This window comes from Pseudomonas sp. IPO3774 (assembly GCF_013386835.1).
Lineage (GTDB): Bacteria > Pseudomonadota > Gammaproteobacteria > Pseudomonadales > Pseudomonadaceae > Aquipseudomonas.
In genome coordinates this window covers 289,444-403,939 of sequence record NZ_JACAQY010000013.1, presented here as the reverse complement: position 1 = coordinate 403,939, position 114,496 = coordinate 289,444, and the positions used below count along the sequence as shown (strand labels likewise).

Here is a 114,496-nt window from a genome sequence, read left to right as displayed (position 1 = left end):
TGGTGGTGTCATCATTCGCGCCGGCGACCTGGTTATCGATGGCTCGATTCGCGGCAAACTCGCGAATCTTGCCGAAGCATTGAAATCTTGAGTTTGAAGGGGCAGCAGAGCAATGCAGCAACTCAATCCTTCCGAAATAAGTGAAATTATCAAGGGCCGCATCGACAAGCTCGATGTGACCTCCCAAGCCCGTAACGAAGGCACTGTCGTCAGCGTATCTGACGGCATCGTGCGGATTCACGGTCTGGCCGACGTAATGTACGGCGAGATGATCGAGTTTCCGGGCGGCGTCTACGGTATGGCCCTCAACCTGGAGCAAGACTCTGTAGGTGCCGTTGTATTGGGCTCCTACCAGACTCTTGCCGAAGGCATGAGCGCCAAGTGCACAGGCCGCATCCTGGAAGTTCCGGTTGGTAAGGAACTGCTGGGTCGCGTTGTCGACGCACTGGGTAACCCAGTTGACGGCAAAGGTCCGCTGAACAACACCGAGACCGATGCGGTCGAGAAAGTTGCTCCAGGCGTGATCTGGCGTAAGTCGGTAGACCAGCCTGTACAGACTGGCTACAAGGCTGTCGATGCCATGATTCCTGTCGGCCGTGGCCAGCGTGAGCTGATCATCGGTGACCGTCAGATCGGTAAAACCGCTCTGGCGATCGACGCGATCATCAACCAGAAAGACAGCGGGATTTTCTGCGTCTACGTAGCCATCGGTCAGAAACAATCGACCATCGCCAACGTGGTTCGCAAGCTGGAAGAAAACGGCGCCCTGGCTAACACCATCGTCGTGGCCGCCAGTGCTTCGGAATCCGCTGCACTTCAGTTCCTGGCACCGTACTCCGGTTGCACCATGGGCGAATACTTCCGCGACCGCGGTGAAGACGCGCTGATCGTTTATGACGATCTGTCCAAGCAAGCAGTGGCTTACCGCCAGATTTCCCTGCTGCTGCGCCGTCCACCAGGCCGTGAAGCTTACCCAGGCGACGTGTTCTATCTCCACTCCCGTCTGCTGGAGCGCGCATCCCGCGTTTCGGAAGAATACGTAGAGAAGTTCACCAACGGCGCAGTGACCGGCAAAACCGGTTCCCTGACCGCACTGCCGATCATCGAAACCCAGGCTGGCGACGTTTCCGCGTTCGTTCCGACCAACGTGATTTCCATCACCGACGGTCAGATCTTCCTGGAATCGGCCATGTTCAACTCCGGGATCCGTCCTGCAGTGAACGCCGGTGTTTCGGTATCCCGTGTGGGTGGTGCCGCTCAGACCAAGATCATCAAGAAGCTCTCCGGTGGTATCCGTACCGCTCTGGCTCAGTACCGTGAACTGGCGGCATTCGCCCAGTTCGCTTCTGACCTGGACGAAGCGACCCGTAAGCAACTTGAGCATGGTCAGCGCGTTACCGAGCTGATGAAGCAGAAGCAATACGCACCAATGTCGATCGCTGACATGGCGCTGTCGCTGTATGCCGCTGAGCGTGGGTTCCTGACCGACGTTGAAATCACCAAGGTCGGCAGCTTCGAACAAGCGCTGATTGCTTACTTCAACCGCGATCACGCCGAATTGATGGCGAAGATCAACGTGAAGGGTGACTTCAATGACGACATCGACGCTGGCATCAAAGCCGGTATCGAGAAGTTCAAGGCCACCCAAACCTGGTAAGCCGCAGCGGGGGCCGCGAGGCTCCCGCTTGCTAACCTGATAGGTGTTACATGGCAGGCGCAAAAGAGATTCGCAGTAAGATTGCGAGCATCAAAAGCACGCAAAAGATCACCAGCGCCATGGAAAAAGTGGCGGTCAGCAAAATGCGCAAGGCACAAATGCGCATGGCTGCTAGCCGTCCCTACGCGGAGCGTATCCGCCAGGTTATTGGTCATCTGGCCAACGCCAACCCGGAATATCGCCACCCGTTCATGATCGATCGCGAAGTAAAGCGCGTCGGTTATGTCGTGGTGAGCAGTGACCGTGGTTTGTGCGGTGGTTTGAATACCAACCTGTTCAAGGCCCTGGTCAAGGACATGGCGGTAAACCGCGAAAAAGGCGTCGAGATCGATCTGTGTGTGGTCGGTAGCAAGGGTGCGGCCTTTTTCCGCAACTTCGGCGGTAACGTCGTTGCAGCTATCAGCCACCTGGGTGAAGAACCGTCGATCAATGATTTGATCGGCAGCGTCAAGGTGATGCTGGATGCATACCTGGAAGGCCGGATTGACCGCCTCTCCGTGGTATCCAACAAGTTCATCAACACCATGACGCAACAGCCTACTGTGGAGCAGTTGATTCCATTGGTGGCCGCCCCGGAACAAGAACTCAAGCACCACTGGGACTACCTCTACGAACCAGACGCCAAAGAGCTGCTTGACGGCTTGATGGTGCGCTACGTGGAGTCGCAGGTGTACCAGGCGGTGGTCGAGAACAACGCGGCTGAACAAGCTGCGCGGATGATCGCGATGAAGAACGCTACCGACAACGCCGGTGATTTGATCAGCGATTTGCAGCTGATCTACAACAAGGCGCGTCAGGCTGCGATCACCCAAGAGATCTCGGAAATCGTCGGCGGCGCTGCCGCGGTTTAACGGTTCAAATATTCAGAGGATCCAGCTATGAGTAGCGGACGTATCGTTCAAATCATCGGCGCCGTTATCGACGTGGAATTCCCACGCGACAGCGTACCGAGCATCTACAACGCTTTGAAAGTCAAAAGCGATGCAGGCACCACCCTGGAAGTTCAGCAGCAGCTGGGCGACGGCGTGGTTCGTACCATTGCAATGGGTTCCACCGAAGGCTTGAAGCGCGGTCTGGAAGTCACTGACTCTGGCGCAGCCATCTCCGTACCGGTCGGTAAAGCGACCCTGGGCCGGATCATGGACGTCCTCGGTAACCCGATCGACGAAGCCGGTCCAATCGACACCGAAGAGCGCTGGGGCATTCACCGTCCTGCGCCTTCCTTCGCGGAACAAGCAGGCGGCAACGACCTGCTGGAAACCGGCATCAAGGTTATCGACTTGGTTTGCCCGTTCGCCAAGGGCGGTAAAGTCGGTCTGTTCGGTGGTGCCGGTGTAGGCAAAACCGTAAACATGATGGAACTGATCCGTAACATCGCCATCGAGCACAGCGGTTATTCCGTGTTCGCCGGTGTGGGTGAGCGTACTCGTGAGGGTAACGACTTCTACCACGAGATGAAGGATTCCAACGTTCTGGACAAAGTGGCACTGGTTTACGGTCAGATGAACGAGCCGCCGGGTAACCGTCTGCGCGTAGCACTGACCGGCCTGACCATGGCCGAGAAGTTCCGTGACGAAGGTAACGACGTTCTGCTGTTCGTCGACAACATCTACCGTTACACCCTGGCCGGTACTGAAGTATCCGCACTGCTGGGCCGTATGCCTTCCGCAGTAGGTTACCAGCCGACCCTGGCCGAAGAGATGGGTACTCTGCAAGAGCGTATCACTTCGACCAAAAACGGTTCGATCACCTCGATCCAAGCGGTATACGTACCTGCGGATGACTTGACTGACCCGTCGCCAGCGACCACGTTCGCCCACTTGGACGCCACCGTCGTACTGTCCCGTGACATCGCCTCCCTGGGTATCTACCCAGCGGTCGATCCACTGGACTCGACTTCGCGCCAGCTGGACCCGAACGTCATCGGCCAGGAACACTACGACACCGCTCGCGGCGTCCAGTACGTTCTGCAGCGTTACAAAGAACTGAAGGACATCATTGCGATCCTGGGTATGGACGAGCTGTCGGAAACCGACAAGCAGTTGGTATCCCGCGCTCGTAAGATCCAGCGCTTCTTGTCGCAGCCGTTCTTCGTGGCTGAAGTCTTCACCGGTGCCTCGGGTAAATACGTTTCCCTGAAAGACACCATTGCTGGCTTCAAAGGCATCCTCAACGGTGACTACGACCACCTGCCAGAACAAGCGTTCTACATGGTCGGCGGCATCGAAGAAGCGATCGAGAAAGCCAAGAAACTGTAATTCCGGCGCCCGGTAACGGGCGCTAATCAGGTTGAGGCAAGCAGATGGCTATGACATTCCATTGCGATATCGTCAGCGCGGAAGGCGAAATCTTCTCCGGTCAGATCGAGAGTGTGATTGCACACGGCGAACTGGGCGACCTGGGTATTAACTTTGGCCACGCGCCATTGATTACATCCTTGAAGCCTGGTCCGATCACTCTGACCAAGCTGGGCGGGGAACGGGAGGTGTTTTACATCTCCGGTGGTTTCCTCGAGGTTCAGCCGAACATGGTCAAGGTACTTGCCGACACCGTGCAACGTGCTGCCGACCTGGATGAAGCCTCCGCTCAGGAAGCCGTCAAGGCTGCCGAGAAGGCCCTGAACGAAAAAGGCGCAGATTTCGACTACGGTTCTGCTGCTGCACGTCTGGCCGAGGCCGCAGCTCAGCTGCGCACCGTCCAGCAGATCCGCAAGAAGTTTGGCGGCTAAGCCGTCAAACCTCATGCGTGATTGATTAAAAAGGGTAGCCTCGGCTACCCTTTTTCTTTTTTTGCAAAACACTTCTTTGGTCTGAAGTCTGACCGCCCAGGATTGGTAGCCATTCATGTCTCTCGAAATCGTAATTCTTGCCGCAGGCCAGGGCACCCGCATGCGTTCGGCCCTGCCCAAGGTGCTGCACCCGGTTGCCGGCAACTCCATGCTTGGCCATGTTATCCACAGCGCCCGGCAGCTGGATCCACAGCGCATTCATGTGGTGATCGGCCACGGTGCCGATGTGGTGCGTGAGCGGCTGGCGGCGGATGACCTGAATTTCGTATTGCAGGACGAGCAATTGGGTACCGGCCATGCCACCGCGCAGGCCGTGCCGTTCATCAAGGCCGACACCGTGCTGATCCTCTACGGTGACGTGCCGCTGATCGAAGTGGAAACCTTGCAGCGCCTGCTCAAGCACGTGGTGCCAGGCCAGATGGGCTTGCTCACTGTCGAGTTGGACGACCCGACCGGCTACGGTCGCATCGTGCGCAACGCTGACGGCAAGGTCGCCGCCATCGTCGAGCATAAAGACGCCAGCGAAGCCCAGCGCGCCATCACTGAAGGCAACACCGGCATCCTCGCTGTGCCGGCTGACCGCCTGGCTGACTGGATGAGCCGCTTGTCCAACAACAACGCCCAGGGCGAGTACTACCTGACCGACGTCATCGAGATGGCCGTCAGCGATGGCCTGGTGGTCGCCACCGAACAGCCCCACGACCCGATGGAAGTGCAGGGCGCCAACGACCGCAAGCAACTGGCGGAGCTGGAGCGTCACTACCAACTGCGTGAAGGCCGCCGCCTGATGGCGCTGGGCGTGACGCTGCGTGATCCGGCACGTTTCGATGTGCGGGGTGACGTCACCGTTGGCCGCGACGTGCTGATCGATATCAACGTGATCCTCGAAGGCCGCGTGGTCATTGAAGACGACGTGGTGATCGGGCCGAACTGCGTGATCAAGGACAGCACCCTGCGCAAGGGTGTGGTGATCAAGGCCAACAGCCATATCGACGGTGCGGTGATGGGCGAGGGCAGCGATGCCGGCCCGTTCGCGCGTTTGCGTCCGGGCAGCGTGTTGGGAGCCAGGGCCCACGTGGGTAACTTTGTCGAACTGAAAAACGCCCGGATGGGTGACGACGCCAAGGCCGGCCATCTGGCTTACCTCGGTGATGCAGTGATCGGTGCCCGCAGCAATATCGGCGCAGGCGCCATCACCTGCAATTACGACGGCGCCAACAAGTACCAGACGACCATTGGCGAAGACGTGTTTATCGGCTCCAACAACTCGCTGATCGCCCCCGTCACTATCGGTGATGGTTCAAACACCGCCGCAGGTTCCACCATCAACCAGGATGTGGATAAGTCCCAGTTGGCCGTCGCCCGCGCCCGCCAGCGCAACATCGACGGCTGGAAACGCCCGGTCAAAATCAAGAAGACCTGAGTTATCCACAACCCTGAAACACTGCGGTACTTATGTGGGAGCGGGCTTGCTCGCGAAGGCGGTCTTTCGGTTGATACATGCGCCGACTGACACACCGCCTTCGCGAGCAAGCCCGCTCCCACATTTTTATCTGTGTTGATTCAAAAAACTCAGTCGCATGCTTGACCATTTTGAATGAATAGGTTTTGATTGCCTTCGTTATCTTTCGAAACGAAACTTATCATCACCATGTCGAAACGAAATACACCCCAACGTCGCCACAACATCCTTGCCATGCTCACCGAGCAAGGTGAAGTCAGCGTGGACGAATTGGCCAAGCGTTTCGAAACCTCGGAAGTCACCATCCGCAAGGACCTGGCGGCCCTCGAAAGTAACGGTCTGTTGCTGCGTCGCTACGGTGGCGCCATCACCATGCCTCAGGAACTGGTCGGTGATCCGGCACAGCCCATTTCGGCCTACAAGCGCGCCATCGCCCGTGCGGCCGTCCGGCGTTTGCGGGAACACGCGCGCATCATCATCGACAGCGGCAGCACCACCGCCGCCATGATCCCCGAATTGGGCCACCAGCCCGGCCTGGTGGTGATGACCAACTCCCTGCACGTTGCCAGCGCCTTGAGCGACCTGGAACACGAGCCGGTATTGTTGATGACCGGCGGCACCTGGGACCCGCATTCGGACTCGTTCCAGGGTCAGGTCGCCGAACAGGTACTGCGTTCCTACGATTTCGACCAGCTCTTTATTGGTGCCGATGGCATCGACCTGGAGCGCGGCACCACCACCTTCAACGAATTACTGGGGCTGAGCCGCGTCATGGCCGAAGTCGCCCGCGAAGTGGTGGTGATGGTCGAGTCCGACAAGATTGGCCGCAAGATCCCCAACCTGGAACTGCCCTGGAGCAGCGTCCATACCCTTATTACCGATGATCGCCTGCCACTTGAGGCCCGCGACCAGATTCAAGCCCGCGGCATCACGCTGATTTGCGCGGCAGTCATCTAGGAGAGAAACCATGTGTGGAATTGTTGGCGCAGTCGCTGAACGAAACGTCACTGCCATTTTGCTCGAAGGCCTCAAACGCCTGGAATACCGTGGCTACGACAGCGCCGGTGTGGCGCTCTTTACCAACGCCGGCAAGCTTGAGCGCATGCGTCGCCCGGGCAAGGTCAGCGAACTCGAACAAGCGTTGGCCGGTGAGCCGCTGGTAGGCCGCCTGGGTATCGCCCACACCCGTTGGGCCACCCACGGCGCGCCGTGCGAACGCAATGCTCACCCGCACTTCTCCGGTGACCTGGCGGTTGTGCACAACGGCATCATCGAAAACCACGAAGTGCTGCGTGAACAGCTCAAAGGCCAGGGTTATGTCTTCACCTCGGACACCGACACCGAAGTCATCGCCCACCTGCTGAACCACAAGCTCAAGGACATCGGCGACCTGACCAACGCTCTCAAGGCCACCGTCAAGGAACTGCACGGCGCCTATGGCCTGGCCGTGATCAGCGCCAGCCAGCCCGACCGCCTGGTCGCCGCCCGCAGTGGCAGCCCGTTGGTGATCGGCCTGGGCCTGGGCGAGAACTTCCTCGCCTCCGACCAACTGGCCCTGCGCCAGGTGACCGACCGCTTCATGTACTTGGAAGAAGGCGACATCGCCGAGATCCGCCGTGAAAGCGTGTCCATCTGGGACGTCAACGGCCAGTCCGTGGAACGTGAAGCCGTGCAGTACCGCGACGGCGCCGAAGCCGCCGACAAGGGCGAGTTCCGCCACTTCATGCTCAAGGAAATCCACGAGCAACCGGCCGTGGTGCAACGCACCCTGGAAGGTCGCCTGAGCCAGAACCAGGTATTGGTGCAAGCCTTCGGCCCGCAAGCTGCTGAGCTGTTCGCCAAAGTGCGCAACGTGCAAATCGTCGCCTGCGGCACCAGCTACCACGCCGGTATGGTCGCCCGTTACTGGCTGGAAGAACTGGCCGGCATCCCGTGCCAGGTCGAAGTCGCCAGCGAATTCCGCTACCGCAAGGTGGTGGTGCAGCCCGACACTCTGTTCGTGACCATCTCCCAGTCCGGCGAAACCGCCGACACCCTGGCCGCCCTGCGCAACGCCAAGGAACTGGGCTTCCTCGGCAGCCTGGCGATCTGCAACGTCGGCATCAGCTCGCTGGTGCGCGAGTCCGACCTGACCCTGCTGACCCAGGCCGGTCGTGAAATCGGCGTGGCATCCACCAAGGCCTTCACCACCCAGTTGGTCGGCCTGTTGTTGCTGACCCTGTCCCTGGGCCAGGTTCGCGGCACGCTGGGCGAAGGCGTTGAGGCACACCTGGTCGAAGAACTGCGCCGCCTGCCGGCCCGCCTGGGTGAAGCCCTGGCCATGGACAGCACTGTGGAGAAAGTCGCTGAGCTGTTCGCCGACAAACACCACACCCTGTTCCTCGGCCGTGGTGCGCAATACCCGGTGGCAATGGAAGGTTCGCTCAAACTCAAGGAAATCTCCTATATCCACGCCGAAGCCTACCCGGCCGGTGAGCTCAAGCACGGTCCGCTGGCCCTGGTGGATGACGACATGCCAGTCGTTACCGTCGCGCCGAACAACGAACTGCTGGAGAAGCTCAAGTCCAACCTGCAGGAAGTGCGCGCCCGTGGCGGCCAATTGATCGTGTTCGCGGACGAGAAGGCCGGCATGACCAATGGCGAAGGCACTCACGTCATCAACATGCCGCACATCCACGACACCCTGTCGCCGATCCTCTACACCATCCCGCTGCAGCTGCTGTCGTATTACGTGGCTGTGCTGAAGGGCACCGACGTTGACCAGCCGCGTAACCTGGCGAAGTCGGTGACGGTGGAATAAGCCGCACCCGAACCACCAAAACCCCCGTTCTTCGGGGGTTTTGCTTTTTCAGGCTACCGGATATCGGGTCTTGCCGTTTCTGTGGACTAATTCCGGGAGTATTCCCCTGCTTTACCCCTAGAATGCGCCCTGTGGATAACTAGCCAGGGAATGCCGCCGCCATGAACATCGAACTGCTGATCGCCGGTATCGTCGTGCTGATCATTGTCGTCGGCCTGGTCGGCTGGCTGGTGGGGGTCTACAACGGCCTGGTGATGCGCCGCAACGATGTGGATAAAGCCTTCGCCAACATCGACGTGCTGCTCAAGCAGCGGGCAGACCAGATTCCCGACCTGATGCGCGTGGTGCAAACCGCCATGAACCATGAGAACGCGCTGTTTACCCGCCTCAGCGACGCCCGCACCGCGTACCTCAACGCCAGCAGCCTCACCGATAAAGTCGATGCCTCCAACCAGCTCAATACGGCGCTCAAGTCGGTGATTGCAGTGGCCGAGAATTATCCGACGCTGATCTCCGGCCCCAACATGGTCGAGTTGCAGCAGGCGATCTCGGCAGTGGAGGAACGCATCGCCGACCGTCGCGAGTTCTTCAATGAGTCGGTCAACCTCTACAACATCGCCATCGCGATTTTTCCTGATCTGTTCTTCGCCAAGATGCTCGGCTATCAGCGCATTCCGCTGCTGGCCATCAGCGCCGAAGAAACCCGCTACGACGGCGTGAAGCTTGAGGTGCCGGGGGCATGAAAACCACCCAGGCAGGGGGTGTCACAAAAAAACCAGCGTGGAAAACCCTGGTGGCACTGGTCTTTCTCGCCGGCTTTATTGGCCTGATGGTCTACGCCCCGACGATCCTCGTGGCGCTGTTTTTTCCTGTGTGCATCCTGATCGGGCTGCTGGCCAGCTTCGGCCCCAATTTCTATCGCACCGAACAGCGCCTGGCCACCAGCCAGATACGCTCATTGGCCATGGGGCTGGTGGAAGTGAACGGCAAGGTGATCGTCGACACGCCCCTGATCTCCCCGGTCCACGGCAAGCCTTGCGCGGGTTACGTGTGGGTCATCGAAGAAGGCACCAAAGACAAGGATGGCGATTGGAGCTGGAGCCAGGTCTCGGCCGAGGCTCGCTGCAATGACTTCCGCCTGCAGGACGCCACCGGTGAAGTGACAGTGATTGCCGAGGGTATCGACCTGTTCGGCAAGAAGCGCCCTGACGACCATGAATGGATCAGCAGCTCCCGCCGCCAGGGCGAACTGCTCCTCACCCAGGATATGCAGGTGATGCTGATTGGCGACGCCTGCGAGCGTGCGGGCAAGACGGTGATTGCCCAGGGCCGGCAACCTGACGCGGTCTTCGGCCTGGCCGAGACCAAGGAGGTGGAAAACCGCCGTGTGCTGGCGCCGCTGTGGCGCGCCGGTGGTTTCTACGCGGTGGTGGTGGGTTTGATCGGCGTCGGCATCATGGCCATGACGCCGGAACATTTTGCCCAACTGCATCTGCCGGGTCCCGCCACCTACCAGCAAATGGCAGCGCTGAATCCCGCCTATCGGTTTCTGGCCTGGTTGTACCGTGACAACGGCTTCGTGATTCCTTTCATGGCCGCGTTTGGCTTTTTGCTGACGATGTTTGTGGTGTTGCTCGCGCTGCGGCTCTTGCTGCCCACGGGCATGCGCCTGGCGGTAGGCCGCGTGCTGGGCGCCTGGATGGGCCTGGGCATGGTGATTGGCGGCGTAGTGACCTTGCTGCTGGTGGTGGCCCAGGTGGACACCATGAAGGTGTTCCTGGTGTGGATGATGATTCTGCTGGGCACCCTGGTGTTTTCGATCTTTGAGCAACGCAAGCTGGGGGTGGCGTACAAGCATTTCGCAAAAGATGCCGGCACTGCCGGTTTAGGCGAGGAGGACGCCTGATCAGGGTACAAACTCAACCTTCAAGCCTCGGCTGGCGCTGCGGCCCTGATCGTCAGTCACCCGCAACCGGTACTCCCCCGACTTACCCGGCCGCCAGTTCAGCGTGGTTTGCGGCGGGCCCTGGCCGATCAGGGTCTGGTCGGCGAACCAATACAGCGTCAGTGCATCACTGGCCGCATTGGCGTTCAGCGGGATGCTTTCCTGGGGCTGGGACAGGCGCAGGTGGTAGCTGACCTGGGTCAGCGGCGAGCGAATCTGCGGCGCTTCGCTTTGATCGCCGACACGGTTGGGTTGGCAGCTTTTCTGCACATTGGGCGGCGTACGCCGGGGCAGCCCGGCGGCGCGGAACAGCCGCTGCACATCGCTTGGCCAGAACTCGAAGACTTCTTCACGGGTGTACTGCGGGTCGAACGGCGGGCACGCGGCCTTGCCGGTGCGGGTGTCGATCAGCACCGGGCGGTGCAGGTTGGACACCCGAATCGGTGACACGCCGGGGATGTACCAGGTCTTGCGGGTACGTGGGCACCAACGGTTGGGCAAGTCACCAGAGGCCGCGCAGACGTCGATGCGGATCAGCCCGGCGGGCGGCTTGTCGGGTTTGATCACCACATTGGGCAAGGCCAGCGGCAGGGCGTCGGCGATACGGAAGAACAGCGGTGCCGCAGTTTTCGCACCGATAAACTCAGGATTCGGACGCCCATCGAAGTTGCCCACCCACACCACCAGCACGTACGGGCCTACGAGGCCGGCGCTCCATGCATCATGAAAACCCCAGGACGTGCCGGTCTTCCAGGCCGTACGCCAGTGGCGCCCCGGCAGCCCGTCCGGGCGCGGGTTGCGCCGCAGCATGTCGCGCACCATAAACGCGGCCTGCGGCGTGAGTAGCTGGGCGCCAGTGGTTTGCGGCTGTTCCTGCAAATAGCGCAGCGGCCGCAAATGCCCGTCACCAGCCAGCATCACATACAGCCGCGCCAGCTCCTCGGGCGTCATCTCGCCGCCGCCCAAGGCCAGCGCCAAGCCGTAATGGCTTTCGCCGCGCAGGCCCTTGATCCCGGCCCTTTGCAGCAATCCGTAGAGTGACGGAGAGCGGGTTTGGCTGGCCAGCCACACCGCCGGAATATTGCGGCTGCGAATCAGCGCGTCGCGGGCTGTCACCGGACCGACAAAACTACCGTCGAAATTTTCCGGCTGGAAGTAGCCGAAGTTACTCGGCATGTCCTTGAGGATGCTCATGGGGTGGATCACCCCTTGGTCCAGCGCCAGCCCATACAGGAATGGCTTGAGGGTGGAGCCCGGCGAGCGCCGCGACAACACGCCGTTGACCTGGCCGTGGATGCTTGTGGATAAGTAGTCTGCCGAGCCCACCAGGGCTTTTACGCTCTGGTCGCGGCTGTCGATCAGGATCGCCGTGGCGTTTTCCACACCGCTGCTGCGGCGCTCGGCGATGAAGCCGGTGATCAGCCGTTCCAGCAATTGTTGCAGCGCCAGGTTGAGGGTGCTGTTCAACTCATTGCCGGTTTGCGAGGCCAGCAACTGTTCGCTCAGGTGCGGCGCGAGAAACGGGATCTGCTGGCGGTTGCGGGCTTCCAGCGGCAGGTCCAGCAAACTGTCGTTACGCGGGTCCTGTGGATAAGTTTCCCGCCAGTCGGCCATCAGCCGTTGCCGGGCGGTTTGCAGGGAAGGCCCAAAGCGCGCCCGACGACCCGGTTGCTGGGGAATCACGGCCAGCGCGAGGGCTTCAGACAAGGACAACTGCGCCGCTGACTTGCCAAAATAGATCCGGCTGGCCGCTTCGGCACCTTCGATATTGCCGCCCATGGGCGCCAGGTTGAGGTAGGCCTCAAGGATGTCGTGCTTGCTGTAACGCGCCTCCAGCCACAGTGCCAGGGCCATCTGCTGCAGCTTGCCGGGTACCTGGCGGGTATTGAGATCCCACAGGCGCCTGGCCAACTGCATGCTCAAGGTCGAGCCGCCTTGGCGCTGGCCGCCGCTATAGGTGGCCATGGCCGCTCGCAATAACGCCGGGGGATTGATTCCCGGGTGCCAGTAGAAATTGCGGTCTTCCTTGAGCAGCAACGCCTCCACCAGTGACGGAGAAATCCGTTCCAGGGGAAGCCACAGGCGATATTGCCCGTCAGCCGCCAGGGTCATGCGCAGCAGCGAACCGTCATCGGCCAAAACCACCCGTGATGAACTGGCCGCCTGTTCCAGCGGTGCATGGGGCCACAAGCGCAGCCCCGCCAGAATCACCGCCGCTGCCAGCAGCGGCGTGAGGCTTTTAAGGCTTGGTAATTTCAAGCTGGCCTACTTTGCCGCGTCCTTGCAGGGTGGTTTCGTACATGCCCTCGGCGTAGGCCGGTGGCGTATTGAAGGTACCGGCGTTGGTGGCGCGCACGCGGTACACGAAGGTGCCTACATCCCGCAGCGCGGTGCCGTACAACACCACTCGGTCATCACGCACGTCGACGTAGTCCGGCTGCCAGTTGCTCAAGTCGGTCTCGCCAATCGGCGCCTGCCAGGCGTCGGCTTCTTCGGTGTCTTCGCTGGTTTCAACGTACTCCGAATCGTCGCCTTCGCTTTCCTCGCTGCTGGCCGCTTCCGGCTCCGGCGGCAGGTTATACACAGGCTCGACACCGCCTGGCAGCAAGTCGACCACGGCCACTTGTTGCACCTGATCACGGTCAGTAGCCCGCAAGCGCAGGCGCACCAGGAACTCATCACCTACCGCGACCTTGCTGACTGGATTGCCCTTGAGGTCGAGGTATTCGTGGATGATTTCCAGGCCGCTGTTGATCGGCTTGAGGTTGGCGCCCTTGTCATAGCCCGCTTCGCTCAGCATGTAGAACGCCGCCGGGCCGTCGGATTTTTCCATCTGCAGTTTTTGCGTACCGGCAGGCACCGCCGCACGTGGCGGCTGGCCGGCCATCTGCAACAACTGTTGCTGCTTGTCGCTGAGCCATGCGGTGGCCTTGAGGGTCATGTCGCTTTGGGCGCGCTGGCCGTAATTGTCCAGGGCCCGCAGCAACAGTGCCGCCGACAGCGAGTTGTAGCGTTGCTCGTTGAGACGCTTGCCGAGTTTATCCAGCAGGCTTGTCGGCACATCGTCGAGCATTTCCGGGAAGTGCCGCGCGAGCAAATGCAGGTGCTCGGCGTCGTGCACCAGCGGGTCGTAATACAGGCCGTCGCTGTTCCATTTATCCGACAGGGAAAGCCACGGCACCTTGCGGAACAAGGTATCGGCCTGACGATCCTGCTTGAGCAGCTTGTAGCTGGCGGCCAGGTACGCCGCGCCAATGTCGTTCTGCCAGGTGTCCTTGAAGTAGCTTTCGTAGCGCTCGCGGATATCGCTTAAGGCGCCGCTCACCAGAATCCCCTGACGGCTCAGGAGGTAACTGGCGTAGGCGCGGTTGCGCAATTCCGACAGGCCTTCGCTCGGGCCGTTGGCCAGGTCGGTGAGGTACGCGTTGGAACGTTGCAGCAGGTCTTCCGGCACCGGCAGCCCGCGCTCCCTGGCTTCGATCAGGAAGTCGGTGGCGTACAGGCTGGCATACGGCGCCACATCCGGGTTGGCCGCCCACAAGCCGAAACCGCCGGCCTGGTTCTGCCGTTGACGCAGCATGCGCACCGCACCGCTGAAGGCCTGCTCGGCCTCCGGCGCGTTACCACCCCAGATCAACGCCGGCATGGCCTTGGACACCAATTGCTCGGTGCAGGCGTAGCCATAGTCATCCAGGTAATGCTTGAGGCCGTTGGCCCATACCAGCGGCGAAGCGGCGACGCCCAACTGCACATCGCGCAACTGGCTGAACAGCTCGCGGGTCGGTTTCAGCTCTTTGCTGGCGCTGTCGAAACGGCCCAGGCTCAGGGCCACCCGATGCTCGCTCAAGGGTCGGATCGACGTGGTTTCCGCCACCTGGATACGCTTGCCATCCGGCAGCACCGCGACGAAGCGCAAGTCTGCCGAGCCGAGGGTTTCGCCTACCTTGATCTTGAACTCGGCGACACCCTCCTTGCGCGGTTGCAGGGCCAGGGTGCTGGCCTTGTCGCCTTGCACCTGCAGGCCATCGCTGGTCTGCACTTCAAACTTCACGTCCGCCGCCGCGTCCAGGTTGCTGAACACCCCGGCGCTGACGCTGAACACATCCCCCGGTGCGACAAAGGCCGGCACGTTCGGCGTGATCACCAGCGGCCCGCGCACTTCGGTGTTGGCCTCGCTGACGCCCACGCTGTCGCTGTCCACGGCCACCGCAAACAGGTGCAGCTTGCCATTGAAGCTGTCCGGAACCTGGTAGTGCAGCACGGTTTCACCGGCCGGCAAGTCCACCAGGCCAGACCACCAGGCCACAGGCGGCTGATGTTTACGCTTGAACGGGTTGAGGTGGTTGGCCAGGGCGCCTTCCGTATCGCCACCCGGCGCTGCCCCACTGAGCAGGCGGCTGAATTCCGGCAGGATCAGGTCAAGGATCTGACTGGTGCCGACCTCCAGTGCACGCTTCTGGAAGAAGAAGCCCAACGGGTCCGGCGTCTGGTAGCGCGCCACTTGCAGGATGCCTTCGTCCACCGCGTAGACCACTGCGCGGCCAGGGCGGTCGGCGTTGACCTTGATATCCAGGGTCTGCCCCGGCTCGATCTTCGCCGGGCCTTCGACTTTCAGCGCCATGCGCCGCGCGTCGAGGTTGATACTGAACGGCACTACGCCGTAGGACAGCGGGCTCATGTAGACCTCGGACGAACCAATGTCCCGTACGAACTGCACGTTGACGTAGGCATTGCCCTCAAGCCCCGCAGGAACGCGGATGTGTTGCACGCTGTTGGTGCTGTCGGCCTTGAACCACTGCTGGGTGTAGACCTTGTCCCGCTCGATGGTGATCAACCCGGCGCCGGTGTACGGCGCGCGAATGCTGATGGCGATCTCATCACCGGTGGCGTAGCTGCGTTTATCCAGGCGCAGTTGCAGTTCGGCGTTGCGCTCCAGGGAGCGCGAGGTGTTGCCCCGGCCGGCGACGCTGTAGTCGATCTGGTTCAGCAGGTTGCCGTTGGCGTCCTTGAGTTGCAGGGTGAAATCGCCCGGGGTGCCGGTGTTCAGGGTTTGCTTGGCGCCGTCCTTGGTCATCACCAGCGGCGAGGCAGGCTGGCTGATGTTCTTGATGCGCGACTCGTATTTGTAGGTGCCGTTGGATTGCTTCACCAGCACCGAGACGTAGCGGTGCTCGACCACTTCACTGGTCAGGCCGTCGACTGCGACTGGCGTAAGGTCTGGCGCCACGGCCAGCCATTGCACTTCACGCGGGGCGTCCTTGGCGACGAAAGACAGCGAATCCTTGCTCTTCACACCCACCAGGTACGGCGCCGCCGACACTAGCAATGCGCTTTGTGCGGCGACGTTGCGACCGCCTTCGGCTTCGTACACCTGGGTCATCACTTGCAGGCGATAGGTGCTGTTGGCGAAGCGTTGCAGGTTCAGGTCCAGCACCGCCTGGCCATTGTCGTCGACGGTGGTTTCGGCCAGGTCTTCGGAGCTGGCTTCTTCCAGCGAGTCATTCAGGCGGAAGCGGTAATCCGGGTAGCGATCAAAGGCCGCGAGCGTCGGGCTCAGAGACATTTTCGCCGTGACGCGACGACCCGCCGCCGGAGCGCCGAACAAGTGCATCGCGGTGACCTTGGCCACCACCTGATCCGGCGGGATCCAGCCCAGCACCGGTGTATCGTGCAGGCTCAGGCTGACTTTCATCCGGTCCGGTTCAAAGTCGCGGACCTTGAAGCTGACGCTGCCCAGGTCGGTACGACGCTGCTTCTCACCGATCAGTTGCAGGGTCGCGGTGTAATCGCCGGATGGCGCTACTTCGCTGCTTGGGAAATCGAAGGTTTCAAAACCGCTGGCCGACAGTTTCAACGGCTGGCGAATCACCTCAAGGCCACGGGGGTCGGTGATCTGCAACTCAACCGGCAGGCCTTGCAGGGCGCCTTTCCAGTCGCCGCTGCGCACGATCATGCCCAGGTGCGCGGTCTCGCCGGGCCGGTACAGGCCGCGATCGGTAAACAGGTAGGCGCTGAGGCGATTGATCGCACCGTCCTCTTCCAGGCCGCCTACATCAAAGCGCGACAAATCCAGCTGTTGCGACTGACGGGCAATCGGCAGGAAGGATTGGTCATTGCCGCGACTGACCACATACATCAACGGCGTTTTCTCACGGCGCAGTTCATCCAGCTTGGCGAAGTGCGCGTGACCTTCGCCGTCGGTATGGCCGCTGGCGACCGGCAAACCGTTGCGGCCGATGATATCGACCTGGGCGTCGGACACCGGCGAGCCGTTGCCGATGGACTGCACGTACACATCGTGGCTGCCATCGCTGGAGCGCTTGGCGATGATGCCCAAGTCGGTGACCACGATGAAACGCAGGTCGCTGGTGGTGTTGCGCGAGTAGTCGAAGGTGCGATCAGCCGGGTCGTCCTGCGGGCTCAGCTTGAGCACAAAAATCCCCCGGCGGCCGCCGTTGGCCGTCAGGTAGCTGTTCAGGTCGACATTGTCGTAGACGGTTTTCGACGGGTCGCCAGCCGACAGCGGAATGTCCAGGCTCTGACGCTCCACCATCCGGTCGAAGTAGTCATTGGCAAAATTCGGTCGGGCAAAGCTGCCGCTGCTCTGGTCCACCAGGTGTTGCAACTGGTTGGGCAGCAGGCGCGCGATTTCCACATGGGCGCCGGGTACGCCACGGGCCATGAAGCCCAGGCGTTTTTCGCCGGTGAGGCTGAGCAGGGCGCCGTCGGACAGGAACTGCAGCGTGCGTGGATAAGCCGGCATGCTCACGAGAGAGGCTGTCGGATTTTTCGCCAAGTAGCCGCCGATGGCTTCCAGGTTGGCCGGCACCCGCACATACAGGGCGCGGCCCGGCGGGGCCTTGAACTTGAAGGCGTGCAGGGTATTCAGCGGTTCGACGCTCGGCACGTGGGTCAGCTTGACCTTGGTGCTGCTGGCCAGCAGTTTGTCGTCGATGTCTTGCAGGTTCCAGGGGCGGGTATCGTCCTCGGCTTTTTCCGGCAGCATCCAGGCCTGCACCTTGTTGGCGATGGTCTCGTCGGCCACGGCGCTGGAACTGCTGAACATCAACACCGGCTCGGGTTCGCCGCGCTCGTTGTCGACAAAGCTGACTTCGGCGCCGGTAAAGGTCAGGCGATAGCGGCCGGGCACGGTGACTTCGGCCACCAGCGGCGCCGAGCTGGGATTGCCGCCATCACGGGCCTTGAGGCCTTCATCGAGCTTGGCGCTGACCGGGGTGCTTTCCAGTGGGGTGGCCAGGGCGGCAGAGCGCACAAAGGCGTTGAGCTTGTGTTCGTCGAAGGTGATTTCCGGGCGATTGGGCAGTTGCGCATCGCGGTAGGCCAAGCCTTTGCCGAGGGTGACCGAGGCACGTTTGCGTACGCTGTCTTCGTCTACCGGGTGGGAAAAGTGGAAGGTCGCTACCAGCTGTTTCTGCGTCGGGTTGCTCGGGTCCTGGTACAGCTCGTTTTGCGTCAAGGTGGCGCGGAACGGCTGGGTGGAGAATTGGCTGGTGTATTGGCTGAGCAGTACGCCGTCGGCCAACAGGTTCCTCTTGGCCAGGTCGATAGTGTAGTGGGCGTCGACGGGCCAGTCTTTTTCCGGGGTGAACACCAGGCTGCGGTCATCCGCCCAGCGCCAGGCGCCGGCGATGGCAGGCTTGAGGGTGATGCCTTCGGTGACCGGCTTGCCGATGGCCGCCAGCGGGGCCACGGATTCGGCGAAGCGTACCTGCAAGTTATCCACAACCGGTTGCGGCTGGGTGTAATCCGTCAGGTTGGGCTTGTGCAGCGAATAACCCACGGTGTGGGGCTGTGGCAGGTGGGAATACCAGTGCCAGCCGTAAAAGCCCGCGGCCAGCACGAGTACCAGGGCCAGCGCGCCGCCCGCAGCCTGGCGCGGATAAGCCCGGGCCTTGTGGCCGACGTTGACCAGGCCGTTGCCTGTGGCTTGCAGCCAGCGCGGCGGCTGCCACTGGCCGAACAGGCTGCGCGCCAGCCATCGAACGGCGCTGAACAGAACACTCACCACTGAGATCAAGGCCCCGAAAAAACGGCGGCTGGTCGCTTTTAACGAATCAAACATGGTGAGCATCCCTGGCAATGTGTCGCGTATCTTACACGTCTCTTTGATACAAAAGATGACGGCAAATGCGCCGCAAAGCTCAGGCTTGCTGTACGAAGGTGAGGCGTATCGCAAAACCGATCAAAAGACTGCCAAACAGCCATTGCTGAAGGCGCTGGGCGGACGGGCTGCGTTCCAGCCAGCGGCCGATTCTTGCGCCGGCCAATCCATAGCAACTGTCGAATCCCAGGCCGACCGCCACCAGAATCGCCCCCAACAGCGCAAACTGCGCAGTCACCGATGCGCCATGTGGATCAATGAATTGCGGCAGCAGCACGGAGCAGAACAGCAGCGCCTTGGGGTTGAGCAGGTTGGTCAGCAAACCCCGCTGGAAGGCTTCGCGCCAGGCATGCGCCGGTGCCGTGCTGTGCTCGGCGTTCAGGTTGGGCAGCAGGTTTGAGCGCAGGCACTGCACGCCGATCCACAGCAGATACGCCGCACCGCCCAGGCGCACCACATCGAAGGTCCAGGGTGCGACCTTGAACAGGGTCGCCAGGCCCATCCCCGCCAGCGCCACGTGGCAGGCTCGCGCCAGGCCCAAGCCGCCTGCGGTTGCCAGTGCCATCGCCTTGCCCTGGCGGGCGCCGGTTTGCAGCAGCAGGATCATGTCCGGGCCGGGCAGCAGGTACACCACTGCCAACGCGACTAAAAACAACCAGAGTTCTGCCATGTGCCTGCCCCTTGCGGTAGGTGATTCGTAGGGCAATTTTAGGGGCGAAGGCCGGGGCAGGTGCTTGCGTAGTCAGATGGAAAAGCGTCTAGTCTTGGCACAATCTGCCACTTTTTTCGGGCGAAACATTTCACTTATGCCAAATCTGAAGCTGGATGCATTTGACCGCAAGATTCTTGAAGCCCTGCAACGGGATGGCCGGCTGAGCAACGTACAACTGGCGGACGAGATTGGCCTCTCGGCCTCGCCCTGCTTGCGGCGTGTGCGGCTGCTGGAAGAGGCCGGGGTGATTCGTGGTTACCAGGCAAGCCTGGACCGGGATGAAGTCGGGTTGGGGCTGACGGTGTTTGTCGGGGTGAAAGTGGAGCGGCATAACGACGAGCAGGCGGAGGCGTTTCGGTTGGCGGTGACGGCGCTGCCCCAGGTGATTTCGGCGTTTCTGGTGTCGGGGGAGTCGGATTTCCTGCTGCAAGTGGTGGTGCCGGACTTGCGCGGGTACGAACGGTTCCTGACCGGGAGCTTGTTGAAGTTGCCGGGGGTGAGTGATATCCGCAGTAACTTCGCGATTCAGACGGTGAAGACGCCCGGGGCGTTGCCGCTGAGTCACCTTCCCGGCTAGATCGTTCCCACGCTCCGCGTGGGAATGCCGCCCTGGACGCTCCGCGTCCGCTTTAAAGTCGTGACGCGGAGCGTCACCGGATGCATTCCCACGCAGAGCGTGGGAACGATCAGATAAGGACGCTTGTTGTGGCGAGGGAGCTTGCTCCCGCTGGGCTGCGTAGCGGCCCCAAAATCTTGGGAGCGCTGCGCACTCCAGCGGGAGCAAGCTCCCTCGCCACTGGGGTTGTGTGGATTTGGGGAGGGAGGTGGTCGTCAGGTCCACCAGTAGCGCACGAGATGAAAGAAGATCGGCGCGGCAAAACACACTGAATCCAGCCGATCCAGCATCCCGCCGTGCCCTTCGATCATGTGCCCCCAATCCTTCACGCCGCGGTCGCGCTTGATCGCTGACATCACGATCCCGCCAGCAAACCCCAGCAGGTTGATCAACAGCGCAATCAGGAACGACTGCCAGGGATTGAACGGCGTGGTCCACCACAGCGCCGCGCCGATCAGGGATGACAGCAGAATCCCGCCGACAAACCCTTCCACGGTTTTAGACGGCGACAAGTTGGGCGCGATCTTGTGTTTGCCGAACAGCTTCCCGCACACGTACTGCAGCACGTCCGACAGTTGCACCACGATCACCAGGTAGGCAATCAGCAGCAGGTTGCGGCCTTCGTAGCCGACGATATCCAGGGTCAGCAGCGCCGGCACGAAGGACACACAGAACACCGCGATCATCAGCCCCCATTGCACCTTCGACGCCCGCTCCAGGAAGTGCGTGCTGTCGCCGCCCAGTGACGCGAGGATCGGCAGCAGCAGGAACACGTACACCGGGATAAAGATCGAGAACAGCCCGTACCAGTCGAAGTAGATCAGCAGGTATTGCAGCGGCAGCGCCAAGTAGAAGGCCGCCACCAGCGCCGGGTAATCGCTGCGCCGGGTGGGTGTCAGCGTGAGGAATTCCCGCAGGGCATAGAACGACACGGCGTAAAACAGCAGGATCACCGCGCCGGTGCCGAGCCAGAACGCCACGCCGATCACCACCACCATCACCCACCACGCATTGATGCGGGCGTTGAGGTTGTCGATCACCGCGTTGGGTGTGCCACGGGTGCGCAGTTTGAGGATCAGGCCGATCAGCGAGGCGAGCACGAGGATCGCGCCGATCCCGCCGAACAACATCAGGGTTTGGCTATCCATCTCAGGAATGCTCCGGGGCAAGGGCGAGCAAGGCGTCGCGGGTGCGGGCGAGGAACAGCGCCTTGTCTTCGCCGTCCTCCAGTTGCAGCGGTGCGCCGAAGCTGGTGGTGCACAGCAAGGGCAGCGGCAGCACACGGCCCTTGGGCATGACCCGGTTGAGGTTGGCGATCCACACCGGGATCAATTCGGCTTGTGGATAACTCTTGGCCAGGTGATACAGCCCGCTTTTGAACGGCAACAGGCCGTCTTCCAGGTTGCGCGTGCCCTCGGGAAAGATGATCAGCGAGTCGCCGTTTTCCAGGGCCTGAAGCATCGGCGCCAGAGGGTTATCCACAGGGTCCTTGCGCTCGCGGTCGATCAGCACGCCGTTGAACACCCGGTTGATGATGTAGCGGCGCAGGGCGCTGGTGTTCCAGTAGTCGCTGCCGGCCACCGGGCGGGTGAATTTACGCAGGTTCTGCGGCAACGAGGCCCACAGCAGCACGAAATCGCCGTGGCTGCTGTGGTTGGCGTAGTAGATGCGTTGCACCGGCACCGGCGCGCAGCCAAGCCACAGGCTGCGGGCGCCGGTGACGGTGCGGGCCATGGAGGTAATCAGGGTGGCGACCACAGGTTCGAACATGAGGATTCCTTATCCGGCGAAGGGCAGCCAGGGGCTGGCCAGGATGACGGCCACGGTCAGCAGCACTTGCGCCGCCAGCAGGTAGGCTTGCTTGCGCAACAGTTTCAGGGCGCCGCGACGGCGCTCGGTCCAGGGGCGGCCTGCGCGTTTGGCGGATTGCAGGCCAAGGGTTTGCATGGCCTGGTCGAAGTCGGGCGTGCGGTCGGTGTCGCGGGCGAGCAGGGCGAACAGGTCGGCGTCGAAGGCCACCCGCAGCGCCCAATATTTTTCCAGCAGCCCGAGCACAATCATCCACAGGCTGAGGATCAGGCAGACCGGCGTGATGCTGGCCATCAGCAGTTGAGCGAGGCCGAACAGTACGCCGAGCAAGGTCAGGCCTGTGGATAACTGATCCAGGGAACGGCCCCGCCGCAGCAGGCTGGCGACGACCTGTAATTCCATATCAGCGGGCATGGGCTAAACCCTCCAGGGCTTCACGGTGCGCGGAATGCAGGACCACACGTGGGCGTGCTGTACGAATAATAGCCACCGCCTCGTCGACATTGCCTGCGCGCCCGGTATGCAGCAGCCATGCAGCCACGGCGGTGGCGCTGCGTGAGTAACCGAGGGCGCAGCACACCAGCAAGGGTCCGGTTGAGCGTAGCCGCTCTATCGCTTGGGCGGCTTCCACGCATTGCGCTGCAGTGGGCGCCGTGAGATCGAGCACTGGCAGGCTGTAGTAGGCGCGACCCTGTGGATTAATCGGCAATTCGGCGCACAGATCGACCACCGCCTTGAATGATCCCAGCTCACCGCTGGTGGGAATTCGCCCCAGCCAAACGTTATCCACAACCTGATCGGGCTGTGGATGTCTACGTGTCCACAGGCGGGAATTGATCCAGGCAGCCACCAGATAAGGCGCCAACAACCAGCGCGCCGCCGGAGTGAGTCGTCCGTCGGCGCGTTTCTGAAATCCCGAAACGCCCAGTACCAGGTAATTCGCCTTCATCAAGCCGAGGGATACCGCCGGCCAAAGCAGCCACAACCAGCCGCCGCCAAGGGAAAACGCCAGGATCAAACACACCAGCGACCCGAAGCCATAGCGCAGCCCCAGGCGCCAACGCTGGCGGTCCCTGGTCAGCTGGGCATTCAGCAGCGGGCTCGGATGTTCCAGCGGCCACAGCCACACGCACATCCAGCCGGCGAGGGCGCCTGTGGGTAAGTCAATAAAGTGATGTTGATAAGTGGTCAGCACCGAAAGGCCGATCAACGCGAACCAGCCATGCACCAGCCAGCGCCACAGGCCCTGGCTATGCCGCTGATACATTATCCACAGCACCACCAGCAGCGCGATGTGCAACGACGGCGCCTGGTTGAACGGCTTGTCGAACCCGGCGAGTACCGCAAACAGCCAGCCAAACACGCCGTCCAGCGCCGGCCTTTCAAAGGTGAAGCGCAAGGGCCAGATCAGGAAGCAGGTGACGGCAATCACTTGGGCCGTCAGCAGGCGCAAGGCATGTTGTTTCAGTTCATGGCGGGTGCTTGGCAGTAGCAGGGAGAAACCGTAGAGCAGGTCGATCGACCAGTAGGGCACGATGGTCCAGGCCCAGAACGGGATATGGGTTTCCCAGCCGAACACCATCGTGCCCACGTCGCTGCGCTGGCTGGTGACCCACGTGGCAAAGCCGTAGGTGCTGAAAAACAGCGGCGCCAACAGCAGCAGCCACAGCACCGCCGGTTTCAACAGGCCCGGTTCACGCATGGGTCAGGCTCGCTGTGCCAGGGACACGCTGAAAATCCCCCACTCATCCACGCGTTGGGTGATCTTGCGGAAACCGGCGGCTGCCACCAGTTGATCCATTTCCGCCTGGCTGCGCCGGCGCATTACCCAGGCCTGGCCCTGGCGGTGGCTGGTGAGGGCGCGGGCGATCAGTTCCAGTTGCGGATGCCACGGTTGGCCGGTGTACACCAGATAACCACCGGGCTCCACGGCTTCGGCCAAGCCCGCGAGCGAGCCACCGACCATCGCGTTATCCGCGAACAGTTCATATAGCCCGGACACCACCGCCAGCGTCGGCTTGGGTTCCAGCGCCGCAAGGTCCGCCCGGTCAAACGCATCGCCTTTGACGAACTGGGCGATATCCCCCAGCCCTTTTTCACGAATCAGCGCGCCACCGTCGCGCACGTTGATATCGCTGTAGTCCCGCAGCAGGATCGATTCCGGCAACGGCGAAACGCCCTGCAAGGCTTCCAGAATGTACCGACCATGCCCGGCGGCGATGTCGACGATGCGCACTTCCCGCTGCTCGTCCCGCAGCTTGGCCATCGCCAGGCGCAGCAGTTCTTCCACGTTCAACTTGCGCTGACGAATACCGCGCCAGCCGATGGAGTTCAGGTAGTTGGTGTCGATCATCCGCCCCAGCCCGCCTTTGCCGGTGGGTTTGTTGCGGTATACGTAGTCCAGGGTGCTGCCGGAGTCGAAGCCGGTGTCGAAACCGAGCTTCACGCCATCCGACAGTTTGCTGCCCAGGCCCATGCTGGCGCGGGTCATGCGCCAGTACAGGTCGCGCAGGGAGTTGCGTGGCAACGGCGCGGCGAGGGACTCGGATTCGGCGCAGGTCAGGCCAATCCTGTCGGCATCCAGCAAGGAGGCGCGGTCCAGCGGGTGTTCGAAGTTCTGCAGGATAAAGCGCCGGGCGCTGCTCAAGGCCACGGCACGATCACGTTCACCGAGGGTGTCGTGGAAGAAGCCGGGGAGGATGTGCAGCTCTTTCTTCAAGCTGCCGAGGCGGTCGAAAAACTGCTGCTGGGGTTTGCGGTGCACCACAAAGTCCGAGCCGGAGATCAGCAGTTGGGTCGGTACCTGAATTGCCTGGGCATCGGCTACAACCCGGTCGGCCGCTTCGTACAGGCCCAGCAGCACATTCACGGAAATGGCTTTGGTGATCAGCGGATCACTGTCGTAGGACGCCACGCGCTCCGGGTCATGGCTCAGGAACTTGGCCTTGACGTAGCTGTTGACGAAAAAGTTGCCGCGAAACTTGCGCATCAACGCCAGGCCCGGCCGGGCGAAGGGCACGTAGAGCTTGACCTTGAATGCGGGGGAGGCGAGTACCAGCGAGCGAATCTTCGGCGCGTAGTCGTGCACCCAAGTGGCCGCGATCACCGCGCCGACGCTTTGGGCGATCACTGCGAGGTGTTCTTCCTCGATGTTGTAGGCGCTGCGGATATGGTCAACGAAAGTCTGCACGTCCCGCGCGCTGGTGGCGAAGCTCGGGCTGTCGCCGCGCGCGCCGGGGGATTGGCCGTGGCCACGGGCGTCCCAGGCGAAGAAGTCGAACTCCGGCAGGTTCAGCTCGTCCACCAGGTGGGCGATACGACCGGAATGCTCGTGGCCGCGATGGAACAGCAAGATCGCCTTGCGCGGCGCAAAGCCCGCGGGTGCGGTGGCGGGCCAATGACGGTAGAAAAGCTCCACCCCGTCATGGGTGCTGAAGGTGTGCTCTTGCTGTTCACGCATCGCAAAATCCTTATGCAGAAGGGGAGGTGTTCGTTTCTTCTTTCAAGCCTTGGCGCACGCGGTTGACCAGGGTGTAGGCCAGCAAGGCGGCGACCAGCCACATCACCGCTTCGACCCAACCGGCACCCAGCCAACCCAGCGCTACGCCGGTGGCCAGCACCCCGAGCACAAATGCCCGATCGCTCTTGCCCATCGGGCCGTCGTAGCGCCGGGAAGCCCCGACCATCGGCCCGAGCACGCCGGCGTATTCGCTGAACACCGCCAGCAGCGTCACCAGCAACACCGGCGCCAGGCTGACCTCGGGGATCAGCGCAAACGGCAGGATCAGTGCGCTGTCGGCGATCACGTCGCACAGTTCATTGAGGTAGGCGCCGAGTCGCGATTGCTGGCCGAATTCCCGGGCGAGCATGCCGTCGATGGCATTGAGGGCCATGCGCAGGATCATCCACAGCGGGATCAGCGCAAACAGCCACACATGTTGTGCGAAGCCGGCAATCAGCAATCCCACCAGCAGGGAAACCACCCCGGCCAGCACGGTGATCTGGTTGGCGGTGGTGCCGTTGTCGTAGAGGCGCTGCACCAGCGGGCGCAGCAGGTTCTGAAAACGCGGTTTAAGCTGATAGATCGAAATCATGGGGAGTGACGCTTCCTTGTCCGTAAGCCCGCGAAAAACTCTGGGGAGTGTGCCGATTTATCACCGCTGAAACCAGTGATGGCTCGGGTTTCTGGGGCTTTCGTCACTATCTGTGTGAAACCAAACAAAAATTTCACGCTTCGGGTTATAGAGTAACTAATTGTTTCTGGGTGGGCGTTTGGGGATGCGAGTGGATCTAGACGCTGATGACGTGGCCATCGAAGGGCTGCCGCGTTTTCAGCAGGGGTTGTTTCATGCCCGCCGGTTAAGGCAGGCCGGCATTGGCCTGACGGTGCTGGCGGTCGGCGGCTGGATGCTGGCGCTGTTTGTGGCGCTGTTCGCCCCGCTGTCGATCTGGCCGGTGGTGCTGATCAACTGCGCCTCGGCGTTGCTGGTGCTGGTGGCTGGCTTGCAATCGGCGTGGTGGGTCGCGGATTGGCGGGCCATGGCGCTGGAGGAGCCGGCTGCACGGCTGATCGAACCGCCGCTGCCACAAGAAGAACCTGGCTGGCTAAACCGGCAGTTCGGTCGCGTCGGTAACGGCTTGCTGGTGCAGATTGGCGCACCGGTGTTCTGGCTGTGCGGCTGGTCGTTGCTGGCATTCTTCAGCGTTCTGGAATTCTGGAGCTTGACCTTGCCCGCCGCGGCGCTGGGCCAGGCTGCCAGTGTGGGCGCCGCCATTGCCTTGGCACTGGCGTTCGGCTTGCTGGTGTTTGAACGGCGCATGGCCCAGGAAAGCACCGCCCAATGGCCGGAAGCGGTGCAACTGGCGCAACTGAGCCGGGTGGCGATTATCTGCCTGGTGATCAGTGCGATTTGTCTGCTGTTTGCCGGTGAAGAGTCCGTGTGGCCCTTGCGCCTGGCCGTGTTGGTCGGCCTGTTGCCGGCCCTGGTGGCGCTGGAGTTTCTGCTAAGAGGCCTGCTGTCGCTGTTCAGCCCGCGCCAGGGGCGGCTTGAACCGCGCCTGATGGCGCAAAGTTTTATCGCCGGGATGCTGCGCTGGCCGCCGCAACCGTTGCTCGCCTTGCAGCACGAACTGCACAACCGTTTCGGCATCGACCTGCGGCAGATCTGGGCCTTCACCTATATGCGCCGGGCATTCCTGCCAGTGCTGGTGGTGGTGCTGGCCGTAGGCTGGTTGCTGACCGGCGTGCATGAAGTCGCCCTGCAAAGCCGTGGGATCTATGAACGCTTTGGCAAGCCGGTGGAGGTCTTCGGGCCTGGCCTGCATGCCGGTTTGCCGTGGCCGCTGGGTCGCGTACTGAACGTGGAAAACGGCGTGGTCCATGAACTGGCCACCAGCGTTGGCGAAGCGGCAAACACCGACGTCGCTCCGGCCGAGGGCCCGGCGCCGCTGATCGCCAACCGCCTGTGGGACGCCAGCCATGTAAATGACAAATCCCAGGTGATCGCCAGCAGCAGCGGCGACAAGCAGAGCTTCCAGATCGTCAATATGGACGTGCGCTTCGTGTACCGCATCGGCTTGACCGACCAGGCCGCACTCGCCGCCACCTATAACAGCGCCGGTGTGCCCACGCTGATCCGCAGCACCGCCAGCCGCATCCTCGTCCACGAGTTTGCCTCGCGAACCCTTGATGAGTTGCTGGGTGAGGAACGCAACAGCCTCGCCGATGAAATTGGCCAGGCGGTGCAAGCGGACCTGAAGACACTCGACAGCGGCGTGGAAATTCTCGCCACCGTGGTGGAAGCCATTCACCCGCCCTCCGGTGCGGCGAATGCCTACCACGCGGTGCAAGCTGCGCAGATCGGCGCCCAGGCGCTGATTTCCCGGGAGCGCGGCGCTGCCAGTGAGCAGACCAACCAGGCGTTGCTGCAAGCCAGTACCGCCCGTGACCAAGCCCAGGCCACGGCCCATGAAGTCAGCGCCGGCGCCCAAGCGGCGGACCTGCGCTTCAGCGCCGAACAAAAGGCCTATCAACAAGCCGGCCAGGCCTTCGTGCTGGAGCAGTACCTGAGCCAACTGAGCCAGGGCCTGGCCCACGCCAAGTTACTCATTCTTGATCATCGCCTGGGCGCCAGTGGCGCACCGACCATCGATCTGCGTTCCTTTACCTTACCGGCCGACCCTGCGGTGCCGCGTAAAGCCGTTCAATAAGGAGTTCATCTGTTGAGCGCTCATTCTCACGATCACGCAGGCCATGGTCACCACCACGGCCACCATCATCACCATCATGGCGATGAGCACGAAGCCGGCCCGTTCCCCTGGCGGCGTATGGGCTGGGCGGTGTTGCTGGTGCTGTTCGCGGTCGCCGCGGCGAGCCTGGTGCAGGTGCGTTCCGGTGAAGCCACGGTGATTACTCGCTTCGGCAACCCGTCGCGGGTATTGCTGGAGCCGGGCCTGGGATGGCGCTGGCCGGCGCCGTTCGAGGCGGCGATTCCGGTGGACCTGCGCCTGCGCACCACCTCCAGCGGTTTGCAGGATGTGGGCACCCGCGATGGCCTGCGGATCATCGTGCAGGCCTACGTGGCCTGGCAGGTGCAGGGCGACCCCGACAATGTGCAGCGCTTTATGCGCGCGGTGCAGAACCAGCCGGATGAAGCGGCGCGGCAGATTCGCACCTTTGTCGGCTCGGCGCTGGAAACCACCGCCGCCAGTTTCGACCTGGCCAACCTGGTGAACACCGATGCCAGCCAGGTGCGCATTGCCGATTTTGAAGCGCAGTTGCGCCAGCAGATTGATCAACAATTGCTCACCACCTATGGCGTGCGTGTGGTGCAGGTGGGCGTTGAACGGCTGACCTTGCCCTCGGTGACCCTGGCCGCCACCGTCGACCGCATGCGCGCCGAGCGCGAGACCATCGCCACGGAACGAACCGCCGTGGGCAAGCGTGAAGCGGCGCAGATTCGTTCGGCCGCCGAGCGTGATGCGCGGATCGTCCAGGCCGACGCCACGGTGAAAGCCGCCGACATCGAAGCGCAATCCCGGGTCGAAGCCGCGCAGATTTATGGCCATGCCTACGCCGGCAATCCGCAGTTGTACAACCTGCTGCGTTCCCTCGACACCCTTGGCACAGTGGTCACGCCGGGCACCAAGATCATCCTGCGCACCGACGCCGCGCCTTTCCGCGCGCTGGTGGATGGGCCGAAGGATGTCCAGCCATGAGTGAGCGGGAAAGCCTCGACAGCCCGTGGATCCAGGCTGGACGGCTGACGTTCCTGGCGCTGTATGCGGTGACGGTATTGGCCGCGCTGGCGTGGGCGTTTTCCAACGTGCGCCAGATCGACCCGCAGAACCGCGCCGTGGTGTTGCACTTCGGCGCGCTGGACCGGATCCAGAATGCCGGGCTGCTGCTGGCCTGGCCGCGTCCGTTTGAACAAGTGGTGCTGTTGCCCGCCGCGGACCGGGTGATTGAGCGCCGGGTGGAAAACCTGCTGCGTTCCGATGCGGCCACCCAAGCCGATCGCGTGGCCAGTTTTGCCACGCCGCTGAGCGATGCCCTGGCCGGCTCCGGTTACCTGCTGACCGGCGATGCCGGCGTGGTGCAGCTGGATGTGCGGGTCTTCTACAAGGTTACCGAACCCTATGCGTTTGTGTTGCAGGGCGATCACGTGCTGCCGGCGCTGGATCGACTGGTCACTCGCAGCGCTGTGGTGCTGACTGCGGCGCGGGATCTGGACACGATTCTGGTGGCGCGCCCCGAGTTGATCGGCGCCGACAACCAGGCCGCCGAACGCCGCGAACGGCTGCGTGGCGACCTGGTGCGCGGCATCAATCAACGCCTGGCTGACCTGGCGTCCACCGGCCTTGGCCTGGGCATCGAAGTCACCCGGGTCGACGTGCAATCGAGCTTGCCGGGCCCGGCGGTCAATGCCTTCAACGCAGTGCTGACCGCCAGCCAGCAAGCCGACAAGGCGGTGGCCAATGCGCGCACCGACGCCGAAAAACTTACCCAGACCGCCAATCAGGACGCCGACCGCGCCGTGCAAGTGGCTCACGCCCAGGCCAGCGAACGGCTGTCCAACGCCCAGGCGCAAACCGCTACCGTCGCCAGCCTGGCCCAGGTCCAAGACCCAGGCCTGTTGCTGCGCCTGTACCGCGAACGCCTGCCGAAGATTCTCGGGCAGGCCGGCTCCGTGACCACGGTTGACCCTAAAGACGATTCCCGCCTGATCATTCAGGGAGCCGAACAATGACCGCCCACGCAGCCCCGATGCTCTCATCGGCCGAACAACGCAGCGCCGCCCGGCAACTGACCCTGGCGATGCTCGCCCTAGGCCTGCTCAGCCTGGGCCTGGTATGGCGCTGGCTGGCGCCGGACCAGACCGGCGTGAGCCAACTGCTGTTGGGCGTCGCCTCATTGCTGGTGGCCGTGCCCGTGATGCGCTCGGCCTGGTACAGCCTGCGGTATCCAAGTTTGCATGGCATCACCGACCAACTCATTGCGCTGGCGATGCTCGGCGCCTGGGCTACCGGTGACCTGCTGACCGCCGCGCTGCTGCCGATCATCATGATCTTCGGCCATGTGCTGGAAGAGCGCAGCGTCATCGGCTCCCAGGAAGCGATTCATGCCCTGGGCAAGCTGACCCGTAGCCACGCACGGTTGGTGCAGGCGGACGGGACGATCCTGGAAGTGGACAACGGCATCCTGAAGACCGGCGATATCGTCGAAGTGCGCGCCGGTGACCGCGTGCCCGCCGACGGCGTGGTGCTTTCGGGCCAGGCCAGCCTGGACACCGCGCCAATTACCGGTGAATCGGTGCCGCTGGAAGCGAGTATCGGCGTGCAGGTGTTTGGTGGCGCGATCAACCTCGACGGTTTGCTGCGCCTGGAAGTGACCCGCACCGGCAATGAGTCGACGCTGGGTAAAGTCATCGCCCTGATGCAGAGCGCCGAACGTTCCAAGCCGCCGATCACCCGATTGCTGGAGCGCTACGCCGGCAGCTACATGGTGCTGGTGTTGTTGCTGGCGGCGGTCACCTGGTTTGTCACCAACGACGCCCAGGCGATGCTCGCGGTGCTGGTGGCGGCGTGCCCGTGTGCTTTGGTGTTGTCGGCGCCGGCCACGGCGATTGCGGGCATTGCGGTGGCGGCGCGTCACGGCATTCTGATTCGCAGCTCTGCGTTTCTCGAAGAGCTGGCGGACCTGACGTCGCTGGTGGTCGACAAGACCGGCACCCTGACGTTTGGCACCCTGCGTTTGCAGTCCATCGACACCCGCGAGCCGGATCGGCAAGTGCTGCTCAACCTGGCGGCCAGCCTCGGTTCGGCCAGCAGCCACCCGGTCAGCCGGGCATTGGCGGGGCTGGCGACTCAAGAGCAGATGCTGGTGTTGTCGGATATTCGCGAGCGCCAGGGCCTCGGTGTCGTCGCGCAGACCGGGCAGGGCGAAGCCGCCCTCGGCCGGCCGGAATTGTTTGAGCAACTGGGCATCACGACCACGGCGGTCCCCAATCACGACGGCCCGATTGCCGGGCTTGCGTTGAACGGGCAGTTCCTTGCCTGGCTGTTGCTGGCGGACAGCGTGAAACCTGAAGCGCGCCAGGCGATGAAAGAGCTGCGTGAATTGGGCCTGGGTCGCCAACTGCTGCTGACCGGCGACCGCCAGAGCGTGGCCGATAGCCTGGCGTTGGAAGTGGGCATCAGCGACGTCGAAGCCCAGGCTTTGCCGGAGGACAAACTCAACCGCGTGCTGGGGGAAATCGGCAGCGGTTTCCGGCCGATGGTGGTGGGCGACGGGATCAACGATTCGTTGGCGCTCAAGGCGGGTGTGGTCGGTGTGGCGATGGGCGCGGGCGGGGCGGATATCGCGCTGGCATCGGCGGACGTGGTGCTGATCGGCAGCGACCTGCGGCGCCTGGGCACCTGTGTGCGCTTGAGTCGCCAGTGCCGGCACACGTTGCAGGTTAACGTGATCATCGGTCTGGGCTGGACGCTGGCGATCGTGGTGTTCGCCGCATTTGGCTGGCTGGGCGCGGCGGGAGCGATGATTGCGGCGGTGCTGCACAACCTCAGTACGCTGCTGGTGCTGGGCAATGCGGGGCGTCTGTTGCGGTTCCAGGAGCCGCTATTGAAACTCGAGGAATAAATTTTTCAGTCGCGCTGTAACGCCATGGGGGGACCTCACTCTAGTGCTATGTCGAGACTGAACAATCCGTTCAGACCGGCTCCACTACCGATCATGAGGAATACACAATGAACATCAAATCCGCTGCTGCTGGTGCCGCCCTCGCTATCGCCGCTGCTGGCATGTTTGCCGGTGTTGCCACTCAGGTACAGGCAGCAGACGCCCAGGTCCATTGCTATGGCGTCAACGCCTGCAAAGGCCAGAACGACTGCAAAACCAAAGACCACGCCTGCAAAGGCATGGGTTCTTGCAAAGGCCAGGGCTTCCTGTCGATGAGCAAGGCGATGTGCGATCAGAAAGGCGGCAAAGTCGGCGAATAACCGACAACTGAGTGCAACCGCAGCGGGCACCCCCTCCGCTGCGGACACTTTCCCCAGGAGTGTTTTTATGCCCGCTTCCCTTCCGAGTCTGGGTTACGGCCTGGGTCTACGCAGCGAGTACTACCAGCAGATCCTTGAACAATCGCCGGCCGTGGATTGGTTCGAAGTGATCTCCGAGAATTATCTGGTGCAGGGCGGCAAGGCCTTGTACTACCTGGATGCGATAGCCGAGCGTTATCCCCTGGTGATGCACGGTGTGTCCCTTTCAATCGGCGGGCCCCATGCCCTCGATAGCGATTACCTGAAACAACTCAAGCAGCTCTCCGAGCGCATCCGGCCGGCGTGGATTTCCGATCACCTGTGCTGGAGCCGTGGCAACGCGCACCAGTTGCATGACCTGCTGCCGCTGCCCTACACCGAAGAAAGCCTGTACCACGTCGCCGCTCGCGTACGGCAGGTGCAGGATGTGTTGCAGCGCCCGTTCGTGCTGGAAAACGTCTCCAGCTACGTGCGTTCCAAGGCGGATGAGTTTACCGAGTGGGAATTTCTCAACGCCCTGAGCCACCTCACCGGCTGCCAGTTGCTGCTGGACGTGAATAACGTCTACGTCAGCTCGCGCAATCACGGGTTCGACGCCTGGGAATTTATCCGCAACCTGCCGCCCGAAAGCATCCGCCAACTGCACCTGGCCGGGCATATGGATTACGGCGACTACGTGATCGACACCCATGACCATCCGGTATGCGATCCGGTGTGGGCGCTGTACCAGCGGACCCTGGAGCACCTCGGGCCAGTCTCGACCTTGCTCGAACGCGATGACCATTTCCCGCCTTTCCAGGAGCTGCTCGACGAGTTGAACAAGGCCCGCGAACTGGGCGCGAGCGCGCTGGACAGGAGAGCGTTATGCGCCTGATCGATTGGCAATTGGCCTTTGAGCGGCATTTGCTGGCCGAGTCTTCCACTGCCAGCAACAGCTTCAGCGCCACCTTGATCGGCGGCCCGACCCTGGATGTCGAGACGGGCCTGGCGATTTACCACAACGCCTATTACGCCCGATTGCAGGAGGTGCTGCGCGATGACTTCAGCGCCGTCTGGTATTGGCTGGGGGACGAGGAGTTTGCAGCGTTGGGTTCGGCCTATATCTGCCGTTATCCCTCGGCCCATTACAGCCTGCGCTGGTTTGGCGAGCGGTTCCCCGGGTTTATCGTTGAGCATTATGGCAAGCAAGGTTTGGCGCCTGCCGAGCTGGCGCGGCTCGAATGGGCATTCACCCTGGCCTTTGATGCACCGCAGGGCGAGCCGTTGACCCTGCAAGACATGGCAACGCTGCCGCCCGAAGACTGGCCAGGGCTGCAGGTGCAGTTGGTGCCGTCGGTGCAGCAGGTGCTGTGTGATTTCAACAGCCTGGGCATCTGGCGTGCGAGCAAGGGCGAGTGGGACTTTCCCGGCAGCGAAGCCCTGCCATTGGCGCAGGTGTGCCTGGTCTGGCGCCATCAGAATGTCTGCCAATACCGCAGCGTTGAACCGGCGCAAGCCTGCGCGCTGACAGGCATGGTCGCCAACGGTTGGAGTTTTTCCGAACTGTGTGCCGAGTTGGCAGTCACTTACCAGGAGGGCGCGCCATTGCAAGCGGTTACCTGGCTGAAACAGTGGGTCCAGGAGGGTTTGCTCCAGCGGCGGGCACCATAGAAAAGCGCTATTGTTTCGATAGCCTGCTAATTTTTCCGTGGATGGTCTACCCTCATTTCAGACGTCTGAAACAAGGGGGGACTACTCATGCTCGCGCAACTTCCACCGGCCTTACAGAATCTCAAGCTACCGCTGCGTCTTCGACTCTGGGACGGCCATGAATTCAACCTGGGCCCGGATCCCAGCGTCACCATTGTGGTCAAGGACCCCATGATGGTTTCAACGCTCAGCCATCCGACGCTCGACTCACTGGGCGAAGCTTTCGTCGAGGGCAAACTGGAGCTGGAAGGCTCCATTTCCGAAGTGATCAGGGTCGTTGACGAGTTGAGTCATGCCCTGGTTGATGACGACGAGGGGAGTCGTCCGGTGCGCTCGATCCACGACAAGGCCACCGACGCAGCGGCTATTTCCTACCATTACGACCTGTCCAACGAGTTCTACCAGCTGTGGCTGGACCGCGACATGGCCTATTCCTGTGGGTATTTCGAAACCGGCAGCGAATCCCTTGATCAAGCCCAACAAGACAAATTCCGCCACCTGTGCCGCAAATTGCGGCTGCAGCCGGGGGAGTATTTGCTCGACGTGGGCTGCGGTTGGGGTGGGCTGGCGCGGTATGCCGCGCGGGAATTCGGGGTCAAGGTGTTCGGTATCACCCTGAGCAAGGAACAGCTGGCGCTGGCCCAGGAGCGGGTGAAGGCCGAAGGCCTGGAAGACCAGGTAGAGCTGACGCTGCTCGACTACCGCGACTTGCCTCAGGATGGCCGGTTCGACAAGGTGGTGAGCGTGGGGATGTTTGAACACGTTGGCCACGCCAACCTGGCGGAGTACTGCAAGATTCTCTACGGCGCGGTGCGTGAGGGCGGCCTGGTGATGAACCACGGGATTACCGCCAAGCACATTGATGGCCGGCCCGTGGGCCGTGGCGCCGGGGATTTTATCGAGCGTTATGTGTTCCCCAACGGCGAGTTGCCGCATCTGTCGATGATGACCGCCGAGATCAGCGACGTGGGCCTGGAAGTAGTCGACGTCGAAAGCCTGCGCCTGCATTACGCGCGCACGCTGGATCACTGGAGCGAGCGCCTCGAAGACAACCTGGAAGCGGCGGGCAAGATGGTGCCGGAGCAAGCCTTGCGCATTTGGCGCCTGTACCTGGCCGGCTGTGCGTATGCGTTTGCCCGGGGCTGGATCAACCTGCATCAGATTCTGGCGGTGAAACCCCATGCCGATGGTAGCCATGAGCTGCCGTGGACGCGGGATGACCTGTACCAGTAAGCAATGGTACCGGTGATCTGAATGTGGGAGCGGGCTTGTGTGGGAGCGGGCTTGCTCGCGAAGGCGTTGTATCAGAAACACATTCAGTGACTGACACTCCGCTTTCGCGAGCAAGCCCGCTCCCACATTGGGTTCGGTGCAAGCCTTACAAGATTGGAGAAATCAGCCGCGCGATCCGCATGCCCAATTGTTGCAGGCGGTGGGTCTGGCGGTTTTCTTCCTGGCTGATTTCATGGGCCAGGGCGAAGTCTTCCAGCAGCATGTGCTCCACCTGGCTGGCGAAAGTGTCATCTACCGTCAGCAACATCACTTCGAAATTCAGCCGGAACGAGCGGTTATCCAGGTTCGCACTGCCGATGGCGCTGATTTCACGGTCGACCAACACCACTTTCTGATGCAGGAACCCTGGCGTATAGCGGAATACCCGCACCCCGGCGCGCACGGCTTCGATCGCATACAGGCTGGAAGCGGCGTAGACGATGCGGTGATCCGGCCGTGACGGCAGCAGCAGACGCACGTCGACACCGCGCAATACCGCCAACCTCAAAGCCGCAAACACCGCCTCATCGGGAATGAAATACGGGCTGGTGATCCACACCCGCTCGGTGGCCGCATGAATGGCCTCGACGAAAAACAGCGAGCAGGTTTCATAGGGGTCCGCCGGGCCGCTGGCCAGCAACTGGCAGAGCACGCCGTCGTCCGGGTAGGTATCCGGCAGCAGCAGCGGCGGCAACTCCCGCGCGGCCCAGAACCAGTCCTCGGCAAACGACTCCTGCAAGCACGCCACTACCGGGCCGCTGACTTGCACATGGGTGTCACGCCACGGCGCCAGCGGCGGTTTCTTGCCCAGGTACTCATCGCCGACGTTATGCCCGCCGACAAACCCGGTAATGCCGTCGACCACCACGATCTTGCGATGGTTGCGAAAGTTGACCTGGAAGCGGTTGAGCCAGCCACTGCGGGTGGCGAATGCCTTGACCTGCACTCCGGCGTCCCGCAGTGACTGCACATAACGATGGGGCAGGGCATGGCTGCCGATACGGTCGTACAGCACGAAAATGGCTACGCCTTCGGCGGCTTTTTCCTTGAGCAAGGTGTGCAGTTGGCGGCCGAGTTCGTCGTCATGAATGATGAAGAACTGGAACAGCACAGCGGTCTTTGCCGAGCGAATCGCCTCGAAAATCGCGCTGAACGTAGCCTCGCCATTGATCAGCAAACGCACCTGATTATTCGCCAGGCACGGCATGCGCCCCAGCTTGGGCATGGCCCGTAGCGAAGCGTAGGCCTGGGAGTTGCGCGCGGCCAATGCCTCTTCAACCCATGGGCGCCAGTTCAGCTCGGTGATCGCCTTGTGCATTTCCTGGTTGGCCTGGCGCCGCGCCTGAATGTAGGCGTCGAAAGTGCTCCGGCCAAAGATCAGGTAGGGAATCAGCGTCAGGTAGGGGATGAACATCAGCGACAATGCCCAGGCAATCGAGCCTTGGGCGGTCCTGACGGTCAGCACCGCATGGATGGCGGCGAGGGTGCCCAGAAAATGCAGGGTGGCAATGAAATAGGCGAGCAGGTGCGGGCCAAAGAAATCCATGGACAACGGTACTCCTGACGAACAAGTGCCTAACAGACCATGTTCGGCCACGAATGTCGCTATTTTATTTGCTGTGCAACACTGGCGCTTTTGCGGCGTCTAACGCCGACAATTGCCCAGGAGTTACCCGATGAATGCTCGTCTGCTTGGTTTGGCCATGGTTGTTGGTTTGACGCTGCCTGTGGCGGCGCAAGCGCAGATGTTGGCGCCGGGCTTGTGGGAGTTGACCACCAGCAACATGAAGGTCGATAACCAGGACCTGCCGGACTTGTCGCTGATCCTCGGTCAGCTCAAGCAACAGATGACCCCGGAACAACGCGCGATGCTTGAGAAGCAAGGCATCACCATGGCCGGCAAAGGCGTGCAGGTGTGCCTGACCCCGGCCCAGGTGGCGTCCGATTCCATCCCGCTGACCGACCCGCAATCGGGTTGCAAGCAGGAAGTGACGGACAAGACCGGCAACCAATGGAAATTCCGTTTCAGCTGCCCGAAAGCCCAGGGCACTGGCGTGGCGACGTTCCAGAGCCAGCAGGAATTCACCACTACGGTTAACGGTACCTTCAACGCCACCGGCGTACAGCAGAAGGGCAGCCTGGACACCCACGCGCAGTGGTTGGGCAGCAACTGCGGCACGGTCAAACCCCGCGCTTAACCTAAGACATACCCCGATCAAAATGTGGGAGCGGGCTTGCTCGCGAATGCGGTGAATCAGTCACAGGTGTATTGGCTGACCCACCGCATTCGCGAGCAAGCCCGCTCCCACATTTGATTGGATTGCCAGGTACAGAGTCTCTTCAACGCTGGAAATGCAGCGGCAACCCCTGGCAACTGTCGTGCACGCGCCCGTCGTGCCAGGCCAGGTGGCCGGACACAAGCGTGGTGCTGACGCTGTGCCGGAAGCTGCGCCCGGCAAACGGCGTCCAGCCGCAGCGGGCCAGGATCGGCTGGCTGCTGACGGGCTTACCGTGAGGCTCGGGTTGGATCAGCACCAGGTCGGCCCAATAGCCTTCGCGCAGGTAGCCACGGTCGGGGATCGCAAACAGGTCCGCGACCCGATGGCTGGTTTTCGCCACCAGCGTGGTCAGCGGCAGCAGGCCGTCGGCGACCAATTCCAGCAGCGCCGGCAGGGCGTGTTGCACCAGCGGCAAGCCTGACGGCGCTTCGCGATAGGGCAGTTGTTTTTGCGCCCAGGTGTGCGGCGCATGGTCACTGCCAATTACATCCAGACGATCACTCAACAATGCCAGGCGCAAGGCGTTGCGGTCGGTGCGTGTCTTGATCGCCGGGTTGCATTTGATCTGGTGGCCGAGGCGGGCGTAGTCGCGGTCATCGAACAAGAGGTGATGCAGGCAGACTTCCGCCGTGATGCGTTTTTGCGCCAGGGGTTTGTCTTCGAACAGCACCAACTCTCGGGCGCTGGTGATGTGCAACACATGCAGGCGCGTGCCGTGCCGCTTGGCCAGTTCCACCGCCAGGGACGAGGAGCGATAGCAGGCCTCGGCATCGCGGATCAGCGGGTGTGCTACGGCAGGAATGTGCTCACCGAAACGCTCGCGCATCCTTTGCTCGCGGGCCAGGATGCTGGGGGTGTGCTCGCAGTGGGCCAGGAGAATGGTCGGCACCTCGGCGAACAGACGCTCGAGGATCTTCGGATCATCCACCAGCATATTGCCGGTAGACGCACCCATGAACACTTTGACCCCGGCGACTTCCCGCGGGTCCAGCGCGGCGACGGTGTCGAGGTTGTCGTTACTCACTCCGAAGTGAAAACCATAGTTGGCCACCGAATGCAGCGCCGCGCGGCGCTTTTTGTCGGCCAGGGCATCCAGGTTCAGGGTCGCCGGGTTGGTGTTGGGCATGTCCATGAAACTGGTGATGCCACCGGCCACCGCCGCACGGGACTCGCTGTAGAAGCTGCCTTTGTCCGGCGCGCCGGGCTCTCGGAAGTGCACCTGGTCGTCGATCATTCCCGGCAGCAGCCACTGGCCTTGGGCGTCGATTTCCACGGTGGCGTTGGCGTTGTCGATGCTGCCGGCGATCTTCTCGATACGGCCATTGGCGACCAGCAGGTCAGCCTCGAATTCCTCGCCTTCGTTCACCAGGCGGGCGTTGCGGATCAGCAGGCGGCTCATGCTCAGAACTCGTTTTGCAGGGCTTTGTAACCCAGTACCAGGTCGACGTTGGTGCGTGCCACATCTTCGGAAAACTCCGAAGCGCTGACACTCACCGGCGGGAACTGGGACAGGTCGGTGTTGGGGCCGATGCGGGTGGTGGAGGGCACGTAGAACGCGTCGGGCAAATCGCGGCCGTCGACTACAGAGTTGTGCCGCACCACGCAGCCATCGCCGACGACGCAGTTGAACAGCACGCTGTTGAAGCCGATGAACACCCGGTCACCAACGGTGCAGGGCCCGTGGACGATGGAGCGGTGGGCGATGGAGGTGAACTCGCCGATGGTTACGGCGGCGCCGGATTTGGAGTGGATCACCACGCCGTCCTGGATATTCGAATTGGCACCGATGGTGATCGGGTCCATGTCACCGTTGGCGTCGACTTCGTCGGCGCGGATCACCGCGTAAGGGCCGACAAATACGTTTTCGCCGATGATCACCTTGCCGCAGATGATTGCGGTTTTGTCGACGTAGGCCGATTCGGCAATCACGGGCAGATCGCCGGAAGGGTTCTTGCGGATCATGGGTCAGATTCCTTGAGAGGCGCGGTGATGATGTTTACGTGATGGCCGTCGATGGCGTTGTAGAAGCAGGTGGGCCGGCCGGTGTGGCAGGCCGGGCCTTGCTGGTCGACGATCAGCAATACCGCGTCGCCGTCGCAATCCAGGCGGGCCTCCACCAGCAGTTGCCAGTGGCCGGAGGTTTCGCCCTTGCGCCACAGTTGCTGGCGCGAGCGGGACCAGTAGCAGACGTGCCCGGTGGCCAGGGTTTCGTCGAGGGCCTGGCGGTTCATCCAGGCCAGCATCAACACTTCGCCGCTGCCGTGTTGCTGGGCGATGGCGGCGATCAGGCCATCGCTGTTCCACGGCAGGGCGTCGAGCACGCTATCGAGTGGAAAGCGGCTGCCGATGGCAGCCTCTTCCAGGTCAAGCATGCTCAGGCTCATGGCTTGCTCAGGGCCGCGCACAGGGTGTTGAGGTTGTATTCGAACAGGCCGGTAAAGGTGCTGGCCGGACCTTCTGCGGCCAGGGCGTCCGAATACAGCGTGCCGCCGATCTGCGCGCCGCTCTCATCAGCGATCTGCTGGAGCAGACGCGAGTCCTTGATGTTTTCCATGAACACGGCCTTGACCTTGTCCTTGCGGATCTGGGTGATCAGCGTGGCGACTTCGGCGGCCGACGGTTCACGTTCGGTGGACAAACCTTGAGGCGACAGGAACTCGATACCGTAGGCCTGGCCCAGGTAGCCGAAGGCGTCATGAGAGGTGACGATGCGACGGTTACCCGGTGGCAGCGCGCCAAACTTGGCCTTGGCTTCAGCCAGCAGGCGGTAGATTTCTTTCAGGTACACCTGGCTGTTGTGCTCGTAGTCGGCCTTGTTGGCCGGGTCGGCAGCGATCAGCGCCTTGGTGATGTTGTTCACGTAGATAACGGTGTTGGCCAGGTTGTGCCAGGCGTGCGGGTCGGGGATGGTTTCGCCGTCCTCTTCCATGGTGTGGGAGAGCACGCCTTTGCTCGCAGTGACCACAGTGGCCTTGGTCTCGGTGCTGGTGACCAGGCGATCCAGCCACGGCTCGAAGCCCAGGCCGTTCTTGATGATCACCTTGGCCTTGAGCAGGGCCTTGGCATCGTCTGGTGTTGGTTCGTAGGTGTGGGCGTCGGCGTCGGGGCCGACCATGTTGCTGATCTGGATATGATCGCCACCGACCTGGTGGGTCATGTCGTCAAGAATACTGAAGCTGGTAACCACCTGAAGCTTGTCGGCAGCCTGGGCCGTCGCGAACGACAGCGGCAGCAACACACTGAACAGCACGAGTAGAGCGCGCATCGGGAAACACCTCATTGGGATGTAAGCAAAGGCGGGCGGCGCAGCAAGCCGTGCACCGGACCGAAGACCACGGACAGCAGGTACCAGCCGCCAGCCACCAGCACAATTGCCGGGCCGCTGGGCAGCGAGTAGTAGAACGACAGCAACAAGCCAAGCCATACCGACAGGCATCCCAGCACCGCTGATATGGCGATCAACACCGGCAGGCGCCGGCTCCAGAAACGTGAAGCAATCGCCGGCAACATCATCAGGCCGACCACCATCAACGCGCCGATGGCCTGGAAACCGATCACCAGGTTCAGCACCACCAGCGTCAGGAACAGGCCGTGGGCCAGCGGGCCGAGGCGGCTGACGGTTTGCAGGAACAGCGGGTCGAGGGTGTCCAGCAGCAGCGGTTTGTAGATCACCACCATGGCGATCAGGCTGAAGCCCGAGACCCAGAGCATGCCGGTGAGGGTCGGGCCGTCTACCGCCAGGGCCGAGCCGAACAGCAGGTGCAGCAGGTCCAGGCGTTTGCCGGCGAGGCCGAGGATCAGCACGCCGCTGGCCAGGGAGATCGGGTAGATGGCGGCGAGGCTGGCGTCTTCCTTCAGCCCGGTGCGACGGGTAATCCAGGCGGCGAGACCGGCCATGCTCAGGCCGGCGCCCAGGCCGCCGATGGTCAGCGCGGGCAGGCTCAGGCCGGCAAACCAGAAGCCCAGGGCGGCGCCGGGCAGGATGCCGTGGGACACCGCGTCACCGATCAGGCTCATGCGGCGCAGGATCAGGAACACCCCAAGCGGCGCGGTGCTGCATGCCAATACCAGACCGCCGACGAGCGCGCGGCGCATGAAAACGAAATCGAGAAACGGCATCCACAGGTGGGCGGCGAAGTGCATCAGGCCACCTGCATTTGCGGCTGCGGGCGGATCAGTTCTTTGCTGGAGCCGAACACGCAGCCACTGCTTTTGATCTGCACCACTTGCTGGGTGTGTTGGCGTACGGAGCCGAGGTCATGGCACACCACGACCACCGTGCGGCCTGCGTCGTGCCAGGCGTGGATGTGTTTCCAGCACAGCGCCTGGCCGTCTTCGTCGAGGGCGGCGTGGGGTTCGTCCAGCAGCAATATCGGCGACTCGGCCAGGCTCATGCGGGCGAGCAGGGCGCGTTGCAGTTCGCCGCCCGACAAGGCCATCAACGGCCGATGCTCCAGGCCGCTGAGGCACCAGTCTTCGAGCACGGCGCTCAGGCGTTCGGTACGTTGTTGCGGGGTTTGCCTGCTGCCCCAAAAACCGGCGGCCACCAATTCTTCAAGGCTGATAGGAAACTGGCGGTCGAGGTTCTGTTGCTGGGGCAAAAACGACAGGCCACCTCGGCGTGGAACATCGATCGTCACTTTCCCCGCCAGTGGCTTCTGCAATCCGGCGATAACTTTCAGCAGGCTGCTTTTGCCGGTGCCGTTGGCGCCGATGATGCCGGTAAGGCTGCCTTTTTCCAGGGTGAAATCCACGGCGGGGGTCAGTGGTTGGCCGGGGGCGCCCCAGCGCAAAGCGGTGCAGGTGATCATTCGGAAGGTCTCGTCCAGCGGCTTTCGGCCACGGCATCGTGCGCGTGAAGGCTTTCGGCGTGGATCACTCTCAAGTGGAAGGCATTGACCGCATCCGAGCGTTTCAAGGCGAGGTTCAGGCGGCGGGCGGCGTCTTCGCAGAACATCAGGTTCTGCCCGTTGGCCAGGGCGAAGGCTTGTTCGTCTGCACGCTTTACGGCGGTTTGCACGGCAGTGCCGAGGGCGGCTTCGGTTTCGTCGATCAACTGGGTCAGCGGCAGTGTTGGCTGATCGTCCTGAAGCCGGACCTGCAACAGCGCGCTGCTGCGCTGGCTGTGGGGCGTGGCGACGATGCCGTTTGCGCTGCCGAGCCAGGTCAGTACGTCTTCGTGCTGCAGCGGTGTGCCGGCAAAGTCCTCGATAAATTGCTGCTGAATCAATTGCCTGGCGAGGGCAGCGGAGCAAGGGCAGGTTGAAGAGTAAGTAACGTCAATTTTTAGTTCCACGTGGAACATCTGGTTTTCCAGGCGCGCCTCGATGCTCACCGGGTAGCTTTTCCAGCCGGCCAACGGGCTGACCAGCGCCGGACGTTTCAGCAGCAGACCTGCATGAATTCGCAGGTAGGCATTTGTGGATAAACCTTCATGACTGTCGAGAAAACGTTGCAATACACTGCGCAGCAGTGCTGGCGAAAGCGGTTGCTGTTCAAGCATTTCCAGCGCCAGGTAAAGCCGTGACATATGAATGCCACGGGCCTCGCCGTCGTCCAGGCTGACGCCGGCATCAGCCGTGGCGCTAAGGCTTTGGCCGTCGATCAGAATGGGCAGGGCAATGCCGCACATGCCCACCCAATCGAGCGGCAAGGCTTGGCGTGAAGCCTGCGCGGCGATATCGGGCAGAGTCAGCGCGTTCATGAGCAGGTCCATCGTTGGAAATAAAAAGACATGTTATATTATTACAATTGAAACGACGAAAGTTTTTCTGTTCTGTCTTTTATTCAGTCATGTCGAGTACGGAAGCTCCTTTATTTGCGGTGTAAGTCATGCACAGACGTCAACTCCTCAACCTGCTGCTGGCCAGTGCGGTGTTCACCTTGCCCTTGGGCGTGTCTGCCGCGCAGATCCGCAATGCACGGCTGTGGCGGTCGGATAACAAGCTGCGGCTGGTGCTGGACCTCAGCGGCCCGGTGCAATACAAGACCTTCACCCTGACCGCGCCGGAGCGGTTGATCATCGATTTGAGCGGCGCGAAGCTGACCGGTGATTTCAGCCAACTGGCCCTGACCAACAGCGGCATTACCTCGATTCGCTCGGGGCATTTCGGGCAGGGCGATACGCGGATCGTGCTGGATTTGAAGGCGCCGATGCAGCTCAACAGCTTTCTCCTGCCGCCACAGGATGGCCAGGGCCACCGCCTCGTGCTGGACCTGACAAGCGCCACTCATGCACCTATGCAAATCGCTGCGGCACCGGCCGCGTTGGCTGCACCCGTGCCGGCGCCGGTGGACAGGGCTCATCCGAAACGCGACATCATCGTGGTGGTCGACCCTGGGCACGGCGGCAAGGATCCCGGCGCGATTGGCTCAAAGGGCCAGCGCGAAAAAGACGTGGTGCTGTCCATCGCCCAGTTGCTGGCCAAGCGTCTGAAGCGCGAGAAGGGCTTCGATGTGAAGCTGGTGCGCAACGACGACTTCTTCGTGCCGCTGCGTAAACGTGTGGACATCGCCCGTCAGCACAAAGCCGACATGTTTATCTCGGTACACGCCGATGCCGCGCCACGGCTTACGGCGTCCGGCGCCTCTGTCTATGCGCTGTCTGAAGGCGGCGCCACCTCCGCCACCGCACGGTTCATGGCGCAGCGGGAAAACGGCGCCGACCTGTTGGGCGCCACCACCTTGCTCAATCTCAAGGACAAGGACCCGATGCTGGCCGGGGTGATTCTCGACATGTCGATGAACGCCACCATCGCCTCCAGCCTGCAACTGGGCAGCTCGGTACTGGGCAGCCTGCAAAGCATCACCACGCTGCATCAAAAACGCGTGGAACAGGCCGGCTTTGCGGTGCTCAAGTCGCCGGACGTGCCGTCGATCCTGGTGGAAACCGGGTTTATCTCCAACACCCAGGACGCCCAGCGACTGGTCACCGCACGCCATCAACAGGCGGTGGCAGACGGTTTATTTGAAGGGTTGAAGAACTACTTCCAGAAGAACCCGCCGATGAACAGCTACATGGCCTGGGTTCAGGAACAGAAAACCGGCCAGGTCTAACAGCCGGTGATTCGACTACAGGTGAACTTGGCGCTGGCACCACCGGAACTGGAAAACCGGTTGAGGGTGGTCCAGCCCACTCGCCGCGTGTAGCCCACCCACGCCTCACCATCGGAAGCCAACCCGGTAAAGAACGTCAGTTGCCCGTAGCGGCTGCTGGTTTGTGCCCAATAGCGTTTTCCGATCACTTCAAAGCCCCGCAAATACGTAGTGCTGCCTGCCGTCGCGACGCTGTAGGCATTGCCCTGGGCGTCGACGCACGCCAGCAGGTTGGCGCTGCGGGTGCAGTTGGCCAGCAGGCTGGGCACCTGGGCGTTGGCCAGGCTCGCCAGCATCAGCAACACAGCACACAGCAGGTATTTCATAGAGGCTCTCGGGGCGTTATTCGGCTGCCAGCATTGCGCCCTTCGTCGTCACGAGCAAGGGGGATTGGCTTATTTGCATTGTTATACTATAACATTAAAAAACAGCCTGACCCGTGAACCACCTCCGATGACCGAACAAGACCTTCTCGCCCAACCCTGCGCCGACTACATGAATGAAGCCCAGCAAGGTTTCTTCCGCGAGCTGCTGCTGGCCCAGCGCAACGAGCTGCAAGCGCGCATCGACGCTGAATTCATGGTGCTGCGCGAACAGGAGCCCAACAGCGATCCCGCCGATGTCGGCAGCGCCGAAGAACAGCGCCAATGGCAACTGCGCCTGCTGGAGCGCGAAAAAAAGCTGTTGGACAAGATCGACGAAGCCCTGGAACGCCTGGCCCGCGGTGAATACGGCTGGTGCCGTGAAACCTGCGAACCCATCGGCCTCAAGCGCCTGCTGCTGCGCCCCACGGCCACCCTGTGTATCGAAGCCAAAGAACGTGAAGAGCTGCGCGAACGCCATCAACGGGCGATTTGACCGGCCAACCCTGATGAGGAATACCTGATGCCCAATCGTCTCCCCGTTACTGTGCTGTCCGGATTCCTCGGCGCCGGCAAAAGCACGCTGCTCAACTACGTCCTGCGCAACCGCGAAAACCTGCGGGTGGCGGTGATCGTCAACGACATGAGCGAAATCAACATCGATGGCAGTGAGGTCCAGCGCGACGTCACCCTCAATCGCTCCGAAGAAAAACTGGTGGAGATGAGCAACGGCTGCATCTGCTGCACCTTGCGCGAAGACTTGCTGGAAGAAGTCGGAAAGCTCGCCAAGGAAGGTCGGTTCGATTACCTGTTGATCGAGTCCACCGGTATCTCCGAGCCGCTGCCAGTGGCCGAAACCTTCACCTTCCGCGATGAAGAAGGCCAAAGCCTGGCGGACATTGCCCGGCTCGACACCATGGTCACCGTGGTCGACGGCATGAACTTCCTGCTCGACTACCAGGCTGCCGAAAGCCTGGCGTCCCGGGGCGAAACCCTCGGTGAAGAGGACGAGCGCTCGATCACCGACCTGCTGATCGAGCAGATCGAATTTGCGGATGTGATCCTCATCAGCAAGATCGACCTGATCAGCAGCAGTGAGCGCGAGGAGTTGATGGCGATCCTGGAGCGCTTGAACTCCCAGGCTGAAATCATCCCGATGGTCATGGGCGAAGTGCCGTTGGCGAAGATCCTCAACACCGGCCGTTTCGACTTCGAGCGTGCTTCCCAGGCGCCGGGCTGGTTGCAGGAACTGCGTGGCGAACACCTGCCGGAAACCGAAGAGTACGGCATCGCCTCCACCGCCTATCGCGCCCGCCGCCCGTTCCACCCGCAGCGGTTTTTCGACTTTATCGACCGGCCTTGGGTGAATGGAAAACTGCTGCGCTCCAAGGGCTTTTTCTGGCTGGCCAGCAAACACCAGGACGCCGGTAGCTGGTCCCAGGCTGGCGGCCTGATGCGCCATGGGTTTGCCGGGCGCTGGTGGCGTTTCGTGCCGAAAACCCAGTGGCCCCAGGACGAGGAAGGCATCGCCGCAATCATGAAAAACTGGCAACTGAGCACCGGCGATTGCCGGCAGGAGCTGGTGTTTATCGGCCAGAACATCGACTTCGCCCAGATGACCGCCGAGCTGGACGCTTGTTTGCTGACCGACGATGAAATGGCCACGGGTGTCGAAGGCTGGCGCTTGTTGGCCGATCCCTTTGGCCCTTGGTTCGAAGAGGCTGCCTGATGCTGGCACCGACCCTGAAACTGCGCCCGGTGGTTCGCCAGACCCACGGCGAAACCCCGGCCGTGCTCACCGATATCCTTGAGGACGGCGTGAACCTAGCGGTGTGGCAGCGTCAGTTGCCTCTGCACATCGCCGAGTTCGGCGCGTTACTGGTGGCACTCAATGAGCCATTGGCCGAGTCGCTGGTGGTTGAACTGAACAGCGAAGACGCCGAGCCAAACCTGCAGGACTTTGCATCGGGTTGCCGTGACCTTGAAGGCTACGAAGGCTTTATCGCCGATGTGTCGTGGCTGGTCAGCGCCTTTGCCTGTTTGCTGGGAGCCAAGCGTATCGGCGTGCGTTTGCGGCTATTGGACAAGGCCATGTGCCCGCGTTTTCATGTGGATCATGTGCCGGTGCGGCTGATCACTACCTACGCCGGCATTGGCAGCCAATGGCTACGCGAAGGTGTGATGGAGCGGCGGCACCTGAGCCAGGCGAGTGCTGAGCCGGAAGAACGCATTGAGCAAATCCACTGCGGTGAAGTGGCGTTGCTCAAGGGCGAAAAATGGCACGGCAACGAAGGCTTTGGCCTGATCCACCGCTCGCCGCCGCTGCAAGCGGATCAACGACGGTTGATTCTGACGCTGGATTGGTTGGCGTAACCGGGTAGGATCGAACCTCTCTACACGGTCTGAATGATGTCCACCATGCTGCAGAACATTCCCACCCACGTGATTGCCGGGCCCCTGGGCGCCGGCAAGACCAGCCTGATCAAGCACCTGCTGGCCCAGCGCCCGGCCAATGAGCGTTGGGCGGTGTTGATCAATGAGTTCGGGCAGATTGGCCTGGATGCCGCGTTGCTCACCCGTGATGACGACGGGATTGCCCTCGGTGAAGTGGCGGGTGGCTGCCTGTGTTGCGTCAACGGGGCGCCGTTCCAGGTAGGGCTGGGGCGTTTGTTGCGTAAGGCCAGGCCCGACCGGCTGTTTATCGAGCCGTCCGGGCTTGGGCACCCGGCTCAATTGCTCAAGCAGCTGCGGGAAGCACCCTGGCAGCAGGTACTGGCGGTGCAGCCGTGCGTGCTGGTACTGGATGCCCAGGCGTTGGCGGCGGGCAAACCTTTACCCAATGCCCAACGGGAGGCATTAGCCAGCGCCGGGCTGTTGGTATTGAACAAGAATGAAGCCTTAAGTGATGCGCAGCGCCTGTTGATTCAAGGGCAACTGCCCGATCGACCGATCTATTGGACGCAGCAGGCGCAACTGCCCTTGGCCCGGTTACCGGGTGTGAATGCTCAAGCGGCAGCGGCTGTGGATAACTTCGAGTTGCCCAAAGGCCTGGGGCAAATGCCGGCCATCTGGACGGATCCGGCATCGCCGATCTGCCTCAGCCAGGGCCAGGAGGATGGCTGGAGTATTGGCTGGCGCTGGCATCCGAGTCAGCGATTCGACGCGCGGCGCATTCAGCTATGGCTGCAATCGTTGGACTGGCGACGGGCAAAACTGGTTATCCACAGCCTGGATGGCTGGGTATCGGCCAACGCTGTGGATAACGCCGCGTTGGCCTGGCAGCCCAGCGAATGGCGGCGGGATTCGCGTATCGAATTGATCTTCAGCGAAGTGCAGGACGTTGCGCAGTTACAGGGTGGGTTAACCGCTTGCCGTCAGTGACGGGTCTTGCTGTTGCCATGCTCCTGGCGCCACTGGCTTAGCTCAATGATCTCGGCGCTGGGCAATGGCGTCTTGATCTCGAACGGGTAGGGCGCCAACTCGATTTGTGCACTGTGGGCGCCGAATTGGGTGATGGTCCCCGGGTGCCGCGTTTCGCCGGTCACGGTGAATTCGAAGTTGTAGATCCGTGCCAGGCGCCGCCGCCCGCTGGCATCTTTCACAAAACCGATGCGCTTCAACGCCACGGCGCCATCGAGCAGCTCGATGTCGAGCTTGGCGCAGTGCTGCTTGACCCGTTCCAGCGCCCGCTCGCGCAGGCCGTGGTTGTGCCACAGCCAGGCGGCACCGGTCGCCAGCAGCATCAGCACGAAGATATTTCCGAGGGTCAGCATTCGATGAACTCCAACAAAGTAGGGCCAGCTTAACTGCGTCTCCGGTCTGTCGTACAGGCCGCGTTTAGTCGCATACTGCGCAGCCAGAATATCAACGGCTTTACGGAAATCCCCTGCATGAAACGTACGCCCCATCTGCTTGCGATCCAGTCTCATGTGGTCTTCGGCCACGCCGGAAACAGCGCCGCCGTGTTCCCCATGCAACGGGTCGGGGTGAACGTGTGGCCGCTCAATACGGTGCAGTTCTCCAACCACACTCAGTATGGTCAGTGGGCGGGAGAAGTGTTGGCGCCGCAGCAAATTCCTGCGCTGGTGGAAGGCATCGCGGCGATTGGCGAGCTGGGCAACTGTGATGCAGTGCTGTCGGGCTACCTGGGCAGTGCGGCCCAGGGCCGGGCGATCCTCACCGGCGTGGCGCGGATCAAGGCGATCAACCCCAAGGCTCTTTACCTGTGTGACCCGGTGATGGGGCATCCGGAAAAAGGCTGCATCGTGCCCCAGGAGGTCAGCGACTTCCTGCTGGAGGAAGCGGCGGCGATGGCCGACTTCCTGTGCCCCAACCAGCTGGAGCTGGACAGCTTTGCCGGGCGCAAGCCGCAGTCGCTGTTCGATTGCCTGGGGATGGCCCGTGCGTTACTGGCCCGCGGGCCGAAAGCGGTGTTGGTCAAGCACCTGGATTATCCCGGCAAGCTGCCGGACGGCTTCGAAATGCTGTTGGTGACGGCTGAAGGCAGCTGGCACCTGCGTCGGCCACTGCTGGCATTCCCGCGTCAGCCGGTGGGCGTGGGCGACCTGACGTCGGGCCTGTTCCTGGCGCGGGTGTTGTTGGGGGATAGCCTGGTGGCGGCCTTTGAGTTCACTGCTGCAGCGGTGCATGAAGTACTGCTGGAAACCCAGGCGTGCGCCAGCTATGAGCTGGAACTGGTGCGCGCCCAGGACCGGATTGCCCATCCGCGAGTTCGCTTCGAGGCAACCCCGATAGGGCTTTAAGGCCCGTCTGCCTTGATTTCCTGATAGCGCTTTTCCAGCTCCTGGCGAATCTGCCGGCGCTGTTGAGCCTGCACAAACCGGCGTTTGTCTTCGCTGTTCTGCGGTTGCAGCGGCGGCACGGCGGCCGGTTTGCGCTGGTCATCCACCGCGACCATCGTGAAGAAGCAGCTATTGGTGTGGCGTACCGAACGCTCACGGATGTTCTCGGTGACCACCTTGATCCCCACTTCCATCGACGTGTTGCCGGTGTAGTTGACCGAGGCCAGGAAGGTCACCAGCTCGCCGACATGGATCGGCTCGCGAAAAATCACCTGGTCCACCGATAACGTCACCACATAGCGCCCGGCATAACGGCTGGCGCAGGCGTAGGCCACTTCGTCGAGGTACTTGAGCAGCGTGCCGCCGTGCACATTGCCAGAGAAGTTGGCCATGTCAGGGGTCATCAATACTGTCATCGACAGATGGGCGTTTCCGGGTTCCATAGCACACTCACGGGTTGTAGGCATTGGGTGGGGAGGCACCTCTGCGGGTGCTGGAGTCTTTGCAGAGCCATTCATAACGGGACGCTGGGCCCCGGCTTGCCGTCACGCCTGGGGCGATCTGTTTCCATATATTGCACCGGCTTTCTGCCGCAAGTCGCGGTGTTACCCTTCAAAAGCCCGTCTCAAAGGCAATTCTTACGATCAAGGCAGACTTTTCTTTCCGTTCATTGCGACCTTTCGGGGTGTATGCGTGGAAATGGGAAAAGCGCCAGTACCCCTCAAGGAGCCCCTCGCCATGCACGCCATCAGCTTTATCCAGGACCTGGCCGTGATCATGCTGGTGGCCGGGGTGGTGACGATCCTGTTCCATCGGCTCAAGCAGCCGGTGGTGTTGGGGTATATCGTCGCCGGCTTCATCATCGGCCCGCACACCCCACCGTTTGGCCTGATCCACGACGAAGACACGATCAAGACCCTGGCCGAGCTTGGGGTGATCTTCCTGATGTTCTGCCTGGGCCTTGAGTTCAGCCTGCGCAAGCTGTTCAAGGTTGGCGCCACCGCATTTATCGCGGCGTTCCTCGAAATCATCCTGATGATCTGGATCGGCTACGAAATCGGCCGCTGGTTCGACTGGAACACCATGGACTCGCTGTTCCTGGGCGCGATCCTGGCGATTTCCTCGACCACCATCATCGTCAAGGCGCTCAATGACCTGAAGATGAAAAACCAGCGCTTTGCCCAGCTGATTTTCGGGGTGCTGATCGTCGAAGACATCCTCGGCATCGGCATCATCGCCTTGCTGTCGAGCATTGCCGTCAGCGGCACGGTCAGCTCCGGCGAGGTGTTCTCCACCGTCGGCAAGCTCTCGCTGTTCATGATTGTCGCACTGGTGATCGGGATTTTGCTGGTGCCACGCCTGCTGGAGTACGTGGCCAAATTCGAAAGCAACGAGATGCTGCTGATCACCGTGCTGGGCCTGTGCTTCGGTTTCTGCCTGTTGGTGGTCAAGCTGGAATACAGCATGGTGCTGGGGGCATTCCTGATCGGCGCGATCATGGCTGAATCCCGGCAATTGCTGAAGATTGAGCGCCTGATCGAACCGGTTCGCGACATGTTCAGCGCGATCTTCTTTGTCGCCATTGGCTTGATGATCGACCCGCAGATCCTCCTGCAATACGCCTGGCCGATTGCGGTGATTACCGTAGCCGTGGTGCTGGGCAAGATGTTGTCCTGTGGGTTGGGGGCGTTTATTGCGGGTAACGATGGCCGCACTTCATTGCGAGTGGGGATGGGGCTGTCACAGATCGGCGAATTTTCATTCATCATCGCCGCGCTGGGGATGACGTTGCAGGTCACCAGCGACTTCCTGTATCCGGTGGCGGTGGCTGTTTCTGCGATTACCACACTGCTCACACCCTATCTGATCCGTGGCGCAGACCCGCTGTCGCTGAAGATTGCCGCAGTGATGCCCAAGCGCATGAGCCGGGTGTTCGGGATGTATGGCGAGTGGCTGCGCAGCATTCAGCCCCAGGGCGAGGGTGCGATGCTGGCGTCGATGATCCGCAAGATCATTCTGCAGGTGGGGGTGAACCTGGCGCTGGTGGTGGCGATCTTCTTTGCCGGCAGCTTTTTCGCGGCGCGTATTGGCAGCTACCTGGAAGGCTGGGTCAGCGATCCGAGCTGGCAGAAGGCATTGATCTGGGGTGGGGCGTTGCTGCTGTCGCTGCCGTTTTTGATTGCGGCGTACCGCAAGCTCAAGGCGCTGTCGATGCTGCTGGCGGAGATGAGCGTGAAGCCGGAAATGGCCGGGCGCCACACTCAGCGCGTGCGCCGGGTGATCGCCGAAGTGATCCCGATTCTTTCGCTGCTGGTGATTTTCCTGCTATTGGCAGCCTTGTCGGCCAGTATCCTGCCGACCAACAAGTTGCTGGTGCTGATCGCCGTGGTGACGGCCGCGGTGGCCGCCGTGCTCTGGCGCTGGTTCATCCGCGTGCATACGCGGATGCAGGTCGCCTTGCTGGAGACCCTGGATAACCATAAGGATACGCCGGAGCACTGAGTGGGTCGCAGAGGGCTGCTTCGCAGCCCAGCGCGAGCAAGCTCGCTCGCCACAACAAGCGCCCTCGGCACACAGGGGTCTCAGCTTTCCAGCCAGACGTCCCGCGCCCAGTGCCACACCGATTCCCAGGTTTCTTCGGTGACGAGTTCTTCTTCGCCGGACCACAGCACCACGGTGCCGTCTTCTTCGACGCAGTAGTAGTCGTCGCCGTCCTGGCAGATCGGGATCATGCTGCGGTCAACACCGGCATCCCAGGCGTTGGCGGCAACGTCCGGCAGGTAGGTGTGGGACTGTGGGTCGGTGACGGTCACCGGCTCCAGGCTGCCGTAGACCACATCGCTGACGGTCAGCAGAAATTCACGGAAGACGAACGGAATATCGATGAACAGTTGTTCCTCGATTTCCACCAGTTGATCTTCGTCAGGCAGCTCCAGAGGAACCGGTACCGGTTCGTTGGCTTCACGCAATTGTTCGATAACTTCTTCCACGGCCGGGATCCTCTTGCTAGATGGCGCGGTTTATAGGGGCGTTTTATACAGTAGCTCGCTATAAGTGCAACCGTGAAATAGAAAACCCCGGACAAGTCCGGGGTTTTTGTTACTGCGTACTCAAAGCGGGCAGGGATCAGCCGTTCTGGCGGATACCGGCGACCAGCCAAGGCTGGTTTTCGCCTTGTGGGCGCTCCATGTTCCAGCTTTCGCTGAACACTTCGCCCTGGTCGAAACGCGAGGTCTTCGACACACCGCTGAAGGTCAGGGTGGCGATGGTCTTGTCGGCGCGGTCATCCACACCTTCAAGCTGCACTTTCAGGTCGTCGATGTAGGTCGACTGGAAGCCGTCGCCCAGGTCGGCACGTTCGCGCTTGAGGAACTCCAGCAGTTGCGGGGTCACGAACTCGGCGATCTTGTCCATTTCGTTGGCGTCCCAGTGTTGCTGCAGGGACTGGAAGTGGCTGCGGGCCGCTTCGACGAAGCGCTCTTCGTTGAACCAGGCGGGTGCGTTGATCACCGGACGAGCGGCGGCAGGAGCAGCCGAACCGCCGAAGATCGAACCCATGGCAGCAGGCTTTTGCTCGAACACTTCACGCTGCATCGGCGCGCCGGCTGGAGCCATGTGCTCCTGTTGCTTGCGGCGACGGGCGGCGATAAAGCGGAAGATCAGGAAGGCGATGACCGCCATGATCAGGATGTCGAAGATCTGCATGCCCTGGAAGCCGCCGCCCATGAACATGGAGGCGAGCAGGCCGCCGGCCGCGATACCGGCCAGAGGGCCCAGCCAGCGCGAAGCACCGCCAGCCTTGGCAGCAGCGCCTGCGGCACCGGCAGCGCCAGCGGTCGCAGCTGCGCCGCCCATGCCGCCGCCGGATGGGGCCATTTGGCTGGTCTGGTGGCTCGGCGCCGAGCCCATGGATTTGCCGCCACCGAAGCGCTTGGCGTTGGCGTCGAGGCTCATCGTCAGGCCGATGCACAACGCCATGGCGATGCTAAGAAAACGTTTCATAAAGGGAATTCCCATTTGTGGATTGCACGCGCGCCATGTTGCACAGGTGTGATGTCAGTGGCTAGCGGCATAGTGTTTCGGGCTTTTGCGTAGGGCCAATACCGAATCGTCTGTAGGACTTATTACAGATATTGGCCCCACCGCTGCCAAATACAAGGGTGGGGCAACATCCTTCATGTTCTACAGTTGTTTCAGATTGCTTCGAGCTTGGCGTAGCCCATCATCAGCCACTTGCTGCCTTCGGCGAAGTTCACCTGCACCCTGGCCTGGGCACCGGCGCCTTCGAAGTTGAGGATCACGCCTTCGCCGAAGATCGCGTGCTTGACCTGCTGGCCAAGGCTGAACGGCGTCTCGGGGATTTCCGAACCAGCGAACATGCTGCTGGAGTTCTGCTGCTGGCCGCCGCCGAACGGTCGGCTGACGCTGTTGGACAGGCGCACTTCCTGAATCAGCCCTTTCGGCACCTCGCGTACGAAGCGCGACACCTTGTTGTAGGTCTCACTGCCGTACAGGCGCCGGGTTTCGGCGTAGGTCATCACCAGGTTCTGCATCGCCCGGGTGATGCCCACGTAGGCCAGGCGGCGTTCCTCCTCAAGGCGGCCGGGTTCTTCCAGGCTCATCTTGTGGGGGAACAGGCCTTCTTCCATGCCCACCAGGAACACGTAGGGGAATTCCAGGCCCTTGGCACTGTGCAAGGTCATCAGCTGAATGCTGTCTTCATGCTCATCAGCCTGGGTGTCGCCGGCTTCCAGGGACGCGTGGCCGAGGAATGCCGCCAGTGGCGTCAGGTCTTCGTCTTCTTCGGTGTTTTCGAACGCGCGGGCGGCGCTGACCAGTTCCTCAAGGTTTTCTACCCGGGCCTGGCCTTTCTCGCCTTTTTCCGCTTCGTGGTAGGCGATCAGGCCGGACTGCTCGATCACGGTCTGGGTCATCAGGTGCAGCGGCATTTCCATGCACTTGGCGGCCAGGTTCTCGATCAGCTCGACAAACACGCTCAAGGCACCGGCCGCACGGCCGGTCAGGCCCTTGTTGGCGATCAGCAGGCGCATCGCTTCCCACATCGACACATCGCTGTGGCGTGCGTGGTCGCGAATCGCCTCGACGGTCTTCTCGCCGATGCCGCGGGCCGGAATGTTGATCACCCGTTCCAGCGCCGCATCGTTGCCGCGACCTTCCAGCAAGCGCAGGTAGGCCATGGCGTTCTTGATTTCGGCACGTTCGAAGAAGCGCTGGCCACCATAGATGCGATACGGAATGCGCTCGCGCAGCAGGGCCTCTTCCAATACCCGTGATTGGGCGTTGGAGCGGTAGAGAATCGCGATATCGCTGCGGGCCAGGCCGGTTTTCAGGGCGCTTTCGATGGTTTCCACCACGTAGCGCGCTTCATCGTGTTCGTTGAAGGCGGCGTACAGGTTGATCGCTTCGCCTTCGCCGCCGTCGGTCCACAGTTCTTTGCCCAGGCGCCCGGTGTTGTTGGCGATCAAGGCGTTGGCGGCCTTGAGGATCCCGGCGGTGGAGCGGTAGTTCTGTTCCAGGCGGATGGTTTCGGCGTCCGGGAAGTCGTCGCTGTACTGGTAGATGTTCTCGATTTTCGCGCCACGCCAGCCGTAGATCGACTGGTCGTCGTCGCCCACCACCATCAGGCTGTCGCCGCCCTTGGCCAGCAGGCGCAACCAGGCGTACTGCACGGCGTTGGTGTCCTGGAACTCGTCCACCAGGATGTGGCGGAAGCGTTTCTGGTAGTGCGCCAGCAAGCCCGGGTTGTCGCGCCACAAGTCGAGGGCGCGCAGCAGCAGTTCGGAGAAGTCGATGACGCCAGCGCGCTGGCAGGCCACTTCATAGGCTTCATAAATGCTGCGCATGGTGGCCAGGAACAGGTCGCCGCTGGCCTGAATATGTTGCGGGCGCAGGCCTTCATCTTTCTGGCCATTGATGAACCACTGGGCCTGACGGACCGGCCAGCGTTGTTCATCCAGGCCCAGCTCGCGGATCACCCGCTTGACCAGGCGTTGCTGGTCGTCGCTGTCGAGAATCTGGAAGGTCTGGCTCAGGCCGGCTTCCTGCCAATGCGCCCGCAACAGGCGGTGCGCCAGGCCGTGGAAGGTGCCCACCCACATGCCGGCCGGGCTGATGCCCATCAACTGCTCGATGCGATGACGCATCTCGGCAGCGGCCTTGTTGGTGAAGGTCACCGACAGGATGGAATGCGGTGAGGCGTTCTCGACCTGGATCAACCAGGCGATACGGTGCACCAGCACTCGGGTTTTACCGGAGCCAGCACCGGCCAGGACCAACTGACGGCCAACGGGGGCCGCTACGGCCTGGCGTTGGGCATCGTTGAGGGAGTTCAGCAAAAGAGAGAGATCATCGCGCATCGGCGCATTCTAGGGTGCCCGGGGGAGTCGGGCAAATCCCAATGCCGGGTGGTCACGGGAAAACTTCTGCGTCGACACGGGATAAGGCAACAATCTATTCACGGTGATGACCGGTCGGTCATCGCCCACAGCCCGCGCCCTGTCTCACTCAAGCTGTCTGGCTCCAAGGTTTGCGCCTGATTGTCGCGCTGTTTTTATGACTTGGGGCAGTTTGGCCCGAGCGTTTGCTTGTGTATGCTCCGTCGACGTTTCGGGCTCACCATTATAAGAACACTGCCTATGACCCTTAGCATTGACCTGGCGGGACCCTCCGTGGCGCCGGCGCAGGTTATCCGCAAGCACTACGCCATGGAGATGGCGGTGGAGCGCACGCGCCTGCTTTACCAAGGCTCCCTGCTGCCTACTTTATTAATGCTGGTGAATGGACTGGTCTGCGCCTGGTTGCTCTGGAGCCCGCAGCGCTATCTGCTGGACAGCATTTGGCTTGTATGGCTGCTGGCGCTGGTGGCCTTGCGGGTAATTCAGGTGGCGGCGTTCGATTCCGCCATGCCCAGCCGCCAGGCGCAGCCGATCTGGCGACGCATGTTCATGCTGGGCTCGGCCGTCAGCGGCTTGACGCTGGCCAGTGCTGCCATCGCCCTGGTCCCTGTGGACAGTTTTGCGCAACAGGCCTGGGTGTTCGGCCTGCTCGGCGCGGCGACCTTGTCCGCCAGTGTTGCCTATGCCGTCAGCCTGCCGGCTTTCCTGTCGTTTGCCGTGCCCTGCCTGGTGCCGGCCATCCTCTATTTATTCTGGAGCGGCGACCCGCAACAGCAAGGCTGGGGTTGCCTGGGCCTGATTCTGCTGGCATCCCTGAGCCTGGTGGCATGGCAGGTCAATCGCCTGATCCAGCGCGGGCTGCTCAGGCGCTTCCAGAACCAGGCGTTGATCGAGCATCTGCAGCAAGCGCAGCAACGCAGCGAGCAACTGAACCAGGAACTGGTGCGTGAGGTGGAGCAGCGGCGCCAGGTCGAACAAGAGTTGCGCGAAGCACAGATCGGCCTGCAGCAACGCGTCGATCAGCGCAGTCAGGAACTGGACGCGGCGAGCCTGGCCCTGAGCAAAAGCGAGGCGCGTCTGGCCATGGCGTTGCAGGCCAGCGAACTGGGTCTGTGGGACTGGAACCTGCAAACCGATGAGGTCCACCACACGCAGCTCAAGGAGTTGTTCGGCCTGGAGCCGGAATACGTCACGGCGATGCTCAGCCACCTCAAGCCACGCCTGCACCCGGACGACTTGCCGCTGCTCAAGCGCGCGCTGGTGGAGCACCTTAAAGGCCGCAGCGAGGACTACCTGGTGGAATACCGGGTGCGCCATGGCGATGGCCATTGGGTATGGATCCAGGACCGTGGCCGCGCCGTGGAGCGCTCGCCCAGTGGACGCGTCACGCGGATGCTCGGCACCCGCCGCGACATCAGCGCCGGCAAGGCCCTGGAAGAACAGCAGCGCCTGGCATCGACGGTGTTCGAGGCGGCCAGCGAAGGCATTGTGATCCTCGACCCGGACTACGTGCTGATAGCCGTCAACCAGGCATTCAGCCGCGTTACCGGCTTCGACATCGACGACATGATCGGGCGCAATGTCGTGGAGCTGCCCAGCAGCCGCGACGCACGGCGCCACTTCCCGGTGATCCGCCAGGCGTTGCTCAGCCACGGCACCTGGCAGGGCGAGCTCGTGGAAACCCGCAAGAACGGCGAACTCTACCCGCAATGGCTACAACTGAATGTAGTCCGGGATATTCGGGGAAATGTAAGCCATATCGTGGGTTTCTTCGCTGATCTGTCCGCGCGGCGCGAATCCGAGGAGCGCATGCGCTACCTCACGCATTACGACGAATTGACCGGGCTGGCCAACCGCTCGCTGTTCCGCGAGCGGTTGCGCGAAGCCCATCAGCGGGTGCGCCAGGGTGGCCGCAGCCTGGCCTTGCTGCATATCAACCTGGACCGTTTCAAGCTGCTCAACGACAGCCTCGGGCATGAAGTGGCCGACCAGTTGTTGCAGAAAATGGCCCGCCGCTTGATCAACGCCTTGCCTGAGGCCGACACCATAGCGCGGCTCTCTGGCGATGAATTCGCCGTGCTGTTCGACGCCTACGGCAACCTGTCGAGCCTGGCGCGGGTGGCCACGCGGTTGCTGGCCAAGTTGCGGGTGCCGGTGACGGTGGAAGGGCACGAGTTGGTGGTCAGTGCCTCAATGGGCGTCAGCCTGTTGCCCGACAATGCGCGGGAAATATCCGCGTTGGTCAGCCAGTCGAACATGGCCATGCAGCACGCCAAGCACCTGGGCGGTAATAACTTCCAGTTCTACACCGACAGCCTGCAGGCCAGCACCCTGGAACGTTTGCAGCTGGAAAACCAGCTGCGCAAGGCGATTGATGAGCGCCAGCTTACGGTGTTCTACCAACCCAAACTGTGCCTGGCCAGTGGCAAGCTGAATGCGGCCGAAGCATTGATTCGTTGGGAACATCCGCAGTGGGGCATGGTGCCGCCCGGCGACTTTATCGGGCTGGCCGAAGAAACCGGCCTGATCGTGCCGCTGGGGGAGTTCGTGTTGCGCCAGGCGTGCTGGCAGGCTTGTGAATGGCAACGCCAGGGGCTGGCGCCGATTCGGGTGTCGGTCAACCTGTCGGTGCACCAACTGCGCCAGGGCAAGCTGATCAGCCTGGTGCGCCAGGTGCTGGAAGAAACCGGGCTCGATCCGCAATACCTGGAGCTGGAACTGACCGAAAGCCAGCTGCTCGACAGCGTCGAGCACATCATCTCGACCTTCCAGCAACTGCGCGACCTGGGAGTGAAGCTGGCGATTGATGATTTCGGCACCGGTTACTCATCCCTCAGTTACCTCAAGCGCATCCCCGTGGACTACGTGAAGATCGACCAGACGTTCATTCGTGGCCTGGGCCAGGGACGCGAAGATGCCTCGATCACCCGCGCAATCATTGCCATGGCCCACGGGCTGTCGCTCAAGGTGGTGGCCGAGGGTGTGGAAGATCAGCAGCAGCTGGACTTTTTGCGGGATGAGCAATGTGACGAGGTGCAAGGCTATTTGATCAGTCGGCCGGTGGAAGCGGATGGCTTGGCGGATTTGTTACGAAAAAATGCCGATTTTCCATAGTTGAGCCCAAGCCGCACGCGGGGCTACATCGAGCCTGCCCGCTGAATCAGCGGGCAGCAGCGTGATTAAGTGATGCATCGAACGGGCAAATCGTTAATTCTTGTAGTATAACTACAAGCTTGCTACATCCCTGGCGTCTGCCAATAACAAGAGTCCAGCCCTTTGAACCTGTTGCAACATATCGCCCAGTCGCGCCACCTGTTACGCAAATCGGAACTCAAGGTTGCCGATCACGTGCTGCTTGACCCTGCGGCCGTGATGCACAGTTCCATGGCCGACCTGGCCCACAGCGTGGGCATCAGCGAGCCGACCATCGTGCGCTTCTGCCGCGCCATCGGTTGCTCCGGTTTCCAGGACTTGAAGCTCAAGCTGGCCCAGAGCCTGGCGGCCGGTGCGAGCTTTGGCCAGTTTGCGATCCACGAAGACGATTCCGTCGCCGACTACAGCCTGAAAATCTTCGACACCACCCTGCACACCCTGATGGAAGTGCGCGAAAAGCTCGACCCGGTGGAGCTGCAAAAAGCCGTGACCGCCATGTCCCAGGCCCAGCGCGTGGAATTCTATGGTTTCGGCGCGTCCGGCGCGGTGGCGGCGGATGCCCAGCACAAGTTCTTCCGTTTGCTGCTGACGGCGGCGGCCTACAGCGACCCGCACATGCAGGCGATGTCGGCGGTGACGTTGAAGCCCAGCGACGTGGCGATCTGCATTTCCCAGTCCGGCCGCTCCAAGGATTTGCTGATCACCGCCAACCTGGTGCGTGAAAGCGGCGCGACCCTGATTACCCTGTGCCCGAGCCAGACGCCATTGGCAGAGCTGTCGACCGTCAACCTGGCGATCGATGTACACGAGGACACCGAGATCTACACGCCGCTGACCTCGCGTATCGCCCACCTGGTGGTGATCGACGTGCTGGCGATGGGCGTGGCCATGGCGCGCGGCCCGAGCCTGGTCAACCACCTCAAGAGCGTGAAGCGCAGCTTGCGCAGCCTTCGGTTGTCACCCAAGTCCGTAAAAGCCCTCGACGACTGATAGTTTGTACGCGGACCCATTGTGGGAGCGGGCTTGCTCGCGAATGCGGAGTGTCAGTCACTGAATATGCTGGCTGGCCCGCCGCATTCGCGAGCAAGCCCGCTCCCACATTTTGATCGGGTCCTGCCCCGCAAGATTCATCGTCCTGTCATCCCCGTGCCGCCAAACCGTCATTGCCCGAGCCCATCCTGAACTCCCCTTACTCGCATTGGGAGACTCGAAATGGCTCGGCAATACGAAGAAAGCAACAGCACCGTCAAGACCCGCCGCCAGCAGGAAGACCAGCGCCGCATGGCCTTCCGTCGCGCAATTGAAGACCGCTGCGATCAGCGTCAATTGCAACAGAGCATCAGTGACTATCCGGAACTCCACTGGCAGGCACCCGCAGCTGCCCAGCGAAGCGCTCAGCCAGCGCGCTGATCTGCAGCCGCTCGCTGCGGATAAAGCCCAGGAATGCATGGGCCACCGGTGACAGGCGCTTGGCCTTGGCCTGCACCAGGCACCAACTGCGGTACAGCGGCAGTTCTTCCACCGGCAGCTCCCTGAGCCCGCCGGTGGCCAGTTCCAGGTTGACCGCGTGGCGCGTCAGCAGCGCCACGCCCAACCCGGCGGTCACGCACTCGCGCTGCGCCTCGGCCGAAGACACTTCCACCGTCTGGGTGAAGTGCACGCGCTTCTCCTTGAAATACTCCTCGCACGCCATCCGCGTCCCGGACCCCGGCTCGCGCAACAGCAGCGTGTAAGGCTCAAGGTCCTGCAGGCGCAACGGCCCTTGATGGCTCAGCGGATGATCGTGGGGTGCCACCGCGACAATCGGGTTGTTCAGGAACGGCAGGAATTCCAGGCCCATGTCCTGGGGCACCATCGACATGATCACCAGGTCGTCGCGGTTGTCTGAAAGCCGGCGAATCACCTGGGCGCGGTTGACCACCGTCAGGTGCAGGTTGACCTCCGGATGCTGGCGCTTGAAGGCGGCAAACAGGTGCGGCACGAAGTACTTGGCGCTGGATTCCACCGCCAGTTTCAGCTGGCCCTGCAACGAGCCCTGCATGTCGGAGAGTTGCATATCGAGGTTTTCCAGGCGGCCGAAAATGTCCCGGCTGGCCCGTTGCAAGGCTTCAGCAGCTTCAGTCATATAGAGCTTTTTGCCGACGTAATCGAACAATGGCTGGCCCAGCAGCTCTTCCAGCTGCTTGATTTGTAGGCTAACGGCCGGTTGCGTGAGGGACATTTCCTCGGCTGCGCGGCTGTAGGAACGCAAATCACAGACTTCATTGAAAATCTGCAATTGACGCAATGTCATACGCATCAATGACTTACGCATTGTTAAAACACTCCTGCCGACCCTTGATGCGACGACTATAAGTCTTTGCTTATACACAACCCAATAATTATTGATTTTTGTTAATCCCTGCAGGGGCATAGTGTGTGTCACGCGACTGCCATGAAACATTTGGTCACGCGCCGACCCGCTTCCAGGGTCGAAGTAGGTAGCAATCGGCTCAAGGGAATTTCCAAGTGATAAAAAAGATCCTGATCGCCAACCGTGGTGAGATTGCCGTACGTATCGTGCGTGCCTGCGCCGAGATGGGCATTCGTTCGGTCGCGGTCTATTCCGATGCCGATCGCCATGCCCTGCATGTAAAGCGTGCAGATGAAGCCCACAGCATCGGTGCCGAGCCATTGGCCGGTTACCTGAACCCGCGCAAGCTGGTGAACCTGGCGGTGGAAACCGGTTGCGACGCGCTGCACCCCGGCTACGGCTTCCTCTCGGAAAACGCCGAGCTGGCAGACATTTGCGCCGAACGTGGGATCAAGTTCATCGGCCCGTCCGCAGAAGTGATTCGCCGCATGGGCGACAAGACTGAAGCCCGCCGCAGCATGATCAAGGCCGGCGTACCGGTGACCCCGGGCACCGAAGGCAACGTTGCCGACATCGCCGAAGCCCTCACCGAAGGCGACCGCATTGGTTACCCGGTGATGCTCAAGGCCACCTCCGGTGGTGGCGGTCGCGGTATCCGTCGCTGCAACAGCCGTGAAGAACTCGAACAAGCCTTCCCCCGGGTAATTTCCGAAGCCACCAAGGCCTTCGGTTCGGCGGAAGTGTTCCTGGAAAAATGCATCGTCAACCCCAAGCACATCGAGGCGCAGATCCTCGGTGACAGCTTCGGCAATGTGGTGCACCTGTTCGAGCGCGATTGCTCGATCCAGCGCCGTAACCAGAAGCTGATCGAAATCGCCCCAAGCCCCCAGCTGACCCCTGAACAGCGCGCCTACATCGGCGACCTGTCGGTGCGCGCGGCCAAGGCCGTGGGCTACGAGAACGCCGGCACCGTGGAGTTCCTGCTCGCCGAGGGCGAGGTGTACTTCATGGAGATGAACACCCGGGTGCAGGTGGAACACACCATTACCGAAGAAATCACCGGCATCGACATTGTGCGTGAGCAGATCCGCATTGCGTCGGGCCTGCCGCTGTCGGTCAAGCAGGAAGACATTCAGCACCGGGGTTTTGCGTTGCAGTTCCGCATCAACGCCGAAGACCCGAAGAACAACTTCCTGCCCAGCTTCGGCAAGATCACCCGTTACTACGCACCCGGCGGTCCCGGCGTGCGTACCGACACGGCGATCTACACCGGCTACACCATCCCGCCGTTCTACGACTCGATGTGCCTGAAGCTGGTGGTGTGGGCGTTGACCTGGGAAGAAGCCATGGACCGCGGCCTACGCGCCCTGGATGACATGCGCCTGCAAGGCGTGAAGACCACCGCCGCCTATTACCAGGAAATCCTGCGCAACCCGGAATTCCGCAGCGGCCAGTTCAACACCAGTTTTGTGGAAAGCCACCCTGAGCTGACCAACTACTCGATCAAGCGCAAACCCGAAGAGCTGGCCCTGGCCATCGCCGCCGCCATCGCCGCCCACGCAGGCCTGTGAGGAATATAAGAATGAGCAAGAAGATCTTCGTAACCGACACCATCCTGCGCGACGCCCACCAATCGTTGCTGGCAACCCGCATGCGCACCGACGACATGCTGCCGATCTGCGACAAGCTCGACAAAGTCGGCTACTGGTCCCTGGAAGTCTGGGGCGGCGCGACCTTCGACGCCTGCGTACGCTTCCTGAAAGAAGACCCGTGGGAGCGCCTGCGCAAACTGCGCGCGGCGTTGCCCAATACGCGCCTGCAAATGCTGCTGCGTGGCCAGAACCTGTTGGGCTACCGCCACTACAGCGACGACGTGGTCAAAGCCTTCGTCGCCAAGGCCGCTGTCAACGGTATCGACGTGTTCCGCATCTTCGACGCGATGAACGACGTGCGTAACCTGCGAGTGGCCATCGAAGCGGTAAAAGCCGCCGGCAAACATGCCCAGGGCACCATCGCCTACACCACCAGCCCGGTGCACACCATCGAGGCGTTCGTGGCCCAGGCCAAGCAAATGGAAGCCATGGGTTGCGACTCGGTGGCGATCAAGGACATGGCCGGCCTGCTGACGCCATACGCCACCGGCGAGCTGGTCAAGGCGCTGAAGGCCGAGCAGAGCCTGCCGATCTTCATCCACTCCCACGACACTGCGGGCCTGGCTTCGATGTGCCAGCTCAAGGCCATCGAAAACGGTGCCGACCATATCGACACCGCTATCTCCAGCTTCGCCTGGGGCACCAGCCACCCGGGTACCGAGTCGATGGTCGCGGCCCTCAAAGGCAGCGAATTCGACACCGGCCTGAGCCTGGAACTGCTGCAGGAAATCGGTTTGTACTTCTACGCCGTGCGCAAGAAGTACCACCAGTTCGAAAGCGAATTCACCGCCGTCGACACCCGCGTGCAAGTCAACCAGGTACCGGGCGGGATGATTTCCAACCTGGCCAACCAGCTGAAAGAGCAGGGCGCGCTGAACCGCATGAGCGAAGTGCTGGCCGAAATCCCGCGGGTTCGTGAAGACCTTGGCTTCCCGCCGCTGGTCACTCCGACTTCGCAGATCGTCGGTACCCAGGCGTTCTTCAACGTGCTGGCCGGCGAGCGCTACAAGACCATCACCAACGAAGTGAAGCTGTACCTGCAAGGCGGCTACGGCAAGGCGCCGGGCATCGTGAATGAAAAACTGCGGCGCCAGGCCATCGGCAGCGAAGAGGTGATCGACCATCGCCCGGCAGATCTGCTGAAGCCGGAAATGACCAAGTTGCGCGGCGAAATCGGCGCGTTGGCCAAGTCCGAAGAAGACGTACTGACCTACGCGATGTTCCCGGACATCGGGCGCAAATTCCTTGAAGAGCGCGACGCTGGCACCTTGAGCCCTGAAGTGCTGTTGCCGATTCCTGAAGCCGGCGGCGTGGCCCGTGCCGGTGGCGAAGGTGTGCCGACCGAGTTCGTGATCGACGTGCACGGCGAAAGCTATCGCGTGGACATCACCGGGGTGGGCGTCAAGGCCGAAGGCAAGCGCCACTTCTACCTGTCCATCGACGGCATGCCGGAAGAAGTGGTGTTCGAGCCGCTCAACGAGTTTGTCAGCAGTGGCGGCAGCAAGCGCAAGCACGCCACCGCGCCAGGCCATGTCAGCACGGCGATGCCGGGCAACATCGTCGACGTGCTGGTCAAGGAAGGCGACGTGGTGAAGGCCGGCCAGGCTGTGTTGATCACTGAAGCGATGAAGATGGAGACCGAAGTACAGGCGTCGATCGCCGGCAAGGTCACCGCCGTACACGTGGCCAAGGGCGACCGGGTCAACCCGGGTGAAATCCTGATTGAAATCGAAGGCTGATCAACAGCCTTCGAAACTACCGCTTAAACCTCGGGGGGGCATGTGCCCCCTTTTTTTTGCCCGCAATAATCAGAACGCCAGGGTCCACTGGCCCAGCAAACCCTGGTTACGGCTGTGGGTGCCGACCTCGGCGGTATAGGCCAGGCCCACGGTGTGCCGGGTCGACAGCGCCAGGTCCACCCCGGTGTGCAGCGCCAGGCTGTCGCGGTCCAGGGAGGTGCCTTCGATGGTGAAGTCACTGTTGAAGCCCGGCCGTTTTACCCACGCGGAGGACTGGCGCACGGTGCTGCTCACGTCACCGTAGAGGTGCTTCCAGCCTGTGCTCAGGTGCGGCTTGAGGGCCATCTGGTTGTCCAGCGTAAAGGCACTGGCCAGGCGCAAGCCGAAGGTGCTGCTGAGGTTTTCCTGGGTCTGGGCGCCGACATTCAGCGCTGTAAAGCCGCCTTTTTCCTTGTAGCGGTCGCGGTGATAGCGCTGGTAGCCGATCCCCGCATAGGGTTCGACGCTGAAACTGCCCTTGTCCAGTTGATAGCCCAGCTCGGCGAAAGCGTTCTGGCTTTGGGCGTTGTATTTGCCTTTCGACTGCTCGCGGCGCTCGACGAAATCAAAGTCTACGCTGCGTTGGGTTTGGCCGGCATGGCTGCTGTAGATCGCCCCCAGGCGCAGTGCAAGGGGGCCGTCCTGACGCACGGCGTAACCGCCGAGGTGCCAGCTGTCCAGTTCGCCCTTGAAGCGTTTGGCGTTCAGGTCGCTGGCGGACTTGGCGCCCATCACACCCACCCGCCAGGCATCGTCCACTGCCCAGTCGCCGCCCAGCATCAGGCCTTGGGTGTGTTGCTGCAGGCCCACGCTACCGTGCTGTCCTTCAAGCTTGCCAGCGTTGCCCAGGGCCTGGAACCATACGTGGCCATTGCCTTCGGCATCCGTAAGGTTGCGTTCGTCGCCTGTCCGGCGCATGACTGAAAGCAGGCTGCTGTTGAGCTGTTTCATGCTGTCTTGAGTGGCGGCGCCAAGGTTGGCGTTCTGGCTGCCTGCCAGTTGCTCCAGAACTGCACCCACACGGCCCGGTGCCAGCCTGCCAAGTTCCCGGGCGATATTGTCCAGTTCGTACTCTTGCCACTCATTGAGTTCGCCCGACTTGATGAGGGTGTCCACGGCAGAGTCCAGTACGCGGGCAACCTGCTGGCCGTTACGGGTGGTGGCGTGGTCGGTAAAGTTAAAGTCGGGAGTGGGCTTGGGTGGCTTGGGGCGCTGGTGGCCTTGCTGGCCGGCCTCTGGCGCCGGGATGAACCACTCGCTGTCTGGATCGATGTCCCCTCGCGCCTGGACGAATTGAGCGTTGGTGGCACCCAGCGCGAAGGTGATGGCGAGTGCGAGTTGTTTCTGAAGGAGTGGCATGCAGGTCCGACCTCTTGATGTATGAGGTCGGGAAATCTAGCGGGGTAAAGGGCGGATAAATGTCAGGCCATCCACCCTTTGCCTGCCAGAGATGTCTCTAGTGGGCCGCGATTAAAAACTCATCTGCCATTGCCCGATCAGCCCGTGATTGCGGCTGTTACTGCCTATTTCGCCGCTGTAGCCCACGCCGAGGGTATGGCGTGCCGACAGGCCTACATCCAGCCCGGCTTCCAGCAACAGGCTGTCGCGGTCCAGGGCGCTGCCTTCGACGTTGAACGCGGTGCCGCCCATCAGGAAGGCCTGGCGGGTGCTGCTGTCCACGTCGCCGTAGGTGTGTTTCCAGCCGGCGCTGACCCGCGGTGTGAGACTGATGCCGTTGTCCAGCTGGCTCAAGTGCGCCAGGCGCAGGCCGAAGGTGCTGCTGAAATTGTCCTGGGTTTGCCCGTCGACATGCAGGGCGGCGGCGGCGCCTTTTTCGTTGTAGCTGTCGCGGTGGTAGCGCTGGTAGCCGAGGTTGGCGAACGGCTCGGCGCTCAGGCGCCCGCTGCCCATGGCATAACCCAGTTCGGCGAAGGCTTGTTGGCTGTTGGCGTCGTAGTCACCTTTGGGCCGATCGTTGAAACCGTCAAAGGCCACCGTACGTTTACTGTCTCCCTGGTGCCCGCTGTACGCAGCACCCAGGCGCAAGGCCAGCGGTCCGCTCTGGCGCATGGCGTAGACGCCGGCGTGCCAGCTGTCGACGCTGCCGTCGACGCCGGTGGTGTCCAGGTCGGTCTTCGAATAACCGCCCAGCACGCCCACGCGCCAGTCCGAATCGAGCGCCCAATCGGCCCCCAGCACGCTGCCTTTGGTGCGCTGGGTCAGGCCATTGCTGCCGTGGTCGCCGTCGAGCTTGCCGTAGCTGCCGATACCTTGCAGCCACAGGCGGCCCCGGGCGTTGGGGTCGTTGAGGTTGCGGGCTTCGGCGGGTACGCCGGTGGCGGCCAGTACGGGGGTGTCTTTTTGATCAAGGCCCACCAGCAGTCCGGCACCGCCGCCCAGTTGGTGCATGGCGTTCAACATGCTGTTGCCGACCTGGGCGCTGGCGCCGAGGGTGGCACTGGTCAGGTTGGCGGTGCTGCTGCCGGCCAATTGCTCGATGGCGGCACCGGCGCTGCTGTTGGTGGTGTTGAGCAAGGCGTTGTACAACGCGTTGTTCTTGCCCAGGCTCGCCAGGGCGTTGGCGGCGCGGGTGCCGTTGCCGGTGTTGGCGAACTGATTGAACGCCACGTCATTGCGGGAATAGGTCAGGCCGACCTGGGTAGGGCTGTAATCCAGGGTGGGGGTGAGGAAGGCATAGTCGCTGGTGACCTTGCCGAACGTGCCATTGATGCTGCCGGCCTGCAGTACCGTGTAGTGGCTCTGCCACGGGTAGGTGCCGGTGCCGGGATTGACCGCCAGGGTCGCGCCATTCAGGTACGCGGTGCCGCCGACCTGGACCGGTGCGCTGCTGCCGTCGGCATTCACGCCATAGGCCAGGGTCGAGCCGCTGGTCATCGTCAGGTCGCGGGTGATGCTGGCGGTGCCGAGGGCGGTGTTGGTCTGCAAGGTGCCTTTGACCAACAGGCTGCCGACACTGCCGCCACCGGCATAAATACCGCCTTCATCGACGGTCAGGTTGCCAGCGATCCCGCCCTGGTTGATCAGCTTGGCGCCCCTGAAAATCTCGCCGCCGTCGCTGAAGTCGCCGCTGCCGGTGAGGGTCCAGGTGCCTTGCTTCACGTCCAGCCATTCGAAGTTGCGGCTGTCGCCGAAACTGCCGCCGGCGGCGTCGTCCATGATCACGCGGTCATATCCGGTGCCGCCATCCACCACGCCGACAAAGCGGCTGCCGCCGAGCAGGGTCAGCGTGTCATCGCCGCCGCCCAAATCCAGGGCTAGGCCGTTGCTGCCGCTGATCAAGCCGGCGTTGACCACCGTGTCGGCAAACTCGCCGACGAACTTCACACCGAAGCCGTTCAGGCCCTGAATGGTGCCATGGTTGATCAGGGTGGTTGCAGCAAGTCCCGGGCCGTCGCTGCCGTCGTCCACCAGCACCGCGTTGTTGGCACCGCTTACCAATGCACCCACGCCGTTGAACACGTAGCCACCACCGAGGGCGATGCCTTCGCTGCCGTTGGCAAAGCCGTTCTTGTCGACACCACCGGCGCCGACGCCCTGGATGACTCCGTAGTTTTCGATGTGGGCAATCTTGTCGATGTCCACGCCGTCACCATCGCCGTCCGGCTGCAGTCCGGAGAATGCGCCGGTAATAGTGCCGTGGTTGATCACCGTGCCATCGCCGTCGGAACCAAAACCCGAGCCGTTGCGGCCGATTACCGTGCCGTAGTTGGTCAGCGTGGCGCCCAGGTCGGTGGTGATGCCGTGGCGGCCGCCGGAGATGAGGCCGTAGTTGGTGACGGTCACGCCAGTAGCGGAGTCGATGTCGACGCCGTCGAATTTGTCATCGCGCGAGTGGGTGTCGCCGGTGGAAATCTCGCCGTAGTTGGTGATCGTAGCGTTGCCGCCGGTCTTCATGCCGTCGCTGGCGTCGCCGCGAATCAGCCCGCCTTGGCGGTTGATGATAGTGGTGGTGACGTTGGAGCTGCGGATCGCATCCAGGTCCAGCCCTTGGCCGGTGGCGGAGCGAATGGTGCCGCTGTTGTCGATCAACAGGCTGCCGCTGGCGAAATTGCTGTCGATGCGCAGCGCGTCGTTGGCGCCCTGGATCACGCCGCCGGCGCGGTTGTAGATGCTGTAGTTGCGCGTACCGGTGAGGCTGCCGCTGCTGTCGATGGCCCGGCCACCCGTGGAGGTAATGCTGCCGGAGTTGTCGATCACCACGCCATTACCGGTGGTGCCGTCCTTCAAGGTCACCGCGACTTTGGAGGTGGTGATACTGCCCGGTGCCGAAATCGTCAGCGAGTCGCTACCGCCCAGGGTTTGCCCGGTGGTGGTGGGCGTGTCGATCTGCAGCGTCTTGGTTGGCGTGGGCGCCGCATCGACAAAACCGCTGCTGACCAGCAGGCCGAGAGTGAGCGCAAGGCGCTGGGGCGAAGGGGGCATGGCGGGCGACCTTGTTTTTGGAAAAGAGTCGACCTGTATAGCGGAGGTTTTTTACAGAATGATGGCGAGGAGGTGACGGGGATTGAAATGAGCCTGACGGTTGAAGAACGAACTCGGTTGATCGAAAGCATTCAGGATGCATTGGCCGAGGGAACGCTGGAAATAGCCGAGGCGGTACGCCGGCTGCGAACGGAAGTCACTGGGCTGCATCAGAGCCAGTTTGCCAAGATGTGCAAAATCTCCGTACGCACGCTGGTGCATATCGAACATGGCGAGGGCAATCAGACGCTGAAGTCGTTGAACGCAGTGTTCAGGCCGTTTGGGTTGAAGATGGGAGTGGTGAAGGTTCGCAGAAGCTTGTAGGAAAAGGCGATGGCGTGGTGTTTGATCGTGAGCAAGTATTTCAAGGTATAGATGCTCGCCTATTCGCCTCGGCTGAGCACAAGGCCCGGATACGCTGAAGATACAATGTGGGAGCCGGGCTTGCCTGCGATGACGGTGGGTCAGTTGATACATTCGTGACTGATACACCGCTTTCGCGAGCAAGCCCGCTCCCACATTTGTCAGGGGGTGGCAGGGTGGCTTAGGTACGGCACTCCACCAGCGTTTTCAACTGTCCCGAACCGGTCTGGTTTGCATCCGACAGCCACGCTTCAAACCCGGCCCCAATCGCCGGCCATTCCCCATCCAGGATCGAATACCACGCCGTATCCCGGTTCTTTCCCTTCACCACCGTGTGCTGGCGAAACACCCCTTCAAAACTGAAACCCAAACGCTCGGCGGCGTTTTTGGAGCGGGCGTTGGCGTTGTTGCACTTCCACTCCAGGCGGCGATTGCCCAGCTCAAACGAGTGCCTGGCCAGCAGGTACACCGCCTCGGTGCTTTTCGGTGAACGTTGCATCGGGGCGCCGAAGGTCACGTGGCCGATTTCAATGCGGCCTTGCTCGGGCACGATGGACATCAGGCTGAGGATGCCTTGCACCTCGCCGCTGGCCTTGTCGATCACGCTGAAGAAGTACGGGTCGCTGTGGGACGCGTGGTTGTTCAGCCAGGCATCGAAGGCGGCGCGCTCGGGGAATGGGCCGTAAGGCAAATAGTCCCACAGCTTCGGATCCGCGCCGGGGCCTTGCAGGGCGTTGAACAGGTCATCGCCGTGGCGGGCCGGGTCGAGTTTTTCCAGGCGCACGAAGCGCCCTTCGATAAGGGTGACGGTGGGCGCCGGGACACCTTTCCAGTCGGCCAATGATGTCGTCATGCTGTGCTTCTCCTTAAAGACCTTTGCGAAACTGGATAAAGCCGGGGCGTTCGGCGATGCGTTCGTACAGCTGGATGGCGGTGGCGTTGGTCTCGTGGGTCAGCCAGTGGACCTTGCAGCAACCGTCGGCCTTGGCGGTGGCGTAGACGAATTCGATCAGCTTGCGGCCGACGCCGGTGCCGCGCTGGGCCGGGTCTACCAGCAAATCCTGCAGGTAGCAGGAGTTCTCGATGCTCCAGTTGGACCGGTGGTAGATGAAATTGACCATGCCTACGGCCTTGCCGTCCTGCCAGGCCAGGGCCGAGTGGGTCGGCTCATTGGCGTCGATCAAGCGTTGCCAGGTGTTCTGGCTGACGGCGTCGGGCAGCTCGGTGTTGTAGAAGCGCAGGTAGGCTTGCCACAGGGGCAACCAAGCGGCGTGGTCGGCGGCGCTGACCTGGCGGATTTCGATCTGGCTCATGTTGGCTCCTTGGGAATAAAGCGGGCGAGGGTCTGGTCGCGCACGTCGGTGCTGGCCGCGAGGCCCTCACGAACGCCGGCGATGTCCGCCGGGCTGCGGTTCTGGCTGAGTTTTCGTTTGCCTTCCAGGCGTTGGATCGGCAGGGCAAAGCCGACGATGGCCTTGAGCATGCCGTCGATGTAGTCGGCCGGGGCGTCGCTGACTTTCCAGGGTTGGGCGCGATTGCCTTCATGGCGGTCGGTGAGGGCGCTGACCAGTTCGAGCAGGCGCTCGGCGTCGGTGAACACTTCGCCGGTGCCGTAGGCGTGTACCGCGATGTAATTCCAGGTCGGCACCACTTTGCCGTGTTCGGCCTTGGCCGGGTAGAACGACGGGCTGACGTAGGCCTCGGCCCCGGCAAAAATCACCAGGGCCTCGCCGCCATTTTGCAGGTCCTGCCATTGGCGATTGGCTTTGGCCATGTGCCCGTAAAGGGTGCCGTTGGGCCCTTCATCCGGGTTGAGCAGCAGCGGCAAATGGCTGGCTTGCAGGCCTTGTTCGCCCAAGGTCACCAGTTGCGCCAGGCGCGTGTGCTGGATCAGTTGCTGGATTTCGGGCAAGTCATCGAGGGCAAAGGCGCGTGGTGTGTACATGAAGATTTTCCTTGGCGAATGCCTGCATCCTAGGCAGGCTATTGGTTCGTTGTAAGAGCCATCTATAGTCAATTTTATAGGTCCAATTCCATGCCTGCGTTAGAACCACCGCTCTCGTTCAACCCGGCGGGTATCGAGTTGGACCGCCGCCAGGGACTCACCCGCCAGCTCTATCAGGCGCTGCGCCAGCGAGTACTGGATGGCCGGTTGGTCAGTGGCACCCGGCTCCCCGCCAGCCGTGACCTGGCGGCCGCGCTGTCGATCTCGCGCAACAGTGTGGTTCGCGCTTACGACCAACTGTATGCCGAAGGATTTATCGAAGGCCGCGTGGGTGATGGCACCTATGTGGCGCAATTGCCGCAGACGTCGACGCCCGCAAAAAAACTATCCACAAAAGTGTCCACAGGGTTATCAACAGGCTTATCCCCAGGTTTATCCACAAAACGCCCGGATTTACCTGTGTTTTCGTCCAGTCAAGTTATCCACAGCGGTGCGCTGGCGCGGGTGGAAAACAATCATTTGGCGCTTCCGCCCAGCGGTCCGCCGAGGGCCTTCCGGGTGGGCGTACCGGCTTTCGATCTGTTCCCGTTTGACGTGTGGGCCAAGCTGAATGCGGCTTTCTGGCGCAAGCCGGACTTGCAGCAGTTGTGTTACGGCGACCCGGCGGGCGACGCGCGCCTGCGTGGATTGATTGCGGCCTATCTACGCAGTTCTCGCGGCATGCAGTGCACGGCTGAGCAAATAGTGATCACCAGTGGCGCGCAGCAGGCAATCAGCCTTTGTGCACAGCTGCTGGTGGAGCCCGGCGATGAGGTTGCCATCGAGAATCCGGGGTATCGGGCAGCAGGCCATGCGTTCGCGGTGGCGGGCGGCCAATTGCATGGCGTGACGGTGGACAGCGAGGGCATCGACTGCGCTGCCTTGAACCGCCTCGGCGGTTGCCGCCTGGCCTACGTCACCCCGTCCCATCAATACCCCACCGGCGTGGTGATGAGCCTGGCCCGGCGCCTGGAACTGCTGGCCTGGGCCGAGCGTACGGGCGGCTGGATCGTCGAGGATGACTACGACGGTGAGTACCGCTACAGCGGCGCGCCCCTGGCGCCACTGGCGGCCCTCGATCGCACGGGGCGGGTGCTGTATGTCGGGACTTTCGGCAAGGTGGCCTTTCCGGCGCTGCGCCTGGGCTACCTGGTGTTGCCGGCCGGCCTGGTCCAGGCCTTTGCCCGGCGCCGCGCGGTGGATGTGCGCCACTCGGAAGTCAGCACCCAGGCGGTGATGGCGGAGTTCATGGCGACCGGGCATTTCCAGCGTCATGTACGCCGCATGCGCCGCGCCGCGCAGAGCCGGCTCAATGCGCTATTGGCCGAATGGCCCGCCGGCGTTGAAGGTGTTGGCCGCCTGCCGTCGGTGGCGGCCGGGCTGCACCTGACCGTGCGGGTCGACAGCCTGGCGCGGGAACAGGCGCTGATCCAACAGGCGGCGGCAGTGGGTGTGGAGGTCAATGGCTTGAGCAGCTATTGGCTGCCGGAGTCACTCACGCCGCAGGATCAGCGTGCCGGATTGGTGTTGGGGTTTGCTGCCGTGCCCGAGGCGCAGATCAGCCAGGCGTTGAAGCGCTTGGGCCAGGTTTGGCGCGCGCCGGTTGCGCACTGAGGCGCAACCGGCGGCAACCGATCAGGTGCCGGACTTGATCTTGGTCCAGGCGCGGGTCCTGGCACGTTCGGCGTCACGTCCCAGGGGCTTGAGGGTATACAGCGTGGCCATGGCCGCCTCGGTCGGGTACAGGTTGGGATTGTTGCGAATCGCCGGATCCACCAACCCGGTGGCGTCCTTGTTGGGGTTGGGGTAACCGACAAAATCGCTGATCGGCGCGATCACGCCCGGTTGCAGCAGGTAGTTGATAAAGGCGTAGGCGTCTTCCGGGTCCTTGGCGCCTTTGGGGATCGCGAGCATGTCGAACCAGATCGGCGCGCCTTCTTTGGGTAGCCGCATGTCCACGGTCACACCGTTCTTGGCTTCCTTGGCGCGGTTGGCGGCCTGGGAGAAGCTGCCGGAATAGCCGACCGCCACGCAGATGTCGCCGTTGGCAATGTCAGCCATGTACTTGGACGAGTGGAAATAGGTGATGTACGGGCGGATCTTCATCAGCAATGCTTCGGCTTTGACATAGTCCGCCGGGTTGCTGCTGTTGGGATCCAGGCCCAGGTGCTGCAAGGCCAGCGGCAGGATTTCCGACGGCGAATCCAGCAGCGCCACGCCGCATTGCTTGAGCTTGCTGATGTTCTCGACGTTGAAGATCAGGTCCCAGCTGTCCACGGGGGCGTTGGCCCCCAGCGCGGCCTTGACCTTGTCCGGGTTGAAGCCGATCAGGATGGTGCCGTACATGTAGGGCACGGCGAATTTATTGCCGGGGTCGTTGGCCTCGATCAGCTTCATCAACTTGGGATCGAGGTGGTTCCAGTTGGGCAGTTTGCTGCGGTCCAGCGGCTGGAACACCGAGGCTTCGATCTGCTTGGCCAGGAACACGTTGGACGGCACCACCACGTCATAGCCGGAGTTGCCGGTCAGCAGCTTGGCCTCCAGGGCTTCGTTGGTGTCGAAGATGTCGTAGACCAGCTTGACGCTGGGGTTCTGCGCCTTGAAATCCTCCAGGGCCTTGGGCGTGATGTAGTCGAACCAGTTGTAGACCCGCAGGGTTCTTTCTTCGGCGTGCGCGGCCCCGCTCAGCACGGCGGCGCAGAGGACGAGATGCTTGAGCATGTTCATTGGGCGAATCCCTCAAAACCTTCGAGAACGTTGACGGCATTGATGCCGATTTCTTCCACGGCGTAGCCGCCTTCCATCACAAACAGCGTCGGTTTGCCGAGGCGGGCGATTCGCGCGCCCATCGCCAGGTAGTCGGGGCTGTCGAGCTTGAACTGGGAGATCGGGTCGTCCTTGAAGGTGTCGACGCCCAGCGAGACCACGATGATGTCGGCGCCGTAGCGCTCGATATCCCCGCAGGCCTGCTCCAGTGCGGCGCTCCAGCGGTCCCAGCCAGAACCTGCGGGCAACGGATAGTTGAAGTTGAAACCTTCGCCGGCGCCTTCGCCCAACTCGTCGGCGTAGCCCAGGAAGAACGGAAATTCCGCCTCCGGATGGCCGTGGATCGAGGTGAACAGCACATCGTCGCGCTCGTAGAAAATCGACTGGGTACCGTTGCCGTGGTGGTAGTCCACGTCGAGGATGGCCACCTTTGTGTGGCCCTGGTCGAGAAACGCCTGGGCTGCGATCGCCGCGTTGTTGAGGTAGCAATATCCGCCCATCAAGTCGCTGGCGGCGTGGTGCCCGGGCGGACGGCACAGGGCGAAGGCACTGCGGGCGCCTTGCTGGATCGCCTGTTGCGCGGTGAGAGCGACTTGCGCCGCGCTGTAGGCCGCTTGCCAGGTGCCGGCGGTGATCGGCGCGCCGCCGTCGAAACTGTAATAGCCGAGCTGGCCGTGCAGGCTGCTGGGGATGACCCGGCGCAAGGTGCGTGCGGGCCAGGTGTAGGGCAGCAAGTCTCCGTCCTGGCCAAATGCCGTCCAGCGTTGCCAGGCGCCTTTGAAGAAGTCCAGGTACGCGGGGCTGTGAATACGTTGCAGCGGCGCCAGGCCAAAATCCTCAGGCGCTTGCACCGGGCCCAGTTCGCGGTCCTTGACCCGTTGCAACACATGGTCGGCGCGCGAGGGCATTTCAAAACAGGGCATCAGTTGCCCGTCCATCAACTCGCACCGGCCATGGTGCAGGTGGTGATCGTCCGAGTAGATCGTCAGCATATTGTTGTTCTCCGCAGGCTGAATCGGTGAGTCCAGTCTTGCGGCGGGTGGGATTAATGAGAATGGCAGGAGCGGCCAAAAGGGGATAAATATGGCCAAAGTGTGTGACCGCAATTCGCCCCGAAATGGCGCGGCCGTGCCCCAGCAAGTGGCTTCAGGGGCGGAACTGGCTGGGTGCGACGCCGCTCCAGCGAACAAAGGCGTGACGGAAACTCGCGGTTTCGCTGAAGCCCAGCGCCTCGGCAATTCGGTAAATGGGCAGCTCATCCTCGCCCAGCAATCGCTTGGCCCGCTCGAAGCGTAGCTCGTCCAGCAACTCCTGATAGCTGCAGCCCAAGTCATGCAGGTGCCGGCGTAGCGTGCGCGGGGAGCAGTTCATCTGCTCGGCCAGGCCGTCGAGGCCCGGCGCGGCGCTGAGTTGGCTGGCGAGCAGGTGGCGAATCTTGCCCAGCCAGGCCTGGCGCCCGGTGAACTCGGTGTTTTGCTTGCGGCAGCGCTCGGCCATGGCCTGGTGGGTGACGGCGTCGGCTAATGGCAGGGGCTGGTCCAGCCAGCTTCGGTCGAAGGCAAACGCGTTGGCGATGGCGCCGAATTGCAGCGGGCAGGCAAAGATTTCGGCGTACCGTGCGCGGTAATCCGGGGCGTCGTGTTCAAAGCGCGCCCCCAGCAGCGGCAGGGCATGCCCCAGCAGGTCGTCGCAGATCACCTTCAACGAGGCCAGGCAGAGTTCGACGTTGAACGTTTCCAGCGCCGGATTTTCCCGGTAATCCGCGGCGCTGAACCAGATGCGCGTGCCGTCTTCCTCAAGGTCCAGCTCGAAAAGTGTTCCCAGCAGCGCCGGATACCGCAGCGCCAGGCGCAAAGCGTCACCGAAGGTGGCACTGGTGAGCAGTGCGTAACCGAGCATGCCATAGGAAGAAACGTGCATTTGCCGGCCCAGCTCCAGGCCGATATCCCGGCGCAGGGCCATGGCGTTGGCGCACACGCGCATCTCCTGGTTGGTGGTGATGCGGGTGTCGGCGCGGCTCAAGTCCGCCGCGCAAATACCGCTGCCGGCCAGCAAGGCCTCGGCGGGTTGGCCTTCGGCCTTGAAGGTATTGAGCACCAACGAGACGGCATTGAGGGTGGTGAGGTGGGAGTGCAACATGGGTGCTTCCAGCCAGGGGATGGCTGGAAGAGGAGCAAGTTATATGCCGGTCAGCTCAGTTCGCCGCACAGGTCGAGTTCGACCAGGCGGCGGACTTCGGCGGTGTCCAGCCCGGCGCCGATCAACGCATTGAGCTTGCCGAACGCGGCTTCACGGGTCATCCCGCCACCTGACAACACACCGACGCCCCGCAAGCGGCTGCCGGCCTCGTACACGTCCAGCTCCACACCGCCTTCATGGCATTGGGTGATTGCCACCACGACCACGCCGTTATCCTGCGCGCGCTGCAGGCTGGCGAGGAACTGCGGGTTGTCGCTCGGCCCGGTGCCGCTGCCGAAGCATTCCAGCACCAGCGCCTGGATGCCGCTGTCGATCAACGCGTCCAATTGCGCGGCGGCGATGCCCGGCACCAGTGGCAGCACGCCCACATTGACCAGCGCCTTGGGCTGGCGGTAATGCAGCGCCGCCGGAATCATGTCCGCCTTGGCGACGCCGCCGTTACGCTGCAATGCGGCAAACGGATGGCGACCAAAACTGCGGATCTTCGCGCAACGGGTCGGGGCCATCAGTGCGCCGTGGAAGTACAGTTGCACGCCCGGCGCCAGGCCAGCGCCCAGGGCTGCCAGCGCACCGCTGACGTTTTCCCAGGCATCGCTGTCGGGCACACCGGCCGGCAGCATCGAGCCGGTAAACAGCACCGGCGCGGGCAGGCCCAGCAGTTGGAAACTCATGGCCGCAGCGCTATAGGCCAGGGTGTCGGTGCCGTGCAGCACCAGTACGGCGTCGCAACCCTCGTCCACCGCCTCGATCACGGCGACGCGCAGGCGCTGCCAATAGGCGGGGGTCATGTTCGCACTGTCGATCAGCGGGGACATTTCCCGAAAGCGCCAGGCTGGCATATTCAGTTGGGCGAGGGCTTCGCTCATGCGCGCTTCAAACCCCGAAGCGGGGGCCAGGCCGTTGGCGCTGGCCTGCATGCCGATGGTGCCGCCGGTGTAGAGCACCATGACGTTGTTGGCTGGTTGCATTGAAGAATCTCCTGAACGAAAAACGCCGCCGGGCCCAGAGCATGCCCAAGGCCGGGCGGCGTGTCATCTATCTAGGTTTAGCGTTGCGCTTGAGCGTTCAGTTCTGCGGTCGCTTGAGCGGCTGGCTCAGGCTTCACCGGATTTGCCGGCCAGGCCTTGCGGTCCAGGTCCAGGTCCGGGAACTTGCTGGAATCAAACACCGGGGTCTTGATGCCCGCAGCACGCTGGCCGTCGTAGTCATTCAGGATGCGCATGGCGATCTTGAACAGGAACGCCAGGGCAAACAGGTTGACGAACGCCAGCATGGTCATGGTGATGTCGGCGAAGGCAAACACGGTGCTCAGGTTCTCGATGGAACCCCAGAAAATCAGCACCAGCACCAGCGCACGGTAGCCCATCAGCACCTTGCGGTTGTCGCCCACGATGAAGCGCAGGTTGCTCTCGCCGAGGTAGTAGTTGTACATGATCGAGGTGAACACGAACAACGCCAGGGCCACCGAGATGAACATCCGGCCCCAGTCACCCACCACCGCCGCCAGGGAGTTCTGGGTCAGGGCAATGCCGTCGCCTTCAAAGCCCGGGGTGTAGAAGCCCGAGAGCAGGATCAGCAGCGCGGTGCAGGTGCAGATGACGAAGGTGTCGAGGAACACGCTGAACGCCTGAACCACGCCTTGGGCGATCGGGTGTTCAACCGAGGCGACTGCCGCCACGTTAGGCGCACTGCCCAGGCCGGCTTCGTTGGCGAACACGCCGCGTTTCACACCCATGATGATCGCGCTGCCCACCAGGCCACCGAAGGCCTGGTCGAGGCCGAAAGCGCTCTTGACGATGGTCGCGAGCATGGCCGGCACGTGGTCGAATTGCAGCACGATCACGTACAGGGTCACCGCGATGTAGACCAGGGTCTTGACCGGTACCAGCAGGTCGGCGATCGAGGCGATACGCTTGATCCCGCCGATGAACACCAGGCCCAGCAGCACCGCCAGGGCCAGGCCGGTGTAGGTGGTGTCGAGGCCAAACGCGTTGTTCAGCGAGTGGGTTACGGCGTGGGCTTGCAGGCCATTGAAGGCGAAACCGAAGGTCACCAGCAGCAGGAACGCCATCACCATGCCCAACCAGCGCTTGTGCAGGCCGTGCTGGATGTAATACGCCGGGCCGCCACGGTAGGTGCCTTCAGCGTCGGTGCGTTTGTAGAGCTGGCCGAGGGAGCACTCGATAAAGCTCGAAGACATGCCCACCAGTGCGGTGACCCACATCCAGAACACGGCGCCCGGGCCACCCAGGGTCACGGCAATGCCGACGCCTGCGATGTTGCCGGCACCTACGCGCCCGGCGAGGCTGAGCATCAGCGCCTGGAACGAACTGAGTTGGCCGGCGCTGCTTTTCAGGCTGTCGCGAAACACCGAAAACATGTGGAAAAAGTGACGCAACTGAACGAAACGCGAGCGGATCGTGAAGTAACCACCGAGCCCGACAATGAGCACGATCAATACTTTCCCTGAGAGGAAGTCGTTGATGACTTCTAGCATGGAGTGTTCCTCGCTGATTTTTCTAATGGCAAACGCAGGACGGTCCGACGCATCGCTCGGCACCAGGCAGTGCACGACGCTTCGACCCCAATCCTTTTGCGGGTGTTGTTATTCATGCGGTTTCGCGCTTCCCAGGGTCTCGTTACCGACGACCGCTGACGCGAAGAGGGGCGGCACTATACCTAGGAGTGGGTGATCCGTCTGCACGAGGCGATTAAAGGTTTCAGCCAAGGCGTTACGGGCAAGGCGGGTTTGTTGGGCGATCTTGGAGTTTTTATTGGCGTCATTTCACAACCTTGAGGCAAAAAAAAGGGCCTGAAGAACGAGCCTTCAGGCCCTCAAAAGGTGAGAGGTGTCTAGTCCCTCAACCTGGTGAGCGGTGCAACAAACGCTTAGGCCTTCAAGGGGACCAAACGTGGGGCAATCATGTTTTCGGGGCGCAGGATGTCGTCGAGCATGGCGTCGTCGAGCAAGCCTTCTTCGCGCACCAGTTCCAGCACGCCGCGGCCGCTTTCAAGGGCGATACGGGCGATGCGGGTGGCGTTTTCATAGCCGATGTACGGGTTCAGCGCGGTGACCAGGCCGATGGAGTGTTCCACCAGCTCGCGGCAGCGGGCTTCGTTGGCAGTGATGCCGACGATGCAGTGCTCGCGCAGCATGTCCATGGCGCGTTGCAGCAGGCGGATCGAGTCGAAGATCTTGTAGGCGATCAGCGGCTCCATCACGTTCAGTTGCAGTTGGCCGCCTTCGGCCGCGATGGTCAGCGCCAAATCGTTACCGATGATTTGGAACGCCACCTGGTTCACGGCTTCCGGGATCACCGGGTTGACCTTGCCGGGCATGATCGAGCTGCCTGGCTGACGCGCCGGCAGGTTGATTTCGTTGATGCCGGTGCGTGGGCCGCTGGACAGCAGGCGCAGGTCGTTGCAGATCTTCGACAGCTTCACCGCGGTACGCTTGAGCATGCCGGAGAACAGCACGAAAGCGCCCATGTCGGAGGTGGCTTCGATCAGGTCGGCAGCCGGTACCAGCGGCTGGCCGCTGATGGTCGCCAGGCGCTGGACGGCCAGGGCCTGGTAACGCGGGTCGGCGTTGATGCCGGTACCGATGGCGGTGCCGCCCAGGTTCACTTCGGTCAGCAGCTCAGGCGCCAGGGTCTTCAGGCGGGCCAGGTCTTCACCGAGGGTGGTGGCGAAGGCACGGAATTCCTGGCCGAGGGTCATCGGCACGGCGTCTTGCAGCTGGGTACGGCCCATTTTCAGGACGTGGCTGAATTCTTCACCCTTGGCAGCGAACGCCTGGATCAGGCTGTCGAGGCTGGCCAACAGCGCGTCGTGGCCCAGCAGCAGACCCAGGCGGATCGCGGTCGGGTACGCGTCGTTGGTCGACTGCGCCATGTTCACGTCGTTGTTGGGGTGCAGGTATTGGTATTCGCCCTTGCTGTGGCCCATGGCCTCCAGCGCGATGTTGGCGATGACTTCGTTGGCATTCATGTTGGTTGAAGTGCCAGCGCCGCCTTGAATCATGTCCACCACGAACTCTTCGTGGAAATCGCCGCGGATCAGACGGGCACAGGCTTCGCTGATGGCAGCGTGCTTGGCTTCGCTGAGTTGGCCCAGCTCGCGGTTGGCGTCAGCAGCTGCCTGCTTGACCATTGCCAGGCCGACCACCAATTTCGGGTAATGCGAAATCGGAACGCCCGAGAGACGGAAGTTGTTCACCGCTCGCAGGGTCTGGATGCCGTAATACGCTTGAGCGGGTACTTCGAGTACGCCAAGCAGGTCTTTTTCTGTGCGGAAAGATGCAGCGGAGGACATGACGGAAATCATCTCGATATGGACCCGGGCTAGGCCGGAACGCTGTGAATGCTAGGCTTGCAGGAGATTTTGGGCCAATGCTGTTAAACACTGGCCTATGCATAAACGGCATAATGTCGGTGTGACCCCGTTACCATGACGGACGTGTGTGCCAAAATGGTGCGTGCCCCGGGAGGATGTGATGAACCTTGAAAGCAAATGGCTGGAAGACTTTAGCGCCCTGGCTGCCACCCGCAGCTTCTCCCAGGCGGCTGAGCGGCGCTTCGTCACCCAGCCGGCGTTCAGTCGGCGCATCCGCAGCCTGGAGGCGGCGCTGGGGCTGACCCTGGTCAATCGCTCGCGCACGCCGGTCGAACTGACGGCGGCGGGGCAGTTGTTCCTGGTCACCGCGCGGACCGTGGTCGAGCAGCTCGGCGAGGTGCTGCGCCACCTGCATCACCTGGAAGGCGGGCAGGGCGAAGTCATGCAAGTGGCGGCGGCGCACTCCCTGGCCCTGGGTTTCTTCCCGCGCTGGATCGCGCAGTTGCGCAACGAAGGGCTGAACATCGCCACGCGGTTGGTCGCCACCAACGTGGGCGACGCCGTGCATGCGCTGCGTGAAGGCGGTTGCGATTTGATGCTGGCGTTCTACGACCCGGATGCGGCGATGCAGATGGACCCGGAGATCTTCCCGTCGCTGCACCTGGGCAACACCGAGATGCTGCCGGTGTGCGCCGCCGATGCCGACGGCAAGCCGTTGTTCGACCTGGAAGGCGAGGGCAGCGTGCCGCTGCTGGCCTACAGCGCCGGAGCTTTCCTGGGGCGCTCGGTAAACCTGCTGCTGCGCCAGCGGGCGCTGCGCTTTACCACGATTTACGAAACGGCCATGGCCGACAGCCTGAAAAGCATGGCCCTTGAGGGCTTGGGCATTGCCTGGGTGCCGCAGTTGAGCGTGCGCGCCGAGCTGGCCCGGGGTGAACTGGTGGTGTGCGGCGGCCCGCAATGGCATGTGCCGCTGGAGATCCGGTTGTATCGCTGTGCGTTGGTGCGCAAGGCGAACGTGCGGTTGTTGTGGCGCAAGCTGGAAGGCGGCGCGGCGCAGAACACCTGAGCCCACACAGATCAAATGTGGGAGCGGGCTTGCTCGCGAAAGCGTAGTGTCAGTCAACCCATCGGTGGCTGATCCACCGCATTCGCGAGCAAGCCCGCTCCCACATTAGTTTTCTGGTGTGTTCGCTGACCTGGAAGTCAATAAAACCGCCTGTTTGCGGTGTAAGACAGATGGTCATTCCAGGGGCTGTTTATCTGCGTTATTACGGTATACTGCGCGGCCTTCGGCCGGTCCAACCGGCCTTAATTCGTACAACAAGCCACGCTGGATTTCCCGCGTGGCTTGTTGTTTTTTGACGCGCCTGCGGGCGCCCAGAGAGAAGAGGCACGACGATGAGTGCATTGGTTGGCGTGATCATGGGCTCCAAGTCCGATTGGTCCACCCTTAGCCACACCGCCGATATGCTGGAAAAACTCGGCATTCCCTACGAAGTGAAGGTGGTTTCCGCCCACCGCACTCCGGATTTGCTGTTCCAGTATGCCGATGAAGCAGAATCCCGTGGCATCGAGGTAATCATCGCCGGTGCCGGCGGCGCAGCTCACCTGCCAGGCATGTGTGCAGCCAAGACTCACCTGCCAGTGCTGGGCGTACCGGTGCAGTCGTCGATGCTCTCGGGCGTGGATTCGCTGTTGTCCATCGTGCAGATGCCCGCCGGTATTCCGGTGGCCACCCTGGCGATCGGCAAGGCCGGCGCGATCAACGCTGCCTTGTTGTCCGCCAGCATCCTCGGCGCCAAGCACCCGCAGTTCCACGCGGCGCTGAAAAAATTCCGTGCTGAGCAGACAGACAGCGTCCTGGACAATCCAGACCCACGCATTGCCTGAGGTGGTTGATTGATGAAAATCGGTGTAATCGGTGGCGGCCAACTGGGCCGCATGCTGGCCCTGGCGGGTACGCCGCTGGGGATGAACTTCGCTTTCCTGGATCCGGCACCAGATGCCTGCGCAGCTGCGCTGGGTGAACACCTGCGTGCGGACTACAGCGACCCGGATCACCTGCGCCAACTGGCCGATGAAGTCGACCTGGTGACCTTCGAGTTTGAAAGCGTCCCGGCTGAAACCGTGGCCTTCCTGTCGCAGTTCGTGCCGGTATACCCGAGCGCCGAAGCCTTGCGCATCGCGCGTGACCGCTGGTTCGAGAAGAGCATGTTCAAGGACCTGGGCATCCCGACACCGGCTTTCGCCGACATCCAGTCCCAGGCTGACCTGGACGCCGCAGTCGCCTCCATCGGCCTGCCGGCCGTGTTGAAGACCCGCACCCTGGGTTACGACGGCAAGGGCCAGAAAGTCCTGCGCACCGCCGCCGACGTGGTCGGTACCTTCGCCGAACTGGGCAGCGTCGCCTGCCTGCTGGAAGGCTTCGTGCCGTTCACCGGTGAAGTCTCGCTGATTGCCGTGCGTGCCCGCGATGGCGAAACGCGTTTCTACCCGCTGGTGCACAACACCCACGACAGCGGCATCCTCAAGCTGTCCGTGGCCAGCACCGATCACCCGCTGCAAGCCCTGGCCGAAGATTATTCGAGCCGTGTGCTGAAGCAACTGGATTACGTCGGCGTGATGGCGTTCGAGTTCTTTGAAGTCGACGGTGGCCTCAAGGCCAACGAAATCGCCCCGCGCGTGCACAACTCCGGGCACTGGACCACCGAAGGCGCCGAGTGCAGCCAGTTCGAAAACCACCTGCGGGCGGTAGCGGGCTTGCCATTGGGCTCCACGGCAAAAGTCGGCGAGAGCGCCATGCTCAACTTCATCGGCGTGGTGCCGCCGGTTGATCGCGTGATCGCGATTGATGACTGCCATCTGCATCACTACGGCAAGGCGTTCAAGGCCGGGCGCAAGGTCGGCCACGCCAACCTGCGCTGCAAGGATCGCGCGACGCTGCAAGCGCAGATCCTCAAGGTCGAAGCGCTGATCGCCGAGCAATAACCCAAGGCCGGGCGGAACCATTGGTACCCGCCACCCTCTGATTGCAGGAAGCCAAAGTCTGACTAGGCTTTGACTGAATTCACTTCAATCAGAGGGAAATGCCATGGGTATCATTGGGACCATCTTTATCGGTTTGATCGTCGGCCTGCTGGCGCGTTTCCTGAAGCCAGGCGACGACAGCATGGGCTGGATCATGACCATCCTGCTGGGTATCGCCGGTTCGCTGGTTGCGACCTATGGTGGCCAGGCACTGGGTATCTATCAGGCGGGCCAGGGCGCAGGCTTCATTGGTGCGCTGGTGGGTGCCGTGGTGCTGCTGGTGATCTACGGTCTGCTGAAAAAGAAGTAATTTAGCGACCAAGCCCTCTGCGCTGCGCAGGCGCAGAGGGCTAGAATGCCGGCACTGTAATCCTTGCCGAGCCTCTCCATGCGCCGTCTTCTGTTATCCCTTCTTCTATGCACCGGGTTGGCCCACGCTGGCGAACTGCCGGAAACCGACTGGCTGGAACTGATGCCCAAGTCGGACCAGAAAGCCCTCGAAGAAATGCCGGAAATCGACCACAACTCCCCGGAAGCCCAAGGCACGTTCACCGCAAAGGGCGGCCTGAAGCAGAGCAAGGGTTTGCCGGCGGTTATGTATTCCACCAAGACGGTGGCTGCCATGAACGGCAAGAATATTCGCATTGGCGGCTATCCCGTGCCGCTGGAAACCGACGCCAAGGGCCGCAGCACGCTGTTCTTCCTGGTGCCTTATCCGGGCGCCTGCATCCACGTGCCGCCACCGCCGCCCAACCAGTTGGTGCTGGTGCGTTATCCCAAGGGCTTGAAGCTGGATGACATCTACACGCCGCTGTGGGTGACGGGCACGCTGAAGGTGGAGAAGGTCAACAATGACCTGGCCGATGCGGCGTATGCGTTGGATGCGGGGAAGGTGCGGGCGGTCAAGGAATCGGATCTCTGATCTGACGCAGCACCTAATGTGGGAGCGGGCTTGCTCGCGAATGCGGTGTGTCAGTCAGCACATGCACTAACTGGAACACCGCATTCGCGAGCAAGCCCGCTCCCACATTTTTGATTGGGGTTACAGGGCGATACCGCTGATGCTCACGCCCAGGGTATGGCTTTCACCTGGCGCCAGCGTCACCACATCGTCCAGCACATTCGCGGTCTCGATGCACAACATGCCCTGCCAGCCGTCGTCGGCCATGTCGCTGAAAGCCTTGGCACGTTCAGTCCACGGGTTCCAGATCACCGTCGAGCGCGAGCCTGTGCTGGTGAGCTGAACGCGGCGCTGCCAGTCTTTATCGACGATGTTCACTTGAGTCGGGGTGTCGAGGTAGATGCGGTCGGTCTCGGCGGTGAAGTGCAGCAGCCCGGATTGCTGCTTTGGGGTCCAGCCGTCGGCGGTATCGATATAGTCCCGCCCGTCCAGGCCGTCGACCTGCACGTTGCGTACATCGCTGACCGCAAAATAGCTGTGCAGCGCCTGGCTGAGGCTGACGGTCTCGGCGCCGTGGTTGTGGCTGGTCAGGCGGATGTGCAGTTGATCATCCAGCAGGATGCTCATCTTCAGGTCGACCTGATGCGGCCAACCCGGGAAGCCACCTTCAGGCACCGGCAGTTCCAGCTCAACCCTCAGCGCTGTGCCTTCAGCCTCAACGCCAGCCAACGTCCAGTCAGCGGTCCGCACGAAACCATGGGCACCGGCCGGCTCGGCGCCCTGGTACATGGCCTTGACGCTCTGCGGGTTGCGGTCGAACACACCAAACCACGGCCAGCACACCGGCACGCCGGTACGAATGCCTTTGCCTTTCTTGAACAGCACCTGATCGTTGGGCCAGATCAGCGGCTTCTCGCCGGTGCGCTGGTAACTCACGATGTGCGCGCCTTGCTGGGCCACCACCAATTCGGCGCCGTTGTGGCGGATGCGCCAAGCGTTCAGCTCATCCAGTTTTACGGTTTCAATGTTGGGCGTAGACATAGGCGCGCGCTCTCAATGGCAGACAATGGGGCAATGGACCGTCAAAACGTCGCGATGTTTAACGCGCCCGCGACGGAACCGAGCGGGTGCGGCCGCTGCCATCGATGGCAACGAACACAAACACCGCCTCGGTGACTTTGCGCCATTCGCTGGACAGCGGGTCGTCGCTCCACACTTCGACCATCATCTGGATCGAGCTGCGGCCGATTTCCAGGGCCTGGGTATAGAAGGACAACTGCGCGCCGACGGCCACGGGCACCAGGAATGCCATGCGATCAATCGCCACGGTGGCTACGCGGCCACCGGCAACCTTGCTCGCCATGGCGGTGCCGGCCAGGTCCATCTGCGCGACCAGCCAGCCGCCGAAGATGTCGCCGAAACCGTTGGTCTCACGCGGGAGTGCGGTGATTTGCAGGGCGAGATCGCCTTGCGGGATAGGATCTTCTTGTTCGAGTTCGATCATGCCGGTGCCTCTGACCCGTGACGCTTCATGGGTATTTCAAGTGGATAGCCGTCTTCTGGAAAAACGTTTCAGCACCAACATACACCGCTCGATGCGTTTCTCGTAAGGCGTACTAAAGGGAAACTCTGCCAAATCGGCTGGTGTATAACCAACGGCGTTTTGGCACAGCAGCCCCTCAAGGATGCGGGTCTGGCGCTTGCAAGGGCCGAGTATATCGAGCCGTCGGCGCCACGACGACCTCCCGACGCTCATTTGGTCGGTAAATAGACGCTGTATCGCGGCTTTTTCCGGCAACTGTGCTCCTGCTCATATTAATTGCACGTCTGCTACGGAAATATTTCGCGGATCTGAACTGTTAACGGCTCAACGCTGTGCTTTTTCAAGCGATTTGCTATCTTGCCAAGCCTGCCGCAAGTCCCGGGCTTGCCGTCCTGACTACTATAAGAGAAGCCTTGCCATGTCCTCCGTGCCCGCAAGCAGTGCGCAACCGTCGCGCCCGCTGACCCGCAACGACTACAAAACCCTGTCGCTGTCTGCCTTGGGCGGGGCGCTGGAGTTCTACGACTTCATCATCTTCGTATTTTTTGCGACGGTAGTCGGGAAGCTGTTCTTCCCGGCGGACATGCCCGAATGGCTGCGCATGATGCAGACCTTCGGCATCTTCGCCGCCGGCTACCTGGCGCGGCCGCTGGGCGGGATCATCATGGCGCACTTCGGCGACCTGCTGGGGCGCAAGAAGATGTTCACCCTGAGCATCTTCATGATGGCCGTGCCGACCCTGATCATGGGCCTGCTGCCCACCTACGCGCAGATCGGCCTGTGGGCGCCGATCCTGTTGCTGCTGATGCGCGTGATCCAGGGCGCGGCGATTGGCGGTGAAGTGCCGGGCGCGTGGGTGTTCGTATCCGAGCACGTGCCGCCCCGTCACATCGGTTATGCCTGCGGCACCCTGACCAGCGGCCTGACGGCCGGCATCCTGTTGGGTTCGCTGGTGGCCACCGCCATCAACACGCTCTACAGCCCGGAACAGGTGTCGGATTACGCCTGGCGCATTCCGTTCCTGCTGGGTGGCGTGTTCGGCCTGTTGTCGGTGTACCTGCGTCGCTGGCTGCACGAAACCCCGATCTTCGCCGAGATGCAGCAGCGCAAGACCCTGGCGGCCGAGCTGCCGTTGCGCGCGGTGTTGCGTGACCATCGTGGCGCCATCGTACTGTCGATGCTGTTGACCTGGCTGCTGTCGGCCGGTGTGGTCGTGGTTATCCTGATGACGCCGACCGTGCTGCAAACGATCTACCACTTCAGCCCAACGGTGGCGCTGCAGGCCAATAGCCTGGCCATCGTCACCCTGAGCCTGGGGTGTATTGCTTCCGGCGCCCTGGCCGACCGTTTTGGTGCCGGGCGCGTGCTGATCATCGGTTGTGCCTTGTTGCTGGCAACGTCCTGGACGCTCTATCACAGCCTGATGGCTCACCCGGACTGGCTGTTCCCGCTGTACGCCTTGACCGGCCTTTTTGTAGGCACCATTGGCGTGGTGCCCTATGTCATGGTGAAAGCGTTCCCGCCGGTGGTGCGTTTCAGCGGTTTGTCGTTCTCCTACAACGTCGCCTACGCCGTATTCGGTGGCCTGACGCCGTTAGCGGTGTCGCTGCTGATGAAGGAAAGCCCGATGGGCCCTGCTTACTACGTGGCGGCCCTGTGTGTGATGGGGATGGCGGTGGGTGGGTACCTGTGGAAGCGCGGGCGCTGACACGTTTTTGAAAACTGCCGGACAACCTTGTGGCGAGGGAGCTTGCTCCCGTTGAACTGCGCAGCGGTTCCATTCTGGGGGCCGCTACACGACCCAACGGGAGCAAGCTCCCTCGCCACAGATTTTGCCTTACAACGATTACAGATTGTTTCCACGAAATCGCTCCAACCTCCTCGCAAGACCCGGATTTATTGGCGTTTCTCCTTCCTGTCAGCTTTTTCATAAATGCTGGCCTTTCATCTAATTGTCATATTCCAGACATAGAGTGTTCACACGGCCTACCGATACTTGGCCCCGATCCAACTATCCCTATCTGCTAGGAGCAAGGCATGAAACTGAAACGTTTGATGGCGGCAATGACTTTTGTCGCTGCTGGCGTTGCGACCGCTAACGCGGTAGCCGCTGGTGTTGACCCGGCGATTCCGGCTTACGTGAAGACCACTGGTGTGTCGGGCAACCTGTCCAGCGTTGGTTCCGATACCCTGGCAAACCTGATGACCCTGTGGGCTGAGGGTTACAAAAAGGAATACCCGAACGTCAACATCCAGATTCAGGCCGCCGGCTCCGCCACTGCACCTCCTGCACTGACTGAAGGCACCTCCAACCTGGGCCCGATGAGCCGCAAGATGAAGGACACCGAACTGGCTGCCTTCGAGCAGAAGTACGGCTACAAGCCAACCGCGATCCCGGTTGCCGTGGATGCCCTGGCCGTGTTCGTGCACAAGGACAACCCGATCCAGCACCTGACCATGGAACAAGTCGACGCGATCTTCTCCTCGACTCGTCTGTGCGGCGCCAAGGCTGACGTCAAGACGTGGGGCGACCTGGGCGTGACCGGCGACCTGGCCAACAAGCCAGTGCAACTGTTCGGTCGCAACTCGGTATCCGGCACCTACGGCTACTTCAAGGAAGAAGCCCTGTGCAAAGGCGACTACAAGCCTAACGTGAACGAACAACCTGGTTCGGCGTCGGTTGTGCAGTCCATCAGCTCCTCGCTGAACGGCATCGGTTACTCGGGCATCGGTTACAAAACCGCCAGCGTGAAAACCGTGGCCCTGGCCAAGAAAGGCAGCACTGACTTCATCGAAGACAGCGAAGAAAACGCCCTGAACGGCAAATACCCGCTGTCGCGCTTCCTCTACGTCTACGTCAACAAAGCCCCGAACAAGCCTCTGGCCCCGCTGGAAGCCGAGTTCGTGAAGCTGGTTCTGTCCAAACAGGGCCAGGAAGTGGTAGTGAAAGACGGCTACATCCCGCTGCCAGCCAAAGTTGCCGCCAAGGCACTGGCTGACCTGGGCCTGAAAGAAGGTGGCAAATAAGCCGCCGGTAAACCTGCCTGGAACCGCGGTTTACCCACGGTTCAAGGCCTGGGCGGGGTCTGTAAGACCTGGACCTCGCCTCCCATTTTTAATCCGCTGCCAGCCCTGCTACGCGGCGGATTTCTTGCGTCACTGCATTGTCATCTTTCTGTCATACAGGATCGCTAGGGTGTGCGCATGAATGATCTGGCCAATTCCACCATGACGACGACTTCTCCCCCCAAGCGCATTGATTTCAATACGCCTGAGCTGCAACGCAAGCGCCGCATCCGCGCGCTCAAGGATCGCCTGACCCGCTGGTACGTGCTGATTGGCGGCCTCGCCGTCCTGGGCGCGATCACCTTGATCTTCTTCTTCCTCGCCTACGTGGTCGCGCCGCTGTTCCACGGCGCCAACCTGACCAAGGAAGAGGCCCTCGCGCCTGCCTGGCTGCAGGACGCCGGCAAGCCGCTGATGATCTCCATGGAAGAACAGAACCAGGTCGCCATGCGGGTTTCCGACAAGGGCCAGGCGCTGTTCTTCAACGTTGACACGGGTGCCGAACTCAAGCGCGTTGACCTGCCGTTGCCTGCGGGCGTGACAGTCGCCTCCATTGGTGAAGACGAGCCCGGCAGCCCGCTGGTGATCCTCGGCCTGTCCAACGGCCAGTCCCTGGTTTTCCGTCACACCTATAAAGTGTCGTACCCGGACGGCAAGAAGACCATCTCGCCCGCCGTCGAATACCCTTACGGCGAAACACCGATCGTCCTCGACGAACAGGGCCGCTCCCTTGAGCATGTCGCCTTGAACGCGACCGACTCGACGCTGGTGGTGGCCGGTTCCAGTGGTGCCCATCTGAACGTGCTGTCCATCAGCCGTGAAGAAAACATGATGACCGAGGAAGTCACCACCGAGCAGAAGCGCATCGAACTGCCGCAAATGACCGAGCCGGTCAAAGCCATCTTCGTTGATCCGCGCCAGCAGTGGCTGTACGTGATCAACGGTCGCGCCCAGGCCGACGTTTTCAGCCTGCGGGACAACAGCCTCAACGGTCGCTATAAATTATTGGAAGACGGCGTGGCGCAAGTCACGGCCAGCACCCAGCTGGTGGGCGGCATCTCGCTGATCATCGGTAACTCCAGCGGTGGCCTGGCGCAGTGGTTCATGGCCCGCGACCCGGACGGCGAACAACGCCTGAAGCAGATCCGTACCTTCCAGATGGGCACCGCGCCTATCGTTGAAATCACTGCTGAAGAACGTCGCAAAGGCTTCACCGCCCTCGACGCTTCCGGCAAGTTCGGCGTGTTCCACAGCACTGCCCACCGTACGTTGCTGGTGGACCAGGTGGTCGACGGCAACGGTATCTTCGGCATGTCGCCACGGGCCAACCGGGTGATCGTCGAGGCCGGCGGCAAGCTTCAACCGCTGCTGCTGGACAACCCGCACCCGGAAGTTTCCTGGAGCGCGCTGTGGAGCAAGGTCTGGTACGAAAACTACGACGAACCTAAATACGTCTGGCAATCGACCGCCGCCAACACCGATTTCGAACCCAAGATGAGCCTGGCGCCCCTGACCTTCGGTACCCTGAAGGCCGCGTTCTACGCCATGCTGCTGGCCGCACCACTGGCCGTTGCCGCTGCGATCTACACCGCTTACTTCATGGCCCCGAGCCTGCGCCGCAAGGTCAAGCCGGTGATCGAGTTGATGGAAGCGATGCCGACGGTGATCCTCGGTTTCTTCGCCGGCCTGTTCCTGGCGCCGTATGTCGAAGGGCATTTGCCGGGGATCTTCAGCCTGCTGATGCTGCTGCCGATTGGCATCCTGGTGGCCGGCTTCGTCTTCAGCCGCCTGCCTGAGTCGATCCGCCTGCGGGTCCCGGATGGCTGGGAAAGCGCGATCCTGATCCCGGTGATCCTGTTTGTGGGCTGGCTCTCGTTGTACATGAGCCCGTACCTGGAAACCTGGTTCTTCGGCGGCGACATGCGCATGTGGATCTCCCACGACCTGGGCATCACCTACGACCAGCGCAACGCCCTGGTAGTCGGCCTGGCCATGGGTTTCGCGGTGATCCCGAACATCTACTCCATCGCCGAAGACGCCGTGTTCAGCGTGCCGCGCGGCCTGACCCTGGGCTCCCTGGCCCTGGGCGCCACGCCATGGCAGACCATGACCCGCGTCGTGATCCTGACCGCCAGCCCGGGCATCTTCTCGGCGCTGATGATCGGCATGGGCCGCGCGGTCGGTGAAACCATGATCGTGCTGATGGCCACCGGCAACACGCCGGTGATGGAGATGAACCTGTTTGAAGGCCTGCGCACCCTGGCAGCCAACGTCGCGGTGGAAATGCCCGAATCGGAAGTCGGCGGCAGCCACTACCGCGTGCTGTTCCTCTCGGCGCTGGTGCTGCTGCTGTTCACCTTCATCATGAACACCCTCGCCGAGCTGATTCGTCAGCGTCTGCGCAAGAAATACTCGTCGCTTTAAGAAAGGTAGAAGTCTGTGAAACAGAACTCCCTGAATGGATGGTTCAAGAGCGGCGCCCCGGGCGTCTGGATCAGCGGTGGCGCGGTGTCCATCGCGGTCATCATGACCATTGGTCTGCTGGCCGTGATTGCCGTGCGTGGCCTGGGCCACTTCTGGCCGGCCGACCTGATCCAGGCCAACTACAACGTGCCGGGCCAGGAAAATCACCTCGTCGTCGGCGAAGTGGTGCAGAAAGAAGAAGTGCCCCGCGAGCGCCTGAAAAGCGCTGGCTTGCCGGTGCCGGACCAAGGCCCGGAGTTCATGACCCGCGAGCTGATCAAGGTCGGCAACCGTGACTTGAACGGCAATGACTTCACCTGGATCGTCGGCGAGTGGCTGACCAACCAGACCAAGCCGGTCGAGTTGATGGCCATCGAGCGTCGTGAGTGGGGCAACTTCTACGGCACCCTGGTCAACGTCAAGCAGGACGGCAAGGTGATCGCCGAAGGCGAGGCGGCCTGGCCGGAACTGCAAGCCCGCGTAGACCGCGTCAACAAGCTCGCGGCCCAGCTCAAGACCCTCGAGAAGTCCGACATCGGCGCCATCAACGCCGGCCTCGAACGCATCCGCCTGCACGGTCGCAAACTGGAGCTGGAAGGCAAGCTGGACGCCACCGCCCAGGCCGACATGGACAGCGGCCGCGCCGAACTGAACAACCGCTACAAGGATATCGAAGCCCGCCTGGCCGACCTGCACACCCAGTTCAACCGCGACAGCCTGACCGCCCGCGATGCCAACGGCAAAGAAATCGAAATCGGCATTGGCAAGGTGGTGCACGCTTACCAGCCGAACGCCATGGGCTACATGACCAAGGTTGGCTTCTACTTCAGCAAGGTCTGGGAATTCCTCAGCGACGATCCACGGGAAGCCAACACCGAAGGCGGGATTTTCCCGGCGATCTTCGGCACCGTGATGATGACCCTGATCATGGCGATGATCGTGACCCCGTTCGGCGTGCTGGCGGCGGTGTACCTGCGTGAATACGCCAAGCAGAACACCCTGACGCGGATCATCCGCATCGCGGTGAACAACCTGGCCGGTGTACCCGCCATCGTTTACGGCGTGTTCGGCCTTGGCTTCTTTGTGTACGTACTGGGCGGCTCGGTTGACCGGCTGTTCTTCGCCGAAGCCTTGCCGGCACCGACCTTCGGTACGCCTGGCCTGCTCTGGGCGTCCCTGACCCTGGCGCTGCTGGCGGTACCGGTGGTGATCGTGGCCACTGAAGAAGGCCTGGCGCGGATTCCTCGCACCGTACGTGAAGGTTCTTTGGCACTGGGCGCGACCAAGGCGGAAACGCTGTGGAAGATCGTGCTGCCGATGGCCAGCCCGGCGATGATGACCGGCATGATCCTCGCCGTGGCCCGCGCCGCCGGTGAAGTGGCGCCGCTGATGCTGGTGGGTGTGGTGAAACTGGCGCCGTCGCTGCCGGTGGACGGCAACTACCCGTACCTGCACCTGGACCAGAAGATCATGCACCTGGGCTTCCATATCTATGACGTCGGCTTCCAGAGCCCCAACGTCGAAGCCGCGCGGCCGCTGGTGTACGCCACCGCCTTGCTGCTGGTGCTGGTGATCGCCACGCTCAACTTGTCGGCGGTGTGGATTCGTAACCACCTGCGCGAAAAATACAAAGCGCTGGACAGTTAATTGAAGTGAACGCGGACTAAATGTGGGAGCGGGCTTGCTCGCGAATGCGGTGTATCAGTCATACATGGGTCAACTGACCTGACGCCTTCGCGAGCAAGCCCGCTCCCACAAAACGAATTGGTAGCACAGGGAGCATCCCATGCAACATGAAACCCATTCCCACGGCATCAACATGTCAGCCCTGGGTCGCGACAAGCAGAGCCTGAGCCTGGCCCAGGAAACCGTGGCCATCGAAGTCCCGGGCCTGAGCCTGTACTACGGCGACAAGCAAGCGCTGTACGACGTCAGCATGAACATTCCGAAGCAGCGCGTGACCGCCTTCATCGGCCCGTCCGGTTGCGGCAAGTCGACCCTGCTGCGTACCTTCAACCGGATGAACGATCTGGTGGACGGCTGCCGCGTCGAGGGCGCGATCAACCTGTACGGCACCAACATCTACCGCAAGGGCGAAGACGTGGCCGAGCTGCGGCGCCGGGTGGGCATGGTGTTCCAGAAGCCCAACCCGTTTCCCAAGACCATCTACGAAAACGTGGTCTACGGCCTGCGCATCCAGGGCATCAACAAAAAGCGCATCCTCGACGAAGCCGTTGAGTGGGCACTGAAAGGCGCGGCGCTGTGGGACGAGGTCAAGGACCGCCTGCACGAGTCGGCCCTCGGTTTGTCCGGCGGCCAGCAGCAACGTCTGGTGATCGCCCGCACCATCGCCGTGGAGCCGGAAGTGCTGCTGCTCGACGAACCGTGCTCGGCACTCGACCCCATCTCCACGTTGAAAGTCGAAGAGCTGATCTACGAACTCAAATCCAAGTTCACCATCGTCATCGTGACCCACAACATGCAACAGGCGGCGCGGGTTTCCGACTACACCGCGTTCATGTACATGGGCAAGCTGGTGGAATTTGGCGACACCGATACCCTGTTCACCAACCCGGCGAAGAAGCAGACCGAAGACTACATCACCGGTCGCTACGGCTAGCAGGTGGCTGGTTGCTCACTGAACTGATGCTGCGGTCGACCGCACCTTACTGGACGTTCCAAGGACGCCAACATGATTAGCAAAGAAGGCCTTACCCATCACATCTCCGCGCAGTTCAACGCCGAGCTTGAGGAGGTGCGCAGCCACCTCCTGGCCATGGGCGGGCTGGTGGAGAAGCAAGTCAACGACGCCGTCACCGCGCTGATCGAGGCCGACTCGGGCCTGGCCCAGCAAGTGCGCGAGATCGATGACCAGATCAACCAGATGGAACGCAACATCGACGAAGAATGCCTGCGCATCCTGGCCCGTCGTCAGCCGGCGGCGTCCGACCTGCGTTTGATCATCAGCATCTCCAAGTCGGTGATCGACCTGGAGCGCATCGGTGACGAAGCCACCAAGATCGCCCGCCGCGCCATCCAGTTGTGTGAGGAAGGCGAAGCGCCGCGTGGTTATGTCGAAGTGCGCCACATCGGTGACCAGGTGCGCAACATGGTTCGCGACGCCCTCGACGCGTTTGCCCGTTTCGACGCCGAGCTGGCGTTGTCGGTGGCCCAATACGACAAGACCATCGACCGCGAATACAAGACGGCGCTGCGCGAACTGGCAACCTACATGATGGAAGACCCGCGCTCTATCTCGCGGGTACTGAGCATCATCTGGGTACTGCGTTCGCTGGAACGCATCGGCGACCACGCACGCAACATCTCGGAACTGGTGATTTACCTGGTGCGGGGTACCGACGTGCGGCACATGGGCCTCAAGCGGATGAAAGCAGAAGTTGAAGGTACGACCGATCAAATCCCTAATGTTCCGGGCGTTCCTGACGATAAGTAAGATTGCCCGAGAAATAAACGCCCGGCCTTTGGTCGGGCGTTTTCGTTTGTGGTGTTGGAATTTTTGGCAAAACGCCATCAGCGAAGCGTTATGCTTGCCGGGGTTTTTATAGGATGAAGGGTCGATGAGCAAAGTCAGTGTATTGGTGGTGGATGACGCCTCGTTTATTCGCGACCTGGTGAAGAAGTGCCTGCGTAACTACTTCCCGGGGATCAAGATCGAAGATGCGGTGAACGGCAAAAAGGCCCAGGCCATCCTGATGCGCGAAACCTTCGACATGGTGCTGTGCGACTGGGAAATGCCGGAAATGTCCGGCCTGGAACTGTTGACCTGGTGCCGTGAACAGCCTCATCTCAAAGCCATGCCTTTCGTCATGGTGACCAGCCGTGGCGACAAGGAAAACGTGGTGCAGGCGATCCAGGCCGGGGTTTCCGGCTACGTCAGCAAGCCATTCACCAACGAGCAGTTGCTGAACAAGGTCAAGCAGGCACTGAACAAGATTGGCCGCCTCGACGCGCTGATCGCCAGCGCACCGACCAAGATGAACTCGGCGTTCGGTAACGATTCCCTCAGCGCCCTCACTGGTGGCAAGCCTGACGCAGTCAAGCCGGCCCCGGTGGCGGCGCCCAGCAAAGGCCTGCTCAACAGCCCGCCGGTGCAGGTGGCTGCGGCAGCGTCGCCTGCCAGCGGTCGTGGCCAGGGCCAGTTGCGCCTGTCCAGTGGCACCCAGCAGTGTGTGATCAAGGCCCTGAGTATCAAGGAGGCGCTGCTGGTGGTGCGTCGTGGTGAAATCCTGCCTCAGGTACTGGAAAGCGCCGTGCTCGACCTGGAGCAGGGTGAGAACGCTGAAGTGGCGCGTCTGAATGGCTACCTGCATGCCGTGGTGGCCTACGAGCCCAAGCCCGACAGTGACTGGCTGCAACTGACCTTCCGGTTTATCGACCAGGATGCGCAGAAGCTTGACTACATTTCGCGGCTGATCGCCCGCGGGACCGCACAGAAGCATTTTGTGCCGGGTGCGTGACTTGATGGGGTCTCCAAAAAACCTGTGGCGAGGGGGCTTGTCCCCCGTTGGGCTGCGTAGCGGCCCCAAACCCTGTAATTGAGTTCTGCCTGACCCTGCGCGATAACTCTACTGGGGCCGCTGCGCAGCCCAACGGGGGACAAGCCCCCTCGCCACAGGGTTAGTGTTTGGTTCACATAGCACTGTCATGATCCCTTGTTAGCCTGCCATCCAGTCGTCCCTGGCAGGCCAACCCGATGCTCGTGCGCTCACTGCTGTTGTGTGGACTGTTCGCCGTTGTCATGCCGGCGATGTCCATGACCCTCTACAAGTCTATCGATGCTGACGGCGCTGTGGTCTTCAGCGACCGGTACACGCCCGGGGCGCAGGCGTTTGTGTATCAGGAACGGGTGATTCCCAAGCCTGTATATCCGTCGCAACCCGCTTCCTATCGTTATCCCTTGCCCTGGCGTGGCGGGCCGTTCCGTCTCACCCAAGGCCCCAACGGTACCTTCAGCCACTCCGAGCTCAAAAGCCGTTATGCGATGGACATTGCCATGCCTGAAGGCACGCCAATCATCGCGGCACGTGGCGGTGTCGTACTGAAAACCGAGAACGAGCAGAGCGGGCGCGGCAGCGATCCATCGGGCAATTTCGTGCGGGTGCAGCACGATGACGGCACGCAAGGCGTGTACCTGCACCTCAAGCAAGGGTCGGTCAGCGTCAGGGAAGGGCAGCGCGTGGCGGTGGGCAGCCCGCTGGCGTTGTCGGGCAATACCGGTAACAGCAGCGGGCCGCATCTGCATTTTGTGGTGCAGCGCACGACGGCGTCGGGGCTGGTGTCGATTCCCTATGAATTCAACCAGCCGGTGCAGGCGTTGCCCAACTTTGCGTTGGGCACGCGATAAGGCTTTTGTAGGAGCGAGCTTGCTCGCGAAAAACCTGAGGGCGCTGCCGGGTGTCAGGGTCCCAGCGTTATCGTTAACGTCCTTCGCGAGCAAGCTCGCTCCTACAGGGGGTGTGCCCTAGTCGAGCAATAGCACCTTGGCCAACACGATCTTCGGCCCTTTCATCTTCTTGATGATGATGCGCAGGCCTTCGACTTCCAGCACTTCTTCCTCTTCCGGCACCCGTTTCAGGGTGTCGTAGATCAGCCCGGCCAGGGTTTCGGCTTCGATGTGGTCCAGGTCGACGCCCAGCAGGCGCTCCACCTTGAACAGCGGCGTGTCGCCACGCACCAGCAATTTGCCCGGCTGGTAAGCGAGGATGCCGCGCTCGGCCTTGCGGTGTTCGTCCTGGATGTCGCCTACCAGTACTTCCAGCACGTCTTCCATGGTCAGGTAGCCGATGACCTTGCCGTCGGCCTCTTCCACCAGGGCGAAGTGCGCGCCGCCTTTACGGAACTGCTCGAGCAGTTGCGACAGCGGCATATGGCGCGATACGCGTTCCAGCGGGCGGGTCAGCTCGGCCAGGTTGAACGACTCGGGAATGTGGTCCAGGGCCGCCAGTTCCAGCAGCAGGTCCTTGATGTGCAGCAGGCCGACGAACTCGTTGCGCACGGCGTCGTACACCGGGTAGCGGCTGAACTTGTGGCGACGGAACAGCGCCAGGATTTCCTTGAGCGGTGCGTTGAAGTCCAGGGTCACCAGGTCTTCCCGGGAGTTGGCCCAGTCCACCACTTCCAGCTCGCCCATTTCCACGGCGGAGGCCAACACGCGCATGCCTTGGTCGCTCGGGTCCTGGCCACGGCTGGAGTGCAGGATCAGTTTCAGTTCTTCACGGCTGTAATGGTGCTCGTGGTGCGGGCCAGGCTCGCCTTGGCCGGCGATGCGCAGGATGGCGTTGGCACTGGCGTTGAGCAGGTAGATCGCCGGGTACATGGCCCAGTAGAACAGGTACAGCGGCACGGCGGTCCACAGCGACAGCAACTCGGGCTTGCGAATGGCCCAGGACTTGGGCGCCAGTTCACCGACCACGATGTGCAGGTAAGAGATCACGAAGAAGGCGGCAAAGAACGACACGCCCTTGATCACTTCCGGCGACTGCACACCGATCGCCCCCAGCAACGGCTCGAGGATGTGCGCGAAGGCCGGTTCACCGACCCAGCCCAGGCCCAGGGAGGCGAGGGTGATACCCAACTGGCAGGCCGACAGATAGGCGTCGAGCTGGCTGTGTACGGTGCGCAGGATCTGCCCGCGCCAGCCGTTCTTGTGGGCGATGGCCTCGACCCGGGTCGAGCGCAGTTTGACCATGGCAAATTCCGCCGCAACGAAAAAGCCGTTGAGCAGTACCAGGATCAGTGCAAAAAGAATCATGCCGAAGTCGGCGAAGAGTGTCGCGAGGGTGATGCCAGGGGAAGGGTCCATGATGGGGTTTTGCGGGTTCCGTCTAATCGAAAAGGGTGAGCAGGAGGGCCTGAAAGGCAGGCGCAAGTCCGCCAATGTAGCGGCTGACGGGGCGCTTGCCTAGTGGCGGCTGCCGGGCGGAGGGTCACTCGTCCTGATGAAGGACCCGGGAACGTGTCACCTGGGCCGGCGGGAAATGGCAGGTAAAGGTACTGCCGTGGCCGAGCACGCTACTGATTTCCAGCCGCGCGCGATGGCGCAGCAGCACATGTTTGACGATGGCCAGGCCGAGCCCGGTGCCGCCGGTGTTGGAGTTGCGGCTGGAGTCGACGCGGTAGAAACGCTCGGTAAGGCGCGGCAAATGCTTGGCGTCGATGCCCATCCCGGAGTCCTGCACGCTGAGGTGTGCGCCCTGGTCGTCGGCCCACCAGCGGATGCGGATGTTGCCCTTGTCCTGGGTGTATTTGACGGCGTTGAACACCAGGTTGGAAAACGCGCTGCGCAACTCGCCCTCGCTGCCCTTGAGCAGTATCGATGGGTCGGCTTCAAGGGTGATCTGCTGCTCACGCTGCCCGGACAATGCCTGGGCGTCGCTCTTGATCGTCTGCAACAGGCTTTGCACCGGCACCGGATGGTTGTCCGAGGGGTAATCGGTGGCTTCCAGCTTGGCCAGCAACAGCAGGTCGTTAAGCAGGGTTTGCATGCGCGAGCCTTGCTGCTGCATCTGTTGCAGGGCACGGGTCCAGCGCGGGTTCACGTCTTCGACGTTATCGAGCAGCGTCTCCAGATAACCGCAGATCACTGTCAGCGGTGTGCGCAGTTCGTGGGAGACGTTGGCGACGAAGTCCTTGCGCATCTGTTCCAGCTGATGGATGCGTGTGACATCACGCACCAGCATCAAGTGTTCGTTATTGCCGTAGCGCGTCAGGTACAGCTGGATACGCACGCGGTCGTTGGTCGGTGACGGGATTTCCAGGGCTTCTTCGTAGTTGTCCTGCTCGAAATACTCCTTGAAACGCGGGTGGCGCACCAGGTTGGTCACCGGCTGGCCGCTGTCCTGGGGCGTCTTGAGGCCCAGCAAGGTCTCTGCGGCGCGGTTCCACCATTCCAGGTTGCCGTCGCTGTCGAGCATGATGACGGCGTCTTTCAGCGCAGCGGTGGACTCCTGGACCCGATCGATTACCGCCTGAAGCCGCCCGCGTACGCGTTGGTCGCGGCGTTGCAGGTGGTAGATGCTGTCGAACACCTCGCCCCACAGGCCGTAGCCGTCGGGTGGTGCTTCGTCGGGTTTGTGCTGGCGCAGCCATTCGTGCAGGCGCAGCAGTTGCTTGAGGGTCCAGCCCAGGTAAAGGCCCAGGCCGACGGCCAGGCTCCAGCCGTAATAGCCGCTGACCAGGCCCACCAGCAGGCAGCCGGTGATCAACAGGAGCATGTGGCGGATCAGGGTGCCATGCCAGTTTTGGTTCACTTAAACACGCGTCCTTTCAGCTGTCTGGGCAGTTCGGGCTGGCTCAGCCTTTGGTGGAAAACCGGTAGCCGGTGCCGCGCACGGTTTGTACCAGATTCTCGTAAGCGTCGCCCAAGGCTTTGCGCAGGCGGCGGATATGCACGTCGACGGTGCGCTCCTCCACATATACGTTGCCGCCCCAGACCTGGTCCAGCAGTTGGCCGCGGGTGTAGGCGCGCTCCTGGTGGGTCATGAAGAATTGCAGCAGGCGGTATTCGGTGGGGCCCATCTCGGCGGGTTTGCCGTCGATGGTCACGCGGTGGCTGATAGGGTCAAGGATCAGGCCGTCGACTTCGATCGGCGCTTCACCATCGGTGGGGCCGGCACGGCGCAGAACGGCTTTCAGACGGGCGACCAGTTCCCGTGGGGAAAAGGGCTTGGTGATGTAATCATCGGCGCCGACTTCCAGGCCCTGGATCTTGTTGTCCTCTTCGCCCTTGGCGGTGAGCATGATGATCGGGATATCCCCGGTCAGCTCGTCACGCTTGAGGCGGCGGGCCAGTTCGATGCCGGAGGTGCCGGGCAGCATCCAGTCCAGCAGGATCAGGTCCGGCTTGCGGTCGACGATAATGGCATGGGCCTGCTGGGAGTTCTCCGCCTCCAGGCAGTCATAGCCGGCCATTTCCAACGCAACGGCGATCATCTCGCGAATGGGCGCTTCGTCGTCAACGATCAGAATGCTCCTGCCAACCATGCTAAATCCTCTTGTCATTTAACTGTCTTGCGCCGCATTAGATAACGGAATTATTGCAGTCGTGTGACAGTAATTTAGTCGCCTGGGCAATCCTTGCCTCTCTGGACTACGCTTTGGGTCCGAATCCTGACAACCACAAAAGGAAGGTTCCCATGACTCACAGTACTTTTTCCTGGAAAGCCCTGCTGGTAACGGCCGCGTTAACGCTGCCGACACTGGCGTTTGCGGCAGACCCGGCGATGACCAAGGACGGGATGCTGGTGGACCACAACGGCATGACCCTCTACACCTTTGCCAAGGACGCTGATGGCAAATCCATGTGCAACGACAAGTGCGCCACCAACTGGCCGCCGTTGATGGCCGAATCCACCGACAAGCCCATGGGCAAGTGGACCGTGATCACCCGTGACGACCAGAAAAGCCAGTGGGCCTACAGCGGCAAGCCGCTCTACACCTTCATCATGGACAAGAAGGCCGGTGACATGACCGGCGAAGGCAAAATGGACGGGGCGTGGAAGGTCGCCAAGCCTTGATGTGAGCCGGATAAGGGTGAGGGGCCTGGCCTCTCACCGAAATCCGTAGTCCGCGACAATCCCGACAAAAATCGCCAACCCGGCCCAGTGGTTGTGCAAAAACGCCTTGAAGCATTTGAGCCGGTCCTTGTCCCGGGTGTACCAGAACTCCCAGGCAAAACACCCGGCCGCCGCCAGCAAGCCCAGGTGGAACCAGCCGCCCAGCTCAAAACGCATCCCCGCCAGCCACAGGCACACCAGTGCCAGGCCCTGCAGGGTCAGGATGATCACCCGGTCGGCATCGCCGAACAGAATCGCGGTGGATTTGACCCCGATTTTCAGGTCATCGTCGCGATCGGTCATGGCGTAGTACGTGTCGTATCCCACCGTCCACAACAGGTTGGCGATGTACAACAGCCATGCCGCGGCGGGCAGGCTGCCCGTCTCGGCGGTGAACGCCATCGGCATGCCCCACGAGAACGCCGCGCCCAATACCACCTGCGGGTAATAGGTGTAGCGCTTCATGAACGGGTAGCTGGCCGCCAGCGCGAGGCCGCCCAGGGACAGCCAGATCGTCATGGAGTTGGTCAGCAACACCAGCAGGAAACTGATGACCATCAGCACCGCGAAGAACACCAGGGCCTCTTTCGAGCTGATCCTGCCGCTGACCAGCGGGCGCTGTTCGGTGCGTTTCACATGGCCGTCGACCTTGCGATCGGCCCAGTCATTGATGACGCAACCGCCGGCCCGAGTGAGTATCACGCCGAGCACGAAGATCAGGATATTGAGCAGCGATGGCGAACCCTTGCCGGCAATCCACAGCGCCCACAGCGTGGGCCACAGCAGCAGGTAAATGCCGATGGGCTTGTCCATGCGGGTCAACTGGATGAAGTCCCAGGCCCTTGGGTTCAGGTGATTCAGGGATTTGAGCAGGCGCTGGTACATCAGAAACGCTCCGGATGGTCGTGCACGGCTTGCCACAGGGTGGGCAGGAAGATCTCGGCCACCAGCACGCTCAGCGGCCCGCGGTCGAAGCGCGAGCGGCGTGCCCACAGGTGATCGGCCTGGTCCGCCGGGGGCAGCCATTCCCGTGGGTAGCGGCACACCTCGATGGCCTGGCGCGTGAAGGCGTGGTCACAAAACAGCAATTCCCCGAGAGACCGGCTGCCCAACTCATCCATGTGCAAGCCGTCGCCCTGCAAGGCGCTGCGGGCCGCCACGCTGCGGGCAAACACCCACGGCTGGCCATGGCCACGCAAATACACCTCGCGCACCCAGCCGATGCTGGCGGCGGGCAAGTCCAGGGTGGCGCATTCGTCGTCTCGCAGTGGCTGCCAGCCTTCGAACAACGGCGTCACGCTGAAGCCATCGTCGGACAGGCGCGTCAGGCGCCGGGTCAGCGAGCCTTCATCGAACAGCCAGTTGAGTGTCAGCGGCGTGGGCAGTGGGCTCAGAAGGCTCTGGGTCAGCCATCGGCAAGCATCGGGAAGGGCGTTTGAATGCGGCACGGAGGGTCATTATTGGCAGTTAATGAGGCGGCGAGCTTACCATGGTGCCCTGGACTTTTGCCGGAGTGCGCCAGGCCCATGCGTCGATCATGCTTGCATCTGCGCCTGCTGATCAGTACAAAACGCCCTGAGCCGCACGGCAAGGTTACATCTATCGACCGTCGGCCAACGCGCCTGGACCTGAGGAAACAAGCAATGAAGAAGTGGCAATGTGTCGTCTGTGGCCTGATCTACGACGAGAAAGACGGATGGCCGGATGACGGTATCGCGCCGGGCACCCTGTGGCAGGACGTCCCCGAAGACTGGCTGTGCCCGGACTGCGGCGTGGGCAAAATGGATTTCGAAATGATCGAAATCGGCTGATTGCTGATTTAAATCGCAATTCAAGAAACGTACTACAAGGAGAAAGGAATGAACGCACCTGTCGTGATCGTCGGCACGGGTTTGGCCGGTTACAACCTGGCTCGGGAGTTTCGCAAGCTCGATAGCGAAACCCCGCTGTTGCTGATCACCGCAGATGACGGGCGCTCCTACTCCAAGCCCATGCTTTCCACCGGCTTTGGCAAGAACAAGGAAGCCGACGGCCTGAGCATGGCGGAACCGGGCGCCATGGCCGAGCAACTGAAGGCCGAAGTGCGTACCCACACCCGCATCAGCGGCATCGACCCGGGCCACAAGCGCTTGTGGATCGGTGAGGAAGCGGTGGCCTATCGCGACCTGATCCTGGCCTGGGGCGCGGAAACCGTGCGGGTGCCGGTACAGGGCGACGCCGCCGAGCTGATTTTCCCGATCAACGACCTCGAAGACTACGCACGCTTTCGTGCCGCTGCGGCCGGAAAACGCCGGGTGCTGTTGCTGGGGGCCGGGCTGATCGGCTGCGAGTTCGCCAACGACCTGATCCTCGGCGGCTACGAGATCGACCTGGTGGCGCCGTGCGAGCAAGTCATGCCGACCCTGCTGCACCCGGCAGCCGCCGCAGCGGTGCAGGCCGGTCTGGAAGGCCTGGGGGCGCGTTTCCACCTGGGCCCGGTGCTCAATCGCCTGCAGCGCACCGCTGACGGCCTGGAAGCCCACTTGTCTGATGGCGAAGTGATCCAGTGTGACCTGGTGGTGTCTGCTATCGGCCTGCGCCCGCGTGTCGACCTGGCCGCCGCCGCCGGGTTGCAGATCAACCGCGGGATCATGGTCGACCGCCACCTCAAGACCTCCCACGCCAACATCTACGCCCTGGGCGACTGCGCCGAGGTCGATGGCCTGAACCTGCTGTACGTGATGCCCCTGATGAGCTGCGCCCGCGCCCTGGCCCAGACCCTGGCGGGTAACGCGACGGCCGTCAGCTACGGCCCTATGCCCGTCACGGTAAAAACCCCGGTCTGCCCGCTGGTCGTCTCGCCACCGCCACGGGGCACCGAAGGCGTGTGGAGCGTCGAAGGGCAGGGCGGCGACATCAAGGCCCTGTGCCGCGACGCCAGCGGGCGCCTGCTGGGGTACGCCCTGACCGGCACGGCCGTGATGGAAAAACTGGCCCTCAACAAAGAACTTCCGCCGCTGCTGGCGTAAATGCTGGTCGTTCTGTCGGAATAAGCATCATTTTGACCGTAGAAAGGTCGCCGTGAGACTGGCGCAGGCCCCGATGGCATGCCATCCTCACTCCCGTCTGCCGCAGAGTAGAGCCTGCGGCGCCTTGGGCGCTGCTCCGATAGAGAGCAGCACGGACATAACAACAAAAAACCGTCAAAGAGGCTTCACTTATGCGTAAACCAGAACTCGCAGCCGCTATTGCAGAAAAAGCAGACCTGACCAAAGAACAGGCCAACCGCGTACTCAACGCCGTACTCGAAGAAATCACCGGCGCGCTGCATCGCAAGGACAGCGTCACCCTGGTGGGCTTCGGCACCTTCCTGCAGCGCCACCGCGGCGCCCGCACCGGCAAAAACCCGCAAACCGGCGAGCCGGTGAAAATCAAGGCGAGCAACACCGTTGCGTTCAAGCCAGGCAAGTCGCTTAAAGACAGCGTCAATCCGTAAGTCATGTAGAACGCGCTACGCACATGCGAGTGTGAGCGCGGGATGAAAAATGGGCACGCCGACTGGGTCGGGTGCCCATTTTTTGTGGGTGGGCAATCCTTGCTCAATCGTTGAGCTTCAAGCTGTCCACTCGTTCTCAATACACCATTGCTGTACATCCGCAATTAGTTGCGCCGATACCGGTTGCAGATTGGGGAGTTTTTTCTCGTATTTCTTAATACTTTCAACAAAAAATGTAATGAATGCCGCACCTATTAATTTGCGCTGAGCAGCTATGTCTTTTTTCAGTGGAACAAAATCTTCCTCGTCCATGGCGATATCCAGACCGAACATTTTGTCTTTTGCGTAATAACGGCAAAATGTTTTTCGTTCCAGGTTCTTCGGCAGGCATCGCATGCAGACCGCCAGTTCCCAGTCGAGGGTGGGATACTTTTTTTCAAGAATCTCACTCAGGCCATTTAGCTCGTCGGTGATTTCAAAGACCTTTGTCCAACTCGGTGAGTCCGATGTCGTATCGACTCGCATAAAGTATTCCTTATGTCAGTGCCTGCATTTGTTGCCCGGGGGTAGTTTTCCTCGGCGTTTAAAATATTTTCCGATTTTTAATCTTTCCCATACCTGCATATTGCCCTTCGTCGGTGCTGCCATAACCCTTTTGTAGGCAAGATTTTTGGATTTCAGCCACTTTTGGGTATATCGCCGATTCGGATTGACGGTTTCACCGACTTTCCAAACTTCACCTTTTTTCAAATAGACTTGGCCTATTGGCTTTTTATGGCCCCATGCCATCTCGTCATAAAAGCCGTCCTTTTTCGCAATCAGGTAATAAAGCTCGGGGGCCAGTCCCCATGGATCAATCCAGGATATTGGATTGGGGGCGTACTGATAAAAATTGAGCCCGCCGTCAAACTCAATCGGATCCGGTGTCGTAAACCGTCCCACGTCCGGATCATAAAACCTGAAAGTATTGAAATGCAGCCCCGTCTCCCGGTCCAGATACTGCCCCTGAGAGCGCAGGTTCTGTTCTTCGATGTAGTACGGCTCGCGCACTTCCTCAACCGTATTGCCCCACACACGATATGTCGCGCGCCAGACATTATGCCCGTCAGCTTCAGTCAGTTGCTCCGGCAGTCCGTTGAGGTCGTTGTGGTAGTAGCGGATTTTCTGCAGCGGCCCGGTGCCGTCAACGCGAGCCAAGGGTTCGCTGCCTTCATCTTCATAGATGTAAAGACTGGTCTGGCTGTGTTTATGCTCCTGCAATAACCGCAGCCCATCCCAGGTAAACCGGGTTTCCCCCAGGGGATAGCCGTCGTTGCCATGTTCGGTTTTCTCAATGCGTCGGCCCAACGGGTCGTAGATCATCCTGACTACGCTGCCGTTTTCATTGCGCACTTCAATCAGCCGGCTTTCTGCATCGTAGGCGAAGCGTTGCAAGCCACGCGCTGCGCTGCGTTTTTCGATCATCCGACCGAACGCGTCATAGCGATAACGCTTGTCCTGATAGGGTAATAGGGACGGATTTATTTAATTTATCTGACGGCCTTTTATCTAAATAAATCTGCCCCCTTTATTGTTCTTTGTTCCACTTTGATTGCTTGTCAGAACGTTATCTGTTTCAGGTGTCTGTGCGAAGGCGTACGTGAGATACCTGACCTCGCTTTTTTGTACGGTCTAGACCAGTACTTCCACTGTGGTTTCACCTTCAAGGGTTTGAACGGCCGTGCGATATATATCAGTCCACGTATCCCCTGCCGGCCTTTTGAGGCGATGTTTTGCGCCAAACACGTAAACGGTGTCACCAAGAGAGATTTTTTCTTTAATGTGCTGTGCTGAAGGTGAAACTGAAAACTGGTGTAAAAACACCATAGGTTGGCCCTGATGGTACAACCAAGCCGGCTCTCCTACCCATGCCGGGCGCTCCTTCAAACACAGGAATTCATTTTCAAGTCGTTCTGCCAGCCATTTCTTTTTATTCTTCGGCGCGCCTTGCTCAACATATTCATCGTAAAGCAGCCGGGCGAAATCCTCCGCTCCGTCAGCCTCCATCGAGGCGGATTTCTTCTCAGCAACAGCCATCGCCGCGCCCCAGAAAACGTGAAAATCAGTCAACTCACTCATGTCTGCTCCTTCAAGGCGTGACTTACCATTGCCCTGTGGTTTTCACAACTCTCACCAAGTCCCAGCCGGTATGGCGAAATTTATCCATTGATTCGTGCCCCCAAGGGGTAGCTTTAGTCAGGTTCCACTCCCCGTGAGCAACGTTTGATCGAGATCGCTGAGGAATGTACTGATGATTCAGCTCCATCGGCACATCGATGACTTTGGTTTTGCCAACACGCCCGAGTCGCCTGTTCCTCGCACTGTCACGATAACGAACTTCAACTCTCATCCTGGGCGCTTTACCTTCCGACATCCGCGCTAGGTTTCTAGAGGAATATTTGCCGGGTGGCGCCTTGGCTGCAGCACTTTTCCAGACGCCTTTCCTTGCGGTGCTCCAACATTTCCAGCCCCAGGGGTCGACCCAGGCCAATGGGTTCGGGGCATATTGATATAGATTGACGCCCCCCGCCAATCCAATAGGATCTGGCGTGGTAAACCGTCCCACGTCCGGGTCATAAAACCTGTAGGTATTGAAATGAAGCCCAGTTTCCCGGTCCAGGTACTGTCCCTGAAACCGAAGATTCTGATCTTCGATGTACGAGGCCTCGCGTACTTCCTCCATGGCAGTGCCCCACACTCGAAAGCTTGCCCGCCAGAGGGGGTGCCCATCGGTTTCGGTTAGCTGCTCCGGCATGCCGTTGAGGTCATTGTGATAGTGACGGACTTTTTGCTGTGGGCCGGAGCCATCTATGCGAGCAAGCGGCATGTAACCTTCGTCTTCATAGACATAGAGGCTGGTCTGACTGTGTTTGTATTCTTGCAGCAGCCGCAATCCATCCCAAATGAAGCGCGTTATGCCCAATGCGTACCCGACGCTGTCGTGTTCAGTCTTCTCGATGCGACGGCCCAGAGGGTCGTAGGCCATTTTGACCACGTTGCCATTTTCATTGCGTACTTCAACTAATCGGCTTTCAGCATCGTAGGCGAAACGCTGCACGCCACGAACAGAGCTGCGCTTTTCGATCATTCGACCAAAAGCATCGTATTTATAGCGTTTGTCTTGGTAGGTGAGCAGCCTGTTATGCCTTACCAAGCCACCCTGTCGTGGGCCGTCGAGCAGGTTGGCTGCCGCGTCATAAGCAAAGGTTTCGGTCTGGCCTACTTGGTGGCTGACGAGAATACGTTCGGTACTGTCGTAACCCAACTGCTCTTGACGATCATGAACACGGTCAACACGCCGACGCCCGATCAGGTTATCGCTGGGATCGTAGCTGTAGTCAGTCTCAACCAACGGCGGCAACTGCCACGGTTGGTCAATACTGCGGCGCTGGCGCGAGCGAACCCTTCCGCTGCGGTCATACGCGGTGTTCGTTCTGAGTTGGCCTTGAGTGCGCTGCACTTCGCGATGCAAACGATCACGCTCGAAGTCGCTGATGACCTTCCCATCGAGATTCAACTGATGCAGGTGACCGCTGCCGTAGTAGAGGCGGTTGAGCCATCGACCGTCGGGCAACTGGGTCTGAATCAGGTTCCCCAATTCGTCGTAGTGATGCTGCAAGGAGCCCGCTGTGCCTTGCTCCTGCAGCAGTTGCCCCAGCGCGTCGTAGCTGAAACCCAGTCGCTGCTGCTGACCATCAAGCGCGGTGAACGTGACGCCGACCAGTTGGTCGTTCAGATCATGTTCGTAAACGGTGGTGCCGTCCGCGGTGACTTTGCTGACCAGGCGTCCAACCGGATCTCGCTGAAATTGGTGTGACAGCGGCGCTACCGGTTCGCCTTCTGTCCCCGGCAGGAAGTCCACGGCGACAACATCATCCAGCGGATCATAGGTGTAGCAGCGCTGACTCTGGTCGAGGTCTTGCTGCCGCACCATGCGGTCGCACGCGTCCCACTCAAAGCGATAGCTTTCACCGTTCTCATTGGTCAGCTTGCGCAATCGGCCATAGGCGTCATGGTCGAACATGACCGTGCGGTTATGCGCATCCCAGCGCTGTTTGACCAGGCCACGCAGGTCATAGGCATAGCGCGTGGTGCTGCCGGCCGGGTCGACATGGGCCGTCAGGTAACCGCTGGCGCTGCGTTGGAACTGTTCCACGCGGCCATCCGGGAGCTGGCATTCCAGCAATAGCCCCTGGGGACCGTACCGGTAGCGAACCGACTCACCTTCCGCATTGGTCTGCACCACCAGATTGCCAAAGGCATCGTATTGATAACGGGTGGGATAACCCGAGCAATCCACCGCTTCGACCAGTTGGCTCCATTCGTTCCAATGCAGCGTTTTGGTTTTTTCCGTGGCGTCGATGATGCGCACTGGTTGACCGAACCCGTCGTAGACGTAGCGCGTGCTATTGCCCAGCGGGTCGATTTCCTCGATGCAGTTGCCTCGCTGGTCATAGCGATAGTGCCAACTGTTGCCCGCAAGGTCGGTCTCTACTTGGGGCAACGCCCAGTGCGCGAGCCACTGCGTGCCGCTGGTTCTGGACAGTGGATCGATCACCGCGCTCAGGTTGCCGGACGCGTCATAATTGAAGCGCCACTGACCGTTTTGCGGGTCAGTCGCGCCGAGCAACTGGCGGTCTTCGCTCCACTCGAACAGCCACGTATGGCCCAGGTTGTCGACGTAGCGAGTGATCTGGTACTGCGGGTTCCAATGCCGTGTACTGACGCGCATCAGGCCATCGGTCACGCGGGTAATGCCGGCGTCGAGATCGTAGTCGAAGGTGTATTCATCGCCTGCGTCTGTCCAGTGGCGGCTCACGCGCCACTCTTCACCGTCCGGGCCGGTCACTGCACTCCATTGATAGAAGCAGCGCAGGCCACTCGGCAACTGGTGTTCGACCATTCGCCGGCCATTGTCATAAGCAAAGCGTCGAAGGGTTGTGCCTTGCACATCCAACACTTCAGCCAGGTCGCCGTTGCTGTCATAGCGGTAGCTGACGAGCACATCGCTGCGCGCATCGAAATGTTCCTGGCGCAGATAACGCCGTTCGATGTGGCTCACGCGCCGTGGGTGTTCAGCCGAGTAGCTCAGTTCGACGTGCATCAAGTCATGGGTGTCGCGCATGCGATACAGCCGCCCCTGAGCGTCGTAGTCGAGAAAGATCCGCCCTTCATTACGATCACCCAGCAGCTGCAGACGCATCCGCGCGCTGTTCAGCGGGTCGGGCTCGAACAGGCGATACAGGCCGTCGATGCTCTCGATCAATACCGCGCCGTCGGCACTGCGCCTGACCGCAAGGCCTTCGCCCGGGTCGAATGCTCCGCCGGACAAGGGGATGTAGCCGATCTCCAGACGGCGTCCTTGCTCATCGATGTAGAGCAGGTTTTCGTCTGCATCTATCTCGATCGAAACTTCATACGCAACGCTCCAGCCCGCGCCAAAGAGGCCGTCCTGGCGTGTGTCGAGGCTGCTGTAGAAACGCTGCCAATCTATCGGGAGCAAGCCCGGCAGCACGAAGTCCAGCTCCTCGTCCCCACCCAGGACCTTGGCCCCGGTCGCGCTGTGAACCGGATTGGGCGAGCCATTCATGGCGCTCTTGAGCGCAGAGGTGACCTTGCTGGTTGCATACGAAATGGCACCGCCCACCACCAAGCCACCGACCAGGCACGGCAGCTTGGTCCAGAAACACTTCAGGTTGCCCCGCAACGCCATCACCACCGCAATCGCCAAACCCACGCCCGGCGTCTTGCCGCTGCGAATCTCTTGCACCACGATGGTCCCGCCACCGATGCGCACATCCGGCGAGATCAGGCCCGGGGCTGTGCCGATCTTGGCGTCGCACGTGCTGCGATCGCCACTGCGCGCCGCAGGCTGGCCATTGATGAATACCGAGCTGGACCCCTCGGCAATGAATTGCAGGGGCATTGGCGGGTGCTTGTTGCACCCCACGGTGTCCAGCGGGCAAGGCTCGGTGCCGGGGGCGGGGGAGGCGACGGTCGGGCGCCACATCTGTGAGAAAAACTCCCCGGCCATGTCCAGGAAGCTGGGGGCTGGCGGTTCGCTGGGTGCGACCGGAACCGCAGTCATCTTGCCTGCGGCGCGGGCAGCTTTTTTGCCATTGATGAAGACGTTGTCCGAACCGCTGGTGATGAAGGCATCGATCACCGGCGGGAACACCCAGTTGGCGGCGGACTCGCACCAACTGGATATTTTCAGGTCAGCCCCTGTGAGCCCTGCGGTGATCCCAACGACTGCCCCCACTACCAAGACCAATGCAACGCCGCCTGTGGCGATGGTCGCACCGGTCGCGAGGAAAACCGCCCCTGCAACGGCCAGGCAGCCCACGGTAGTGAGTGCGGCATAGGCGGCCACTTCCAGCACGCCGCCGAGAATATCGGCCATCACCGAGGTGTGCAGCAGCGCGTCGCCTTCGCGGGCAGCCCAGAGGTCTTCACTCATTGTTCAGACTCTGCTCAGGGGGTGACGGCAAAGTTGAGCGTGTTCTTGAGCGTTGCCCAATGTGCCGCCTCGGCAGGCCCCAGGGGCTGGGTCTTGACGTAGCTCAAGGCGATCAGGTTGCGTGTGCCGGGTATCTGCATTGCCAACTGATATTGGTAAATATTGTCGCTGCCTTTGTTGAAACGGTTCTGCACTTCAAAGGCGTCGATGTCCTGCGCCGGCCCCACCTTGATGGCTTGCGCCGGCGAATAACGAAGGTCCTTGACCTGCTGTTCGAGCTTTTTCAGCTGGCCCTCGAAGTTGTTTTGCAAGGTCTCGCCATCTGCCAACGGGCTGCGACTCACCACCAGGGTGGTGCCCAGCTTGGCGAACTTGAGGATATTGATTGAGGTGTCCTGTACCTCTGCATCGGGCAGGGTGAATTGGGCTTCGTTGATCAGGTAATTCATCGTGGAGAAATCTCGTTATTGACCAGCGCCGGGCTTGCCGGGAAATTTTGATTCGACGGCGGACTTGATCGTGCTTTGCACGCCTTGGGCGCCGGGCACCGTGCCCTTGTCGCTGCCAAGGTTGATATCCAGTTTGCCCTTCGTCTGGATTTTGCTGCTGCCGGTGGAAAACAGGTTGAACGAGCCACAGGTCAGGTTGATGTCTCCGCCAGCCTTGAGCTCAATCACACTGTCGCCGCACACCAGGCGAATACTGTCGCCAGCCTCGACGGTGTAGGTCGTGGCGGCGCTGTCGGACTTGGCCCCGCCCACAATCACGGTGTCGTTGTTGCGCACGACCCGCAGGCGGTTTGAGCCAATCGTCACCGTCTCGTTATGTCCAATACTCTTGTTCCGGTCATGCCCCACCGAGTGGCTCTCATCCACCTCCACCACAATGTCCTGATTGCGCTCGGCATGGATGTACAACTGCTCCAACCCCTTCTTGTCCTCCATGCGGATTTCATTGAAGTTGGCCGGCGTGCCGCCTTTGCTGGAGCGGCTTTTCATCCCGCTTTGGGTGGCGTTTTCCGGCAGGTCGTAAGGCACGGTCTGCTCGGCGTTGTACACGCGGCCGGTGATGATCGGCCGGTCGGGATCGCCTTCCAGGAAGCTCACAATCACTTCCTGGCCGATCCGCGGGATCTGCATCGAGCCCCAGTTTTTTCCGGCCCAGGACTGCGATACGCGAATCCAGCATGAGCTGTTTTCGTTGGACTGGTCGTGGCGGTCCCAATAGAAATGCACCTTGACCCGGCCATATTGGTCGGTCCAGATTTCTTCGCCCTTGGGGCCCACTACCAGCGCGGTCTGCGGGCCTTTGACGATGGGCCGGTAGGTGTTGGCCAGCGGGCGGAAACTCTGTTGCGCGTCGATGCAGGTAAGGGTGCTTTCGAACTGCGCCGAAGGCGCGCCACCGCCGCTTTCGAGGCTTTCCTGGGAGATGTAGTAGCGGGCGCCGACGATCAGGTATTCGCGGTTCTGGTCGCGGCGACTGAAGCCGGTGAGGCTGAACAGGTGGCCGGAACCCAGGCCCCGGGCGTTGCCGCTGAACTCCACTTGTTCGTGCAGGGTTTGCAGGGCTTCGATGCGGGTGCGGGCGTAGTGTTCGCCGTCTTCGCTTTTGACGTAGGTGCCGGGGTAGTCGTACAGCGGGTAGTCGCCGGCGGTGTGCGGGCGCGGCATGGCCGAGCGCACGTCGATGCTCGCGCTGGGGCGCTGGAAGTCGTAGTCGTTGAGCTCAAGGGAGCCGGGCTGTACTTCCTGTGCCAGGTGCCAGTTGTGCATATGGTCGCGTTCGCGCTGCTGCTCGTCCTTGGGGTAGTAAGGCACCGAGGCGTAGCCGGGCACGTTGGCGTGGGCACCGTAGGCATCGGCCAGCACCAGCACGTGGCGGTCCTGCTCGTGGCGGAAGAAGTAGTAGATGCCTTCCTGTTCCATCAGGCGGCTGACGAAATCGAAGCTGGTCTCGCGGTACTGCACGCAGTATTCCCACTCGCGGTACGGGCGGCTCAAGGCGTCTTCGAAGTCGGAAAAACCCAGGTCGCGAAACACCTGCTTGATGATCTGCGGGATGCTCAGGTTCTGGAAAATCCGGCAGTCGGAGGTGCGGCTCAGCAGCCACAACCACGGGCGCAAAGTCACTTGATAGCTGGCGAACTGGCCCTGGTCGATGTTCTGGCTGCAGCGGGCGACGATGCCGTGGAAGTGCCGCTCGCCACCGTCCGCCATTTGCAGGTTCAGGCTCATGGGCTTGCCCAGCAACTGGTTGAGGTCGATGTTGGCGTCCAGCGAGGTCAGCTGCAGTTCGAAATTGAACAGCCGACCCAGCTCTTCGCCGCCACCCATTTCATTGAGCAGCAGCACATCCGGCCCCAGGGGGCTGGTGATCTTGGCCAGGCGTGAGGCTTGGTTGAATAACATCGGTTAACCCGTAAATAGCGTAATAACTGTAGGAACCGGCTCC

99 protein-coding genes and 1 pseudogene (1 of these 100 cut by a window edge) are annotated in these 114,496 nt (G+C 61.6%); 51 read left to right on the top strand and 49 right to left on the bottom strand.

Features of this window, described 5'->3' with window-relative positions:
* From HYE77_RS07830 to HYE77_RS07785, 10 genes are all read left to right on the top strand, one after another.
* Window positions 1-91: the 3' end of a F0F1 ATP synthase subunit delta gene (locus tag HYE77_RS07830; RefSeq protein ID WP_003213551.1), read on the top strand. It extends 446 nt beyond the left edge of the window; only the last 91 of its 537 coding nucleotides appear in the window; its start codon lies off the left edge, out of view; the stop codon is at window positions 89-91.
* A 21-nt stretch (window positions 92-112) separates the two neighbouring features.
* A complete protein-coding gene (gene atpA, locus HYE77_RS07825; RefSeq protein WP_003213549.1) occupies window positions 113-1,657 on the top strand; it encodes a F0F1 ATP synthase subunit alpha in 1,545 nt (514 codons plus the stop codon).
* 50 nt (window positions 1,658-1,707) lie between these two features.
* A complete protein-coding gene (atpG, locus tag HYE77_RS07820) occupies window positions 1,708-2,568 on the top strand; it encodes a F0F1 ATP synthase subunit gamma (protein WP_003213547.1) in 861 nt (286 codons plus the stop codon).
* A gap of 27 nt (window positions 2,569-2,595) precedes the next feature.
* Window positions 2,596-3,975, top strand: coding sequence for a F0F1 ATP synthase subunit beta (atpD, locus tag HYE77_RS07815; protein WP_003213545.1), 1,380 nt, complete (start codon window positions 2,596-2,598; stop codon window positions 3,973-3,975).
* A gap of 44 nt (window positions 3,976-4,019) precedes the next feature.
* Window positions 4,020-4,445: a F0F1 ATP synthase subunit epsilon gene (locus HYE77_RS07810; RefSeq protein ID WP_008439541.1), complete on the top strand. Its 426-nt coding sequence runs from the start codon at window positions 4,020-4,022 to the stop codon at window positions 4,443-4,445.
* Window positions 4,446-4,560: 115 nt separating this feature from the next.
* A complete protein-coding gene (glmU, locus tag HYE77_RS07805) occupies window positions 4,561-5,928 on the top strand; it encodes a bifunctional UDP-N-acetylglucosamine diphosphorylase/glucosamine-1-phosphate N-acetyltransferase GlmU (RefSeq protein WP_177068634.1) in 1,368 nt (455 codons plus the stop codon).
* Window positions 5,929-6,156: 228 nt separating this feature from the next.
* Window positions 6,157-6,924 carry a DeoR/GlpR family DNA-binding transcription regulator gene (locus HYE77_RS07800; RefSeq protein WP_003213539.1) on the top strand — a complete coding sequence of 256 codons (768 nt, stop codon included), beginning with the start codon at window positions 6,157-6,159 and terminating at the stop codon, window positions 6,922-6,924.
* 10 nt (window positions 6,925-6,934) lie between these two features.
* Window positions 6,935-8,767: a glutamine--fructose-6-phosphate transaminase (isomerizing) gene (gene glmS / locus HYE77_RS07795; RefSeq protein WP_008439539.1), complete on the top strand. Its 1,833-nt coding sequence runs from the start codon at window positions 6,935-6,937 to the stop codon at window positions 8,765-8,767.
* Between the two features lie 161 nt (window positions 8,768-8,928).
* Window positions 8,929-9,510 carry a LemA family protein gene (locus tag HYE77_RS07790; protein ID WP_003213535.1) on the top strand — a complete coding sequence of 194 codons (582 nt, stop codon included), beginning with the start codon at window positions 8,929-8,931 and terminating at the stop codon, window positions 9,508-9,510.
* A complete protein-coding gene (locus HYE77_RS07785) occupies window positions 9,507-10,673 on the top strand; it encodes a hypothetical protein (protein ID WP_177068633.1) in 1,167 nt (388 codons plus the stop codon). Before HYE77_RS07790 ends, HYE77_RS07785 begins: the two co-directional genes overlap by 4 nt.
* Here HYE77_RS07785 and pbpC read toward each other — a convergent pair whose 3' ends face one another.
* The 3 genes from pbpC to HYE77_RS07770 all read right to left on the bottom strand — a co-directional run bounded on the left by pbpC (window position 10,674) and on the right by HYE77_RS07770 (window position 19,504).
* Window positions 10,674-12,971: a penicillin-binding protein 1C gene (gene pbpC / locus HYE77_RS07780; protein ID WP_177068632.1), complete on the bottom strand. Its 2,298-nt coding sequence runs from the start codon at window positions 12,969-12,971 to the stop codon at window positions 10,674-10,676.
* Window positions 12,952-18,795, bottom strand: a complete 5,844-nt coding sequence (locus tag HYE77_RS07775; protein ID WP_177068631.1) for an alpha-2-macroglobulin — start codon at window positions 18,793-18,795, stop codon at window positions 12,952-12,954. Before HYE77_RS07775 ends, pbpC begins: the two co-directional genes overlap by 20 nt.
* A 79-nt stretch (window positions 18,796-18,874) precedes the next feature.
* The gene (locus HYE77_RS07770; protein WP_177009026.1) at window positions 18,875-19,504 is read right to left on the bottom strand and encodes a LysE family translocator; all 630 of its coding nucleotides are present in this window, start codon (window positions 19,502-19,504) and stop codon (window positions 18,875-18,877) included.
* 145 nt (window positions 19,505-19,649) lie between these two features.
* Between HYE77_RS07770 and HYE77_RS07765 the strand changes: the two genes are divergently transcribed.
* The gene (locus HYE77_RS07765; RefSeq protein ID WP_032899927.1) at window positions 19,650-20,123 is read left to right on the top strand and encodes an Lrp/AsnC family transcriptional regulator; all 474 of its coding nucleotides are present in this window, start codon (window positions 19,650-19,652) and stop codon (window positions 20,121-20,123) included.
* Between the two features lie 254 nt (window positions 20,124-20,377).
* Here HYE77_RS07765 and HYE77_RS07760 read toward each other — a convergent pair whose 3' ends face one another.
* From HYE77_RS07760 to HYE77_RS07735, 6 genes are read right to left on the bottom strand one after another with little or no spacing between them, the layout of a single operon-like run.
* Window positions 20,378-21,310 carry a phosphatidate cytidylyltransferase gene (locus tag HYE77_RS07760; RefSeq protein WP_063033761.1) on the bottom strand — a complete coding sequence of 311 codons (933 nt, stop codon included), beginning with the start codon at window positions 21,308-21,310 and terminating at the stop codon, window positions 20,378-20,380.
* Window position 21,311: 1 nt separating this feature from the next.
* Window positions 21,312-21,932 carry a 1-acyl-sn-glycerol-3-phosphate acyltransferase gene (locus tag HYE77_RS07755; RefSeq protein ID WP_003213522.1) on the bottom strand — a complete coding sequence of 207 codons (621 nt, stop codon included), beginning with the start codon at window positions 21,930-21,932 and terminating at the stop codon, window positions 21,312-21,314.
* 9 nt (window positions 21,933-21,941) lie between these two features.
* The gene (locus tag HYE77_RS07750; RefSeq protein ID WP_003213520.1) at window positions 21,942-22,385 is read right to left on the bottom strand and encodes a hypothetical protein; all 444 of its coding nucleotides are present in this window, start codon (window positions 22,383-22,385) and stop codon (window positions 21,942-21,944) included.
* On the bottom strand, window positions 22,375-23,673 hold the full coding sequence (locus HYE77_RS07745; RefSeq protein ID WP_087694581.1) for a phosphatase PAP2/dual specificity phosphatase family protein: 1,299 nt from the start codon (window positions 23,671-23,673) through the stop codon (window positions 22,375-22,377). The genes HYE77_RS07750 and HYE77_RS07745 overlap by 11 nt, the downstream gene beginning before the upstream one ends.
* Before the next feature lie 3 nt (window positions 23,674-23,676).
* Window positions 23,677-25,431: a bifunctional alpha/beta hydrolase/class I SAM-dependent methyltransferase gene (locus HYE77_RS07740; protein WP_003213517.1), complete on the bottom strand. Its 1,755-nt coding sequence runs from the start codon at window positions 25,429-25,431 to the stop codon at window positions 23,677-23,679.
* A 10-nt stretch (window positions 25,432-25,441) separates the two neighbouring features.
* Window positions 25,442-26,065 (bottom strand): CDP-alcohol phosphatidyltransferase family protein, encoded by a 624-nt coding sequence (locus HYE77_RS07735; RefSeq protein WP_003213515.1) that lies wholly within the window; start codon window positions 26,063-26,065, stop codon window positions 25,442-25,444.
* Between the two features lie 184 nt (window positions 26,066-26,249).
* Between HYE77_RS07735 and hflK (HYE77_RS07730) the strand changes: the two genes are divergently transcribed.
* From hflK (HYE77_RS07730) to cfaB, 8 genes are all read left to right on the top strand, one after another.
* Window positions 26,250-28,181 carry a protease modulator HflK gene (gene hflK / locus HYE77_RS07730; RefSeq protein WP_177068630.1) on the top strand — a complete coding sequence of 644 codons (1,932 nt, stop codon included), beginning with the start codon at window positions 26,250-26,252 and terminating at the stop codon, window positions 28,179-28,181.
* 9 nt (window positions 28,182-28,190) lie between these two features.
* A complete protein-coding gene (gene hflC / locus HYE77_RS07725; RefSeq protein ID WP_173883038.1) occupies window positions 28,191-29,189 on the top strand; it encodes a protease modulator HflC in 999 nt (332 codons plus the stop codon).
* Window positions 29,186-30,220, top strand: a complete 1,035-nt coding sequence (gene hflK / locus HYE77_RS07720) for a protease modulator HflK (protein WP_003213508.1) — start codon at window positions 29,186-29,188, stop codon at window positions 30,218-30,220. Before hflC ends, hflK (HYE77_RS07720) begins: the two co-directional genes overlap by 4 nt.
* On the top strand, window positions 30,217-32,112 hold the full coding sequence (locus tag HYE77_RS07715) for a cation-translocating P-type ATPase (RefSeq protein WP_177009030.1): 1,896 nt from the start codon (window positions 30,217-30,219) through the stop codon (window positions 32,110-32,112). The genes hflK (HYE77_RS07720) and HYE77_RS07715 overlap by 4 nt, the downstream gene beginning before the upstream one ends.
* 107 nt (window positions 32,113-32,219) lie before the next feature.
* A complete protein-coding gene (locus HYE77_RS07710; protein WP_003213503.1) occupies window positions 32,220-32,471 on the top strand; it encodes a hypothetical protein in 252 nt (83 codons plus the stop codon).
* Window positions 32,472-32,538: 67 nt separating this feature from the next.
* Window positions 32,539-33,384 (top strand): DUF692 domain-containing protein, encoded by an 846-nt coding sequence (locus HYE77_RS07705; RefSeq protein WP_177068629.1) that lies wholly within the window; start codon window positions 32,539-32,541, stop codon window positions 33,382-33,384.
* Window positions 33,375-34,160: a DNA-binding domain-containing protein gene (locus HYE77_RS07700; RefSeq protein WP_177068628.1), complete on the top strand. Its 786-nt coding sequence runs from the start codon at window positions 33,375-33,377 to the stop codon at window positions 34,158-34,160. Before HYE77_RS07705 ends, HYE77_RS07700 begins: the two co-directional genes overlap by 10 nt.
* Window positions 34,161-34,247: 87 nt before the next feature.
* On the top strand, window positions 34,248-35,432 hold the full coding sequence (gene cfaB / locus HYE77_RS07695; protein WP_003213498.1) for a C17 cyclopropane fatty acid synthase CfaB: 1,185 nt from the start codon (window positions 34,248-34,250) through the stop codon (window positions 35,430-35,432).
* A gap of 145 nt (window positions 35,433-35,577) precedes the next feature.
* Here the strand turns inward: cfaB and cls are convergent, their stop codons facing one another.
* Entirely contained in the window at window positions 35,578-37,017 is a 1,440-nt protein-coding gene (cls, locus tag HYE77_RS07690; protein WP_134327562.1) for a cardiolipin synthase, read from the bottom strand.
* Between the two features lie 130 nt (window positions 37,018-37,147).
* On the opposite strand from cls, the gene HYE77_RS07685 reads away from it, so the two are divergent.
* On the top strand, window positions 37,148-37,669 hold the full coding sequence (locus HYE77_RS07685; protein ID WP_003213494.1) for a DUF3617 domain-containing protein: 522 nt from the start codon (window positions 37,148-37,150) through the stop codon (window positions 37,667-37,669).
* A 142-nt stretch (window positions 37,670-37,811) separates the two neighbouring features.
* Here HYE77_RS07685 and HYE77_RS07680 read toward each other — a convergent pair whose 3' ends face one another.
* Genes HYE77_RS07680 through folE2 form a run of 7 tightly spaced genes read right to left on the bottom strand, consistent with a single transcriptional unit; the run spans window position 37,812 to window position 43,454 of the window.
* Window positions 37,812-39,149, bottom strand: a complete 1,338-nt coding sequence (locus HYE77_RS07680) for a dihydroorotase (RefSeq protein ID WP_177068627.1) — start codon at window positions 39,147-39,149, stop codon at window positions 37,812-37,814.
* 2 nt (window positions 39,150-39,151) lie between these two features.
* Window positions 39,152-39,712 (bottom strand): DapH/DapD/GlmU-related protein, encoded by a 561-nt coding sequence (locus HYE77_RS07675; protein WP_087694587.1) that lies wholly within the window; start codon window positions 39,710-39,712, stop codon window positions 39,152-39,154.
* Complete coding sequence (gene hisI, locus HYE77_RS07670) at window positions 39,709-40,134, bottom strand: phosphoribosyl-AMP cyclohydrolase (RefSeq protein WP_177068626.1); 426 nt, start codon at window positions 40,132-40,134, stop codon at window positions 39,709-39,711. The genes HYE77_RS07675 and hisI overlap by 4 nt, the downstream gene beginning before the upstream one ends.
* Window positions 40,131-41,015 carry a metal ABC transporter substrate-binding protein gene (locus tag HYE77_RS07665; protein ID WP_003213485.1) on the bottom strand — a complete coding sequence of 295 codons (885 nt, stop codon included), beginning with the start codon at window positions 41,013-41,015 and terminating at the stop codon, window positions 40,131-40,133. The genes hisI and HYE77_RS07665 overlap by 4 nt, the downstream gene beginning before the upstream one ends.
* Window positions 41,016-41,026: 11 nt before the next feature.
* Window positions 41,027-41,893 (bottom strand): metal ABC transporter permease, encoded by an 867-nt coding sequence (locus HYE77_RS07660; protein WP_003213483.1) that lies wholly within the window; start codon window positions 41,891-41,893, stop codon window positions 41,027-41,029.
* Entirely contained in the window at window positions 41,893-42,561 is a 669-nt protein-coding gene (locus HYE77_RS07655) for a metal ABC transporter ATP-binding protein (RefSeq protein WP_008439505.1), read from the bottom strand. Before HYE77_RS07655 ends, HYE77_RS07660 begins: the two co-directional genes overlap by 1 nt.
* A complete protein-coding gene (folE2, locus tag HYE77_RS07650; protein ID WP_177022403.1) occupies window positions 42,558-43,454 on the bottom strand; it encodes a GTP cyclohydrolase FolE2 in 897 nt (298 codons plus the stop codon). Before folE2 ends, HYE77_RS07655 begins: the two co-directional genes overlap by 4 nt.
* A gap of 128 nt (window positions 43,455-43,582) precedes the next feature.
* Between folE2 and HYE77_RS07645 the strand changes: the two genes are divergently transcribed.
* Complete coding sequence (locus tag HYE77_RS07645; RefSeq protein ID WP_003213478.1) at window positions 43,583-44,806, top strand: N-acetylmuramoyl-L-alanine amidase; 1,224 nt, start codon at window positions 43,583-43,585, stop codon at window positions 44,804-44,806.
* Here the strand turns inward: HYE77_RS07645 and HYE77_RS07640 are convergent.
* Window positions 44,803-45,171 (bottom strand): hypothetical protein, encoded by a 369-nt coding sequence (locus HYE77_RS07640; protein WP_003213476.1) that lies wholly within the window; start codon window positions 45,169-45,171, stop codon window positions 44,803-44,805. The genes HYE77_RS07645 and HYE77_RS07640 overlap by 4 nt on opposite strands.
* A gap of 127 nt (window positions 45,172-45,298) precedes the next feature.
* Between HYE77_RS07640 and dksA the strand changes: the two genes are divergently transcribed.
* Genes dksA through HYE77_RS07620 form a run of 4 tightly spaced genes read left to right on the top strand, consistent with a single transcriptional unit; the run spans window position 45,299 to window position 48,588 of the window.
* Window positions 45,299-45,703, top strand: a complete 405-nt coding sequence (gene dksA, locus HYE77_RS07635) for an RNA polymerase-binding protein DksA (protein ID WP_003213474.1) — start codon at window positions 45,299-45,301, stop codon at window positions 45,701-45,703.
* Window positions 45,704-45,730: 27 nt separating this feature from the next.
* A complete protein-coding gene (zigA, locus tag HYE77_RS07630) occupies window positions 45,731-46,936 on the top strand; it encodes a zinc metallochaperone GTPase ZigA (RefSeq protein ID WP_003213472.1) in 1,206 nt (401 codons plus the stop codon).
* Entirely contained in the window at window positions 46,936-47,580 is a 645-nt protein-coding gene (locus HYE77_RS07625; protein ID WP_177040991.1) for a DUF1826 domain-containing protein, read from the top strand. The genes zigA and HYE77_RS07625 overlap by 1 nt, the downstream gene beginning before the upstream one ends.
* 45 nt (window positions 47,581-47,625) lie before the next feature.
* Window positions 47,626-48,588: a GTP-binding protein gene (locus tag HYE77_RS07620; RefSeq protein ID WP_177068625.1), complete on the top strand. Its 963-nt coding sequence runs from the start codon at window positions 47,626-47,628 to the stop codon at window positions 48,586-48,588.
* On the opposite strand, the gene HYE77_RS07615 is transcribed toward HYE77_RS07620, so the two are convergent.
* A complete protein-coding gene (locus HYE77_RS07615; protein WP_003213466.1) occupies window positions 48,582-48,980 on the bottom strand; it encodes a DUF3301 domain-containing protein in 399 nt (132 codons plus the stop codon). The two genes, HYE77_RS07620 and HYE77_RS07615, sit on opposite strands and share 7 nt — an antisense overlap.
* 117 nt (window positions 48,981-49,097) lie before the next feature.
* Here HYE77_RS07615 and pdxY point away from each other — a divergent pair, with 117 nt between their 5' ends.
* Entirely contained in the window at window positions 49,098-49,970 is an 873-nt protein-coding gene (pdxY, locus tag HYE77_RS07610) for a pyridoxal kinase PdxY (RefSeq protein ID WP_003213465.1), read from the top strand.
* Here pdxY and HYE77_RS07605 read toward each other — a convergent pair.
* Complete coding sequence (locus HYE77_RS07605) at window positions 49,967-50,452, bottom strand: acyl-CoA thioesterase (protein ID WP_177068624.1); 486 nt, start codon at window positions 50,450-50,452, stop codon at window positions 49,967-49,969. The two genes, pdxY and HYE77_RS07605, sit on opposite strands and share 4 nt — an antisense overlap.
* Window positions 50,453-50,747: 295 nt before the next feature.
* Between HYE77_RS07605 and HYE77_RS07600 the strand changes: the two genes are divergently transcribed.
* Window positions 50,748-52,511, top strand: coding sequence for a cation:proton antiporter (locus HYE77_RS07600; RefSeq protein ID WP_003213459.1), 1,764 nt, complete (start codon window positions 50,748-50,750; stop codon window positions 52,509-52,511).
* An 80-nt stretch (window positions 52,512-52,591) separates the two neighbouring features.
* Here HYE77_RS07600 and HYE77_RS07595 read toward each other — a convergent pair whose 3' ends face one another.
* The 3 genes from HYE77_RS07595 to uvrD all read right to left on the bottom strand — a co-directional run bounded on the left by HYE77_RS07595 (window position 52,592) and on the right by uvrD (window position 56,386).
* Window positions 52,592-52,999, bottom strand: a complete 408-nt coding sequence (locus tag HYE77_RS07595; RefSeq protein ID WP_003213456.1) for an SMI1/KNR4 family protein — start codon at window positions 52,997-52,999, stop codon at window positions 52,592-52,594.
* Between the two features lie 136 nt (window positions 53,000-53,135).
* The gene (locus tag HYE77_RS07590) at window positions 53,136-54,011 is read right to left on the bottom strand and encodes a Tim44 domain-containing protein (protein WP_003213454.1); all 876 of its coding nucleotides are present in this window, start codon (window positions 54,009-54,011) and stop codon (window positions 53,136-53,138) included.
* Between the two features lie 191 nt (window positions 54,012-54,202).
* Window positions 54,203-56,386, bottom strand: coding sequence for a DNA helicase II (gene uvrD / locus HYE77_RS07585; RefSeq protein ID WP_003213452.1), 2,184 nt, complete (start codon window positions 56,384-56,386; stop codon window positions 54,203-54,205).
* Between the two features lie 279 nt (window positions 56,387-56,665).
* Here uvrD and HYE77_RS07580 point away from each other — a divergent pair, with 279 nt between their 5' ends.
* Window positions 56,666-59,539: a GGDEF domain-containing phosphodiesterase gene (locus tag HYE77_RS07580; protein WP_177068623.1), complete on the top strand. Its 2,874-nt coding sequence runs from the start codon at window positions 56,666-56,668 to the stop codon at window positions 59,537-59,539.
* A 162-nt stretch (window positions 59,540-59,701) separates the two neighbouring features.
* Entirely contained in the window at window positions 59,702-60,568 is an 867-nt protein-coding gene (hexR, locus tag HYE77_RS07575; RefSeq protein WP_003213447.1) for a transcriptional regulator HexR, read from the top strand.
* 57 nt (window positions 60,569-60,625) lie between these two features.
* Here hexR and HYE77_RS07570 read toward each other — a convergent pair whose 3' ends face one another.
* The gene (locus HYE77_RS07570; RefSeq protein WP_256347147.1) at window positions 60,626-60,853 is read right to left on the bottom strand and encodes a hypothetical protein; all 228 of its coding nucleotides are present in this window, start codon (window positions 60,851-60,853) and stop codon (window positions 60,626-60,628) included.
* Between HYE77_RS07570 and HYE77_RS32560 the strand changes: the two genes are divergently transcribed.
* Complete coding sequence (locus HYE77_RS32560; RefSeq protein WP_076013218.1) at window positions 60,791-60,988, top strand: PA3496 family putative envelope integrity protein; 198 nt, start codon at window positions 60,791-60,793, stop codon at window positions 60,986-60,988. The genes HYE77_RS07570 and HYE77_RS32560 overlap by 63 nt on opposite strands.
* Here HYE77_RS32560 and HYE77_RS07565 read toward each other — a convergent pair.
* Window positions 60,918-61,892 carry a LysR family transcriptional regulator gene (locus HYE77_RS07565; RefSeq protein ID WP_102604039.1) on the bottom strand — a complete coding sequence of 325 codons (975 nt, stop codon included), beginning with the start codon at window positions 61,890-61,892 and terminating at the stop codon, window positions 60,918-60,920. The genes HYE77_RS32560 and HYE77_RS07565 overlap by 71 nt on opposite strands.
* A 194-nt stretch (window positions 61,893-62,086) precedes the next feature.
* On the opposite strand from HYE77_RS07565, the gene HYE77_RS07560 reads away from it, so the two are divergent.
* Both HYE77_RS07560 and oadA read left to right on the top strand, forming a co-directional pair.
* Window positions 62,087-63,502, top strand: coding sequence for an acetyl-CoA carboxylase biotin carboxylase subunit (locus HYE77_RS07560; protein WP_003213442.1), 1,416 nt, complete (start codon window positions 62,087-62,089; stop codon window positions 63,500-63,502).
* Window positions 63,503-63,513: 11 nt separating this feature from the next.
* On the top strand, window positions 63,514-65,322 hold the full coding sequence (gene oadA, locus HYE77_RS07555; protein ID WP_003213440.1) for a sodium-extruding oxaloacetate decarboxylase subunit alpha: 1,809 nt from the start codon (window positions 63,514-63,516) through the stop codon (window positions 65,320-65,322).
* A gap of 69 nt (window positions 65,323-65,391) precedes the next feature.
* Here the strand turns inward: oadA and HYE77_RS07550 are convergent, their stop codons facing one another.
* Window positions 65,392-66,720: an autotransporter domain-containing protein gene (locus HYE77_RS07550; protein WP_177068621.1), complete on the bottom strand. Its 1,329-nt coding sequence runs from the start codon at window positions 66,718-66,720 to the stop codon at window positions 65,392-65,394.
* A 111-nt stretch (window positions 66,721-66,831) separates the two neighbouring features.
* Complete coding sequence (locus HYE77_RS07545) at window positions 66,832-69,804, bottom strand: autotransporter domain-containing protein (protein WP_177068620.1); 2,973 nt, start codon at window positions 69,802-69,804, stop codon at window positions 66,832-66,834.
* Between the two features lie 87 nt (window positions 69,805-69,891).
* Here HYE77_RS07545 and HYE77_RS07540 point away from each other — a divergent pair, with 87 nt between their 5' ends.
* Window positions 69,892-70,167 (top strand): helix-turn-helix domain-containing protein, encoded by a 276-nt coding sequence (locus HYE77_RS07540; RefSeq protein ID WP_087694596.1) that lies wholly within the window; start codon window positions 69,892-69,894, stop codon window positions 70,165-70,167.
* Window positions 70,168-70,387: 220 nt separating this feature from the next.
* On the opposite strand, the gene HYE77_RS07535 is transcribed toward HYE77_RS07540, so the two are convergent.
* Genes HYE77_RS07535 through HYE77_RS07525 form a run of 3 tightly spaced genes read right to left on the bottom strand, consistent with a single transcriptional unit; the run spans window position 70,388 to window position 72,151 of the window.
* Window positions 70,388-71,059 carry a GNAT family N-acetyltransferase gene (locus tag HYE77_RS07535; protein WP_177020311.1) on the bottom strand — a complete coding sequence of 224 codons (672 nt, stop codon included), beginning with the start codon at window positions 71,057-71,059 and terminating at the stop codon, window positions 70,388-70,390.
* Window positions 71,060-71,072: 13 nt separating this feature from the next.
* The gene (locus tag HYE77_RS07530) at window positions 71,073-71,519 is read right to left on the bottom strand and encodes a GNAT family N-acetyltransferase (protein ID WP_003213433.1); all 447 of its coding nucleotides are present in this window, start codon (window positions 71,517-71,519) and stop codon (window positions 71,073-71,075) included.
* Window positions 71,516-72,151, bottom strand: coding sequence for an FMN-binding negative transcriptional regulator (locus HYE77_RS07525; RefSeq protein ID WP_177068619.1), 636 nt, complete (start codon window positions 72,149-72,151; stop codon window positions 71,516-71,518). The genes HYE77_RS07530 and HYE77_RS07525 overlap by 4 nt, the downstream gene beginning before the upstream one ends.
* 90 nt (window positions 72,152-72,241) lie before the next feature.
* On the opposite strand from HYE77_RS07525, the gene HYE77_RS07520 reads away from it, so the two are divergent.
* Window positions 72,242-73,804 (top strand): PLP-dependent aminotransferase family protein, encoded by a 1,563-nt coding sequence (locus tag HYE77_RS07520; protein WP_134327549.1) that lies wholly within the window; start codon window positions 72,242-72,244, stop codon window positions 73,802-73,804.
* A 21-nt stretch (window positions 73,805-73,825) separates the two neighbouring features.
* On the opposite strand, the gene HYE77_RS07515 is transcribed toward HYE77_RS07520, so the two are convergent.
* From HYE77_RS07515 to aspA, 6 genes are all read right to left on the bottom strand, one after another.
* Window positions 73,826-74,917: a polyamine ABC transporter substrate-binding protein gene (locus HYE77_RS07515; RefSeq protein ID WP_093203570.1), complete on the bottom strand. Its 1,092-nt coding sequence runs from the start codon at window positions 74,915-74,917 to the stop codon at window positions 73,826-73,828.
* Complete coding sequence (locus HYE77_RS07510) at window positions 74,914-75,948, bottom strand: histone deacetylase family protein (protein WP_177068618.1); 1,035 nt, start codon at window positions 75,946-75,948, stop codon at window positions 74,914-74,916. Before HYE77_RS07510 ends, HYE77_RS07515 begins: the two co-directional genes overlap by 4 nt.
* 154 nt (window positions 75,949-76,102) lie before the next feature.
* Window positions 76,103-77,095 carry an AraC family transcriptional regulator gene (locus HYE77_RS07505; protein WP_177068617.1) on the bottom strand — a complete coding sequence of 331 codons (993 nt, stop codon included), beginning with the start codon at window positions 77,093-77,095 and terminating at the stop codon, window positions 76,103-76,105.
* A 50-nt stretch (window positions 77,096-77,145) separates the two neighbouring features.
* The gene (locus tag HYE77_RS07500; protein WP_177068616.1) at window positions 77,146-78,123 is read right to left on the bottom strand and encodes an asparaginase; all 978 of its coding nucleotides are present in this window, start codon (window positions 78,121-78,123) and stop codon (window positions 77,146-77,148) included.
* Between the two features lie 77 nt (window positions 78,124-78,200).
* Window positions 78,201-79,652, bottom strand: coding sequence for a sodium:alanine symporter family protein (locus HYE77_RS07495; protein WP_003213417.1), 1,452 nt, complete (start codon window positions 79,650-79,652; stop codon window positions 78,201-78,203).
* Between the two features lie 392 nt (window positions 79,653-80,044).
* Window positions 80,045-81,469 (bottom strand): aspartate ammonia-lyase, encoded by a 1,425-nt coding sequence (gene aspA / locus HYE77_RS07490; protein ID WP_003213415.1) that lies wholly within the window; start codon window positions 81,467-81,469, stop codon window positions 80,045-80,047.
* A gap of 181 nt (window positions 81,470-81,650) precedes the next feature.
* Between aspA and HYE77_RS07485 the strand changes: the two genes are divergently transcribed.
* From HYE77_RS07485 to HYE77_RS07465, 5 genes are all read left to right on the top strand, one after another.
* Window positions 81,651-82,559: a LysR substrate-binding domain-containing protein gene (locus HYE77_RS07485; protein ID WP_003213413.1), complete on the top strand. Its 909-nt coding sequence runs from the start codon at window positions 81,651-81,653 to the stop codon at window positions 82,557-82,559.
* A 332-nt stretch (window positions 82,560-82,891) separates the two neighbouring features.
* A complete protein-coding gene (purE, locus tag HYE77_RS07480) occupies window positions 82,892-83,383 on the top strand; it encodes a 5-(carboxyamino)imidazole ribonucleotide mutase (protein ID WP_003213411.1) in 492 nt (163 codons plus the stop codon).
* A 12-nt stretch (window positions 83,384-83,395) separates the two neighbouring features.
* The gene (locus HYE77_RS07475) at window positions 83,396-84,481 is read left to right on the top strand and encodes a 5-(carboxyamino)imidazole ribonucleotide synthase (protein WP_017476761.1); all 1,086 of its coding nucleotides are present in this window, start codon (window positions 83,396-83,398) and stop codon (window positions 84,479-84,481) included.
* A 103-nt stretch (window positions 84,482-84,584) separates the two neighbouring features.
* Window positions 84,585-84,830, top strand: coding sequence for a GlsB/YeaQ/YmgE family stress response membrane protein (locus HYE77_RS07470; protein ID WP_003213408.1), 246 nt, complete (start codon window positions 84,585-84,587; stop codon window positions 84,828-84,830).
* Between the two features lie 78 nt (window positions 84,831-84,908).
* Window positions 84,909-85,442 carry a DUF3299 domain-containing protein gene (locus tag HYE77_RS07465; RefSeq protein ID WP_023659290.1) on the top strand — a complete coding sequence of 178 codons (534 nt, stop codon included), beginning with the start codon at window positions 84,909-84,911 and terminating at the stop codon, window positions 85,440-85,442.
* A gap of 120 nt (window positions 85,443-85,562) precedes the next feature.
* On the opposite strand, the gene HYE77_RS07460 is transcribed toward HYE77_RS07465, so the two are convergent.
* Together HYE77_RS07460 and HYE77_RS07455 are read right to left on the bottom strand one after the other, a co-directional pair.
* Window positions 85,563-86,462: a D-hexose-6-phosphate mutarotase gene (locus HYE77_RS07460; RefSeq protein WP_177068615.1), complete on the bottom strand. Its 900-nt coding sequence runs from the start codon at window positions 86,460-86,462 to the stop codon at window positions 85,563-85,565.
* A gap of 58 nt (window positions 86,463-86,520) precedes the next feature.
* Window positions 86,521-86,925, bottom strand: coding sequence for an acyl-CoA thioesterase (locus HYE77_RS07455; protein ID WP_003176975.1), 405 nt, complete (start codon window positions 86,923-86,925; stop codon window positions 86,521-86,523).
* Between the two features lie 457 nt (window positions 86,926-87,382).
* Between HYE77_RS07455 and HYE77_RS07450 the strand changes: the two genes are divergently transcribed.
* The 8 genes from HYE77_RS07450 (at window position 87,383) to HYE77_RS07415 (ending at window position 97,858) form a co-directional block, all read left to right on the top strand.
* Window positions 87,383-88,672 (top strand): MFS transporter, encoded by a 1,290-nt coding sequence (locus HYE77_RS07450; protein WP_003213403.1) that lies wholly within the window; start codon window positions 87,383-87,385, stop codon window positions 88,670-88,672.
* Window positions 88,673-89,001: 329 nt separating this feature from the next.
* Complete coding sequence (locus HYE77_RS07445; protein WP_003213401.1) at window positions 89,002-89,991, top strand: phosphate ABC transporter substrate-binding protein PstS; 990 nt, start codon at window positions 89,002-89,004, stop codon at window positions 89,989-89,991.
* Window positions 89,992-90,420: 429 nt separating this feature from the next.
* Window positions 90,421-92,454, top strand: coding sequence for an ABC transporter permease subunit (locus tag HYE77_RS07440; protein ID WP_371321557.1), 2,034 nt, complete (start codon window positions 90,421-90,423; stop codon window positions 92,452-92,454).
* 15 nt (window positions 92,455-92,469) lie between these two features.
* Window positions 92,470-94,140 carry a phosphate ABC transporter permease PstA gene (gene pstA, locus HYE77_RS07435; protein ID WP_177068613.1) on the top strand — a complete coding sequence of 557 codons (1,671 nt, stop codon included), beginning with the start codon at window positions 92,470-92,472 and terminating at the stop codon, window positions 94,138-94,140.
* A 139-nt stretch (window positions 94,141-94,279) separates the two neighbouring features.
* Window positions 94,280-95,113 carry a phosphate ABC transporter ATP-binding protein PstB gene (pstB, locus tag HYE77_RS07430; protein WP_017476754.1) on the top strand — a complete coding sequence of 278 codons (834 nt, stop codon included), beginning with the start codon at window positions 94,280-94,282 and terminating at the stop codon, window positions 95,111-95,113.
* 72 nt (window positions 95,114-95,185) lie between these two features.
* On the top strand, window positions 95,186-95,947 hold the full coding sequence (gene phoU / locus HYE77_RS07425; RefSeq protein ID WP_003213392.1) for a phosphate signaling complex protein PhoU: 762 nt from the start codon (window positions 95,186-95,188) through the stop codon (window positions 95,945-95,947).
* 124 nt (window positions 95,948-96,071) lie between these two features.
* Entirely contained in the window at window positions 96,072-96,971 is a 900-nt protein-coding gene (locus tag HYE77_RS07420) for a response regulator (RefSeq protein WP_003213389.1), read from the top strand.
* Window positions 96,972-97,207: 236 nt separating this feature from the next.
* Window positions 97,208-97,858, top strand: coding sequence for a M23 family metallopeptidase (locus HYE77_RS07415; RefSeq protein ID WP_008439474.1), 651 nt, complete (start codon window positions 97,208-97,210; stop codon window positions 97,856-97,858).
* A gap of 117 nt (window positions 97,859-97,975) precedes the next feature.
* On the opposite strand, the gene HYE77_RS07410 is transcribed toward HYE77_RS07415, so the two are convergent.
* The 3 genes from HYE77_RS07410 to phoB all read right to left on the bottom strand — a co-directional run bounded on the left by HYE77_RS07410 (window position 97,976) and on the right by phoB (window position 101,496).
* The gene (locus tag HYE77_RS07410; protein ID WP_003213385.1) at window positions 97,976-99,316 is read right to left on the bottom strand and encodes a hemolysin family protein; all 1,341 of its coding nucleotides are present in this window, start codon (window positions 99,314-99,316) and stop codon (window positions 97,976-97,978) included.
* 124 nt (window positions 99,317-99,440) lie between these two features.
* A complete protein-coding gene (gene phoR, locus HYE77_RS07405; RefSeq protein WP_008439473.1) occupies window positions 99,441-100,763 on the bottom strand; it encodes a phosphate regulon sensor histidine kinase PhoR in 1,323 nt (440 codons plus the stop codon).
* A 43-nt stretch (window positions 100,764-100,806) separates the two neighbouring features.
* On the bottom strand, window positions 100,807-101,496 hold the full coding sequence (gene phoB, locus HYE77_RS07400; protein WP_003195617.1) for a phosphate regulon transcriptional regulator PhoB: 690 nt from the start codon (window positions 101,494-101,496) through the stop codon (window positions 100,807-100,809).
* A 152-nt stretch (window positions 101,497-101,648) separates the two neighbouring features.
* Here phoB and HYE77_RS07395 point away from each other — a divergent pair, with 152 nt between their 5' ends.
* Window positions 101,649-102,029 (top strand): hypothetical protein, encoded by a 381-nt coding sequence (locus HYE77_RS07395; RefSeq protein WP_003213380.1) that lies wholly within the window; start codon window positions 101,649-101,651, stop codon window positions 102,027-102,029.
* 33 nt (window positions 102,030-102,062) lie between these two features.
* Here the strand turns inward: HYE77_RS07395 and ubiA are convergent, their stop codons facing one another.
* Both ubiA and HYE77_RS07385 read right to left on the bottom strand, forming a co-directional pair.
* Complete coding sequence (ubiA, locus tag HYE77_RS07390; protein WP_177009045.1) at window positions 102,063-102,953, bottom strand: 4-hydroxybenzoate octaprenyltransferase; 891 nt, start codon at window positions 102,951-102,953, stop codon at window positions 102,063-102,065.
* Entirely contained in the window at window positions 102,953-103,516 is a 564-nt protein-coding gene (locus tag HYE77_RS07385; RefSeq protein ID WP_177009046.1) for a chorismate lyase, read from the bottom strand. Before HYE77_RS07385 ends, ubiA begins: the two co-directional genes overlap by 1 nt.
* Before the next feature lie 195 nt (window positions 103,517-103,711).
* Between HYE77_RS07385 and HYE77_RS07380 the strand changes: the two genes are divergently transcribed.
* From HYE77_RS07380 to HYE77_RS07370, 3 genes are all read left to right on the top strand, one after another.
* Window positions 103,712-103,879 (top strand): rubredoxin, encoded by a 168-nt coding sequence (locus HYE77_RS07380; RefSeq protein WP_003213373.1) that lies wholly within the window; start codon window positions 103,712-103,714, stop codon window positions 103,877-103,879.
* 48 nt (window positions 103,880-103,927) lie between these two features.
* Window positions 103,928-105,076 carry an NAD(P)/FAD-dependent oxidoreductase gene (locus HYE77_RS07375; RefSeq protein ID WP_087693724.1) on the top strand — a complete coding sequence of 383 codons (1,149 nt, stop codon included), beginning with the start codon at window positions 103,928-103,930 and terminating at the stop codon, window positions 105,074-105,076.
* A 191-nt stretch (window positions 105,077-105,267) separates the two neighbouring features.
* Window positions 105,268-105,543, top strand: coding sequence for an HU family DNA-binding protein (locus tag HYE77_RS07370; RefSeq protein ID WP_003213368.1), 276 nt, complete (start codon window positions 105,268-105,270; stop codon window positions 105,541-105,543).
* Window positions 105,544-105,660: 117 nt separating this feature from the next.
* On the opposite strand, the gene HYE77_RS07365 is transcribed toward HYE77_RS07370, so the two are convergent.
* The 6 genes and pseudogenes from HYE77_RS07365 to HYE77_RS07340 form a co-directional block, all read right to left on the bottom strand.
* Window positions 105,661-106,068 (bottom strand): hypothetical protein, encoded by a 408-nt coding sequence (locus HYE77_RS07365; RefSeq protein WP_003213360.1) that lies wholly within the window; start codon window positions 106,066-106,068, stop codon window positions 105,661-105,663.
* A 15-nt stretch (window positions 106,069-106,083) separates the two neighbouring features.
* Window positions 106,084-107,055 (bottom strand): annotated as a pseudogene (locus tag HYE77_RS07360) (RHS repeat-associated core domain-containing protein); the annotation flags it as partial.
* 159 nt (window positions 107,056-107,214) lie between these two features.
* Window positions 107,215-107,661 carry a hypothetical protein gene (locus HYE77_RS07355; RefSeq protein ID WP_134327540.1) on the bottom strand — a complete coding sequence of 149 codons (447 nt, stop codon included), beginning with the start codon at window positions 107,659-107,661 and terminating at the stop codon, window positions 107,215-107,217.
* A gap of 22 nt (window positions 107,662-107,683) precedes the next feature.
* On the bottom strand, window positions 107,684-112,042 hold the full coding sequence (locus HYE77_RS07350) for an RHS repeat-associated core domain-containing protein (protein WP_177068612.1): 4,359 nt from the start codon (window positions 112,040-112,042) through the stop codon (window positions 107,684-107,686).
* Between the two features lie 14 nt (window positions 112,043-112,056).
* Window positions 112,057-112,491: a DcrB-related protein gene (locus HYE77_RS07345; RefSeq protein WP_017476738.1), complete on the bottom strand. Its 435-nt coding sequence runs from the start codon at window positions 112,489-112,491 to the stop codon at window positions 112,057-112,059.
* Window positions 112,492-112,506: 15 nt separating this feature from the next.
* Window positions 112,507-114,453, bottom strand: coding sequence for a type VI secretion system Vgr family protein (locus HYE77_RS07340; protein ID WP_177068611.1), 1,947 nt, complete (start codon window positions 114,451-114,453; stop codon window positions 112,507-112,509).
* Between the last annotated feature and the right edge of the window lie 43 nt (window positions 114,454-114,496).

Bases quoted from the DNA above. Each gene is read 5' to 3' on its own strand.
- atpA (WP_003213549.1), top strand. From the start codon at position 113: ATGCAGCAACTCAATCCTTCCGAAATAAGTGAAATTATCAAGGGCCGC.
- atpG (WP_003213547.1), top strand. From the start codon at position 1,708: ATGGCAGGCGCAAAAGAGATTCGCAGTAAGATTGCGAGCATCAAAAGC.
- atpD (WP_003213545.1), top strand. From the start codon at position 2,596: ATGAGTAGCGGACGTATCGTTCAAATCATCGGCGCCGTTATCGACGTG.
- HYE77_RS07810 (WP_008439541.1), top strand. From the start codon at position 4,020: ATGGCTATGACATTCCATTGCGATATCGTCAGCGCGGAAGGCGAAATC.
- glmU (WP_177068634.1), top strand. From the start codon at position 4,561: ATGTCTCTCGAAATCGTAATTCTTGCCGCAGGCCAGGGCACCCGCATG.
- HYE77_RS07800 (WP_003213539.1), top strand. From the start codon at position 6,157: ATGTCGAAACGAAATACACCCCAACGTCGCCACAACATCCTTGCCATG.
- glmS (WP_008439539.1), top strand. From the start codon at position 6,935: ATGTGTGGAATTGTTGGCGCAGTCGCTGAACGAAACGTCACTGCCATT.
- HYE77_RS07790 (WP_003213535.1), top strand. From the start codon at position 8,929: ATGAACATCGAACTGCTGATCGCCGGTATCGTCGTGCTGATCATTGTC.
- HYE77_RS07785 (WP_177068633.1), top strand. From the start codon at position 9,507: ATGAAAACCACCCAGGCAGGGGGTGTCACAAAAAAACCAGCGTGGAAA.
- HYE77_RS07775 (WP_177068631.1), bottom strand. From the start codon at position 18,795: ATGTTTGATTCGTTAAAAGCGACCAGCCGCCGTTTTTTCGGGGCCTTG.
- HYE77_RS07770 (WP_177009026.1), bottom strand. From the start codon at position 19,504: ATGGCAGAACTCTGGTTGTTTTTAGTCGCGTTGGCAGTGGTGTACCTG.
- HYE77_RS07760 (WP_063033761.1), bottom strand. From the start codon at position 21,310: ATGGATAGCCAAACCCTGATGTTGTTCGGCGGGATCGGCGCGATCCTC.
- HYE77_RS07755 (WP_003213522.1), bottom strand. From the start codon at position 21,932: ATGTTCGAACCTGTGGTCGCCACCCTGATTACCTCCATGGCCCGCACC.
- HYE77_RS07750 (WP_003213520.1), bottom strand. From the start codon at position 22,385: ATGCCCGCTGATATGGAATTACAGGTCGTCGCCAGCCTGCTGCGGCGG.
- HYE77_RS07745 (WP_087694581.1), bottom strand. From the start codon at position 23,673: ATGCGTGAACCGGGCCTGTTGAAACCGGCGGTGCTGTGGCTGCTGCTG.
- HYE77_RS07740 (WP_003213517.1), bottom strand. From the start codon at position 25,431: ATGCGTGAACAGCAAGAGCACACCTTCAGCACCCATGACGGGGTGGAG.
- HYE77_RS07735 (WP_003213515.1), bottom strand. From the start codon at position 26,065: ATGATTTCGATCTATCAGCTTAAACCGCGTTTTCAGAACCTGCTGCGC.
- hflK (WP_177068630.1), top strand. From the start codon at position 26,250: ATGCGAGTGGATCTAGACGCTGATGACGTGGCCATCGAAGGGCTGCCG.
- hflK (WP_003213508.1), top strand. From the start codon at position 29,186: ATGAGTGAGCGGGAAAGCCTCGACAGCCCGTGGATCCAGGCTGGACGG.
- HYE77_RS07715 (WP_177009030.1), top strand. From the start codon at position 30,217: ATGACCGCCCACGCAGCCCCGATGCTCTCATCGGCCGAACAACGCAGC.
- HYE77_RS07710 (WP_003213503.1), top strand. From the start codon at position 32,220: ATGAACATCAAATCCGCTGCTGCTGGTGCCGCCCTCGCTATCGCCGCT.
- HYE77_RS07705 (WP_177068629.1), top strand. From the start codon at position 32,539: ATGCCCGCTTCCCTTCCGAGTCTGGGTTACGGCCTGGGTCTACGCAGC.
- HYE77_RS07700 (WP_177068628.1), top strand. From the start codon at position 33,375: ATGCGCCTGATCGATTGGCAATTGGCCTTTGAGCGGCATTTGCTGGCC.
- cfaB (WP_003213498.1), top strand. From the start codon at position 34,248: ATGCTCGCGCAACTTCCACCGGCCTTACAGAATCTCAAGCTACCGCTG.
- cls (WP_134327562.1), bottom strand. From the start codon at position 37,017: ATGGATTTCTTTGGCCCGCACCTGCTCGCCTATTTCATTGCCACCCTG.
- HYE77_RS07685 (WP_003213494.1), top strand. From the start codon at position 37,148: ATGAATGCTCGTCTGCTTGGTTTGGCCATGGTTGTTGGTTTGACGCTG.
- HYE77_RS07680 (WP_177068627.1), bottom strand. From the start codon at position 39,149: ATGAGCCGCCTGCTGATCCGCAACGCCCGCCTGGTGAACGAAGGCGAG.
- HYE77_RS07675 (WP_087694587.1), bottom strand. From the start codon at position 39,712: ATGATCCGCAAGAACCCTTCCGGCGATCTGCCCGTGATTGCCGAATCG.
- hisI (WP_177068626.1), bottom strand. From the start codon at position 40,134: ATGAGCCTGAGCATGCTTGACCTGGAAGAGGCTGCCATCGGCAGCCGC.
- HYE77_RS07665 (WP_003213485.1), bottom strand. From the start codon at position 41,015: ATGCGCGCTCTACTCGTGCTGTTCAGTGTGTTGCTGCCGCTGTCGTTC.
- HYE77_RS07660 (WP_003213483.1), bottom strand. From the start codon at position 41,893: ATGCACTTCGCCGCCCACCTGTGGATGCCGTTTCTCGATTTCGTTTTC.
- HYE77_RS07655 (WP_008439505.1), bottom strand. From the start codon at position 42,561: ATGATCACCTGCACCGCTTTGCGCTGGGGCGCCCCCGGCCAACCACTG.
- folE2 (WP_177022403.1), bottom strand. From the start codon at position 43,454: ATGAACGCGCTGACTCTGCCCGATATCGCCGCGCAGGCTTCACGCCAA.
- HYE77_RS07645 (WP_003213478.1), top strand. From the start codon at position 43,583: ATGCACAGACGTCAACTCCTCAACCTGCTGCTGGCCAGTGCGGTGTTC.
- HYE77_RS07640 (WP_003213476.1), bottom strand. From the start codon at position 45,171: ATGAAATACCTGCTGTGTGCTGTGTTGCTGATGCTGGCGAGCCTGGCC.
- dksA (WP_003213474.1), top strand. From the start codon at position 45,299: ATGACCGAACAAGACCTTCTCGCCCAACCCTGCGCCGACTACATGAAT.
- zigA (WP_003213472.1), top strand. From the start codon at position 45,731: ATGCCCAATCGTCTCCCCGTTACTGTGCTGTCCGGATTCCTCGGCGCC.
- HYE77_RS07625 (WP_177040991.1), top strand. From the start codon at position 46,936: ATGCTGGCACCGACCCTGAAACTGCGCCCGGTGGTTCGCCAGACCCAC.
- HYE77_RS07620 (WP_177068625.1), top strand. From the start codon at position 47,626: ATGCTGCAGAACATTCCCACCCACGTGATTGCCGGGCCCCTGGGCGCC.
- HYE77_RS07615 (WP_003213466.1), bottom strand. From the start codon at position 48,980: ATGCTGACCCTCGGAAATATCTTCGTGCTGATGCTGCTGGCGACCGGT.
- pdxY (WP_003213465.1), top strand. From the start codon at position 49,098: ATGAAACGTACGCCCCATCTGCTTGCGATCCAGTCTCATGTGGTCTTC.
- HYE77_RS07605 (WP_177068624.1), bottom strand. From the start codon at position 50,452: ATGGAACCCGGAAACGCCCATCTGTCGATGACAGTATTGATGACCCCT.
- HYE77_RS07600 (WP_003213459.1), top strand. From the start codon at position 50,748: ATGCACGCCATCAGCTTTATCCAGGACCTGGCCGTGATCATGCTGGTG.
- HYE77_RS07590 (WP_003213454.1), bottom strand. From the start codon at position 54,011: ATGAAACGTTTTCTTAGCATCGCCATGGCGTTGTGCATCGGCCTGACG.
- uvrD (WP_003213452.1), bottom strand. From the start codon at position 56,386: ATGCGCGATGATCTCTCTCTTTTGCTGAACTCCCTCAACGATGCCCAA.
- HYE77_RS07580 (WP_177068623.1), top strand. From the start codon at position 56,666: ATGACCCTTAGCATTGACCTGGCGGGACCCTCCGTGGCGCCGGCGCAG.
- HYE77_RS32560 (WP_076013218.1), top strand. From the start codon at position 60,791: ATGGCTCGGCAATACGAAGAAAGCAACAGCACCGTCAAGACCCGCCGC.
- HYE77_RS07565 (WP_102604039.1), bottom strand. From the start codon at position 61,892: ATGCGTAAGTCATTGATGCGTATGACATTGCGTCAATTGCAGATTTTC.
- oadA (WP_003213440.1), top strand. From the start codon at position 63,514: ATGAGCAAGAAGATCTTCGTAACCGACACCATCCTGCGCGACGCCCAC.
- HYE77_RS07550 (WP_177068621.1), bottom strand. From the start codon at position 66,720: ATGCCACTCCTTCAGAAACAACTCGCACTCGCCATCACCTTCGCGCTG.
- HYE77_RS07545 (WP_177068620.1), bottom strand. From the start codon at position 69,804: ATGCCCCCTTCGCCCCAGCGCCTTGCGCTCACTCTCGGCCTGCTGGTC.
- HYE77_RS07540 (WP_087694596.1), top strand. From the start codon at position 69,892: ATGAGCCTGACGGTTGAAGAACGAACTCGGTTGATCGAAAGCATTCAG.
- HYE77_RS07535 (WP_177020311.1), bottom strand. From the start codon at position 71,059: ATGACGACATCATTGGCCGACTGGAAAGGTGTCCCGGCGCCCACCGTC.
- HYE77_RS07530 (WP_003213433.1), bottom strand. From the start codon at position 71,519: ATGAGCCAGATCGAAATCCGCCAGGTCAGCGCCGCCGACCACGCCGCT.
- HYE77_RS07525 (WP_177068619.1), bottom strand. From the start codon at position 72,151: ATGTACACACCACGCGCCTTTGCCCTCGATGACTTGCCCGAAATCCAG.
- HYE77_RS07520 (WP_134327549.1), top strand. From the start codon at position 72,242: ATGCCTGCGTTAGAACCACCGCTCTCGTTCAACCCGGCGGGTATCGAG.
- HYE77_RS07515 (WP_093203570.1), bottom strand. From the start codon at position 74,917: ATGAACATGCTCAAGCATCTCGTCCTCTGCGCCGCCGTGCTGAGCGGG.
- HYE77_RS07510 (WP_177068618.1), bottom strand. From the start codon at position 75,948: ATGCTGACGATCTACTCGGACGATCACCACCTGCACCATGGCCGGTGC.
- HYE77_RS07505 (WP_177068617.1), bottom strand. From the start codon at position 77,095: ATGTTGCACTCCCACCTCACCACCCTCAATGCCGTCTCGTTGGTGCTC.
- HYE77_RS07500 (WP_177068616.1), bottom strand. From the start codon at position 78,123: ATGCAACCAGCCAACAACGTCATGGTGCTCTACACCGGCGGCACCATC.
- HYE77_RS07495 (WP_003213417.1), bottom strand. From the start codon at position 79,652: ATGCTAGAAGTCATCAACGACTTCCTCTCAGGGAAAGTATTGATCGTG.
- aspA (WP_003213415.1), bottom strand. From the start codon at position 81,469: ATGTCCTCCGCTGCATCTTTCCGCACAGAAAAAGACCTGCTTGGCGTA.
- HYE77_RS07485 (WP_003213413.1), top strand. From the start codon at position 81,651: ATGAACCTTGAAAGCAAATGGCTGGAAGACTTTAGCGCCCTGGCTGCC.
- purE (WP_003213411.1), top strand. From the start codon at position 82,892: ATGAGTGCATTGGTTGGCGTGATCATGGGCTCCAAGTCCGATTGGTCC.
- HYE77_RS07475 (WP_017476761.1), top strand. From the start codon at position 83,396: ATGAAAATCGGTGTAATCGGTGGCGGCCAACTGGGCCGCATGCTGGCC.
- HYE77_RS07470 (WP_003213408.1), top strand. From the start codon at position 84,585: ATGGGTATCATTGGGACCATCTTTATCGGTTTGATCGTCGGCCTGCTG.
- HYE77_RS07465 (WP_023659290.1), top strand. From the start codon at position 84,909: ATGCGCCGTCTTCTGTTATCCCTTCTTCTATGCACCGGGTTGGCCCAC.
- HYE77_RS07460 (WP_177068615.1), bottom strand. From the start codon at position 86,462: ATGTCTACGCCCAACATTGAAACCGTAAAACTGGATGAGCTGAACGCT.
- HYE77_RS07455 (WP_003176975.1), bottom strand. From the start codon at position 86,925: ATGATCGAACTCGAACAAGAAGATCCTATCCCGCAAGGCGATCTCGCC.
- HYE77_RS07450 (WP_003213403.1), top strand. From the start codon at position 87,383: ATGTCCTCCGTGCCCGCAAGCAGTGCGCAACCGTCGCGCCCGCTGACC.
- HYE77_RS07445 (WP_003213401.1), top strand. From the start codon at position 89,002: ATGAAACTGAAACGTTTGATGGCGGCAATGACTTTTGTCGCTGCTGGC.
- pstB (WP_017476754.1), top strand. From the start codon at position 94,280: ATGCAACATGAAACCCATTCCCACGGCATCAACATGTCAGCCCTGGGT.
- phoU (WP_003213392.1), top strand. From the start codon at position 95,186: ATGATTAGCAAAGAAGGCCTTACCCATCACATCTCCGCGCAGTTCAAC.
- HYE77_RS07420 (WP_003213389.1), top strand. From the start codon at position 96,072: ATGAGCAAAGTCAGTGTATTGGTGGTGGATGACGCCTCGTTTATTCGC.
- HYE77_RS07415 (WP_008439474.1), top strand. From the start codon at position 97,208: ATGCTCGTGCGCTCACTGCTGTTGTGTGGACTGTTCGCCGTTGTCATG.
- HYE77_RS07410 (WP_003213385.1), bottom strand. From the start codon at position 99,316: ATGGACCCTTCCCCTGGCATCACCCTCGCGACACTCTTCGCCGACTTC.
- phoB (WP_003195617.1), bottom strand. From the start codon at position 101,496: ATGGTTGGCAGGAGCATTCTGATCGTTGACGACGAAGCGCCCATTCGC.
- HYE77_RS07395 (WP_003213380.1), top strand. From the start codon at position 101,649: ATGACTCACAGTACTTTTTCCTGGAAAGCCCTGCTGGTAACGGCCGCG.
- ubiA (WP_177009045.1), bottom strand. From the start codon at position 102,953: ATGTACCAGCGCCTGCTCAAATCCCTGAATCACCTGAACCCAAGGGCC.
- HYE77_RS07380 (WP_003213373.1), top strand. From the start codon at position 103,712: ATGAAGAAGTGGCAATGTGTCGTCTGTGGCCTGATCTACGACGAGAAA.
- HYE77_RS07375 (WP_087693724.1), top strand. From the start codon at position 103,928: ATGAACGCACCTGTCGTGATCGTCGGCACGGGTTTGGCCGGTTACAAC.
- HYE77_RS07370 (WP_003213368.1), top strand. From the start codon at position 105,268: ATGCGTAAACCAGAACTCGCAGCCGCTATTGCAGAAAAAGCAGACCTG.
- HYE77_RS07365 (WP_003213360.1), bottom strand. From the start codon at position 106,068: ATGCGAGTCGATACGACATCGGACTCACCGAGTTGGACAAAGGTCTTT.
- HYE77_RS07355 (WP_134327540.1), bottom strand. From the start codon at position 107,661: ATGAGTGAGTTGACTGATTTTCACGTTTTCTGGGGCGCGGCGATGGCT.
- HYE77_RS07350 (WP_177068612.1), bottom strand. From the start codon at position 112,042: ATGAGTGAAGACCTCTGGGCTGCCCGCGAAGGCGACGCGCTGCTGCAC.
- HYE77_RS07345 (WP_017476738.1), bottom strand. From the start codon at position 112,491: ATGAATTACCTGATCAACGAAGCCCAATTCACCCTGCCCGATGCAGAG.
- HYE77_RS07340 (WP_177068611.1), bottom strand. From the start codon at position 114,453: ATGTTATTCAACCAAGCCTCACGCCTGGCCAAGATCACCAGCCCCCTG.